We start from the raw sequence: 115,343 nt of genomic DNA on the forward strand, positions 1-115,343 counted from the left end.
AAGGACCGCGCGCTGATCGCGCGCCTGGGCATGCGCACGGAAGGTCGCGTCGAGCCGGCCGACGCCTGCGCGCACGAGCACGGCCGCGAGCCGGCGCACGGGCATGCGCAGGGCGGCTGCGGTGGCGCTGCCGCCTGCGCCCACGGCTGAGCGTCCGGCGATGGCGGCTGACGATGCACGCGCGGCGCAGTCGCCGCTGGGCTCGCATCTGGCGGCCGAGCTGGCGCGCATTCGCGCCGCTGACCTGTATCGCGTGCGCCGCGTCATCGACGGCGGCCATGGCGCGCAGATTCACGTCAACGGCCGCCGCTGCATCAACTTCTGCAGCAACGACTATCTCGGTCTCGCCGCCGACCCGCGCCTCGCCGAAGCGGCGCGGCGCGCACTGGCCGGCGGCACCGGCAGCGGCGCGTCGGCGCTGGTGTCCGGCTACAACCGCGAGCATCAGCGGCTCGAAGAAGAAGTCGCCGCCTTCGTCGGCCGGCCGCGCGCGCTGCTGTTCTCGACCGGCTGGGCCGCCAATCTCGGCGTGCTGCGCGCCTTGCTTGGCCGTGACGATCTGCTCGTCGCCGACGAACTCAACCACGCCTCGCTGATCGACGGCGGCCGCCTGTCGGGCGCGCGCTACCGGCGCGTCGCGCATGCCGACGCCGCCGGTTTCGACGCGGCGTTGCGCGATGGCGGCGCGGCGCGGCTGAAGCTGCTGGTCAGCGACGGCGTGTTCAGCATGGACGGCGATCTCGCGCCGCTGCCGGCGCTCGCCGCGGCGTGCGCCGCGCACGGGGCGGCGCTGATGGTCGACGACGCGCACGGCTTCGGCGTGCTCGGGGCGCAGGGCCGCGGCGCGTTCGAGCTGAGCGGCGTGACGCCGGACATCCAGGTCGGCACCTTCGGCAAGGCGGCCGGCGCGGCCGGTGCTTTCGTCGCCGGCGACGAAGATCTCATCGAATACCTGATCCAGCGCGCGCGCAGCTGGGTGTTCTCGACGGCGCCACCGCCGGCGGTCGCCGCCGCCGCGCGCTGCGGTCTGCGTCTGATCCAGGAAGAATCCGAGCGCCGTGCGGCGCTGCACGAGAATCTGCGCCGCTTCCGCGACGGCGCGCGCCAGCTCGGCATCGCGCTGCTCGATTCGGCGACGCCGATCCAGCCGCTGCTGCTCGGCGACGCGACGCGCGCGCTGCGTCTGTCGCAGCGCCTGTTCGAGCAGGGCTTCTGGGTGGCGGCGATCCGTCCGCCGACGGTGCCGCCGAATACCTCGCGGCTGCGCATCACGCTCAGCGCCGCGCACCGCGCCGCCGAGATCGACGCGCTGCTCGCCGCGCTCGCTGACGGGCTGCGCGGATCGTGAGCGGCGCCGGCCTGCAGGCGCTCGACGAGCGCCGCGCCGCGCGTCGCTTCTCGGCGGCCGCGGTGCGCTACGAGCAGGCCGCGCGGCTGCAGGCGCAGACCCGCGCGCAGCTGCTCGCGCTGCTGCCGCCACCCGCAAGGGCGCGTTGCGTCGTCGATCTCGGTTGCGGCTCCGGGCCGGCGTTGCCGGCGCTGCGCACGCAATATCCGGACGCGGCGCTGGTCGCGCTCGACCGCGCCGCCGGCATGGTCGCGCAGGCGCGCGGCCGCGACGCCGCGCAGGGCCTGATCGCCGATGCGCAGGCGCTGCCGCTGGCCACGGCTAGCGTCAACCTGCTGTTCTCGAATCTGGCGCTGCAATGGTGTTCGCACCGCCAGGCGGCGCTCGACGAGGCGGCGCGCGTACTGACGCCGGGCGGTTTGCTGGCGCTCGCGGTGCCGGGGCCGGCGACGCTGCGCGAGCTGCGCCTCGCGTGGCGACAGATCGACGCGGCCGAGCACGTCCATCGCTTTGCCGCGGCCGAGGCTTGGCGCGCCGCCGCCGCCGCGTCAGGGCTCGCCGTGCGGGCGGAGGTGCGGCAGCTCTATCAGCCGCAGCATCCCGACGTGCGCGCGCTGATGCAGGAGCTGCGTGACATCGGCGCGGGCAATGCGAGTCCGGCGCGCCGCCGTCACTGGCTCGGCAAGTCGGCGCTGGCGCGGCTCGAGCAGGCTTACGCGCCGTGGCGCCGCGACGGCGGCGTCTACGCGAGCTGGGAGATCCTCTACCTGGTGCTGCAGAAACCATGAGCGCGCACACACTCTTCGTCACCGGCACCGACACCGGCGTCGGCAAGACCCGCGCGGCGACGGCGCTGATCCGCCACGCGCGCTGGCTCGGGCTCGATGCCGTCGGCTACAAGCCGGTCGCTTCCGGTTGCGAACGCATCGACGGGCAGTGGCGCAACGACGATGCGCTGCAACTGCTCGATGCCAGCGGCGGCGCGCTGCGCTACGAGGACGTCAATCCGGTCGCGCTGCCGGCGGCGATCGCGCCGCATCTGGCGGCGCGCGAGCAGGGCGTCGCGATCGATGCGGCGATGCTCGACGCCGGACACGCGCGACTCGCGCAGCGCCATGCCTGCGTGATCGTCGAGGGCGCCGGCGGCTGGCGGGTGCCGTTGAACGAGGCCTGCGATTTCGCCGACTGGGTCGGCGGCCATCGCTGGCCGGTCGTGCTGGTCGTCGGCCTGCGCCTCGGCTGCATCAATCACGCCTTGCTGACCGCCGAGGCGGTGATGCGCCGCACGCGGCTCGCCGGCTGGGTCGCCAACCGCTTGCCGCCGGCGCAGCCGTACTGGCAGGACAATCTGGAGACACTGCGCGACCGGCTGCCGGCGCCCTGCCTCGGCGTGCTGCCGGAGAACGGCGATCCGTCGGCGAACTGTCACGCGCTCGACACGGATGCCACGCGCGGCGTCCTGGGGCTGGCCGGGGCAGCCGCGACCTAGTCCGGAAGTGGTGTTCCTTTTGCGCCGGTTTTCAGCCATGCTCTACACTCCCAAGGGCTCGACGGAACGGTCTTGCGCGCATGAGCCGGGACACGCAGCTGATGATCGGTCCGAACGCGTCGCTGACGGTTCGCCAGGCCTGGTTGTTCTTCGGGCTGATGGCGGCAACCGGCTTCGGCATTGCCGGTCTGATGGCGGCGCGGGGCCTGTGGCCGGTGCTGCCGTTCGCGGGACTGGAGCTGGGGGCGCTGGGCGCCGCGCTGATCGTTTCGGTCAGACGCAACGCCTATCGCGAAGTGGTGTGGTTCTCGGGCGATAACGTCCGGATCGAATTCGGCAGGCTGGGCCGTGGTGCGAGCACGGTCGTGACGCTGTCGCGCCATTGGACCAGGGCTGAACTTGAATCGGGCGCGACCCGCCATGCGCCGATGCGGTTGTGGTTAAGAAGCGGGGGACAGCAGGTCGAAATAGGCCGCTGCCTGACAGACGAGGAGCGCGAGCGCCTGCAAAGGCGTTTGCAGGAATTATTGACACCCGCCTGGCGAAGCCGCCCAGGCATGCACGGACCGTCGTCCGCGCAAGGGTTGCCATTGGGAGAGCGATAAATGTCGAAGAAGGGATGGCTGGCGCGTCTGGTGGCGGGCACCGGCTTGGCGCTGATCGCGCTGCAGGCTGTGGCGTACACCCAGACCAGCGGCGGCTACAACATGCCGACCGGCGTCACCGAGATCGCGCACGAGGTGCACGGTCTGCACATGAAGGTCTTCGCCGTCTGCACCATCATCGGCGTCCTCGTCTTCGGCGTGATGATCTACTCGATCATCAACCATCGCCGCTCCAGGAATCCCAAGCCGGCCGATTTCCACGAAAGCGTCAAGGTCGAGATCGCCTGGACGCTGATCCCGTTCGTGATCCTGATCGGTCTCGCCGTACCGGCGGCCGGCACGCTGATCCGGATGGAGGACACGCGCAATTCCGATATGACGGTGAAGATCACCGGCTATCAATGGAAGTGGCAGTACGAGTACGTCGGCGAGGACGTCTCGTTCTTCTCGACGCTGTCTCAGGAGTCGAACGCCGCGCGCCAGACCGGCTCCGGCATCGACGTCACCAAGGTGCCGAACTATCTGGTCGACGTCGACAATCCGCTGATGCTGCCGGTCGGCAAGAAAGTCCGTTTCCTGATCACCGCCAACGACGTGATCCACGCCTGGTGGGTGCCGGAGTTCGCGGTCAAGAAGGACGCGATCCCGGGCTACATCAACGAGGTCTGGACCAAGATCGAGCAGCCGGGCACCTATCGCGGTGTCTGCGCCGAGCTGTGCGGCCGTGATCACGGCTTCATGCCGATCGTCGTGCGCGCCGTTCCGGAAGAGGAATTCAAGGCGTTTCTGGCCGCGAAGAAGGGCGGCGCCAGTGAAGTGGCCGCCGCCGCGCCGGCGACGATGAGCGATGCAGCGCCGGTCGCCGCCGAAGCTGCGACTCCCGCGGCGACCGAAGTCGCCACCGCGGCCGCCAAGCCGGCGGCCGCCAAGGACGAGGAACCGACCGAGCTGGTGAAGAAGGGCGAGAAGATCTACAAGGCCAACTGCGCCGCCTGCCATCAGGCCGACGGCACCGGCCTGCCGCCGAACTTTCCGTCGCTGCACGGCAGTAAGGTGGCCAACGGTCCGGCCGACGCGCACATCCTGCAGGTGCTCAAGGGCAAGAACCTGATGCCGCCGTTCCCGCAGCTGTCCGACGAGGACGTCGCCGCGGTGACCACGTACCAGCGCCAGTCCTGGGGTAACAAGGGCAGCGTGATCCAGCCTTCACAAGTCGCCGCGCTGCGCAAGTAAGCGGCGCATCAGTACCAGAGAGGAGTTCCCCATGGCTCACACGAACGATCTCGCGCACGGCCACGACGATCACGCGCACCACGGTCCCGACAAGGGCATCATGCGCTGGATCAAGACGACCAACCACAAGGACCTCGGAACGCTGTATCTGTTCTTCGCGTTCACGATGTTCTTCATCGGCGGCCTGATGTCGCTGGTGATCCGCGCCGAACTGTTCCATCCGGGCATGCAGTTCGTGCAGCCGGAGTTCTTCAACCAGATGACGACGATGCACGCGCTGGTGATGATCTTCGGCGGCGTGATGCCGGCCTTCGTCGGCCTCGCCAACTGGATGGTGCCGATGATGATCGGCTGCTCCGATCTGGCGCTGCCGCGCGTCAACAACTGGGGCTTCTGGATCCTGCCGTTCGGCTTCACGATGATGCTGTCGACGCTGTTCATGGAGGGCGGCGGCCCGGCCGGCGGCTGGACCATGTATCCGCCACTGATGCTGCAGACCGGCAACGCGTTTCCGTTCCTGATCTTCTCGGTCCACCTGCTCGGCATCTCGTCGATCACCGGCGCGATCAACGTCGTCGTGACCATCCTCAACATGCGCACGCCCGGCATGACGCTGCTGAAGATGCCGCTGTTCGTGTGGACCTGGTTGATCACCGCGTACCTGCTGATCGCCGTGATGCCGGTGCTCGCCGGCGCGGTGACGATGCTGCTGACCGACAAGTACTTCGGCACCAGCTTCTTCACGGCGGCCGGCGGCGGCGATCCGGTGCTGTTCCAGCACGTCTTCTGGTTCTTCGGCCACCCCGAGGTCTACATCCTGATCCTGCCGGCCTTCGGCATCGTCTCGACGATCATCCCGACCTTCGCGCGCAAGTCGCTGTTCGGCTACGACTCGATGGTCTACGCCACGGCGGCGATCGGCTTCCTGTCGTTCATCGTCTGGGCGCACCACATGTTCACGGTCGGCATGCCGCTGGCCGGCGAGCTGTTCTTCATGTTCGCGACCATGCTGATCGCGGTGCCGACCGGCGTGAAGGTCTTCAACTGGGTCGCGACGATGTGGCGCGGCTCGATGAGCTTCGAGACGCCGATGCTGTTCGCGGTCGGCTTCGTGTTCCTGTTCACGATCGGTGGCTTCTCGGGCCTGATGCTGGCGATGACGCCGGTCGACTTCCAGTATCACGACACCTATTTCGTCGTCGCGCATTTCCACTACGTGCTGGTGCCGGGTGCGGTGTTCTCGATCATCGCCGCGGTCTACTACTGGATCCCGAAGTGGACCGGCCGCATGTACAACGAGTTCTGGGGCAAGACGCACTTCTGGCTGTCGGCGATCTTCATCAACCTGACGTTCTTTCCGCAGCACTTCCTCGGCCTCGCCGGCATGCAACGCCGCGTGCCCGACTATGCGCTGCAGTTCACGGACTTCAACGAGATCAGCACGATCGGCGCGTTCGGCTTCTTCGTCACGCAGTTCATCTTCATCTTCAATATCCTCGGCTGCTGCTACGGCTGGTTCGGCCGCAAGCGCGACCTGCCGGATCGCGTCTGGGAAGGCGCGCGCGGCCTCGAGTGGACGGTGCCGTCGCCGGCCCCGTACCACACCTTCGAGGACCCGCCGGCGTTGCCCGTCTCCGAAGTGACGGGCGTGCACGACGCCGAAGCGGCGCACTGACGGACGCTCAGCCGTGCCCGTGCAGTCGCAGGTTCGTACGGGCACGACGGATTTTCCGACGATGAACGACAACAGACGCTCCCGCCGCAACGTGATCCTGTTCTGGGTCCATATCGGCCTCGCCGTGCTGGTGCTCGGCGGGTTCGTCTACGCGGTCGTGCACAAATGAGCGCCGACCTGCGTCGCCGGCACTGGCTGCGCCTGCTGTTCGTGACGCTGGGCATGTTCGGTTTCGGCTTCGCGACCGTGCCGCTCTACAACAAGCTCTGCTACGCGATCGGACTCAACGGCAAGGTTGCCAACGAGGCGGCGGCGATCAAGACGGCGAGCGTCGATGCGAGCCGCACGGTGACCGTGGAGTTCCTGACGACGGTCAACGGCGGCCGGCCGTGGAAGTTCCGTGCCGACCAGGCCACGGTGCAGGTGCATCCGGGGCAGATGACGACCGTGAGCTTCTACATGAAGAACACGCAGGACCACGCGATCGTCGCGCAGGCGGTGCCCAACGTCGCGCCGTCCGACGCCGCGCAGTACCTGAAGAAGACCGAATGCTTCTGTTTCAACCGCCAGCCGTTCGCGGCCGGCGAGGAGCGACATATGCCGGTGGTGTTCATGCTCGATCCGGAGCTGCCGAAGGACATCGACCGCATCACGCTGGCCTACACTTTTTTCGACGTCACCGACGTTGCACAGAAGAATTGAAGAGGAGTTAGTCATGGAGTCCCCAGCCGCGCATTCCGCCGAGCGTTACTTCGTGCCTGCACCGAGCGTGTGGCCGTTCATCCTGACCGCCGCGCTGGTGGCGCTGGTCGCCGGCGTGTCCGGTTATCTCGAGGATGACCATATCGGGCCCCTGCCGATCTACGTCGGCGGCGCGCTGGCGATCGCCGTCATCTTCCTGTGGTTCCGCGACATCGTGCGCGAAAGCGAGGGCGGCCAGTACAGCGCCCAGGTCGATCGCACCTACCGCTGGGGCATGTCGTGGTTCATCTTCTCCGAGGTGATGTTCTTCGCCGCCTTCTTCGGCGCGCTGTTCTACGCGCGCGAACTGTCGCTGCCGTGGCTCGGCGGCGAGGGTTCGAAGGTCGCGACCAATCTGGTGTTGTGGCCGGGCTTCGAGGCGGCGTGGCCGTCGAACGGTCCCGCCAATGCCGGCGGCGCGTTCAAGACGATTCCGGCGTTCAGCGTGCCGTTGCTGAATACCGTGCTGCTGCTGTCGTCGGGTGTCACGATCACGATGGCGCATCACGCGCTGAAGGCCGGCAAGCGCCTGCCGTGCATCCTGTGGATGTGGGCGACGGTCGCATTCGGCGCCACCTTCCTGTACTTCCAGGCGCACGAATACATCGAGGCCTACACCGAGCTCAACCTGACGCTGAAGTCGGGCATCTACGGCTCGACCTTCTTCATGCTGACCGGCTTCCACGGCCTGCACGTGACGCTCGGCACCATCATGCTGCTCGTCATCACGCTGCGTCTGATGGCCGGTCACTTCAAGCCGGATTCGCACTTCGGCTTCGAGGGCGTGGCCTGGTATTGGCACTTCGTCGACATCGTCTGGCTCGGCCTGTTCATCGTCGTCTACTGGCTCTGAACGGCGGGCGCGCGTCCGAAAAAAAGGCGACCTTCGGGTCGCCTTTTTTCGTTAAGGAAGCTTCCAAAGAAGTTCATCCATCGTCATGGCAAGGAGCGTAGGCGATGAAGCCAGCCCGCCGCGCACGATGCCGGCGGCGTCTACGGATCGCCACGGCCGCTGCGTGGCCGTCGCGCCGACGGCGTTTTTCAGGCATTTCTTAATGCGCTGTTCGGGTCTGCGGATTGCCGTCCCTGGCGAGACGTTCGGCGCCCTGGCGGGCACCGGGGCGACCGTCCAGGGCCGCCTGCTGACGCCCTAAAGGACTGCCCACCGGACCGTCGCTTTACGGCGTCAGCCCATGCGGCTGGATCCAGCCCATGAAGTACGAGAAGACGATGAAGACCAGCAGCGTAACCGACAGCGCGATGCGGATCTTCAGGCCGGTCAGCGTGCGCCGTCGCGAACTCGGGTCGCGGACCAGGAACACCATGCTCGCCAGCAGCGCGACGACGGCGGCGAGCAGCAGGACGACGATGATGGTCTTGACGAGCATGGACGGGCGCCGCAGCGGACAAAGCCGATAATTGCCGGCATCATAACGTGCGCCACGGCCTCGATGCCGTGGCGGCGACAAGTACATCCGACACGAGATTTCGTGCGAAAGGGGGAGGGACGTGGCACGCAAGAAATTCCGGCCGGCCGCATGGGCCGTGCTCGTGGTGATCGCGCTGAGCGCGCTGATGGTGTCGCTCGGCGTCTGGCAGCTGCGCCGCGGCTTCGCCAAGCAGGAGATGCTCGATCGCTATGCGCATGCCGCGCAGCAGCCGGCGCAGCACATCGATGCCGGCAAGGTTGCGTACGACGGTCAGATCGAGCGGGCCTACGTCAAAGGCCATTTCGACGGCAGCCGCCAGCTGCTGCTCGACAACCAGGGCTACGACGGCCAGCCGGGCTACCATGTGTGGACGCCGTTCGTGCAGGCCGACGGCAGCACGGTGGTCGTCGATCGTGGCTGGATTCCGCGCGCCGCGGCGCAGCAGCCGGACCGCTACGTGGTCGCCGCCGACGAGCGCCAGCTGCAGGGCTACTGGCGCAGTCTGCCGCGGCCGGGCTTGCGCCTGGACGCCGACAACTGCGCTGCCGCGCCGTGGCCGCGCGTCGTCCAGTATCCGACCGTCGAGGATCTGCACTGCCTCTACGGCGAGTTCGTCGCGCAGGGCCTGCTGCTGATGGACGCCGACGCGCCGGACGGTTTCGTCCGCGAATGGCGCACGGCACCGGAACTGCGGCCGGCCAAGCACTACGGCTACGCCGCGCAATGGTTCGCGTTCACGCTGACGCTGATCGCGATTTTCGTCAAACTCAGCTTTCGCGTCCCCCAGCCCCGTCCTTCATGAATCAGGTTCCCCGCGGCCGCGGCCAGCTCCTGCTGCTCGCCGCCCTGTTCTTCGGCCCGCTCGCCGCCGCCGTGCTGCTGTATTTCGTCTTCCCGCAATTCCAGCCGCACGGACGGACCAACTACGGCGAGCTCGTCGATCCGGCACGGCCGCTGCCGGCGCTGACGCTGGTCGATGCCGACGGCAAGGCGCTGGACCGCGACGCGCTGCGCGGGCGCTGGACCTACGTCTACCTCGGCGCGGATCTTTGCGACGCGGTCTGCGCCAACAAGCTGTTCCAGTTCCGCCAGATTCGCACGCTGCTCAACGAGAAGCGGATGCGCGTGCAGCGCGTCTATCTGGCGCCGTCGGCCGCCGCGCTGCCAGCGCTGCGCGAGCAGCTCGCGGGCACGCATCCGGATCTGCATCTGTACGCCGAGTCCGGTACGCCGGCGCTGCGGCCGTTCCTGCTGGCCGGTCCGGCGCGCGATCCGCAGTCGGTGTATCTGATCGACCCGCTCGGCAACTGGCTGATGGTCTATCCGGCCGAAGTCGACTACCGCAAGGTGCTCGACGACATCAAGAAGCTGTTGCGGATCTCGCAGATCGGCTGAGCGGCGATGCCAGGTCCCCGTTCCGTCCGCCTCGCGTCCCGTTCCCGCCCGATCGGTTAAAATTCGCGCAAATCGAGGCGGCCGATGCATCGGGCCGCCTTTTCATTCTTCCGCCACCGCATCCGCATGCTCTGGTTCCGCCGCCTCAATCTGTTCGCCGTCGTCTGGTGTTTCTGCCTGGTGGTCGTCGGCGCCTACGTGCGTCTGTCGGACGCCGGGCTCGGCTGCCCGGACTGGCCGGGCTGTTACGGCCACCTCACGGTGCCGGGCGCCGAGCATGAGATCGCGGCCGCCGAGGCCCGCTATCCGGATCGCCCGGTCGAGGCGCCGAAGGCCTGGAAGGAGATGGTCCACCGCTATCTCGCCGAGACTCTGGGCCTGTTCATCGTCGCGCTGGCGCTGATGAGCCTGTTCATCAAGGCTGCGCGCCGGCCGCGCGTGCTGCCGTGGCTGCTGGTCGCGCTGGTGATTTTCCAGGGCCTTCTCGGCATGTGGACCGTGACCTGGCAGCTCAAGCCGCTGGCGGTGACCGGCCATCTGCTCGGCGGCATGTCGACGTTCGCGCTGCTGCTGTGGATGTGGCTGTCGACGCGGCCGCGCAGCGAGGCCGCCGTCGCGGTGACGACGCGCACGCGCGAGATCCGCAGCGAGCGCGCCGCGGCCTTCGTCATCGAGCGCGAGCTGGTCGGCGCTGCCGGGCCCGCGCCGCTCCCGGTGGCCCCGCGCGGCCTGCGCACGTTCGCGCTCGTCGCGCTGCTCGTCGTTGCCGGCCAGATCTTCCTCGGCGGCTGGACCAGTACCAATTACGCGGCACTGGCCTGCCCGGACCTGCCGACCTGCCATGGCAGCTACCTGCCGCCGCTCGACGTCAAGGAAGCCTTCACGCTGTGGCGTGGGCTCGGCATCAACTACGAATACGGCGTGCTCGACGCGCGGGCGCGGGTGACGATCCACTACTTCCACCGCGTCGGCGCGGTCATCGTCACCACCGTGCTGCTGGCGCTCGGCCTGTTCCTGCTGCGCCGCGGCGGGGCGCCGCTGTGGCGGCGGCTCGGCGCCGCCGTGCTCGGCGCGCTGGCGCTGCAGCTCACGATCGGCGTCTGCGTCGTGCACTTCCAGCTGCCGCTGCTGCTGGCGGCGGCGCACAACCTCGGTGCCGAGCTGCTGCTCGGCACGCTGGTCGTGCTGAACTTCCACGCCTGGCGGCGTCCCGACTGATGGCCGCCGGCTCGAATGCGGTGAACGCGGCGCACGCGGCGACACCGTCGCGGCTGCATGAGTACTACGAGCTGTGCAAGCCGCGCGTCGTCATGCTGATCGTGTTCACGGCGATCGTCGGCATGTTCCTCGCGGTGCCCGGTCTGCCGCCGCTGTGGGCGCTGCTATGGGGCACGCTGGGCATCGCCCTGCAGGCGTCGAGCGCGGCGGCGATCAACCAGATCATCGACCGCAACATCGACGCGCGCATGGCGCGCACCTGCGGCCGGCCGCTGGTGACCGGCCGCCTGACGATGACCGAGTCGATCGCCTTCGCGACGCTGCTCGGCATCAGCGGTTTCGCCGTGCTGTGGTTCCTCTGCAATCCGCTGGCGGCGGTGCTGACGCAGTTCACGCTGATCGGCTACGCCGGCATCTACACGCTGTACCTGAAACGCGCGACGCCGCAGAACATCGTCATCGGCGGCGCCGCCGGTGCCGCGCCGCCGCTGCTCGGCTGGGTGGCCATCACCGGCGAGATCCACGCGCATGCGCTGATCCTGTTCGCGATCATCTTCATCTGGACGCCGCCGCACTTCTGGGCGCTGGCGATCGAGCGCCGCGATGAGTACGCGAAGGTCGATATTCCGATGCTGCCGGTCACGCACGGCATCGAGTTCACGCGCACGCAGGTGCTGCTGTACACGATCCTGCTGTTCGCGGTGACGATGCTGCCGTTTGCGACCGCAATGTCCGGCTGGATCTATCTGGCCGGCGCCGTGCCGCTGAACGCCGTGTTCCTGTACTACGCGATCCGCATGAAATGGTGGCCGGTGCCGGGCCTGCCGATGAAAACCTTCGGCTACTCGATCGTCTACCTGATGGGCATTTTCACGCTGCTACTCGTCGATCACTACCTCGCGGGCCTCTTTGCCTGATCGGTTTCAGGCACGTCCGCGGCGTGGGGCGGGCGACGCGGGGGCACAAAGCGGACGAATGCGGGTCCCCCGGCGCGGCGCAGCAGCGGCTCGCGCCGATCTCCCGCGCAAACGAAAACGCCCGGCGAAAGCCGGGCGTCTGCGACATCAGGTTGCGATGATGATCAGGCCGCGACGGGCTCTTCGATTGCCTTGCGCAGCTTCTTCATCGCCGAGACTTCGATCTGGCGGATGCGCTCGGCCGACACGCCATATTCGTCGGCGAGTTCCTGCAAGCCGGTCTTATCCCCGTCGTGCAGCCAGCGGCGCTGCAGGATGTCGCGCGAGCGCGGGTCCAGCGCGCTCAGCGCCTGCGACATGCGCGCTTCGCGCTCGTCCTGCCACTCGGCTTCCTCGATCGCCGAAATGTCGTCGGTCTCCGAAGCCAGCCAGTCCTCCGGCATGTAGCTCGTTTCCTCGCCTTCGGACGGCGTGGCATTGAACGACATGTCGTTGCCGGCGAGGCGCGCTTCCATCTGGAAGACTTCCTCCGGCTTGACCTTGAGGTCGGCGGCGATCGCCTCGGCTTCCTGCGGGCTCAGCCAGCCCAACGACTTCTTCGACGAGCGCAGGTTGAAGAACAGCTTGCGCTGCGCCTTGGTCGTGGCGATCTTCACGATGCGCCAGTTCTTCAGGATGAATTCGTGGATCTCGGCCTTGATCCAGTGCACGGCGAAGCTGATCAGGCGCACGCCGACGTCCGGGTCGAAGCGCTTGACCGCCTTCATCAGGCCGATGTTGCCTTCCTGGATCAGGTCGCCGAGCGGCAGGCCATAGCCGAGATAGCCGCGCGCGATGTGCACGACGTGGCGCAGGTTCGACATGATCAACTGCTGGGCGGCGCCGATTTCGCTCTGATCGCGCAGGCGCTCGGCCAGCACCTTCTCGGCCGCGGCGTCGAGCACCGGGGCCTGATTGACCTGCGCGATGTACGCGTCGAGGCTGCCCGTCGAAAGGGGCATCATCGCCATCGGCTGGCGCGCAAGCGTTGTGATCTGGCTCATCTCAGTAACCTCCCAATGCCATCTTAGCACTCGTATTTATAGAGTGCTAAAAGCGGCGAAAGTTCCCGGCCCCCTTGCTAAGTCCTTGATCTGCCGGGATCGATCCCCATATGGGGACGTTTCAGCGCGGTTCAATGAGGGCCAGGCGCCGGCCGACCGTGACGAACGCTCCGGCCCAGCCGAGCACCACGCCGGCGCCCAGCAGGGCCAGTCCGTCGGTCCACGGCAGGCCGGCGAGCCGGAACTGGCTGCCGTAGGCCTGGGCGAGCTGCTCGGCGGGTGCACCGAGGGCCTGCACGCCGGCGGCGACCAGGATCCAGGCCAGCAGGCCGCCGAGCAGGCCGTGCCAGAAGCCGGCGTAGAGGAACGGCCGGCGGATGAAGCTGTCCGGCGCCCCGATCAGCTTCATCACCTCGACCTCTTCGCGGCGCGCCTCGATGTCGAGGCGGATGGTGTTGCCGATGATGACCATGACGGCGACGCCGAGCAGGATCGCGACGATACCGACCGAGCGCTGGGCGATGTCGAGCAGCGCGTACAGGCGCTCCAGCCATTTCTGGTCGAGCTTGGCGAGGTCGACTTCGGGCAGGCGCCCGAGCCGCGCCGCCAGTTCCTCGACGCCGGCCTTGCCGAGCTTGCGGTTCGGCGTGACGGCGATGACCGCCGGCAGCGGGTTGTCCTGCAGGATCGCCAGGGCGTCGCCGAAGCCGGACTGCGCCTTGAAGTCGGCGAGCGACTGCGCGCGCGAGATGTAGTTCGTCTTGCTGACGCCGATTTCGGCGCGCAGTTCCCGGGCCAGTGCCGCGCCGCGTTCCTCGGCCACGCTGTCCTTGAGAAACAGCGAGATCTGCAGCGATTCCTGCCAGCTGTAGCCGACGCTGGCGAGGTTGCGCGTCAGCACGTAGAGCCCGGCCGGCAGCGCCAGGGCGATGCCGATGACCAGCGCGGTCAGCGCCGCCGCCAGCGGCGCGCGCGCCAGCTTGCCGAGCGAGAAGAAGAACACGCGCGCGTGTTCCTGCGCCAGGCGCGCGAGCCAGCCCGGGCGTTCGAGTCCGGCTTCAACGAGCGCCATGGCGGTCTCCGAGTTGCGAGGCGGCGGTCGGCCGCTTGTCGGTGATCTGCCCGTGTTCGAGGTGGATGATGCGGTGTGGCAATGCCTCGATCAGGTCGATCGCGTGCGTGGCGATCATCACCGTCACGCCGGCCTCGTTGAAGCGCTGGAAGCCGCGCATCACTTCGAGTGCCATTTCCGGGTCGAGGTTGCCGGTCGGCTCGTCGGCGAGGATCAGCGCCGGCTTGGTGACGATCGCGCGGGCGATGCCGACGCGCTGCTGCTCGCCGCCGGACAGCGTCAGCGGCAGCGACTTCTCGCGGTTCAGCAGGCCGACCGCGTCGAGCGCCGCACGCGTGCGGCGGCCGATGTCGGCGTACGCATAGCCACGGATCACCAGCGGCAGCGCCACGTTGTCGAACACCGTGCGGTCGTAGAGCAGGTTGAAGTTCTGGAAGACCAGGCCGATGTGCTGGCGGTAGGCCGGGATGTGGCGGTTCTTCAGTGCCGACAGGTTCTGGCCCATGACGACGAGCTGGCCGCGCGTCGGCCGGCACAGCGCTGCGATCAGGCGCAGCAGCGTGCTCTTGCCGGCGCCGCTCGGGCCGGTTACGTAGACCATCTCGCCCTGCGCAATCGAGAAGCTGACGCCGCTGAGCACGTCCTGGCCGCCGGGGTAGCGGTAGGCGAGCTGGTCGAAGCGGACGATGTCGGAGGCGGGCGGGCTCATGCGCGCGTCGTCTCCGACGCGGTTCGCCGCCTGTGCTTGCGCATGCCGTTCACTCCCCGATGAGCGCGTCCGCGTAGGCTTCGGCGTCGAACGGCTGCAGATCGTCCACCGCCTCGCCGAGCCCGATGAAGCGCACCGGCAGGGCCAGCCGGCGCGCGATCGCCAAGAGGATACCGCCCTTCGCGGTGCCGTCCAACTTGGTGATGACGAGGCCGGTGAGGCCGATCGCTTCGTGGAACTGGATGGCCTGCGTCAGCGCGTTGCCGCCGGTCGTGGCGTCGACGACCAGCAGCACTTCGTGCGGCGCGTACGGGTCGTGCTTCTGCACGACGCGCTTGATCTTGCGCAGCTCGTCCATCAGGTGCGCCTGCGTGTGCAGGCGGCCGGCGGTGTCGGCGATGACCAGATCGATGTTGCGGGCCTTGGCCGACTGCACGGCGTCGTAGATCACGCTCGCCGAATCGGCGCCTTCGCCCTGCGACAGGAGCGGTACGCCGACGCGGTCGGCCCAGGTCTGCAGCTGCTCGACGGCGGCGGCGCGGAAGGTGTCGCCGGCGGCCAGCAGCACGCTCTTGCCCTCGCGCTTGTAGCGCGCGGCGAGCTTGCCGATGGTCGTCGTCTTGCCGACGCCGTTGACGCCGGCGACGAACAGGATGAAGGGCTTGATGAAGGCTGGCATCACCAGCGGCTTGGCGATCGGCGCGAGCAGTTCGACCAGATACTTCTTCAGCGCGGCGCGCAGCTGCGCCGGATTCTTGATGCGGCCGGCGTTGACGTCGTTCTGCAGGCGCTCGATCAGCCACTGCGTCGCATCGACGCCGGCGTCGGCCATCAGCAGGCGCGTCTCGAGCTCCTCGAGCGCTTCCGGCGTCAGCTTGTCGGCCGTGAAGAACGTCGAGATGTCGCGCGTCAGCCAGGAGTCGCCCTTGTTCAGGCGGGTGCGCAGCTTGCTCAGCAGGCCGGGTTCGGACATGAGGATTTCAAAAATGGTGGGAACAGATTTACCACAGCAACCATAACGGACCGTGGACGCGGTGGTGCGTGTCGGGCAGCGCCGCGACCAGCGGCGCCAGCGGCGGATCGAAGTCGGTCGCGACCGGATAGCGCAGCAGGCGGTGGAAGCTGCGCGCCTCCTGGCGCGTGACGGTGCCGATCCAGATCGGCCGGCCGTCGTCGAGGCGGTAATGCGAAGGCCACAGGCGCACGAAGTACTGATGCGCATCGTCGAGCGGCAGGCGCAGCATCAGCGCCGGATGTTCGCCGGCGTGCACCTGCGGCATCACCGGCAGCTCGCCGATCGCCGCCGAGCTGGTCAGCCAGTGCAGCATCTGCGCCGCGCCGAGCGGAGCCGGCGTTTGCCAGCCGGCGGCGCGCAGGCGGGTTTCGACTTCGCTGAGATCGCCCGCCCACTGCAGGGTGAACGGCTGGCGCGCGCGGCCGGCGGCGTCCTGGCGCTGCAGCGCAAAGCGCGGCGCGGCGGCGGACGCATCGAGCCAGTCGGCGAGGCTCAGCGTGCGATAGTGCGGCGGCGGCAGCGCGCGCGGTTGCGCCAGGCGCTGCCATTGCCAGCCGAGCGCCAGCGCGAAGCAGAGTGTGATCAGCGGCAGGACGCGCCAGGCGCGCAGCACCTGCGGCCGGTGCAGGCGATAGCCAAGACCGAGCAGCGCGGTCCAGGCGAGGCCGAACAGCAGCAGCAGCAGCGCGACGCTGAACCACTGCAGACCCAGATACAGCTGTGCGAACACGACGAGCAGCAGCAGCACGGCGCTGATCGCGTAGAACACCGTGCGCAGCGCCGGTGCACGGCCGGTCGCCAGCAGCACCGGCAGGAAGCCGTAGGTCACGGCCGCGAGCACGAGGTCACGGCTGCGCGCGGCACCGGGGGCGGGTGTGTCGAAGTAATGATACGGCGGCGGCAGCAGCGGGATCGCGTACAGGCCGGCGGCGATCGCGCCGCCGAAGGCCAGCGCCGCCGCCCAGTGCGTCGCCGCGCGCAGCTTGCGCAGCGCCAGCAACACCCCGAAACCGGCGATCGCGACGGTGCCGTAGACCGGCCACTCGCCGATCTGCAGCAGGCGCCGCGCCAGGGCCGAGCCCCAGGGCGTGTGCAGATCGCGCAGCGACTGGAAGACCGCACCGTCCAGCCGCAGCGGGTAATGGTGCAAGTGCGTGCCGGCGACCAGGTACAGCGCGCCGGCGGCGACCAGCAGCAGCAGCAGTGCGAGCACGGCGAGCGCCGGCGTTTCCGGCATTTCGTCATCGATCAGCGCAAGACCGTGATGGCCGCTCTGCCGCCGTCGCCGGCTCCATTCGATCAGGCGCGGAATCCAGGCCGCGGTCAGGCGGCCGACGAGCCGCGACAGCACCGCCGTCAGCCACAGCGCCAGCCACAGGCCGAGCAGCAACGCCAGCAGCAGGCTGGCGAGACGGCCGGCGACTTCGGCGGCGAGGCCCAGCGAAGCGCCGAACACGACGCCCGGCAGGATGAAGGCGCAGGCCCACAGAAAGGCGCCGACGGCGTCGGCGAGCGCGAATTTCCAGTACGGCATGCCGGCGGCCGCGGCGAGTGCCGGCGTCATCGCCCGCAGCGGGCCGAGGAAGCGCGCCAGCACGATGCTGTACGAGCCGTAGCGCGTGAAGAAGCTGCGGCCGCGCAGCACCAGGTCCGGATGCCGGAGGAAGAAGCGCGCCCGGAACAGGCGCTCGCCGTAGCGGTGGCCGAGCCAGAAGCCGAGGCTGTCGCCGAGCAGCGCGCCGGTGGCAGCGATCAGCAGTGTCGGCCACAGTTCCAGCGCGCCGAGCGCAACCAGCGCCCCGATCGCGAACAGCGGCAGCGCCGCCGGCACGAAGGCGCCGACGATGAACAGCGAATCGAGCAGCGTGATGCCGAACAACAGCCACAGCGCCCAGTGCGGATGGGCGCCGATCCAGGCCAGAAGCGACTGCAGCGCTTCGGTCATCTAGAGGCCTGTCAAGGCCGCGGGCATCGTCGCGATGCTGCCGCCTGGCAAGCCACCCGGCGCCGCGGCCCCGGCCATGGGGAAGGCGCGGGACGCGCACTCGGGCGATCCCCAGGAAGCGTTCCGCGACACCGCCTGGCGGTTGGCCAGACGACACCCGGAAGGCCGGGCCGTCCTGGCCCGGCGCGGCGCCACTCGTCGCTCAGGTACTTCGCGCACACGTCGCTCCTCGTCTCTTGCGCAGGGCCGGAACGACCTCGGTCGCGGCGACGCCCATGGCCTCAGCTGGCCACGACGGCGAACGCCTCGGCGGCGGCGTCCAGCGTGCGCTCGATCTCTTCCGGGCCGTGACGCGTCGACACGAATCCGGCTTCGTAGGCGGACGGCGCGAGGTACACGCCGCGCGCCAGCATCGCGTGGAAGAAGCGCTTGAAGCGCTCGCCGTCGCAGCGCATGACGTCGGCGTAGCCGCTGATGCGTTCGGCGTCCGTGAAATAGAGTCCGAACATGCTGCCGACCTGCGTTGTCGTGAACGGCACGCCGGCATCGCGCGCGCGTTCGCGCAGGCCGGCGAGCAGCTGCGCGGTGCTGTGTTCGAGCGCGGCGTACAGGTGCGCGTCATTGAGCTTGCGCAGGATCGCCAGGCCGGCGGCCATCGCCAGCGGATTGCCCGACAGCGTGCCGGCCTGATAGACGGGGCCGAGCGGCGCCAGCTTTTCCATGATCTCGCGCCTGCCGCCGAAGGCGCCGACCGGCAGGCCGCCGCCGATGATCTTGCCGAGCGTGATCAGGTCCGGCGTCAGGCCGTAGCGGCCGCAGGCGCCGCGCGGGCCGACGCGAAAGCCGGTCATCACCTCGTCGACGATCAGCAGCGCGCCGCTCTTCGTGCACAGCGCGCGCAGGCCTTCGAGAAAGCCCGGCAGCGGCGGCACGCAGTTCATGTTGCCGGCGACCGGTTCGAGGATGATCGCGGCGACGTCGCCGTCGTGGTCGCGCAGCAGCGCCTCGACCGACGCGAGGTCGTTGTACTGCGCGGTCAGCGTGTACTTGGCGAGGTCGGCCGGCACGCCCGGCGAGGTCGGCACGCCGAAGGTCAGCAGGCCCGAGCCGGCCTTGACCAGCAGCGCGTCGCCGTGGCCGTGGTAGCAGCCCTCGAACTTGATGATGTAGTCGCGGCCGGTGGCGCCGCGCGCCAAGCGCAGCGCCGACATCGTCGCCTCGGTGCCGCTGTTGCACATGCGCACCATGTCGAGGCCGGGCACGCGCGCGCACAGGAGCTCGGCCATCTCGATTTCGAGCTCGGTCGGCGCGCCGTACGAAACGCCGATCGTCGCCTGATGCTGGATCGCGGCGATGACGTCCGGATCCTGGTGGCCGGTGATCATCGGCCCCCAGGAGCCGACGTAGTCGATGTAGCGCTGGCCGTCGGCGTCGCAGAGGTAGGCGCCGTCGGCCGAGGCGATGAAGCGTGGCGTACCGCCGACGGCGCGGAAGGCGCGCACCGGCGAGTTCACGCCGCCGGGAATCGTGCGTTGCGCGCGCTGGAACAGTTCGTCGGAGCGGGTCATGGGCGTCAGGGGGGCGGCGCGCACGGCGCCGACGGTGGGCGGGAGGAGGGATTCTAAGGGGCTTCGCCGAGCGCGGCGACGTAGGCGCGTGCCGCCGCCGCGACGTCGTCGGCGCCGAACACGCCGTCGACCGCGGCGATCAGCGCGGCGCCGGCGGCGCGCACGGCGCCGGCATTGGCCGGCGTGATGCCGCCGATGCCGCAGATCGGCACCGCCACTGCGTGCCGCGCGGCCGTCAGCGTCGCCAGCTGCGCCGGCGGTGCATCCGGTTTGGTGCGCGACGGGAACAGGCGGCCGAAGGCGACGTAGTCGGCGCCGGCGGCGACGGCGGCACGCGCCCGCTCCAGCGAATCGCCACAGGTCGCGCCGAGGATCGCCTGCGGGCCGAGCCGCACGCGCGCCGCGGCCAGGCTGCCGTCGCCGGCGCCGAGGTGCACGCCGTGCGCGCCGGCCGCGGTGGCGAGTTCGGCATCGTCGTTGACGATCAACAGCGCGCCGCCGGCGCGGCAGCGCTGCGCCAGCGCCCGCGCCAGACGCAGCCGCTCGTCCGGCGCGTTCCACTTGTCGCGGTACTGGATCAGGCGCGCGCCGCCGGCGATCGCCGCCGCGACGGCCGGCAGCAGGCGCTCGGGGGCGCGGACCAGCGCCTCCGGCGTGATCGCGTAAAGGCCCTTCAATTCCATTGACGGCTCCGGCGCGGAATCATGCGGCCGTGGCCGGTGCGGTAGGCCCGGGCCAGCGCCGCATGCGTATAGCGCTGGCCCTGCTCGATCGCCGCCGCCCAGTCGTCGCCGACGGCGAGGCGGCCGGCGATCGCCGCCGCCAGCGTGCAGCCGGCGCCGTGAAAACGCGCGGCGAGGCGCGGCCAGCGGTATTCGCGGCGACGGCCCTCGGCATCGACCCAGAGGTTGCGGACTTCGGCATCCGGCTCGTCGCCGCCGGTGATCAGCACCTGCCGGCAGCCGAGCCCGCGCAGGGTGGCCGCCGCGGCCGCGGTGTCGGCGGCGTCCGGCGCCAGCCGCCGTGCCTCGGCGGCGTTCGGGGTCAGCAGGTCGACGTGCGGCAGCAGCGTGTCGCGCAGCGCCGCCAGCGTCGGCGCGGCACTGACCTCGGCGCCGCCACCGGCGCGCAGCACCGGATCGCAAACCACCGGTACGCCGGCACGCCGGATGGTGTCGACGATGATCGGTACCTGCGCCGCGTCGCCGAGTAGGCCGATCTTGATCGCGGCGATGCGGCTGTCGGCGAGCAGCACGGTCAGCTGCTCGGCGATCAGCTGCGGTGCGACCGCCTCGACGCGGCGCACATCACGGCTGTCCTGCACGGTCAGCGCGGTGATCACGGTCAGCGCATGGGCGCCCTGCGCGGCGATCGACTCGAGATCGGCGTGAATGCCGGCGCCGCCGCCGGGGTCATGGCCGGACAGACACAGCACCAGTGGCGGGTCGGCTAGGAGCGGGTCGGACATCGGGGGAGTCGCTCTGGCGGAATAACGAGGTTTGTGAAAGCCCTTGACAGATGCGCGCGATTTACGCTGCGCTGCGGCATGTTATGCACAAGCTTTGGGCATGGACGCTACAGGCCGCATGAGAGCGACATTTTTCTGCAAAAACACCGTAAGAATTCCGCATCGCCATGATCCTAAAAGGAAAAATGCCATGAGCACAAACTGCCCCCAAAGCAGAAACAGGCGCAGTTACGGTCACTTATCGCATTGCTCCCGCCATTGTGCACAAACTTATCCACAGATGCTGTGGGCAAAATCGACCTTTTGCCCCACGGACAGGGGGTTAGCGCCGCCTTTTAAAGTGATGCCGGGATTTTGGGCCTGGGGCGGAGCATGAGGCGGCGGCTCCCGGAAGCCCTGTGGCGGCTCGCCATAGTGCTCTGTTTTCCGCTGGTTGCGCGCGCCGGCGAGGCGCCGCCGGTGCTCATCGACGATCCCGCGCTGCCGGAAATCTCCGGTTGCGCCGCCTCGCACCGGCATCCGGGCTGGCTGTGGCTGCACAACGACAGCGGCAATGCCCCGCGCCTGTTCGCGGTCGACGATCGTGGCCGCGTGCAGGCGCGAGTCGCGATCGACGGCGTCGCCGCCGGTGACTGGGAGGACATTGCCCGCTACGACGGCGCGGACGGTCCGATGCTGGCGATCGCCGACACCGGCGACAACTTCGCGCTGCGCCGCGAGCTCAGCGTGCTCCTGCTGCCCGAACCGGAGGCGGGGACGACCCACGCCGCACCGGCGCGGCGGATCCGCTTTCGTTATCCGGACGGACCGCGCGATCTGGAGGCAATGGCGGTCGACGCGGCGGCCGGCCAGATCCTGCTGCTCGACAAGCGCCGCCCGCCCGCCACGCTTTACGCGCTGGCGCTCGCCGGTCCCGACGAGCAGACCGCGCAGCGGCTGGCGACCGTGCCGGACTGGTGGCCGGAGCCGCCGACGCCGGTCGAGACGATCGGCGCCAGCCGCTACCGCGGCGCGGCGACGGCGATGGATCTGTCGCCCGACGGCCGCCGGCTCGCGGTGCTGAACGACACGCACTGGCAGGTCTACGCCCGCCAGTCCGGGGAGTCCTGGGCGAGGGCGCTGCAGCGTGCGCCGCGTTCCGGGCGGCTGCCGCGCCAGGGTCTGCCGATGCGCGACACGATTTACGAAGCGCTGTGCTGGGACGCCGCCGGCGCCGGTCTGTGGATCAGCGGCGAACGCCTGCCGGCACCGCTGATTCATGTCGAGGTGCCGTAGCGCACGTTTCGTTGCGGGGCCCGACGCTATCGTCCTGCCAGCGCCTTCGGGGGCACACGCGTCAGGGAAGGGGGACGTATGCAAAGGATGCTGATCCTGGTGTTGGCGTTGCTGCTGGTGCCGGCCGCGATGACGTCGCGCGCCGGGGAGGTGCTGACCAATCAGACCGTGGTCGAAATGGTGCAGCTGCATCTGGCGGACGAGATCGTCGTGCGCAAGATCGAGACTTCGCTCTGCCAGTTCGACACCACGCCACAGGCGCTGGCACAGCTGCAGGCCGCCGGCGTCCCGGCGACCGTGATCGGCGCCATGCTGTCTGCGGGCAGCCCCGCCGCGAGCACTGCTTCGGCCCCAGCCGCGGCCGCAGCGGCGCCGGCCGCGCGCACGCCGGAGTTCGGCCTGCTGCTGGGCAACGGCTACCGCTCGATGGCGGCGACGCCGGTGTCGTCAGAAAGCTCGCGGCGCAAGAAGTGGATTCCGATCTACGGCAGTTACGCCGGGACTGAAACCTTTTTCTTCATCAAGGGCGTGCATGCGGCCACCGTGACCGGGCCGCGGCCCGTCTTCGTGACGACGATCGAGCCTTCGCGCATGCGGCTGGTTCACCTGGGGGTGCGCGACGACGAGGAGCGCTACGTCGTGTTCGCCAAGGGACGTTCCGATCGCGAAATCGCCGTCACCGCCGAGCCGTCGAGCGCCGGTGCTTACCACTTGTCGCCGAGCCAGGCGCTGGAGCCGGGCGAGTACGCCTGGCTCGTCACGCCGTCCGCGCCGCAGTCGGGGCAGAGCGTGCTGGCCGTCGCGCTGGCGGCGCAGATCGGGGGCATGTGGACTTCGGGTTACGATTTTTCCGTGCAATGAGGGCTGAGGCGGCCGGCGGCAGCCGCGCTTCAGCCGTCTTGCGGAGTCGCGTCTCCCGATGCCGGGGGATCGGTCGGGGCTGAAGATTCGGGTGACGGTGCGGCGTCCGGCGCGGAGGGGACTGCCGGCGGCGCCGGCGACGGGGATTCGGCGGGGACGCTTGCCGGCGCGCGACCGGCCTCTTCCTCGTCGATCTGCCGCTGCAGCTCCTCGGGGATGTCCGGCTCCGGTTCGGGTTCCGGCTCGGCGCTGCGGCTGCCGTAGCCCATCTGTCCGACGATCCAGTTGGCACGGCGCTGCACGTAGGCGCCGGGGCGGGTGACGCTCCAGTGCCGCGGGCTAGGCAGCACCGCGGCGAGCCGCGCCGCCTCCATCGGCGTGAGCCGCGTCGCCGGCTTGTGGAAATAGGCCTGCGCGGCGGCTTCGACGCCGTAGATGCCGGGGCCGAACTCGGCGACGTTCAGATAGACCTCGAGGATGCGCTGCTTCGGCCACAGCGCTTCGATCAGCACGGTGTAGCCGGCTTCGATGCCCTTGCGGAAATAGCCGCCGCCCGGCCACAGGAACAGGTTCTTGGCGGTCTGCTGGCTGATCGTCGAGGCACCGCGCTTGTGCCGGGAGCGCCGGTTGTGGGCGCGCGCCTGCTCGATCGCCTCGAGATCGAAGCCGTTGTGCGTCCAGAACTTCTGATCCTCGGCCGCGACCACGGCGCGGCGCGCGTTGTCGCTGATGCGGCTGGCCGGCACCCAGTGGTACCGCACCGGCCGCGTCGGGCTCTGCAGCATGTACGCGGTCGTCGGCGGCGGCAGCACGCGCAGCAGCGCGACCGGCAGCACCGTGACCGCAAGGGCGGCGAACAGCAGCCAGCCAAGGAGCCGCAGGCCGCGGCGGCGTTTCTTCATGATTTCGGGTAGTGGCGATCGAGGTCGAAGACCGGCAGCGTCAGGTTCCACCAGATCGCCGCCAGACGCAGGGCCGCGATCAGGGCCATGCCGGCGAAGGCGGCGAGATCGCGGTCGAGGCCGAGCCGCTGCAGCAGCACGTAGCTGAGCGCGCCGGCGACGACGGCGCTCGCGTACATCTGGCCGCGACGCAGGATCATCGGGATTTCATTGCACAGCACGTCGCGCACGACGCCGCCGAAGGTGCCGGTGATGACGGCGATGACGACCGCGATCAGCCCGGGCAGCTGCGCGTTCTCGGCGATGCGCGCGCCGGAGATCGAGAACATCGCCAGGCCCAGCGCGTCGGCGATCTCCAGCTGCTTCTCCGGCGGATGGCGGTAGCGCACGTAGAGCATCGTCAGCGGCGCGGCGACGAAGATCGCGATCAGATACGCCGGATCGGCGAACCAGAACACCGTGCGGTTCATCAGCAGATCGCGCAGCGTGCCGCCGCCGATCGCGGTGACGGTGGCGATGACGACCACGCCGAACAGATCGAGCCGCTTGCGCCCGGCGGCGAGCGCGCCGGACACGGCGAACACGCCGACGCCGGCGAAATCGAGGATGCGGACCAGGGACAGGCTCATGGCGCGATTGTAGCGGGCGCCATGCGCGTGCCGCGGGCTCTTCGGCGCTGCAGCAGGCGGCGCGCGCCGAGCGCGGCGAAGCCGACAACCAGTCCCCAGAACGCCGAGCCGATGCCGAACAGGCTGATGCCGGATGCGGTGGCGATGAACGTCAGCGCCGCGGCTTCGCGCTCGTCGGCGATCGACAGCATGCTGTGCAGTGCGCCGGTCAGCGGCGCGATCAGCGCCAGGCCGGCGATCGTCGCGATCGCGCCGGCCGGCAGCGCCAGGAACAGCGCGACCAGTGGCACCGAGAACAGCGCCAGCGCACCGTACAGCGCGGCATAGACGAGGCCGACCTTCCAGCGCTGGCGCCGGTCCGGATGGGCGTCGTCGCCGGTGCAGATCGCCGCGGTGATCGCCGCCAGATTGACGCTGTGCGCGCCGAACGGCGCCAGCAGCACCGAGGCGAGGCCGGTGACGAGCAGGATCGGCTGCGGCGGCGCGTCGAAGCCGGCGCTGCGCAGCACCGCGAAGCCGGGCAGGTTCTGCGAGGCCAGCGTGACGAGGAACAGCGGCACGCCCAGACCGATCAGGGTGCGCGGGTCGAAGGTCGGCAGCGTCGCCTGCAGCGCGCCGAGGTGCAGCGCGGCCGGCGCCGGCGGTGCGTCGCCGTGGGCCAGCACCAGCACCACGACCGCGAGCAGCGCCAGCAGCAGCGCGTAGGTCGGCAGGCGCTGGCGTGCACCGATGAACACCAGCAGCGCCGGCAGCGCCAGCCACATCTCGTGCTGCACGCTGCGGAACAGCGCGAGGCAGAACGGCAGCAGCACGCCGGCCAGCATCGCGCTGGCGATCGGCGTCGGGATGCGCGCGGCGAGCCGGCCGAGCGCCGGCACCAGGCCCAGCAGACTCATCAGCGCGCCGGCCAGCGCGAACGCGCCGAGCGCGTCGGCGTAGCCGGCGACCGTGGCGCTGGCGACCAGCGCCGCGCCCGGGGTCGACCACGCGAGCACGATCGGCATGCGCAGCCGCCAGCTGAGCACGGCGCCGGCGAGACCGATGCCGATGCACAGCGCGGTGACGCTGGAGCCGATCTGCGCGCTCGTGCCGCCGAGCCGCTGGCCCATGCCGATGATGAGCGCGACGGTGCCGCCGAAGCCGACGATGGCGGCGATCAGCGCCGAAGTGAAGGCCGATGCGGGCCAGGTCGAGGCGGATGGAGTGGCGGACATGATGCAGAAGCAACGGACGGGGCGGGCCAGCCGGAAATTCTCGCGCAATCCGGGGCTCGCTGCGTGCGAGCCTTCGTCCGTCGGCGCGGGCGTCATCGCCACTCCCCGTGTCGCGCGCCCCAGCGGCGCGAGCGCGCGCCTGACGATATCGGCGGGTCGGAAGTTTTCGCGGCGCTGCGGCTGCGGCGCGAACGCGCCGACGGCGGGCGGAATGCAGGCGGCAACGCAGGACGCGCGCATTCCGGCCCGCGGCGGGACGCCTGCGCCGCGCATCGTCGTCCGGGCCGCGCAGCGCCGGCAGGCCGAAGTTTTTTACAGGCGCGGTGTCGGCCCGGTCTGGTTGAGCGTAGGGAAGCGGATGCGCCGTCGCGAGTCGCGTGCGGGCTGCCTGTCCGCGGCGCAGCGTGACTCTGTCACGCCGCGGCTTGAGTCAGGAAGACGGCGGGGGGATGCCAGTGTTGCGAGCGGCGACGAGCATCAGGACGCCGGCAGGCCGAGGTTTTTCCACAGGCGCAGCGTCGGCTCGGCCTGGTTGAGCGTGTAGAAGTGGATGCCCGGCGCGCCGTTCTTCAGCAGGGTTTCGCACAGGCGCGTGACGACGTCGAGGCCGAAGTCGAGCAGCGCCGGCTTGTCGTCCTGCAGCGCTTCGAGCCGCAAGCGGATCCAGCGCGGGATCTCGGCGCCGCAGGCCGCCGAGAAGCGCATCAGCTGCGCGTAGTTGGTGATCGGCATGACGCCGGCGACGACCGGCACGCGCAGGTTCGCGCGCTCGCAGCGCGCGACGAAATCGAAGTAGGCGTCGGCGTTGTAGAAATACTGCGTGACCGCGCCGTGCGCGCCGGCCTCGACCTTGCGCCTGAAGCTCTCGAAGTCCTGCACCGGATCACGGGCTTGCGGATGCATCTCGGGGTACGCGGCGACTTCGAGCTGGAAGGCATCGCCGTGCGTCTCGCGGATGAAGGCGACGAGTTCGTTCGCGTAATGGAATTCGCCGGGCGCGCTGGCCGAGGTCGCGGTCGCCGGCAGGTCGCCGCGCAGCGCGACGATGCGGCGCACGCCGGCCGCCTGGTAGCGATCGAGCAGTGCCGCGATCTTGTCGCGCGTCGAGCCGACGCAGGTCAGGTGCGGCGCGGTTTCGATGCCGGTCTGCGCGACGACCTGGCAGACCGTGCCGTAGGTGCCGTCCTGATCGGAGCCGCCGGCGCCGTAGGTGACCGAGAAGAAGGCCGGCTGCAGCGCCGCCAGCCGCGCGACGGTCGCCGGCAGCTTGGCGCTGCCTTCGGGCGTGCGCGGCGGGAACAGCTCGAACGAGAAGTGGATGTTGCTCACGCCTGAATCCGGATTCAGAACCGCTTCTGGTAGAAGTGCCGCGCGTGGCCGTCGTGGAAATCCGCGATCGTGCCGAAGCGCGTGTAGCCCAGGTGCTCGTAGAAATGCGGCGCCTGGAAGTCGAAGGTGTCGAGCCAAACGCCGTGGCTGCCGCGCTCGCGCGCCGCGGCTTCCGCCTGCGTCAGCAGCGCGCGGCCGGCGCCGCTGCCGCGCAGCGCCGGGGCGACGACGAGGATGTCGACGTGCAGCCAGTGGCTACGGAACTGGCCGAGCAGGCCGCCGGCGAGGCGGCCGTCGCTCATCAGCGCGAGCTGCAACGGCGCCGTGGCCGGCCGGCCGAGATACGGCGCGTTGTGCGCGCGCAGCAGGTCGATGATCGCCTCCGCCGTCGCCGTGTCGGACGGCGGCAAGGGGGCGATCGACCAGTTCGCCGGATGCGCGCTCACCTCAGTAACGCCCCATCAATAACGATAGTGCTCGGGCTTGTACGGGCCGTCGACCGGCACGCCGAGATAGGCGGCCTGCTCGTCGGTCAGGCGCGTCAGCTTCACGCCGATCTGTTCGAGGTGCAGGCGCGCGACTTCCTCGTCGAGCTTCTTCGGCAGGCGGTAGACGGTCTTCTCGTAGACGTCCTTGTGCTGCCACAGGTCGATCTGCGCGAGCGTCTGGTTCGAGAACGAGTTGCTCATCACGAAGCTCGGATGGCCGTGCGCGCAGCCGAGATTGACGAGGCGGCCTTCGGCGAGGATGTAGATCGAGCGGCCGGTGTCGGCGAAGGTGTAGCGGTCGACCTGCGGCTTGATGGTGTCGCGCGTGGCCCCTGATGCATTGAGGCGATCCATCTGGATCTCGTTGTCGAAGTGGCCGATGTTGCAGACCAGTGCGTTCGACTTCATCGCCCGCATGTGTTCGAGCGTGATGATGTCCTTGTTGCCGGTCGTGGTGACGTAGATGTCGGCGAGGCCGAGCGTGTCCTCGACGGTCCTGACCTCGAAGCCCTCCATCGCCGCCTGCAGGGCGTTGATCGGGTCGATCTCGGTGACGATGACGCGCGCGCCGAGGCCGCGCAGCGAGTGCGCCGAACCCTTGCCGACGTCGCCGTAGCCGCAGACGCAGGCGACCTTGCCGGCGATCATCAGGTCGGTGGCGCGCTTGATGCCGTCGGCCAGCGATTCGCGGCAGCCGTAGAGGTTGTCGAACTTGCTCTTGGTGACCGAGTCGTTGACGTTGATCGCCGGCACCAGCAGCTTGCCGGCTTCCTTCATCTGGTAGAGGCGGTGCACGCCGGTCGTCGTCTCTTCCGAGACGCCGCGCCAATCCTTGACGACGCGTGTCCAGAAGCCCGGACGCTCCTTGGCGACGCGCTTGAGCAGGTCCTTGATGACCTTGACCTCATGGTTGTCGGACGGCGTGTCGACCCAGCGGTCGCCCTGCTCCAGCTCGTAGCCCTTGTGGATCAGCAGCGTGACGTCGCCGCCGTCGTCGACGACCAGTTCCGGGCCGGTCAGCGTGCCGTCGGGCAGGATGTGCGTGACCGCGTCGAGCGTGCAGTCCCAGTACTCTTCCAGCGTCTCGCCCTTCCACGCGAACACCGGCGTGCCGGCGACGGCGACCGCGGCGGCGGCGTCGTCCTGCGTCGAGAAGATGTTGCACGAGGCCCAGCGCACCGAAGCGCCGAGCGCGCCGAGCGTCTCCAGCAGCACCGCCGTTTCCTTGGTCATGTGCAGCGAGCCGGTCAGGCGCACGCCGCGCAAAGGCTGCAGCGGCGCGTACTTGGCGCGGATCGACATCAGGCCGGGCATTTCCTCCTCGGCCATGCGGATGCGCTTGCGGCCGAGCTCGGCCAGCGAAAGGTCGCGGACCTTGTAGTCCGGGCTCACGGGTTTGATCTGGGCGTTCATGCGTCGCTCCTGCTGCAGTCGGTCTGTTCGGAGGGCGCCGTTACGGTGCCGTCGGCCCGCCGTCCGTGGACGGGGCGGCGGCACAGCGTGCCGCGCGAACTTGGCCTGACGGTGTCCGCCGAGCCTGGTCCGGCCGCCGGCGGCGGCGCGGATCGCAGCGCCCCTCGGCGGGAACGCGGGCGGTAGTATATCCGCTTATCCGGATAAAGAGATATGCCTTTCCGGTCGCGCGGGCTGACGGTTTGTCACGCTGTTTGCTAGCGTCTTGGCTCTATGAGCACTCCAGATCCGCTGCCCGCCGCCGGCCGCCGTGATACCGGCGCCGATTCCGCCCTGCGCGAGGACGTGCGCCGCCTCGGCGCCACCGTCGGCGAGATGCTCGCCGAGCAGCTCGGCGACGGCTTTCTCGCCCGCGTCGAGACGCTGCGCACCGCGGCGATCGCGCGCCGCGAGCGCGGCGAGCCGGCCGGCATGCTGGCCGCCCAGCTCGGCGGGCTGCCGCTGTCGCTGGCCGAGTCGCTGACGCGCGCGTTTTCGACCTACTTCCAGGCCGTCAACATCGGCGAGCGCGTGCACCGCATCCGCCGCCGCCGCGACTACCAGCGCGGCAGCGACCGGCCGCAGCCCGACGGCCTGGTCGACGGCCTGCAGCAGATCAAGGACGCCGGCGTCGGCGCGGCGCCGCTGCTCGACGCGCTCGCGCGGCTGGATGTCGAACCGGTCTTCACCGCGCATCCGACCGAAGCGGTGCGCCGCGCGCTGCTCGAAAAGGAGCAGGACATCGTGCGCTGCCTGATCCGCGGCTTCGATCCGGAGCGCACGCCGATCGAGGAGCGCCACGACTGGGAACGCCTGCGCATGGCGCTGACCGCCGGCTGGCAGACCAGCGAGACGGCGCCGGTCAAGCCTTCGGTGCAGGACGAGTTCGAGCACGTCGGTTTCTACATCGGCGGCCCGCTGTATCAGGTCGTGCCGGTGCTCTACGAGTTGCTCGAGGACGCCGTGCAGCAGGTCTACGGCCTCCAGGTCGAGCTGCCGCGGCTGCTGCGCTTCGCGTCCTGGGTCGGCGGCGACATGGACGGCAATCCCAACGTCGGCGCCGAGACGATCGCGGCGACGCTGCGCGGCCAGCGCGAGATGATCCTCGAGCGCTATATCGCCGAAGTCGCGGCGCTGGCGAGCCTGCTGAGCCAGACCGAGCGGCGCGTGTCGGTGTCCGAGCCGCTGGCGCTGCGCATCGTCGACTATCGTGCGCGCCTGCCGCGCGCGGCGGCGACGATCCGTCCGCGCCACGCCGACATGCCGTACCGCGTGTTCTTCACGCTGGTGCGCGCGCGGCTGCGCGCGACGCTGCGCGACGACGGCGAGGCCTACCTCAACGCCGACGAATTCATCGCCGACATCCGCCTCGCCGTCGATTCGCTGCGCGCGAACAAGGGCGTGCACGCCGGCTGGTTCGCGGTACGCCGCCTGCTGTGGCGCGTGCGCACTTTCGGCTTCCATCTGGCACGTCTGGACGTGCGTCAGGATGCGCGCGTGCACGCGCAGGCGCTCGCTGCGCTGCTCGGCGACCCGCACTGGGCGCAGCGCGAAGCCGACGAGCAGGCGGCGCTGCTGCGGCCGTACGCCGGCCGCAGCGCGGTGTTCGGCGCGACGACGGAGCCGGTCGCGCAGCGCACGCGCGCCGTCTTCGCGCAACTCGCCGAGAGCCAGGAAATCTACGGCCGCGAGGCGACCGGCCTCTACATCATCAGCATGGCGCAGCGTCCGGCCGACGTGCTCGCGGTGCTGGCGCTGGCGCGCCATGGCGGGCTCGTCGATCCGCGCGGCGCCGTGCCGCTCGACGTCGCGCCGCTGTTCGAGACCGTCGACGATCTGCAGAACGGTCCGGCGACGCTGCGCTCGCTGTTCGCCGATCCGGTCTACCGCGCGCATCTGGCGGCGCGCGGCCACCGCCAGATCGTCATGCTCGGTTATTCGGACAGCGGCAAGGACGGCGGCACGGTGGCCTCGCGCTGGGGCCTGCAGCGCGCGCAGGTCGAACTGCTCGAAGTCGCGCACGGCGCCGGTGTGGCGCTGAGCTTCTTCCACGGTCGCGGCGGTTCGGCGAGCCGCGGCGGCGGCCGCATCTCGACGGCGCTCATCGCCAGTCCGCGCGGCTCGGTCGGCGGCGTGCTGCGCGTCACCGAGCAGGGCGAAGTGATTCATCGCAAATACGGCATTCGCGCGCTGGCGCTGCGCGAACTGGAGCGAGCGGTGTCGGCAACGCTGCGCGCCACGCTCGTGCCGCGCGCGCCGGACGCGCGCGAGGCCGGCTGGAAGGAAACCGTCGCGCTCGTCGCGCAGGCCTCGCGCGGCGCCTATCGCGAGTTCGTCGATGCGCCGGGCTTCGTCGACTATTTCCGCACGGCGACGCCGATCGACGTCATCGAGCGCATGACGCTCGGCTCGCGGCCGTCGCGGCGCGGCACCATGCAGGGCGTCGAGTCGCTGCGCGCGATTCCCTGGGTGTTCGCGTGGACCCAGTGCCGCGCGATCATCACCGGCTGGTACGGGCTCGGCACCGGTCTCGAACAGGCGGCGGCGCGCTTCGGCGAGGCGCGGCTGCTGGAGATGGCGCGCGACTGGCCGTTCTTCAGCACGATGCTCGACGACGTCGACATGGTGCTCGCCAAGTGCGACCTCGACGTCGCCGAACAGTACTCGCGCCTCGCCGGTGCCCTGCACGCGCCGTTCTTCGCGCGCGTGCGCGGCGAGTTCGAGCGCACCGTGCACTGGGTGCTGCGCATCAAGCAGGCCGAGCGCCTGCTCGCCGGCGACGCGCGCCTCGCGCAGTCGATCCGCCTGCGCAATCCCTACGTCGATCCGATCAACCTGTTGCAGGTCGATCTGCTCGCGCGCTGGCGAGAGCGCGGCGCGGAGGACGAGGAGCTGCTGCGTGCGCTGGTGGCGACGGTCAACGGTGTCGCGCAGGGCCTGCAGAACACGGGGTGAGCCGACGCGCTTGCGAAGCGAAGCTTCGCGCGGCGGCGAACGCCCGGCCAGGGATGGCCGGGCCGGGGCATGATCGAGCGATGAAGTCCCGCCACGGATGGCCGCTGCGAGCTTGTTTTGGGTTGCGGCGCTTGCGAAGCGAAGCTTCGCGCGGCGGCGAACGCCCGGCGCGCATCCCAACAAAAAGGCCGCCTTGCGGCGGCCTTTTCGATCCTGCGATGTGGCGCCTTACTTCAGCTTCTTCGCGTCTTCCTTCAGCGCTTCGGCGCGGTCGGTCTTCTCCCAGGAGAAGGCCGTCGCGGTCGTGCCGTCGGCGAGCTTGACCGTGTATGGCTTGCGGCCGAAGTGGCCGTAGGCGGCGGTCGGCTGGTAGATCGGGTGCACGAGGTCCAGCATCTTGGTGATGCCGTACGGGCGCAGGTCGAAGTGCTTGCGGACCAGCTTTTCGAGCGCGACGTCGCTGATCTTGCCGGTGCCGAAGGTGGTGACCATGATCGAGGTCGGCTCGGCGACGCCGATCGCGTAGCTGACCTGCACCTCGCACTTCGCGGCGAGCCCGGCGGCGACGATGTTCTTCGCCACGTAGCGCGCCGCGTAGGCGGCCGAGCGGTCGACCTTCGACGGGTCCTTGCCGGAGAACGCGCCGCCGCCGTGACGGGCCCAGCCGCCGTACGAGTCGACGATGATCTTGCGGCCGGTGAGGCCGCAGTCGCCGACCGGGCCGCCGATCACAAAGTTGCCGGTCGGGTTGATGTGGAACTTGGTGTTCTTGCTGATCCACTTGGCCGGCAGCACCGGCTTGAGGATTTCTTCCATCACCGCTTCGCGCAGCGTCTTCAGCTTGATGTCGGGATCGTGCTGGGTCGACAGCACGACCGCGTCGAGGCCGACCGCGACGCCGTCCTGGTAGCGCAGCGTGACCTGGCTCTTGGCGTCCGGGCGCAGCCACGGCAGCGGCGACTTCTTCGCTTTGCGCACCTTCGACTGCTGTTCGACGATGCGGTGCGAGTAGTAGATCGGCGCCGGCATCAGTTCCTTGGTCTCGTCGCAGGCGTAGCCGAACATCAGGCCCTGGTCACCGGCACCCTGTTCTTCCGGCTTCTTGCGGTCGACGCCCATGGCGATGTCGGGCGACTGCTTGCCGATCAGGTTCAGCACGCCGCAGGTGGCACCGTCGAAGCCGACCGCCGACGAGGTGTAGCCGATGTCGGTGATGACCTTGCGCACCAGCGCTTCGAGGTCGACCCAGGCGCTGGTCGTGATCTCGCCGGCGACGATTGCCACGCCGGTCTTGACCAGCGTTTCGCAGGCAACGCGCGCCTTCTTGTCCTGCATGAGGATCGCGTCGAGGACCGCGTCCGAGATCTGGTCGGCGACCTTGTCGGGATGACCTTCGGAAACGGATTCGGACGTGAACAGGTATTCGGACATCGATGGGGTTCCTCGGGGATTCGGCAATCTGCCTATACGGATGGACGGATATTCTAGGGCAGTGGGTCGGGGGCGCATAGGGGGACCGCCCCACGCGGCATCGTCGGCGGCGCCGATGAAAGCCTCGTGACGCCCGCGGATAGGAAATCCGTCCCATGCCGGTGCTGTCGCCGCGGCCGGCGACTACGATGGTCCCGTCCACCCGCAGAGGCGGACCACGAAAAGACAACGGGGGAGAGAACATGATGCACGCGCGCAGGGCGGCCGGTCTGGCCGCCGGTTTGCTGTTGCTGCTGTCGGCCTGTGGTCGCAGCGATCCGTCGGTCGAGACCGGTGCCGAGGTCGACGCCGATTTCCACACCCTGAAGACGCCGCCGCTGACGCCCGGGCAGGTCGAGCTGCTGACGCTGTCGACGCTGCCCGACGCCGTCAGCGGCGGCGACGTCCGCGTCGCGCTGCGCGGCCTGAGCGCCGACGACACCTACACGGTGAAGCGCGGCGGCACCGACATCAGCGCCGCCTTCACGCGTGTCAGCGACGGCGAGGCGCAGGGCCTGGTCGACGGGCTCGCCGACGGCGCCAACACCATCGCCGCGACCGTCGACGGACCGCTCGGCGCGCGCCGCGTGGCGCTGACGGTGCGCAACCACCCGCTGAGCGGGCCGATGATCTCGGGGCCGCACCAGACGCCGTTCATCTGCCGCGGCGAGGAGGCCGGGCTCGGCGCGCCGCTCGACGCCGACTGCACGGTCGCCACGCAGCTGCAGTGGGTCTATCGCTCGGCGCGGACGCAGGCCTTCGAGACGCTCGACGATCCGTACGCGGCGTACCCGGCCGACGTGATCCGCACGGTGACGCGCGACGGCCGCGACGTGCCCTTCGTCGTGCGCATCGAAAGCACCACGATCAACCGCGGCATCGCGCGCCTGGCGGTGCTCGACGATCCGGCCGCGCGCGGCGCCGACGCGCCGTTCGACGCCGGCACCTGGGATCACGGCGTCTACTACGTGTTCGGCGAGTCCTGCGGGCCCGGTTACCAGCAGGGCGTCAGCACGCCGAACTACGTGCTCGGCGCCTTCGACCTGAGCAAGATCTCGGCCGACAACCTGCTGATCAACCTGGTCGGCATCGCCGACCGCCTCGGCAAGGGCGACCTGATCGTGCACAACACGCTCAGCGCCTTCGGCAACCACTGCAACCCGATGGTCAGCCTCGAAACGGCGATGATGACCAAGGAGTACATCGGCGATCACTACGGCGTGGTCGCGCGCGTGGTCGGCACCAACGGTTCCGGCGCGGCGCTGCAGCAGTACAACGCCATCAACAATGCGCCGGGCCTGCTCAGCGCGGCGATGCCGACCGCGACCTTCGCCGACATCCTCAGCACGGCGATGACGGTCGGCGACTGCGGCCTGCTGGAGCATTACTACGCGACCACGACGCTCGGCTGGTCGGCGACGCAGAAAGCCGCGGTCGACGGCCACAACCTGCTGTCCGGCACGCCGCTGAATTCGATCTGCGCGTCCTGGGTCGACGCCTTCCTGCCGCTGCTCGATCCGAAGCGCGGCTGCGACGGCTCGGTGCCCGAGGACATCCGCTACGACGCGCAGACCAATCCGCAAGGCGTGCGCTGCACGCTGCAGGACGGCAACGTCAACATCTTCGGCCGCGATCCGAAGACCGGCTTCGCGCGCCGCCCGCTCGACAACACCGGCGTGCAGTACGGCCTGCAGGCGCTGCGCGACGGCACGATCTCGGCCGCGCAGTTCCTCGACGTCAACCGCCGCATCGGCGGCTTCGGCATCGACGGCGACTACATCGACGAGCGCATGCGCATGGACCCGGAGCTGGCGCAGATCGCCTATCGCATCGGCGGCGTGATCGGCCGCGGTGCGCTGGCCGAGACCCCGGTGCTCGATCATGCGCCGTACCTCGATCTGATTCCGGTCGCCAACATCCACGAATCGGTACGGCCGTTCACAGTGCGCGCGCGTCTCGACAAATACAGCGGCCAGACGGCGACGCAGGGCATCTGGCGCGGCGTCGTCACGCAGGCCGACGGCTACCCGGTCGTCGAACAGTGGCTGGACACGCTCGACACGATGCAGCCGCCGTACAGCGCCGATGCCGGCGCCGCCCACATGGCGGCGGTGACCGCCGCCAAGCCGGCAGCGGCGAACGATCACTGCGTGTTCGGCACGGTCGGCGGCCGGCTCGAACTGCCCGACGCGATCCTGCTGCCGCTGGGCCTGGCGCAGCTGCCGCTGCTGCCGAGCGTCGAGCCGCTGTACGAGCTGGTGCCCGGTTTCAGCGTCGACGTGCCGCTGCGCGTCAATATTCCGGAAGATTTCGGGCTCGACGGCCGCGACGCCGGCGTCTGCGGCCTGGCGCTGCCGGTGGTGCGCACGCCGCGCATGGTCGCCGGCATGCCGATGAGCGACGACATCATCCGCTGCCAGCTGAGAGCCATCGACCCCGCCGATTACGACGGCAAGCTCGACGACGCGCAGCTCGCCGAGCTGCGCGCGATCTTCCCGGACGGCGTCTGCGATTTCAGCAAGCCGGCGGCCGAGGACGTCGCGCACAGCTTGCTGTGGCCCTCGCTCGGCGGCGCGCGGCTGGAGTCGCCGCACGGCTTGCGCTGGCGCGTCGCGCGCTCGAAATGACGGCGGGATCGGCGCGGCGGCCGCTTGAGCGCGGCCGCCGCTGCTGATTTCTTGCCCGCGCCCGGCCAAACCCGGACAATACGCCCCCTTTTTGCCTGCCCTCCGGTGCGTCATGCCGACCCGTTTCGAACTCGCCAACGCCATTCGCGCGCTGGCGATGGATGCCGTCCAGAAAGCCAACTCCGGTCACCCGGGCATGCCGATGGGCATGGCCGACATCGCCGAGGTGCTGTGGAATGACTTCCTGTCGCACAACCCGGCGAACCCGAAATGGGCCAACCGCGACCGTTTCATCATCTCCAACGGTCACGGCTCGATGCTGCTGTACGCGCTGCTGCACCTGACCGGCTACGACCTGCCGCTCGACGAGCTGAAGAACTTCCGCCAGTTCAAGAGCAAGACGCCGGGACACCCCGAGAACTTCGTCACCGCCGGCGTCGAGACGACTACCGGTCCGCTCGGCCAGGGCCTCGCCAACGCCGTCGGCATGGCGATCGCGGAAAGCGTGCTCGCCGCGCGCTTCAACCGCGACGGCCTGCCGCTCGTCGACCATCACACCTATGTGTTCGTCGGCGACGGCTGCCTGATGGAAGGCATCTCGCACGAGGCCTGCTCGCTGGCCGGCACGCTCGGCCTCGGCAAGCTGATCGCGCTGTACGACGACAACAACATCTCGATCGACGGCGAGGTCGGCGGCTGGTTCGCCGACGACACGCCGGCGCGCTTCGAGGCCTACGGCTGGCAGGTCGTGCGCAACGTCGACGGCCACAACCCGGCGGAAGTGAAGAAGGCGCTGGAGACGGCGCGCGCCGAAACCGCCAAGCCGACGCTGATCTGCTGCAAGACCGTCATCGGCTTCGGCGCGCCGAACAAGCAGGGCAAGGAGTCCTCGCACGGCGCGCCGCTCGGCGATGCCGAGATCGCGCTGGCGCGCGAGAAGCTCGGCTGGCCGTACGCGCCGTTCGAGATTCCGGACGCGATTCGCGCCGGCTGGGATGCCAAGCGCAAGGGTGCCGAGCGCGAAGCCGCCTGGAACGCGCTGTTCCAGGACTACGCCGCCCGCTTTCCGGACGACGCCGCCGAGTTCCGGCGGCGCCTCGGCGGCGAGCTGCCGGCCGACTGGGCGCAGACGATCGGCGCGGTGCTGGCCGACGCCGCCAAGGCCGAAAAGCCGAACGCCACGCGCAAGGCCAGCAAGGCCGTGCTCGACGCCGTCGCCGGCAAGCTGCCGGAACTGATCGGCGGTTCGGCCGACCTCGGCGAGTCGAACTGCACCGACTTCAAGGGCCACGTCGCGCTGCGCCACGGCAAGCTGGCCGGCAATTACATCAACTACGGCGTGCGCGAATTCGCGATGGCGGCGGCGATGAACGGCATCGCGCTGCACGGCGGCCTGATTCCGTTCGGCGGCACCTTCCTGGTGTTCTCCGACTACGCGCGCAACGCGATCCGCATGGCGGCGCTGATGCGCCAGCGCAGCATCTTCGTGCTGACGCACGACTCGATCGGTCTCGGCGAGGACGGCCCGACGCACCAGCCGGTCGAGCACGTCGCCTCGTTGCGCCTGATCCCGAACGTGCACGTCTGGCGCCCGGCCGACGCCTTCGAGACCGCGGTGGCATGGCAGGCGGCGATCGAGCGCAGCACCGGCCCGGCGGCGCTGGCGCTGACCCGGCAGAACCTCGAGCCGCAGCCGCGCAGCGAGCAACAGCAGGCCGACGCGGCGCGCGGCGGCTACGTGCTGTGGGAGCCGAAGACGGCGCCGGAAGCGCTGATCGTCGCCACCGGCTCGGAAGTGCAGCTCGCGGTCGCCGCCGCCAAGCGCCTCGCCGAGCAGGGCCGCGCCGTGCGCGTGGTGTCGATGCCCTGCGCCGAGGTCTTCGCGCAGCAGGACGCCGCCTACCGCGACACCGTGCTGCCGCCGGAACTGCGCAAGCGCCTGGCCGTCGAGGCCGGCGTCACCAACTACTGGCGCGCCTACGTCGGCCTCGACGGCGACGTGGTCGGACTCGACCGCTTCGGCGAATCGGCGCCGGCGGCGGCGGTGTTCAAGTACTTCGGTTTCACGGTCGAGCACGTCGTCGAGCGCGTCGAAGCGCTGCTGGCGCGCTGACGCGGGATCGGGACCCGAACGGGGAGCGACGGCGCATTGAGGCCTTCCGCACAGGCAGCAGGCCGCCCAGTGTTGCTAAAATCGCGCCCCGGGTTTTTCCGCGGCGGCCGCGGCGCCCGCTGACAGGCGGCCGGCGGCATCCGTCTCTTTCACCACGAGGAAGCAGATCATGGCAGTCAAGGTGGGAATCAATGGCTTCGGCCGCATCGGCCGCAACGTGCTGCGCGCCGCGGTGCAGAACTTCAGTGACATCGAGATCGTCGGTATCAACGATCTGCTGGAGCCCGACTACCTCGCCTACATGCTGAAGTACGACTCGGTGCACGGCCACTTCAAGGGCGAGGTCGCCGTCGAAGGCGGCGCGCTGCTGGTCAACGGCAAGAAAGTGCGCCTGACGCAGGAGCGCGATCCGGCCAACCTGAAGTGGAACGAGCTGGGCGTCGATGTCGTCATCGAGTCGACCGGCCTGTTCCTCGACAAGGCGTCCGCGCAGAAGCACATCGACGCCGGCGCGCCGAAGGTCATCCTGTCGGCACCGTCGAAGGACGACACGCCGATGTTCGTCTACGGCGTCAACGACAAGACCTACGCCGGCCAGGCGATCATCTCCAACGCCTCGTGCACGACGAACTGCCTCGCGCCGCTGGCCAAGGTGCTGCACGACAAGTGGGGCATCAAGCGCGGCCTGATGACCACCGTGCACGCCACGACCGCGACGCAGAAGACCGTCGACGGTCCGAGCCACAAGGACTGGCGCGGCGGCCGCGGCATCCTCGAGAACATCATCCCGTCGTCGACCGGCGCCGCCAAGGCCGTCGGCGTCGTCATCCCGTCGCTGAACAAGAAGCTGACCGGCATGAGCTTCCGCGTGCCGACCTCGGACGTCTCGGTCGTCGACCTGACGGCGGAGCTGGAAAAGCCGGCGTCGTACGAAGAGATCAAGGCTGAGATGAAGGCGCAGTCCGAAGGCGCGCTGAAGGGCATCCTCGGCTACACGGAGGACTCGGTGGTCGCCACCGACTTCCGCGGCGATGCGCGCACCTCGATCTTCGACGCCAGCGCCGGCATCGCGCTCGACCCGACCTTCGTCAAGCTCGTCAGCTGGTACGACAACGAGTGGGGCTACTCCAACAAGTGCCTCGAAATGGCGCGCGTCGTCGCCGCCAAGTAACGCGCTGCATCATCCGGAAAGCCCCGTTCATGCGGGGCTTTTCTTTTCCAGGAATCTGCAAACGGAGCAGGTCATGAATGTTCTCCGCATGTCCGATCTCGATCTCGCCGGCAAGCGCCTGCTGATCCGCCAGGACCTCAACGTGCCGGTCCACAACGGCCGCATCACTTCCGATGCGCGCCTGCGCGCGTCGCTGCCGACGCTCAAGCTCGCGCTCGAAAAGGGCGCCTCGGTGCTCGTCGTCTCGCATCTCGGCCGGCCGAAGGCCGGCAAGCTCGATCCGGACGCGTCGCTGACGCTGGTCGCCGCCTGGCTGTCGGACAAGCTCGAACGCACCGTGCCGCTGGTCTCGAACTGGATCGACGGCCTGACGCTCGAACCGGGCCAGATCGTGCTCGGCGAGAACACGCGTTTCCTCAAGGGCGAGAAGGAAGACGACGAGGCGCTGTCGAAGAAGATGGCGGCGCTGTGCGACATCTACGTGATGGACGCGTTCGGCACCGCGCACCGCGCCGAGGCCTCGACGCACGGCGTGGCGAAGTTCGCGCCGGTCGCCTGCGCCGGCCCGCTGCTCGCGGCCGAGCTCGACGCGCTCGGCAAGGCCATGGCGCATCCGAAGCGGCCGCTCGCCGTCATCGTCGGCGGCAGCAAGGTGTCGACCAAGCTCGATCTGCTCAACAACCTTGCCGACGTCGCCGACCAGCTGATCATCGGCGGCGGCATCGCCAACACCTTCCTCGCCGCGGCCGGCTTCGGCGTCGGCAAGTCGCTGTGCGAGAAGGACATGCTCGATACCGCCCGGGCGATCCGCGCCAAGATCCAGGCGCGCGGCGGCGATATCCCGCTGCCGGAGGACGTAGTCTGCGCGACCGAATTCTCGGCCGAGGCGCACGCCGTGGTCCGCAAGGTCGACGAGGTCGAGGACGACGAGATGATCCTCGACATCGGGCCGAAGACGCGCGCCAAGCTCGCGGCGCAGCTGCGCAGCGCCGGCACGATCGTCTGGAACGGCCCGGTCGGCGTGTTCGAGTACGACGCCTTCGCGGAAGGCACCAAGGCGCTCGCCGAGGCGATCGCGCAGAGCAGCGCGTTCTCGCTCGCGGGCGGCGGCGACACGCTGGCGGCGATCGACAAGTTCCATGTCGCCGACAAGATCGGCTACATCTCGACCGGCGGCGGCGCTTTCCTCGAATTTCTCGAAGGCAAGACCCTGCCGGCGGTGGCGATGCTGGAGTCGCGCGCCAAGGGTTGAGCCGGGCCGGCGCCGCAGCGGGCGCCGGCATCACGAAAGGCGTCATCAGGGCCGCGCGGTGTCCGCACGCCACGCGGCCTTTTTCGTGGGCCGCGCCGTAAACTGTGGCGCCCTCGGCCTCACCGCTTCGCGCAGCGCCCGCCATGACCCGCACCATCGTCAAAGCCGCCTGTCCGCACGACTGTCCCGATACCTGCGCGATGCGGGTGACCGTCGAGGACGGTCGTGCGGTGAAGGTGCAGGGCGATCCGGACCATCCGACGACCCAGGGCGCGCTGTGCACGAAGGTGGCGCGCTATCCGGAACGCACCTACCACGACGAGCGCCTGCTGCATCCGCTGAAGCGGATCGGCGCCAAGGGCAGCGGCCGCTTCGTGCGCGTCGGCTGGGATGAAGCGCTCGACGACATCGCCGCGCGGCTGCGGGCGATCGCGGCGCGCGATGCCGAGGCCATCGTGCCGTACAGCTACGCCGGCACGATGGGACTGGTGCAGGGCGAGAGCCTTGCCGCGCGCTTTTTTCACAAGCTCGGCGCCTCGCGCCTGGACCGCACGATCTGCGCGAGCGCCGGCGCCGCCGCGCTGCGCGTGACCTACGGCAAGAGCGTCGGCATGCACGTGCAGCACTTCGCCGAGTCGAAACTGATCCTCATCTGGGGCAGCAACAGCATCGCCTCGAATCTGCATTTCTGGAGCATCGCGCAGCAGGCCAAGCGCCAGGGCGCGAAGCTGATCTGCATCGACCCGCGCCGCACCGAAACCGCCGACAAGTGCCACCAGCACATCGCCCTGCTGCCGGGCACCGACGGCGCGCTCGCGCTCGGGCTGATGCACGAGCTGATCGTCAACGACTGGCTCGACCACGACTACATCGAGCGCCACACCGACGGCTGGGCCGAGCTGCGCGCCCGCGCGCTGCAGTGGCCGTCGGAGCGCGTCGCCAAAATCTGCGGCATCGAGGCCGACATCGTGCGCGGACTGGCGCGCGACTACGCGACGCTGACGCCGGCGGCGATCCGCGTGAACTACGGCATGCAGCGCGTGCGCGGCGGCGGCAGCGCGGTACGCCTGATCGCCGCGCTGCCGTGCCTGACCGGTGCCTGGCGCGACCGCGCCGGCGGCCTGCTGCTGTCGGCCTCGGGCTGGCATCCGGTCGACAGCGCGGCGCTGGAGCGTCCGGACCTGCTCGGCGCGCGCACGCCGCGCATCATCAACATGAGCACGATCGGCGCCGATCTGCTGCGCGAGGCGTCGCCGGCGTTCGGCCCGAAGATCGAAGCGCTGATCGTCTACAACAGCAACCCGGTCGCGGTCGCGCCGCAATCGCGCGAGGTCGTCGCCGGCTTCGCGCGCGAGGATCTGTTCACGGTGGTGCTGGAACACTTCCGCACCGATACCGCCGACTACGCCGACTACCTGCTGCCGGCGACGACGCAGCTCGAACACTTCGACGTGCACAAGAGCTACGGGCACACCTACGCGCTGGTCAACCATCCGGCGATCGCGCCGCTCGGCGAGGCGTTGCCGAACACGGAAATCTTCCGTCGCCTCGCGGCGCGCATGGGCTTTGACGAGCCGTGCTTCGCCGACAGCGACGAGGCGATCGGCCGCCAGGCCTTCGGTGCGGCGATCGACTTCGACGCGCTGTGCCGCGACGGCTGGGTGCGGCACGCGCTGCCGGATGCGCCGTTCGCGCTGGGCGGTTTTCCGACCGCGAACGGCCGCGCGCAGCTGGCGCCGGCGGACCTCGGCGCGGCCGATTTCGTCGCGCCGTACGAGTCGCGCGCCTCGGCGCCGGCGCTCGCGGCGCGCTATCCGCTGGCGATGATCTCGCCGCCGGCGCGGCATTTCCTGAACTCGACGTTCGTCAACGTGCGCAGCCTGCGCAGCATCGAGGGCGAGCCGCTGCTCGAACTGCATCCGGACGACGCGCGGCCGCGCGGCATCGCCGACGGCGCGCGCGTGCGTGTCTGGAACGACCGCGGCCGCTACGCCTGCACCGCGCGCGTCAGCGAGCGGGCGCGGCCCGGCGTCGTGGTCGGCCTCGGCGTGTGGTGGCGCAAGCTCGGTCTCGAAGGCACCAACGTCAACGAGCTGACCAGCCAGCGGCTCACCGATCTCGGTCGCGCGCCGACGTTCTATGACTGTCTCGTCGAGGTTGCGGCGGAAAACACTGAATAAGCGACGACGCTCGGCATCTCGCTCGCGGGCGGTGCGCGGAATGCTCACGCCCTGATGTACGCTGCGCTGCCTGCGCTGCCTGCGCTGCCTGCGCTGCCTGCGCTGCCTGCGCTGCCTGCGCTGCCTGCGCTGCCTGCGCTCCGTCCTCGCGCGACCTGCCTTCGCTCGCGACGCTTCTTCGGCGTTTCCCCGGCGCACGGCTGCTCTTGAACCGCTGTGGTCTGGCAACATCTTGAAGCTCGGGTGCGCGTACACTGGCGCCCGCCACTTTCGCTACGGGAGTTCGCCATGCGTCATCTGATCCGCCTGATGCTGCTGTCGTCCGTGCTGCTGCTGTCCGCCTGCGGCTACAACACGCTGCAGAGCGAGGACGAGCAGATCAAGGCCGCGTGGGCCGAAGTGCTGAACCAGTACCAGCGCCGCGCCGATCTGGTGCCCAACCTCGTCAACACGGTGAAGGGCTACGCCCAGCACGAGGAGCAGGTGCTGACCGAGGTCACCAATGCGCGCGCCAAGGTCGGGCAGGTCAACGTCAGCAACGACAGCTATAACGACGAAGGCAAGCTCAAGCAGTTTGCCGCCGCGCAGGGCGAGCTGAGTTCGGCGCTGTCGCGCCTGCTGGTCGTTTCCGAGAACTATCCGCAGCTCAAGGCTGACACGCTGTTCCGTGATCTGCAGGCGCAGCTGGAGGGCACCGAGAACCGCATCACCGTCGCGCGCAACCGCTATATCCAGGCGGTGCAGGCCTACAACACGACGGTGCGCTCGTTCCCGACCAATCTCACCGCCAAGGTCTTCGGCATGCAGGTCAAGCCGAGCTTCACGGTCGAGAACGAGAAGGCGATCTCGGAAGCGCCGAAAGTCGATTTCGGCAGCGGCAAGTAAGCCGGGAGCGGCGCCGTGCTGCTGCGCGCGTTCATCGCGCTGACGCTGCTGCTCGGTACCGCGCTGGCGCGCGCCGACGTGCCGGTGCCGGCGCTGGCGGCGCGCGTCACCGACCAGACCGGCACGCTCGACGCCGCGCAGCGCGCCGCGCTGGAGGCCAAGCTGGCCGCCTTCGAGCAGGCCAAGGGCAGCCAGATCGCGATCCTGATCGTGCCGAGCACCGAGCCGGAGACGATCGAGCAGTATTCGATCCGCGTCGCCGAGCAGTGGAAGCTGGGCCGCAAGGGCGTCGATGACGGCCTGCTGATCCTCGTCGCGCGCAACGACCGCACGATCCGCATCGAGGTCGGCTACGGCCTCGAAGGCGTGGTGCCGGACGCAATCGCCCATCGCGTGATCGACGAGATCATCGTGCCGAAGTTCCGCGGCGGCGATTACTACGGCGGCCTCGATGCCGGCGTCGATCAGCTGATCAAGGTGATCGACGGCGAGCCGCTGCCGCCGCCGCCGCAGCGACCGGCCGCTGGCAGCGGCAAGCGCATCGAGCCGCTGATCCCGCTGTTGATCATCGCGCTGATCGCCGCGCAGTTCCTGCGCCGCGTGTTCGGCGCCGGGCTCGGCTCGGTGCTCGCCGGCGGCGGCGTGTTCGCCCTGGTCTGGCTGCTGTCCGGCACGCTGCTGCTCGCCGCGTTCTTCGGCTTCGTCGCCTTCATGCTGACCTTGTTCGGCGTCGCCATTCCGCTCGGTGGCGGCGGCTGGAGCTCGCGCGGCGGCGGCGGTTTCGGCGGCGGCGGCTTCGGCGGCGGTGGCGGCGGTTTCGGTGGCGGCGGCGCTTCGGGGAGGTGGTGAGATGGACTGGGCCCGCCTGTTCCGGCATCTGACGGCATCGCCGTGGCGGCGCCGGCGCTGCTTTCCGCCGCAGGCGCTGGCGGCGATCGAGGCCGCGGTGCGCGCCTGCGAGTCGCGCCACGCCGGCGAAATCCGCTTCGCGGTCGAGACCGCGCTGCCGCTGCACCGCGTCTGGGCCGGCCTGACGCCGCGCGAGCGCGCCGCCGAGGTCTTCGCGCAGCTGCGCGTCTGGGACACCGAGCACAACAACGGCGTGCTGATCTACGTGCTGCTCGCCGACCGCGATGTCGAGATCGTCGCCGATCGCGGCGTCGGCAATGCCCGCGTGCCGGCGGCCGAATGGCAGGCCTGCTGCCAGCTGATCGAAGCGCAGTTCCGCGCCGGCCGCTATGCCGACGGCGCCTGCGCCGGCATCGCCGCCGTCGCCGAGGTGCTCGCCCGGCATCCGCCGGACCGGCCCGATGTCGGCAACGAGCTGCCCGACGCGCCGGTACTGCTCTAGCCTCGCGCGGCGGAGCTGCGCCGCCTTCGCGCAGGCTCTAAACTGACAGTCTTTTGACTGTCGAGTCTCCCATGTCGCCGTCGGCGTTCGCGCCTGCCGCTGTTTCCCGACTCTGGTTCGCGCCGCGAGGCGCGCGTCGATGAGCGGGCGTACGGCCGCGCCGGACCTTGCCGGCTTGCTGCGCGAGCTCGACACGGCGCCGCCGGCGGACGAGGAGGCCGACGGCCTGCAGCGTCTGCTCTATCTGCTCGACCGCGATCCCGCGCCGACGCAGGCCGCGGCGCTGCAGGTCATCAGCGCCCGTCGCCGCACCGACGGCGGCTACAGCGGCGCGCAGGCGCAGCCGAAGGCCGCGCACAGCCACGCCCGCCATGTCGGCGAGTTCGATCGCCGGTTGCTGCAGTTCATCGACGCCCAGCAGCGCGAGCCCGGCCCGCCGTGGCGGCTCGACGGCGCCTGGGGCGCCGAGCTGCTGGCCCGCCTGGTCGCCGGCGGTCGCTGTCACTGGCACAGCGAGCAGACGCCGGCATTGAGCCCCGGCGAAGTGCGCCACGGCAGCTTCCGCTGGCGGCTCGGCGATGACGGACGCAGCCAGCTGGGCCTCGAGGTCGAGGGCGCCGCGGCGATCCTTCCGCTGCAGCCGCCGTGGTACGTGGATGTGCGCAAATCGGTCGCCGGCCCGGTCGACTGCGGTGTGCCGGCGGCGCTCGCGGCGCAGCTGCTGCGCGCCGAGCCGCTGCCGCCCGACCAGCTCGCACGGCTCGGCGAGCAGTGGTCGGCGACCCTCGGCGAGCACGCGACACGCGTGCCGCCGCCGCCGGCGGTGCGCTTCCGCCGGCGCCGCGACGTACAGCCGGTGCCGGTGCTGGCACTGCGCCAGACCTGGCTGCCGCAGTCGTGGGCGCGCGAGGAGGCCATCGACGCGGCCTCGCTGAGCTTCGACTACGCCGGGCTGCGTTGCGTGCCGGGCTCGGCGCCGGTGCCGCTGGTGCGCGTGCAGGACGGCCTGGTGACGCAGATCGAGCGGCAGGTGGCGCGCGAGCAGGCGCTGCTCGCGCGGCTGCGGCAGACGCGGCTCGAGCCGGTGCGCGACTACTACCGCCGCGAGACCGGCCTGCTGGCGCCGCCGCCGAGCGTCGGCCGCGCCGGCTGGGTCGACTTCCTCGCCGCCGAGGCGCCGAAGCTGCGCGCCGAAGGCTGGCGTCTGGAGATCGACCCGGATTTTCCGTGGCGCCTGCACGAACCGGACGAGAGCGACTGGCGCCTGCGCGTCGCCGCGCACGGCGACGGCGGCTGGTTCGACGTCGGCCTGCAGATCGTCATCGACGGCCGCGAGACGCCGCTGCTGCCGCTGCTGGTCGCGCTGCTGCGCCAGTCCGGCGACAAGCTGACGCCGGCGCGCCTGCAGGCGATGGCCGACGACGCACCGCTGATCGTGCGCGACGACGCCGGTCGCCTGATCCGCCTGCCGGCGGGGCGCGTCAAGCCGATCCTCGGCACGCTGATCGAGCTTTACGAGGACGCGCCGCTGCGCGACGACGGCAGCCTGCGTCTGCCGCACTGGGCCGGCGCGCTGCTCGAAGGTCTGGGCCGCGAGGGCGGGCTGCACGCCGCCGGCATGCCGCCGGCCGCGCTGGTCGCGATCGAGCCGCCGCGCGGCCTGCAGGCGCAACTGCGCAGCTATCAGCGCGACGGCCTCGCCTGGCTGCAGCAGCTGCGCGCACGCGGCCTCGGCGGCGTGCTCGCCGACGACATGGGCCTGGGCAAGACGCTGCAGACGCTCGCCCATGTGCTGCTGGAGAAGGAGCAGGGTCGTCTCGACCGGCCGGCGCTGGTGGTCGCGCCGACCAGCCTGGTCTTCAACTGGCGCCGCGAGGCGGCGCGCTTCGCGCCGGACCTGCGCGTGCTGGTGGTGCACGGCCACGAGCGGCGCAAGCGCTTTTCGGCGATGGCGCACGTCGATCTGGTGCTGACCACCTACGCGCTGCTGCCGCGCGATCTCGACGCGCTGCGCCGCCAGCGCTGGCACCTGCTGATCCTCGACGAGGCGCAGAACATCAAGAATCCGCGCTCGAAGGCGGCGCATGCCGTCGGCCAGCTCGACGCGCGGCACCGCCTGTGCCTGTCCGGCACGCCGCTCGAAAATCACCTCGGCGAGCTGTGGTCGCTGTTCCAGTTCCTGATGCCCGGCTATCTGGGCGACGACAAGAGCTTCCGCCGCCGCTTCCGCACGCCGATCGAGAAGCACGACGACGCCGGCGTGCGCGCGCAGCTGGCGCGCCGCGTCGGGCCGTTCCTGCTGCGGCGCACGAAGAACGAGGTCGCGCGCGAGCTGCCGCCGCGCACCGAGATCATCCGCAGCGTCGCGCTCGAAGGCGCGCAGCGCGATCTCTACGAAACCGTGCGTACGGCGATGCAGGACGAGCTGCGCGCGGAAATCGAGCGCCATGGTCTGGCGCAATCGCGCATTGCCTTGCTCGCGGCGCTGCTCAAGCTGCGCCAGATCTGCTGCGATCCGCGCCTGCTGAAGAACCCGGGCGCCGAGCCGGTGCGCGAATCGGCGAAGCTGGATCTTTTGATGACGTTGCTGCCGGACATGCTGCGCGAAGGCCGGCGCATCCTGCTGTTCTCGCAGTTCGCCTCGATGCTGGCGCTGATCGAGATCGAGCTGAAGGAGCGTGGCATCGACTACCTGCTGCTGACCGGCGCGACCCAGGACCGCGAGTCGCTGGTCGACCGCTTCCAGCGCGAGGAAGTGCCGCTGTTCCTGATCAGCCTGAAGGCCGGCGGCGTCGGCCTGAACCTGACCGCGGCCGATACGGTGATCCACTACGACCCGTGGTGGAACCCGGCGGTCGAGAATCAGGCCACCGATCGCGCTCATCGCATCGGCCAGGACAAGCCGGTGTTCGTCTACAAGCTGCTCAGCGAGGGCACGGTCGAGGAGAAGATCGCCGAGCTGCAGGCGCGCAAGCGCCAGCTGGCCGACGCGCTGTTTGCCGACAGCGGCGAGAATGTCGATTTCGACGCCGAGACGGTGGCCGAGCTGTTTGCGCCGCTGAGCTGAAAACGGGCAGGAGTGACCGCCGAAGCGGCCGGCGCAGGCGCCAGGTGCCACGGCCCGGTCTTTCGAATAACCTGTGAAATCTGTGGTTTTGATTCTCTAGAACGGAAACACCGCAATGCGCTTCGAAGGTACCGAGAACTACGTCGCCACCGACGACCTGATGATGGCGGTCAACGCGGCCGTGACGCTGCAGCGGCCGCTGCTCGTCAAGGGCGAGCCGGGCACCGGCAAGACGCAGCTGGCGCGCGAGATCGCGCGCGCGCTGAACCGTCCGTTCCTCGACTGGGCGATCAAGTCGACCACCAAGGCCCAGCACGGGCTCTACGAGTACGACGCGGTTTCGCGTCTGCGCGACTCGCAGCTCGGCGACGAGAAGGTCCGCGACATCGGCAACTACATCGTCAAGGGCAAGCTCTGGGAAGCGTTCACCGCGGAGCAGCAGCCGGTGCTGCTGATCGACGAGATCGACAAGGCCGACATCGAGTTCCCGAACGACCTGCTGCGCGAACTCGACCAGATGGAGTTCTACGTCCACGAGACGCGCGAGACGATCCGCGCCAGGAACCGGCCGATCATCATCATCACCTCGAACAACGAGAAGGAGCTGCCGGATGCGTTCCTGCGCCGCTGCTTCTTCCACTACATCCGTTTCCCCGACAAGGAAACGATGCAGAAGATCGTCGATGTGCACTTCCCGGATCTGAAGAAGAACCTCACGAAAGACGCGATGGAAGTGTTCTTCGGCCTGCGCGAGCTGCCGGGCCTGAAGAAGAAGCCGTCGACCTCCGAGCTGCTCGACTGGCTCAAGCTGCTGATGGCCGAGGACATCGATCCGGCGGTGCTGCGCGAAGCCAGCACCAAGAAGACGCTGCCGCCGCTGTACGGCGCGCTGCTGAAGAACGAGGCCGACGTGCACCTGTTCGAGCGCGTCGCCTTCATGGCGCGGCGTTCGAGCTGAAGAAACGGCACGCCGGCGCGGATGGCGCCGGCGTGCGGTGTCAGGCATCTGTCCGCGCCGCGGGGGGCGGCGTCGGCGACGATGCGAACTGCCGCACGAAACAGCGGCGCGTGCGTGCGTCCGTGTGTCCGAGTGCACGGTCGGCCGCCGGCGCAGCTGCTGAACTCGCGGCCCTTCGAATCCGGTGTGGGGGATGACATGAAATCGATCTGCAAGCTGATGGCCGTGGCCGCGGCCGCATCTGCGTGGTTCGGGCCGCTGGCGGCGCAGGCGGCGGGTGATGAGGCGCTGGCGCCGTGGTTCGACCGTGCGCCGGCGCCGCCGAAGACGGCGACCGAAGCGGCGGCACGAGTCCGTTTCGAGGGTGATCGCGCGACGCTGGACGGCGCGGCGTTCGCGGCCTTCCAGCGGCAGTACGACGCCCGCCGGCAGGCGATCGAGGCCAGGATGCAGGCGGCCGTGGCCGAGGGGCAGGTCGCCGCGCAGGGCATGCACCAGGATCTCAACGTGGCGGCCGGCGAGGACGTCACCAGCGAGGCCTTCCAGGAAAAGTTCGAGAAGATGTCGGACGCCGAGAAGATGGCGCTGGCGATGAAGATGAACAGCCAGATGCAGAAGAGCATGGGCAGCAGCTACGCCGGCGGCGCGAACTTCGCCGGCCAGGAGCCGCCGGCCGTGCAGGCGGCGACGCGTACCTACCTCGCGTACCAGCAGCAGTCGGCGGCGCAGGCGCAGGATGCCGTGGCCAACGCGCAGCTGATCGCCGGCCTGGAACGGGCGCACCGCGAGCTCGACCAGCGGCTCAGCCGCGAGGCGGCGGCCTGCGTCGCCAGCGGTGATGCGGCCCAGGCGCTGCCCTGTCTGCGGGCCAAGACAGCTGCGTGCTGGGACCAGCATGCGGCGCTCGGTGCGCAGCAGCTGACGCAGCTGCAGGGCGCGTACCAGCAGCAGCTGGCGCGCAGCCGCAAGGCGGCGGCCGAGGCCGACCGCGTGCTCGCGCCGGCCCAGTACGGTGCCGCCGCGCGCAGCTATACCGGCCGTTCGCAGCTGTACGGCTATCAGAGCCAGATTCTCGGCGAGGTCGACGGGCTCGCGAAGCTGTCGCAGGCGGCGTGGCTATACGGCGGCGCCTGGTCGGCCGGCAAGAGCGCCGCGCCCGCCGGGGCTCTCTACATCGCCGGCGGCGAGGCCAGCTGCGGTTATGAAACCCGTTTCGGTCGCGCCGGCAGTTCCGGGCGCAGCGGCAGCTCGCGTCCGTCGACGCCGGCGACGCAGGCCGCCAAGAGCGTGCAGGACGGCGCCAAGAAGGTGCTCAACTGGCTCGGCCGCTGAGCCGCGGCTGACGGCGCGCTCGCCGCGCTGCCGCTGTGGAGGCGCAAGGGCGTGATGCGCCGGCAGGCGCTGTGTGGCGCGTGCCGCTGCTGCTCGTGCTCGCCGTCGCGCTCGCGTATACGAACGCGCTCGGCGGGCCGTTCCAGTTCGACGACTTCGATGCCTTCGTCGAAGTGCCGGCTGCGCACGACTGGGCGGCGTGGTGGGCCGATCTCGGCCGCGGCCTGCGACCGCTGCTCAAGCTCAGCTATCTCGTCGACTGGCAGCTCGCCGCGCGCTTCGGCGGCGGTGCGCTCGTCTTTCATCTCGACAATCTGCTGATCCACGCGGCGAACGTGCTGCTGGTCGCGCGACTCGTCGACCGGGCCTGCGTCCGCTGGCTGCCGGCGCTCGACCTTGTGGCACGCCGGCGCGCCGTGCTCGTCGCCGCGCTGCTGTTCGCCCTGCATCCGGCGCAGACCGAAGCGGTCACCTACATCAGCGGCCGCTCGGTGTCGCTGATGACGCTGCTGATGCTGGCGTCGACGCTGGCCTATCTGCAGCGCCGCTGGTGGCTCGCCGCGGCGCTGTACGTGCTGGCGATGGCGACCAAGGAACCGGCGGCGGTGCTGCCGCTGCTGTTCGCGCTCGCCGAAGCCTGCGGCCTGTCGTGGCGGCGCGCCGACGGCCCGCGGCGCGGCGTCGTCTGGCGCCTCGGCGCTTTCCTGCTGCTGCCCTTGCTGCTCGGCGGCTGGATGGTGCTGCATTCGCGCTATCGCGAATTTCTGCTCGCGAGCCTCGGCACGCGCACGATCGGCGACAACCTGCTGTCGCAGCTGCAGGCGCTGCGCTACCTGGCGGAACTGGCGCTCGGCCTGCGTGCGCCGAACATCGATCCCGCGCTCGCCGGGGCGACGCAATGGACGCCGGCGCTGGCCGCGAGCGCCGCGCTGTTGCTGGCGCTGCTGGCGGCGACGGTCGCGCTGCGGCGTACGCGGCCGTGGTGGAGCTTCGGCCTCGGCTGGTGCCTGATCGGTCTGCTGCCGACCAATTCGATCCTGCCGCGCTACGACCTCGTCAACGACCGCCAGCTCTACCTGCCGCTGATCGGACTGAGTCTGGCGCTGGCGCTCGAACTGGCGGCGCGCGGTGCGTTTGCTGCCGGCGCCTGGCGGCGCGTCGCGCCGCCGCTGCTGGCGCTTGCGCTGCTGCTCGGCGCGGGCACGCAGCGTCGCAACGCCGATTACGCGAGCGAGATCGCGCTATGGCGCGCGACGGTCGCGGCCGCGCCGGACAAGGCGCGGCCGTACAACAATCTCGGCTACGCGTATCAGCTTGCCGGCTGTGACGCCGAGGCCGCCGCCGCCTACCGGCGCGCGCTCGAACGCGAGCCGGATTACCAGCGTGCCCGTGACAATCTGCTGGTCATCGAAGCGCGGGCCGCAGCGGCGCGCCGCTGTCGCTGACGGCCGGTGACGATTCGATGACACGCTGCGCGTGCCGCGTGCCGCGTGCCGCGTGCCGCGTGCCGCGAGTGCAGCCGGCCGGCGCACGAGTGCCGGGGCCATCGGGTCGGCGTGTCGTTCCGGCGCTGAGGGTTATTCCGATCCCAAGGTCGCTTCGGGCGCGCTACGATCGAACGCCATGAGCGATCATGGCCTTCATCGTTTGCGCACCGACATGCCGATGATCAGGCCGGCCCGAGGGGACGATGCTGCGGCGCTGGTGCCGCTGGTCTACGCCTCGGGGCCTGCCGTGTTCGATTACGTGTTCGGCGCCGCCCGTCGGCCGGCTGCGGCTTTCCTGCGTTATGCGCTCGCCAGCGGCGAGGGCCTGCTTGGCTGGCGCGCGCATCACGTCGCCGAGCACGACGGCAAGGTGATCGCCAGCCTGGCGCTCTATGCCGGCGATGATGCGGCGCGCCTGTCGCGCGCGACGATCGCACAGTACTTCCGCTTCCATCTGCCGTGGACCGCTGTCGGCGTGTTGCGCCGCGCGATGCGGATCGGCGAGATGCAACCGCCGCCGGATGCGCACGATCTCTATATCGCGCATCTCGCGGTCGCCGAAGGCTGGCGCCGGCGCGGCGTTGCATCGCGCCTGCTGGCCTACGCTCAGCGCATCGCCGCCCTGCATGACTGCGAGCGCAGTGTGCTCGATGTCGCCGACGGCAATGCCGCGGCGCGGCGTCTGTACGAGCGGCATGGATTCTTCGCGGCGTCGGTGCCGCGCCGGCTGCCGGGCGCGCGCCTGCCGGCGTCGTTGCGCATGCAGCGCGCGGCGCCGATCTGAACGCGGCATGAACCGCTCGGGTTGTGCTGTCCGGATCGATTGCCGACAATCGGATCACGATGCCAATGTCCCGAGCCCCAGAAGCGGCGTCGCCGCCGCTGCTCGCGCCGCGCGACGCGTTGTTCCTCGACTTCGACGGCACCCTCGCCGAAATCGCGGAGCGTCCCGATCTGGTGCGAGTGCCACCTGATCTGGTTGCGCTGATCGAGCGTACGCAGCGTCTGCTCGGCGGTGCGCTGGCGGTCATCAGCGGCCGGCCGCTGCGCCAGATCGACGAGCACCTGCTGCCGCTGCAGTTGCCGGGCGCCGGCCAGCACGGCGCCGAGCTGCGCGTGCACGGCAATGCCACGCCACAGCGCCGCGCCTGGCCTGGCATTGCGGCGATGGCCGCAGACGTCGCGGCGCGTTTCGGCGCCGATCCGCAGCTGATCGTCGAAGCCAAGGGCGCGGCGGTGGCGCTGCACTATCGCGCCGCGCCGGAGCGTGCCGAGGAATGTCAGGCGGCGATGCGCGAGCTTGCGGCCCGACATGGACTCGCGGTTCTGGTCGGCAAGATGGTCGTCGAAGCGCGGCCGCATGGTTTGCACAAGGGCCTCGCCGTCGAGACGCTGCTGGCGCGACCGCTGTTCGCCGGCCGGCGGCCGGTCTTCGTCGGCGACGACACCACCGACGAGGACGGTTTCGAATTCGTCCAGGCGTGCGGCGGCTACGGGGTCAAGGTCGGGCCGGGCGACAGCGTCGCGCGCTACCGGCTTGATGACGTCGGGGCCGTGCACGACTGGCTCGCGCGCAGCGCCGACGCCGTGGCGCGAGCCCGGGAATCCGCCGCGTGAGCCGCCTCGTCGTCGTCTCGAACCGTGTCGGCCCGCTGCGCGGCGCCGCGCGCGCCGGCGGCCTCGCGGTGGCGCTGGCCGACGCGTTGCAGCGCCGGCGCGGCCTGTGGTTCGGCTGGAGCGGCGAGCTTGCCGAGTCTCCGGCGGTGCGCGCACGGACGCAGACGACCGCCGGCGTCACGCGCGCCACGCTCGATCTGACGCAGGCCGAACTCGACGACTACTACAACGGCTTCGCGAATCGCTGCCTGTGGCCGCTGTTCCACTACCGGCTCGATCTCGCCGCGTTCGACCGCCGCTTCTACGACGGCTATCAGCGCGTCAACCGGCGTTTCGCGCAGACGCTGGCGCCGCTGCTGCACGACGACGATCTGGTCTGGGTGCACGACTACCACCTGCTGCCGTTCGCCGAGACGCTGCGCGAGATGGGGGCGCAGCAGAAGCTCGGCTTCTTCCTGCACATCCCGTTTCCGGTGCGCGAGTTGTTGACGGCGTTGCCGAGCGCCGATCGCCTGGTGCGCGCGCTGATGGCCTACGATCTGATCGGTTTCCAGACCGAAGGCGATCTGCAGGCCTTCCGCGACTACGTGCTGCGCGAGGCCGGCGGCATCATCGACGGCGAGACGCTGCGCGCCTACGGACGCAAGGTCATCGCGCGGGCGTTTCCGATCGGCATCGATACCGCACAGTTCGCGCAGATGGCGCGCAGTGAGGACGCCCGTCGCGACGCCGAGCGCCTGAAGGCGGCGATCTTCAATCGTGCGCAGATCATCGGCGTCGATCGTCTCGACTACACCAAGGGTCTGCCCGAGCGTTTTCTGGCCTACCAGAAGCTGCTCGAGGATTACCCCGACGCGCACGGGCAGGTCAGCTTCCTGCAGATCGCGCCGACCTCGCGTGGCGACGTGCCCGAGTACGTGCATATCCGCGAGGAGCTCGAAACGCTGGCCGGGCATATCAACGGCCGCTTCGCGCAGTTCGACTGGACGCCGCTGCGCTACATCAATCGCGCGATCACGCGCCGCCAGCTCGCCGGTCTGTACCGCATGAGCCACATCGGCTTCGTCACGCCGCTGCGCGACGGCATGAATCTGGTGGCCAAGGAATACGTGGCCGCGCAGGATCCCGTCGATCCGGGCGTGCTGGTGCTGTCGCGTTTCGCCGGCTGCGCCCGGCAGATGACGGCGGCGCTGATCGTCAATCCGTACGATGTCGCCGGCGTCGCCGAGGCGCTGCAGACGGCGCGGCACATGGCCGTCGAGGAGCGCCGCGAACGTCACGCCGAGCTGATGCGCGGATTGATCGAGAACGACGTCAGCCGCTGGTGCGACGACTTCCTCGGCGTTCTCGATCGCGTCGGCCCGCATGCGCCGGGAGATGCCGGGCCTTCCGCTTGATCCGCGTCAGCTCCGGCCTGCAGCACGCCTGCTAGGTTCGGCGCAAAGGGGGGATGGCGATGGCGCGGGATGCGCGTGAATTTCGCGGAGGATGGATATGGCGCCGGTGCTGACGCTGTGGGCGCAGTTTCTGCTGTGTCTCGCGCTGATCGGACTCGGTGGGCCCGAGCTATGCCGCAGCGGCGAGGCGATCGCGCGGCGCACCGGCCTGTCCGGCAGCTGGATCGGGCTGGCCTTGCTCGCCACGGTGACTTCGCTGCCGGAGCTGGTGACCGGCCTCAGCGCCGCTGGTGTCGCCGAAGCTCCGGACATCGCCGCCGGCGACGTGCTCGGCAGCTGCATCTTCAATCTGGCAATCCTGGGGGCACTGGTGGTCGGCCTGCGCCGGCGTCCGGTGTTCACGGTCGTCAGCCGCACGCATCTGATGACCGCGGCGTTCGGCGTGGTGCTGCTGGCGCTGGCACTGACCGGCCTGCTGGTCGCGCCGCGCGCCGCGCTGCCGGCGTTCGGTCATGTCGGCGTGTTCTCCCTGCTGCTGCTCGTGGCCTATGCGCTGGCGATGCGCGCGATCTTCACCGGCGAGGCGGCACAGGCGACGCCGCCGGCGGCCGCGAGCGACGGGCCCGGGCCGTCGCTGAGTGCGGCGCTGGCCCGCTACATCGGCGCCGCGATCGTCGTCGCCGCCGCCGGCGTGTGGCTGCCGCTGGTCGGCGAGCAGCTCGCCGAGGCGATGCACTGGAAGCAGAGCTTCGTCGGCACGTTGCTCATCGCCGGCGCGACCTCGATGCCGGAGATCGTGGTCACGGTCGCCGCGGCGCGCATCGGCGCGATCGACATGGCGATCGGCAATCTGCTCGGCAGCAATCTGTTCAACGTCCTGCTGCTGGCGTTCGACGATGTGGCGTACCGGCCGGGGCCGCTATTGGCGGCGGTCGCGCCGATTCACGCCACGACCGCGGCGGTGGCGCTGCTGATGACCGGCATCGTGCTCGCGGCGCTCGCCTCGGCCGGTGGCACCCATCAGCGGCAGCGCTGGGCCGGCTGGGCGTTGCTGCTCGCTTATCTGCTGAACACCTGGCTGGTCTATCGCGATCCGTGAGCGGACGCGTCGCCGCGGGCCGGGCCAGCGCGGCGAGCGCGTGCCCCGCGTCCGCGGGGAGCGGAAAAAGAAACGGCCGGCGTCCCTGGCGGGGACGCCGGCCGCGTCATGCAGCCCGGTTCGATGCGGCGCCGCGCTCAGGCCTTGCCGGCCAGCTGCGCGACGATCGCCGGGTTCTCCAGCGTCGAGACGTCCTGCGTGATTTCCTCGCCCTTGGCGATCGAGCGCAGCAGGCGGCGCATGATCTTGCCGGAGCGGGTCTTCGGCAGGTTCTCGGCGAAGCGGATGTCGTCCGGCTTGGCGAGCGCGCCGATCTCGCGGCCGACGTGCTCGCGCAGCTCCTTGGCCAGCTTCTCGGCCTCGGCGCCGTGCGGGCGTTCGCCGCGGCAGATCACGAACGCGAACACGCTCTCGCCCTTGACCTCGTGCGGCCGGCCGACGACGGCGGCCTCGGCGACCTTCGGATGGCTGACGAGTGCGCTTTCGATCTCCATCGTGCCGAGGCGGTGGCCGGAGACGTTGAGCACGTCGTCGACGCGGCCCATGATCCAGTAGTAGCCGTCCTCGTCGCGGTGCGTGGAGTCGCCGGCGACGTAGTACTTGTTGCCGAACTGCGCCCAGTAGGTCTTGATGTAGCGGTCGTTGTCGCCCCAGATCGTGCGCAGCATCGACGGCCATGGCTTGCTGATGACGAGGTAGCCGCCGATGTTGGTGTCGTTGAGGATCTCGCCCGATTCGTCGACGACCTCGACGGCGATGCCCGGCAGCGGCCTGGTGCAGGAGCCCGGTTTGGTCGGCACCGCGCCCGGCACCGGCGCGATCATGATGGCGCCGGTCTCGGTCTGCCACCAGGTGTCGACGATCGGCAGCTTCTCCTGGCCGATGACGGTGTGGTACCACATCCAGGCTTCCGGATTGATCGGCTCGCCGACGCTGCCGAGCAGGCGCAGCTTCGACAGGTCGTACTTCTTCGGCCACTCGTCGCCGAGCTTCATCAGCGCGCGGATCGCGGTCGGCGCGGTGTAGAAGATCGTCACGCCGTGGTCCTGCGCGATCTTCCAGAAGCGGCCGGCGTCCGGCACGGTCGGCGCGCCTTCGTACATCAGGATCGTCGCGCCGTTGGCGAGCGGGCCGTAGCAGACGTAGGAGTGGCCGGTGATCCAGCCGATGTCGGCGGTGCACCAGAACACATCGTCGTCGCGCAGGTCGAAGACCCACTGGCAGCTGACCGCGGCGTTGACCAGATAGCCGCCGGTCGAGTGCTGGATGCCCTTCGGCTTGCCGGTCGAGCCGGAGGTGTAGAGCAGGAACAGCGGATGCTCGGCCTCGACCCACTCGGGCTCGCAGCGCGCATCCTGGCGGCCGACGATCTCGTGCCACCAGACGTCGCGCGCGGCATCGAACGGCACCTCGTGCCGGGTGCGCTGCAGCACCAGCACCTTGTCGATCGTCTTGCAGCCCTGCGCCAGCGCCTCGTCGGCGGCTTTCTTGAGCTCGACGACATGGCCGGCGCGGTGGCCGCCATCGGCGGTGATCAGCAGCTTGGCGCCGGCGTCCTCGATGCGGTCCTTCAGCGACGACGACGAGAAGCCGCCGAACACGATGCTGTGGATCGCGCCGATGCGCGCGCAGGCCTGCATCGCCATCACCGCCTCGGGCACCATCGGCATGTAGATGACGACGCGGTCGCCCTTGCCGACGCCGAGCGCCTTCAGCGCGTTGGCGACGCGACAGACCTCGGCGTGCAGCTCGCGGTACGTGTAGTTCTTCGTATCGCCCGGCTCGCCCTCGAAGCGGATCGCGATCTTGTCGCCCTTGGCTCCGAGGTGGCGGTCGAGACAGTTCGCCGAGGCGTTGAGGCGGCCGTCGGCGAACCATTCGTAGTTCGGCGCCTTGCTGTCGTCGAGTGCCTTGGTGAACGGCGTCTGCCAGCTGATTTCCTTCTTCGCGAGATCGGCCCAGAAGCCGACGTGGTCCCGGGCCGCGGCGGCGTGCAGCGCAGCGAGCCGGTCCGCGTCGAGTCGCGCCTTGGCGACGAACTCCGGACGCGGCGCGAACACGCGGTTCTCGCTGAGCACGGACTGGATGTTCTGCTTCTCACTCATGAGCTTCTCCTGCGATCTTGGACGCGGTTTCTCGGCCGCGCTCTTTCGTTTTCGGGACCTTGATGATTATTCCGCATCCCGGCGCCGGATTTCAGCGCCGGATGCGAGCGGCCCCGACACAGTGTGTCGGGGCCGGTACACGCCGGTGGCGCGTCACGCGCAACCTCAGTCGTTGGCGTGCAGCGAACTGCCCTTGGTTTCGCGCAGGAACAGCGTGCCGATCACCAGCGTCATCACCGCGACCACGATCGGATACCACAGGCCGTAGTAGATGTCGCCATGCAGGCTGACCAGCGCGAAGGCGATCGTCGGCACGAAGCCGCCGAACCAGCCGTTGCCGATGTGATACGGCAGCGACATCGAGCTGTAGCGGATACGGGTCGGGAACATTTCGACGAGCCAGGCGGCGATCGGGCCGTAGACCATCGTCACGTACAGGACGAGCACCGTCAGCAGCACGATCAGCATCGGTTTGTTGATCCGCGCCGGGTCGGCCTTCTTCGGATAGTTGGCCGCCGCCAGTGCCTCGCCGAGCGTTTTACCGAACGCGCCGGTTTGTTCCTTGAACGCGGCCTTGTCGAGCGCCTTGCCGTCGAACGAGGACAACACGGTGCCGCCGATCTTGACCTGCGCGACCGTGCCGGCCGGCGCCGCTTCGTTCGCGTACGGCACGCCGGCCTTGGCGAGCGCGCTCTTGGCGATGTCGCAGGAGCTGTTGAAGACCTTCTTGCCGACCGGGTCGAACTGGAAGCTGCACTCCTTCGGATCGGCGACGACGACCACCGGCGCGGTCGCGGCGGCGCCTTCCAGTGCCGGATTGGCGTAGTGGGTGATGGCCTTGAAGATCGGGAAGTAGGTCAGCGCCGCGAGCAGGCAGCCGGCCATGATCACGCTCTTGCGGCCGATGCGGTCCGACAGCCAGCCGAAGAAGATGAAGAACGGCGTGCCGATCAGCAGGCCGGCCGCGATCAGCAGGTTGGCCGTCGTCGCGTCGACCTTCAGCGTCTGCGTCAGGAAGTACAGCGCATAGAACTGGCCGGTGTACCAGACCACCGCCTGGCCGGCGGTCGCGCCGAACAGCGCGAGGATCACCACCTTCAGGTTCTTCCACTGGCCGAACGCTTCCGTCAGCGGCGCCTTCGAGTGCTTGCCTTCCTCTTTCATCTTCTTGAACAGCGGCGACTCGTTCAGCTGCAGGCGGATGTAGACCGAGACCGCCAGCAGCAGCGCCGAGACCAGGAACGGAATGCGCCAGCCCCAGGCTTCGAACGCTTCGTTGCCGAGCGCGAGGCGGCAGCCGAGGATCACCAGCAGCGACAGGAACAGGCCGCCGGTCGCCGTCGTCTGAATCCAGCTCGTTGACTGGCCGCGGTTGTCGTCACGCGCATGCTCGGCGACGTAGGTCGCCGCGCCGCCGTACTCGCCGCCGAGCGCGAGGCCCTGCAGCAGGCGCAGCGAGATCAGGATCACCGGGGCGGCGACGCCGATCGAGGCATAGCTCGGCAGCACGCCGACCAGGAAGGTCGAGAGACCCATGATCAGGATCGTGATGAGGAAGGTGTATTTGCGGCCGACCAGATCGCCGAGCCGGCCGAACACCAGCGCACCGAACGGGCGCACCGCGAAGCCGGCCGCGAAGGCGAGCAGCGCGAAGATGAAGGCGCTGGTGTCGTTGAGGCCGGAGAAGAACTGCTTGGCGATGATCGCCGCCAGCGAGCCATAGAGGTAGAAGTCGTACCACTCGAAGACGGTGCCGAGCGAGGACGCGAAGATGACGCGCCGCGTCTCCGACTTGCTGATGGCGGGTGTGGTAGCGCCGAAGGCGCCGGCCGGACTGCTCATGGTGTTCTCCTCGATGTCGTTATGCCCGTGGCTGCGGTCTGCGCGCACGGTGTCGGACCTTGTGCTTGCAGAACCGATGCCAGCATCGAGGTTGAACGGAAACAGTGACTTGGCGATGACGCTCCGGGGCGGACTGTTACCTAAGGTAACGCGGTGTCACGAAACGAAAGCGGCGCGGCGACCGCTGGGGCCGACGCGCCGCAAGACCCACAGGGAACGGACTCAGCGCGGATGCGCGCTGAAGAAATTCCAGATTTCGGTATTGGCCTTGAAGTCCTGGCTGGTCTTGCCGATCAGCGATTCGGACAAATACTGCCGGCCGCCCGGCCAGGTGTGGCCGCCGTTGTCGACCGTGTAGAGACGCACCTCGCCGCCGCTGCCGCAGCCGGTGTTGGTCTGCACGCGGGTCGTGGTGCCGTCGTCGACGGCGTCCGGCAGCGCCGTGGTGGTCGTCGCGCTGGCGGTGCAGTTGTGCCGGCTCAGCCAGAACGCATAGGCGTCCGGCGCCGACAGCACGCCGATGCGGCCGCCGGCATACGGCACGATCGGGTCGGCGGTGCCGTCGATGAACAGGATCGGGCGCGGCGTCGCCGGCGCGCAGGCCAGCGAAAGTCCCTTGGACATCGTGCCGGCGAGCAGCGCGACGGCGGCGATGCGATTGGACAGCTCGCAGCCCAGGCGCTCGGCCATGAACGCGCCGTTCGACAGGCCGCTGGCGTAGAGGCGATTCGCGTCGAGGCCGAGATAGCCGGTGAGAATATCGATGATCTTGGCGTGGAAGCCGACGTCGTCGACCCCGGTCGAATTGCCCGGATCGTCGTTCCAGGTGTTGTCGACGCCTTCGGGCAGGATCGCCCAGTAGCCGTTGGCGACGACGCCCTCACCGATGATCGTGAGGTTGGCCTGCGCTTCCGGAGTGCCGCCGTTGCCGTGCAGCACGAGGAACGCGGCGGCGCCGGGGCCTGCCGGCTCCGGACGCACGACCAGGAAGCGCCGCGTCGTCCCATCGTGGACGAAGCTGATGTCGAAGGCGGCCGTACCGCGCGGCAGTGTCAGCAGCCGGCCGTTCATCGTCACCACCGTGTTGGCGAACAGCTTGCCGGCCTTCTTGGTGTCCGACACCGTCAGATCCCCGATCGGCCCGGTGTAGGCGCCGACGAAATTGCTGACCGTGGTCGCGGCGAAAGCCGGGGCGGTTCCGAGCAGCGCGGCGAGCAGTATCAACATGCGCATAGATAAATCCTCCCATTTCGCGGACAGCGTAGGGCGCATCGGCGCGCGCCGGGGCGCCGCTCATCTGTCCGCAAGCGCACGTTGGGCGGGGTGTTGCGCTGCAATACGCGCGCTCGCGTCCGGCTCCGACCGCTCGTCCTCGATTTGCGCCCGCTCAGCCGCCGCGCTCTTCAGATGGCGACGGCCGCGCTCGCCGCCGGGTTCCGGGCGCTGCTGCCAGCGGTCGTCGCTGCGCCCGCAGCGGCCAGTTCCGGAACGGCATCCGTCCGCGCGTCACCGCGATCATCGTCCTGATGGGGTCGTTCTGATCTGGTCGTCGTGATCCGGGTGGGGAAACAAAAAACGCCCGCCGGTCGGCGGGCGTTTGTCAGTCGCTTGCGGGCTTAGCGAAGCCGGCGCCGCAGGCCGAAGAGCGCACCAAGCGCCAGCAGGCTGCTCCACGGCAGCGCGCCGCCGTTGTGCTTGCGTCCGCCGCGTCCGCTCATGGCGACGGTCGCCGTCTCGTCGTGCGCGCCGGTGAGGGTCAGCGTTGCGCTGGACGCCTCGGTCGAGGCCGGCGTGAACTTCACATCGATCGTGAACGATTGGCCGGCCGCCAGCGCCGTCCCGTCTGCGACGCTCGAGTTGAAGGTGAACTCGGCGCCGTCGCTGTCGATCGACGACAGCGTGCAGCCGGGTCCGTCGGCGGCATTCTGGACCGTGATCTGCCGCGTCGCGCTGCTGCCTTCTCGTACCGTGCCGAAATCGAGCGTGCTGGGGTTCGTCTCGAACACACAGTCGTAATCGGCGGATCCGCTCAGCGCTACGTGCTGCACCGGTTGCGTGTCGTCGTTCGAATTCACGTCGAGTGTTCCGGTCGCCGGACCGGCCGCGGTTGGCGCGAAACTGAGCGTCACTTTGACGGTCTGGTCTTTCTCGACGAGCAACGGCAGCGTCGTCGCGCCGATCGCGAACGGTGCCGACGTGTCGAGCGAAGTGACGACACAGTTGTTGCCGCTGGCGGTGAGAGACAGTTCGGCCGTCGAGTTGCTGCCGCGTGCTGTGAAAGGAAACTCGACGCTCGAAGGCGCCACGGCCAGCGCACAAGGGACATAGCCCTCCATCGCCGACGTGGCCGGGCCGCTGATGCTGCCGACCACGTTGCGGATCGCCGAGCCGCCGTTGCCGAAGATCAGCAAGCCTTCGACGACGAACGGCGGCGGCAGGTTCCGCGCTACGATCTCCGTGGTCGGGAAGACCAGCGTCAGGACGTTGCTGCCGGCGGCTAGGCTCGTGGTCTTCTGCTGGAAGCCCAACTCGTCGCCAAACAGGCTGCTGAGCCTCGCCGAGTACGTGTAGGTGCCGGCGGCGTCCACCTCGACCGGGAAGGAGACCTCGATGGCTTCGATGCCATCGGTGCCGTTCTCGTCGATGCCGCGTGACGATTCGATGGCGCCGACCAGGACCGGGTTGTGCTCGAAGATGGTGTGGTCGTACGCGGGCGTGGTCCGCGTCAGCGTCGATTCGCCGACCAGTTGCGAGCTGTCGACGCGGATCGCGGTCGCTTTCGCGAGCGTGTACGGGCCGTTTTCGCCGCTCAGATACAGCTCGTTGCCCGGGAAGCTGAGCGCGCCGGATACCGCTTCGGCTGCGCCGGCCGTGAGACGGCCGACGCCGATGACGCTCTGTCCGCCTGATGTGTGCAATTCGCCACGGATGTCGTAGTCGCCCGGCGCCGGCGCCGCGAGCGTGACCGGTATCCGCAGTACGTCGATCAGACCGTTGCCGTTCGTATCGAGCGTGGTGACCGCGCTTGCCGTGTCACTGCTCAGGGTCACCGCGGGATCGATGACCGGGAACAGCACATTGCTGACGCGGGCGCCGCTTGCCGTCTGCGCCGTCAAGGTCATCAGTACGGTGCCGGCGGCATCGGGCCGGAGCACGCCGCTCAGGTCGCTGCCGTCGACGGTGAGCGGCACCGTTGCCTGGTGGGCGTCGGCGTAGGTGACCGTCACCGAGCCGCCGGTCAGCGCCAGCGCGGCGGCGTTACGCGTCATCGAGAAGCGCAAGCTCGTATCGGCGCCGACGACGCCGATTTCGGGCATCGCATAGATATACGCTGTGTCGCTCAGACCGGCGGGGAAAGCCGACAGTACGAGCTTGGTGTTCGCGGTCGTGCGCGTCGCTTTGACGATCACGCGCGCGGTGCCGGTCTGCGTCGAACTGATCGTGCCCTGGATCAGACCCAGCGAACCCAGTCCGAGATCGCCGATCGTGGCGCCGGTGCCCGATGTCGGCGTGACGATGTCGCCGTTCGGAAGGCGGAGGCTGATGTCGTACTGCGCGGGATCGCCGGCGAAGGCGATAGCGAACGATTCGCCGCCGCCACCGGCAAGCGGGAACTCGAGCGTCGCTTCCGCGCCGACGGCAACCGACGCCATCGACTGCGCGAGCATCACGGCGCCCATGTTGCCGTCGCCGGTGCCCGCCACCTTGCGCTTGGCGCTCGTGCCCTGCGCATCCGCGGCGAGTGCGTAGCTGCGCAGATACTGGTCGTAGACCAGCCGCGACTTGTTCATGCCGGTGTGGCAGCTGTCGTCGCTGCTGCTGTTCAGTGGTCCGAGCTTGGTCGCATACGACAGGCCGTGTGCGCTGCCGAGCGGCACGATGCCGTCATTGTCGCCGAGCAGCCACGTCCAGCCCGACAGCAGGCAATTGCCGCCGGTATGCACGCCGGCGAACGAGATCGTCGGTACCGCGGGGTTGGCGCCATGCCGGGCGTTGAAGTACGCCATGTAGGTGGTCGACAGGTTGATCAGCGCGGGATTGAGGGCCGACGCCAGGACCCCGCCGAGCCAGTACTGGAGAACGGTGCCGACGTCGGCGGCCGGACTGCCCTTGTTGGGTGAACCGACCTGGATCAGGCGCACGACATCGTCGTCGTAGGCGCCGCTCTCGATATAGCCGCGCGAGTCGAGGCCGCCCTTGGAGTGGCCGATCAGCTGTACGCGCTTGATGCCCCAGGCCTGCTTGTACGCGGCGATCTTGGATTTGATGTCGCCGGCGTTGTCGGCGATGGAGTCGAAGCCGCCGATGCTGATGTCCGAACCGGAATTCTGCACGCCGTCGTCGTTGAGCCCCTGCAGCACTCCGCCGCCGGCCCAGGCGCCAGGCCCGTCGGACAGAAAGCCGTGCAGGAGCAGTGCGGGCACCGGGGCCTCGATCGTCACGGCAACCCAGTCGATGCCGGTGCACCAGTTCTCGTCCGATCCGCTGGCGGTATCGATGTCGATCTGCAGGACATTGTCGCCCGGGGTGCCGGCGCTGCCGAAGTGCAGCAGGCCGACCGGTACCTTGAACTCGTTCAGATACCAGGCGTTGTTGTAGCCGTTCAGATAGGGGCCGACGCCGGCGGCGTTGTTGACGTTCGTGCCGTTGAGCGAGATGAGGTCGCGTTCCGGCGGAGTCGAGCCGTCCCCGCCGTCGTAATCGACGTCATAGGCCGGGAAGAAGATGCGCGCAGTCGCGCCGAGGCCGCCCTTGGCGACCAGATTGGCGATGGTGTCGGAGAGCACGCGCGGAATTTTCAGCGTGATGACGAGCGGCCCGCCGCTGCGGAAGGTGCAACCGGTGTCGAGCCCGGAACCCGAGTTGACGACGAAGGTCGTGTCGCTCTCGACGGGCGGTGCGATATTCGACGTGGTGTTCTTCGGTGCAATCGACTTGGCATGAAGCGGTGGCGGCTGGTCACGGTCGGAAGCCGAGGCCACCCCTGCCGCCAGCATCAGCGACATCAGTAGAACGAAGCGCATGATCTATCCCCCTGGTGTGATAGTAGGCGCCGGGCATCGGAGAAACGTTGCCTGCACGTCGCCCGGTCGCCACGTGGAGGCGGAGAACCCGGTGCCGCGTTGCGCACGGTCGAGTTCGAAAACGAAGGCCCAGACGCCGTCGGCGGCCAGGATCAGATTCTCCAGATACTGGGATTGCAACGTGCCGCGCGGCAGTCGCCCGCTGTGTTCGCCGTTCCAGAACTCGATGCCGTAGAACACATCACGGCCGGTGTTGTTCTGCAGGTCGATGAAGGTGCGCAACCAGCCCAGCGGACGTGCTTCCTCCGCCTGCACGCGATTGACGACGAGCATCGGACACGGCGCGTCGCTGCGCAGGGCGCGGCGGATGTCGCCGGCGCGGCCGAGATCGGCGGGGAACGTCGTGCGGTCGGAAGCGCTGTGCACGCGCGAATCGTGACGGTGTGCGGACGGCGGCTCCCAAATACCGAATGCATGGCCGTCGCGAACGCTGACGAAGAGTTCCTGAGTGGCGGGCTGCGCACCTTGCCGCCGCAGGCATATGCCGGATTCGCCTTCGCGGCTGCAGGCGCCGTCGATGATGTCGGGCAGCGGCCAGCTTCCGAACAGCTGGCGAATCTGCGGGACGGCATTGAAGTCGATGCGGGTCTGCGCCGTCGCGACGACGGGCAGCATCGCCATCCCCAGCAGGATGGCGCCGCTCCAGCGTGTGCCGTGATGCCGTGCCGTCATGATCGCTGTCCCCCCCCCGGTGGGCTCGAAACAGGCCGTGGGTGTCAAGAATACGTATGGACACTCATCGGAATGAGTGCCAGCTCACGCTTCCGGAGGTGTCTCCGCAGGCAACTGTGAACTGCTCGGCCTCAGCCGCGGCTGCGCGGCAGGTTCATCTTGCCGCGACGTTCCCAGAGCGTCTTGCGGCTGATGCCGAGCGCGCGCGCCAGATCGGACTCGGTCATCGCATCCTGATTGGCGAGCACGAACTGGCGGAAGTAGTCGTCAAGGCTCTGGCCGCTGCTGCCGCCCGCGGCGAATGGCGCGGCGGCGGCCGGCGCCGAGTCGGGAATCGCCAGATGCTCGGGCTCGATCGCGGGGCCGTCGCAGAGGATCACCGCGCGTTCGAGCGCGTTGCCGAGTTCGCGCACGTTGCCGGGCCAGTCGTAGCGGCGGATCGCCGCGAGCGCGCGTTCCGACAGGCGCAATCCGCCGCGGCTCAGGCGCTGGGCAGCGCGCTCGAGCAGATGCCGGGCGAGCAGCTCGACGTCGTCGCCGCGCGCACGCAGCGGCGGCAGCGTGATCTCCATGACCTTGAGGCGGTAGTAGAGATCTTCGCGAAAGCTCTTGTCGCGCACCATCTGCTCCAGATCGCGGTGCGTCGCCGCGAGCAGGCGCACGTCGACGCGCCGCGACTGCGTGCTGCCGACCGGGCGGATCTCGCCTTCCTGCAGCACGCGCAGCAGGCGCGACTGCACGCCGGGCGCCAGCTCGCCGACCTCGTCCATGAACAGCGTGCCGCCATGCGCGGCGGCGATCAGGCCGTCCTTCTTCTGCGTTGCGCCGGTGAACGCGCCCTTCTCGTGACCGAACAGCTCAGCCTCGATCAGGTTGTCGGGAATCGCCGCGCAGTTGACGGCGATGAACGGGCCATCCTTGCGCGCGCCGAGGTCATGGATCGCGCGCGCGACGAGTTCCTTGCCGGTGCCGGATTCGCCGCGGATCAGCACGGTGACGTCGGCGCCGGCGACGCGGCGCACGCGGTCGAAGACCTCGCGGATCGCCGTGCTGTTGCCGACCATGCCGAGCGTCGGATAGTCGCGGCCGAGATCCTGCTTGAGCGCGGCGTTCTGCCGCGCCTGCAGGCCGCTCTTCAGGATGCGCGCGATCGTCAGCAGCATCTCGTCGTGATCGAACGGCTTGGCGATGTAGTCGGCGGCGCCGAGCTGCATGGCCTCGACCGCCGAACGGATGCTGGCGTAGCTGGTCATCACCAGCACCGGTGTCGGTGTCGCGCGCGGGATCAGATCGGTCCCCGGCGCGCCCGGCAGGCGCACGTCGGCGACGACCAGATCGAACTGCGACGGTCCGAGCGCCTCGGCCTCGGCGACACTGCCGGCTTCGGCGATCTGGTAGCCATGGCGCGCGAGCAGGCGGGCGAGCTGGCGACGGATGACGGCTTCGTCTTCGACGATGAGGATGCGGCTCATGTGGCGGTCTCAGGTCAGGATGCCCTGCAGCGATTCGGACGCCGCCGGCAGGCGCAGCGTGAACGTGGTGCCGGCGCCGGCATGGCTGTCGACGGTGATGCTGCCGCCATGGTCGGCGACGATGCGGAACACCAGCGGCAGGCCGAGACCGGTGCCGCGGCCGGGAGCCTTGGTGGTGACGAACGGCTCGAAGATGCGGTCGAGCAGCGCCTCGGGAATGCCGCTGCCCCAGTCCTGCACCTCGACGGTGACGCTGGCGGCGCCGCGCGCGGCGCGGATCTCGATGCGGCCGCCGGCCGGCGAGGCGTCGGCGGCGTTGGCGAGCAGGTTGAGAAAGACCTGCGTCAGGCGCGCGCGATCGCCATCGATCGCCAGCGCCGGCGGCACGCGGTTGACGAAGGCGATGTCGCGGCCGGAGCGCGACAGGCGCACGAGGCGGATCGCCTCGTCGACCAGGGCGGCGAGATCGAGGCGGTCGAGCGTGCGCGTTTCCGGCGCCGACGGCCGCGCGAAGCTGAGCAGCGATTGCACGATGTCGCTGATGCGCCGCGACTGCGCGAGGATCTCGTCGATGCCCTGCTCGCGCTCGCGCGGATCGTCCTCGTCGCGCAGGTTCTGCGCGATGCACGAGATGCCGGTCAGCGGATTGCCGATCTCATGCGCGACGCCGGATGCCAGCGTGCCGATCGACGCCAGCCGCGCGCTGTGCGCGAGCTCGGCCTCGAGCTGCTGCTGCTCGGTGAGATCCTCGACCAGCAGCACCAGGCTGTCCGTCTCGCCGCCGGCTTCGCCGATCGCTTCCTTGTGCAGGTTCAGCCAGCGCGTGCGGCCGGCGAGCGTCGCCTGCTGCTTGTAGAGATGCGGCGTGTCGGCGGCGATCAGGCGCGTGAACAGGCCCTGCCACGGCGGCGGCAGTTCGTCGACGCGCGCGCCGAGCATGGCGTCCGCCGGCAGGCCGGCGATCTCCGCCATGCGTTCGTTCCACAGCAGCACCTCGCGCTGCGGGCCGAGCGAGCACACGCCGACCGGCAGATCCTGCAGGATCTGGCGATGGAAGCGGCGCAGGTGGTTGAGCTCGGCGGCCAGGCCGCGCAGGCGATCCTGCGAATGCTCGAGTTCCTCCTCGACGAGTCGCCGCCGCGGCGCCGTGGCCTCTTCGCTGGCCAGCACTTCGCGCGCCAGTTGCGGGCCGATCAGGCCGGACAGATTGCGCTGCAGGCGTTCGAGCAGGAAGTGCAGCTGGCGCGGCCGGCGCTCGGTGTCGTCGAGCTTGAGATCGGTGAGCGCACGCGCCAGCTCCGCCTGCGCGGCCTCCGGTCCGAGCGCGGCGTCGATGCGTGCGCGCAGCTCGGCGATGCCGAGCGCCTGCGGGCGTTCCGACAGCAGCAGCACGGCGTCGAGGCGGCAGGCCTGGTCGGCGGCCTGCTCCTTGGCGCTCGGGGCGGCGAGCAGCGAGCCGAGCGCGAACAGCAGCACGTTGACGGCGAGCGACCAGAACGTCGCGAACAGCCAGGGATCCTCGTCGTGCAGCGGCAGGCCGGCGAGCGGCGACGGCGAGCCGAAGGCCAGCGGCCAGACCAGGATCAGGAACCACATCGACATGCCGCCGCTGACGCCGGCGAGGAAGCCGACGCGGTTGGCGCGCGGCCAGCTCAACATCGCGATCACCGCCGGCAGGAACTGCGTGACTGCGCAGAACGAGATCAGGCCGAGATGGACCAGGCCGGAGGTCTTGCGCATCGTCGCGTAAGCGCCGTAGCCGGTGAAGATGACCACGGCGATCAGCACGCGGCGGCCCCACAGCAGGCGCCGGTACAGATGCTGCGACGGCGGCGCGCCGCTGTTGACCCAGAGCGGCAGGATCAGGTGGTTGAGGCACATCGCCGCCAGCGCCAGGCTCTCGACGATGATCATCGCGCTCGCCGCCGAGATGCCGCCGATGAAAGTCAGGAACGTCAGCCAGCCGCCGCCGCGCTGCGCCAGCGCCAGCGCGTAGTAGTCCGGCGGTACGTCGAGCCCCGACGCTTGCCCGGCCCACAGCAGCACCGGCACGGCGAGATTGAGCAGCAGCAGGAACAGCGGGAAAGCCCAGCTGGCGACGCGCAGGCCGTCGGGATTGATGTTCTCCGCAAACAGCATGTGGAACTGGCGCGGCAGCAGGAACGCGGCCGAGAACGCGAGCAGCAGCAGCGTCGTCCAGCTGCCCTCGCGCAGCGGCGCCTGCAGCTGCGCGACCGCCTGCGGATGCGCGGCGAGCCAGGCCTGCAGCTCGGCCGGGCCGCCGAACACGCCGAACAGCGCGAACGCGCCGCAGGCCGCGAGCGCGATGAGCTTGATCAGCGACTCGAAGGCGATCGCCACGACCAGGCCTTCGTGCTTCTCGCGCGGCGTGACGTTGCGGGCGCCGAACAGCACCGCGAACAGCGTCACCGTCGCGCAGAACACCAGCGCCAGCATGCCGGTCGACGGTTCGCGCGTGAGCACCTGTGCCGAGCTGACGACCGCCTGGATCTGCAGGGCGATGTACGGCAGCACGCCGACCAGCATGCAGACCGTCACCAGCATGCCGGTCCACGGGCTCGAATAGCGGAACGCGAACAGATCGGCGAGCGAGGCGAGCTGGTAGTCGCGCACCAGGCGCAGCAGCGGTTGCAGCAGCACCGGCGCGAGCACGAAGGCCAGCGTCACGCCGACGTAGATCGTCAGGTACAGATAGCCTTGCGTCGCCGCGAAACCGGCGCTGCCGTAGAAGCTCCAGGTGGTGGCGTAGACGCCGAGCGAGAGCGCGTAGGTCAGCGGATGGCGGACCACGCGCTGCGGCAGCCAGCCCCGCTCGGCGGCGTAGGCGACGACGAACAGCACGGCCAGATAGCCGAGTCCGGCGAGGAACAGCTGCCAGAGTTCGGTCGTCATCGCGGCGCGCGCGTGCGCAGGACGGCGATGGCGGCGATCACCGCGAACCAGGCCGCGTACAGCCACCACCACGGCCGGCCGGCGCCGGCCCAGACCCACAGCCCCGGCGGCAGCAGCACGCCGAGGGCGATCAGAAACAAGATCACGGCGCGGTCGTTGCCGCTGCCGCCGCTATCGCGCTGCATGGCGCGTTCTCCTCTCCGCATCTGTTACCGAGCGTAACAGGCCTCGGTTCCGGAATGTGACAACGGCGTTGCGCGCCAGTCGGCGTTCGCCAGACAAGCCTTTGCTTTATATGGGAATCGACGTTCCGTTCCGGCATGGCATGCGGCTTGCCCCTTCATCGTTGCACCGGCGCTTTCCGTGCCGGCGACGACATAACAAGCTGGAGGAGACTAGATGAACAAGCTAGGCATAGCCGCCGCTGCCGGCGTGCTGTTCGCGGCGCACGCCGCGCAGGCCGCCGAGACCAAGTTCGGCGATACCAACGTGACGATCGGCGGATACGTGAAGCTCGACGTGCTCGCCAGCCGCTTCTCGGACGGCGAGGTCGGCCAGGGCACGGCGCGCGACTTCTACGTGCCGAGCGCGATCCCGGTATCGGGCGGCAGCGGCGAATCGCACAGCACGCTCGACCTGCACGCCAAGGAAACGCGGCTGTTCATCAAGACCGACACGCCGGTCGAGGGCCACAAGCTCGGCACGCTGATCGAGTTCGACTTCATCAGCGGCCAGATCAGTCCGACGATCAACAATGCGGCGAGCGGCGCCGGCAACGAGAACACCACCAACGCCTACAACCCGGCGCTGCGCCGCGCGTACATCACCTTCGACAACTGGTTGTTCGGCCAGGACTGGACCACGTTCATCAACCTCGGCGCGATTCCGGAGACGCTGGACTTCGTCGCCTTCCCGTCGGAAGGCACCGTCTTCGCACGCCAGCCGCAGGTGCGTTACACGAAAGGCGGCTTCGCGATCGCGCTGGAGAATCCGCAGACCACGGTCGCCGGCGTCGGCGCGACCGACGACAACATCGTGCCGGACGTCACGGCGCGCTACGGCTTCAAGCTCGGCAGCGCCGAACTGAACGTGGCCGCCGTGCTGCGCCAGCTCAAGATCGACAATGCCGCGGTCGCCGGTCCGCCGGCGGTGCCGGCGCGCGACGACACCGCGTTCGGCGGCGGCGTCAGCGTCTCCGGCAAGATTCCGCTCGGCAAGGACGACATCCGCTTCATGCTGACCGGCGGCGACGGCATCGGCCGCTACGTGGCGCTCGGCACCGCGACCGACGCCGTGCTCGACGGCACCGACCTGAGCACCGTGCCCGTCTACGCCGGCTACATCGCCTACCGCCATCCGTGGACCTCGCAGCTGCGCAGCTCGCTGGCGATCTCGGGCCTGAGCGTCGACAACGACGAGAATCTGGTGAACACGGCGACGACGACCAAGACGGTCTACAGCGCCGCCGTCAATCTGCTGTACTCGCCGGTCAAGACGCTGACGCTCGGCGCCGAGTTCCGCCACGCGCATCGCGAGGTCGAGAACGGCGACGACGGCAATCTCGATCGCCTGCAGTTCTCCGCCAAGTACATGTTCTGAGGCATCAGACCCGCGGCGGCGCCTCCGGGCGTCGCCGCGGCCCGGCATCACGATCCCCCCGAGGAAACCGGCACTGCGAACCTGAGCGCGTGCCGGATTTGTCCCGCGGCCACCGACCCTTCCCCTGTCGTGGCCGCGGTTTTTTTTACGAACCCGCCAAGGCGCGAGCCGGTCAGGCGCTGCGTCAGCGCAGCTGACTGTCCTTGCTGCCGCGGCGGTTGTAGCCGCTCAGATTCTCGGGTCTGCGATCCTGCGCGGCTTGGCAGCTCACGCACAGGCGCACGCCGGGAATCGCCGCGCGGCGCGCTTCGGGAATCGGCTCGCCGCATTCCAGGCAATGGCTCAGGCTCGGCCCGTCGGCGAGCTTGCTGCGCGCGCGCAGCACCGCGTCCTGAACGGTCGCGTCGATCTGATCCTGCACGGCGCCGTCATGCGCCCAGCCGGTGGCCATGATGAAACTCCTGCCGATATGGCGATCGGTCTGCGTGAGCCGGCTGCGAGCATAGCGCGCCGGGCGGCGGCGGTGCGGGTCGTGGCCGGGGCGGGAAGCGCGGCCGGCGCTCGCTATACTGCCGGCCCTCGCCGTTCACGGACCCGCGCTTGCACTACCAGCACCGTTTTCACGCCGGCAATTTCGCGGACGTGTTCAAGCACGTCCTGCTCTGCGGCCTGCTGCGCGCGCTGAACCGCAAGGAAACCCCGTGGGCCTACATCGAGACCCACGCCGGCGGCGGCGATTACGACCTGCGCAGTGCCGCGGCCGAGCGCACCGCCGAGTTCCACGACGGCATCGCCCGCCTGCTGCCGATGCGCGATGCGCCGGCGCCGGTCGACGCCTATCTCGACATCGTGCGTGCCATGAACGGCATCGCCGACGGCGGCGAGCTGCGCCGCTACCCCGGTTCGCCCTGGTTCGCGAGCCGGCTCGCGCGGCGCGATGATCGCATCGTGCTGTGCGAACGCGAGCCGGCGATCGCCGCCGAGCTGAAGGCCTCGCTCGGCGCCGATCCGCGCGTCGCCGTGCACCAGCGCGATGGCTACGAGGTGCCGGCGTTGTTGCCGCCGCGCGAGAAGCGCGGGCTGGTGCTGGTCGACCCGCCGTTCGAGCGGCCCGACGAGTTCGACGCCGTCGCCGCGTTCCTGCAGCGCGCGCAGGCGCGCTTCGCCAACGGCATCTACGCGGTCTGGTATCCGTACAAGAAACGCTTCGACACCGAGCGCTTCCTGCGCCGCGTGCGCCGCGACGGCGAGCGCGAGGCGATCAACTACACGCTGGAAACCGGTGCGCCGAGCGCGGGGCAGATGCATGCCTGCGGCGTGCTCGTCGTCAACCCGCCGTACGCCTTCGTCAGCGAGATCGAGGCGGCGCTGCCGTGGCTCGCCGAGATGCTGGCGCAGGGCCCGCAGGCGGCGGCGCGCGCCGAGCGCTGGGTGCCCGGCAAGTCCTGAAACCGCAATGAAGGTTCCTGCCCGTCGACCATGAACGCCGATACGCCCGTCATCGAAGAACTCCATCGCGGCAAGTTTCTGCGCCTGCTGCGCGACCGGCACTGGGAGTACGTCTCGCGCGTCAACAGTTCCGGCGCCGGCTTCATCGCCGCCGTGACACCGGAACGCGAGCTGTTGCTGGTCGAGCAGTACCGCCTGCCGCTGCAGGCGCGCACGATCGAGCTGCCGGCCGGCATGATCGGCGACGAGGCGGAATTCAAGGATGAGAGCATCGAGGCCTCGACGCTGCGCGAGCTCGAAGAGGAGACCGGCTATCGCGGTGCGCGCGCCGAGATCCTGCTGTCGGGGCCGGTCGCCGCGGGGCTGACCAGCGAGATGCTGCACCTCGTGCGCATTCGCGATCTGGTCCGCGTCGGCGCGGGCGGCGGTGTCGCCGGCGAGGACATCACCGTGCATCGCGTGCCGCTCGCCGAAGTCGACGGCTGGCTGCGCGGCAAGGCGGCCGAGGGTCTGCTGATCGAGCCGCGCATCTACGCGGCGCTGTACTTCATCCAGCGCGACGGCGCCTGAGCCGCGCGTCGCCGCGCCGCGTCAGGGCGCGAAGTCGAGGTGCAGCTGCAGGCCGACGGTATCGCGGTCGATGATCGGCGCGATGCTGAGCCGGTGCTCTTCCTGATAGCGCGTGGTGATCAGCTTGGAGACGCCGACCGCCAGCGCGCAGCCGGCGATGACGTCGCGCCAGTGGTGGAAGTGCTCGTCGACGCGCGAGTAGCCGGTGAACAGCGCGGTGCCGTACAGCGGCAGGCCGTACATCCAGCCGTAGCGGTCCGACATGAAGGCCGCGGCCGAGCAGGCGGACGAGGTATGGCCGGACGGAAACGAGCCGTCGTGGCCGTTCGGCCGCTCGCCCCAGCTGGTGTTGTTGAACGCGTACTTCAGCGCCTGCGTCGCGGCGAAGGTCGCGGCGAAGTTGTAGGCGTATTCCTTGGTGCCCTGATAGTCGTGCTTGTAGAGCGTGAAGCCGGTGGCGACCAGCGGGTTGAGGATCTGAAAGATGTCGCCGGCGGCGCGATCCGGGTCGTCCCGTATCTCGGTTGTCAGGCCCGCGGCCTCGGCCGCATTCCAAGCCAGTGTCAGCGCGGCGGCTGTCGCGGCGCTCAACCAAACCTTCTTGTTCACGACGATCGCGGTTCCTGAATGCTCGGGCCGCGACTGTGCCGGCCGCCACGTCAAGAGGCGGTGCACGACACGTCAATGGAATGTCGAGGCCGGCTGCGGCGCTCCGAACGGCATGTTTTGCGCGGACCGGCGGGCGGGTTAAGCTAGCCGTTCGTAGCCGGGGGTGCCGACGTGAGCGTCGGCTGAGATGACACCCTTGGAACCTGGCCGGTCGAACCGATTCCCCCAACCGGCGAAGGGAAGGCTCGCCGGGCGTGATTCGCCCGCCGGCGCGCATTCCTTCGTCCGCTTTTCATGTTTTCGAAGGTGTGCCCATGAACGCCGTCCCGCAGGACCTCTTCCGCAAGGCCGACGAGCTGTCCGCCGAAGTCCGCCAGCCGTTTCCGGCGAGCCGCAAGATCTACGTCGAGGGCGCCGGCGACGTCCGCGTGCCGATGCGCGAGATCACGCTGTCGGCGACGCGCAGCGCCGGCGGCATCGAGCCGAACCCGCCGGTCACCGTCTATGACACCTCGGGGCCGTATTCCGATCCGGACGTGACGATCGACCTGCGCGCCGGCCTGCCGGCGCTGCGCGAAGCCTGGATCGAGGCGCGCGGCGACACCGAGCGGCTCAAGGGTCCGAGCTCGATCTACGGCCGCATCCGCGCCGCCGACGACAAGACCGCCGAGCTGCGCTTCGAGCACATCCGCGCGCCGCGCAAGGCCCGGGTCATGAATGGCGCCGGCGCCAACGTCAGCCAGATGCACTACGCGCGTCGCGGCATCGTCACGCCGGAGATGGAATTCGTCGCGATCCGCGAGAACTGCCGCCTGCAGGAGCTGCGCGAGAGCTACGAGAAGGCCGGCTACCTGCGCCGCCAGCACGCCGGCCACAGCTTCGGTGCGTTCCTGCAGCGCGAGATCACGCCGGAGTTCGTGCGCGATGAAGTCGCGCGCGGCCGCGCCATCATCCCCGCCAACATCAACCACCCGGAACTCGAGCCGATGATCATCGGCCGCAACTTCCGCGTGAAGATCAACGCCAACATCGGCAACAGCGCCGTCACCTCGTCGATCGCCGAGGAAGTCGAGAAGATGGTGTGGGCGACGCGCTGGGGCGGCGACACGGTGATGGATCTGTCGACCGGCAAGAACATTCACGAGACGCGCGAGTGGATCCTGCGCAACTCGCCGGTGCCGATCGGCACCGTGCCGATCTACCAGGCGCTGGAAAAGGTCAACGGCAAGGCCGAGGACCTGACCTGGGAAATCTTCCGCGACACGCTGATCGAGCAGGCCGAGCAGGGCGTCGACTACTTCACGATCCACGCCGGTGTGCTCTTGCGCTACATCCCGTGGACCGCGAACCGCGTCACCGGCATCGTCTCGCGCGGCGGCTCGATCATGGCCAAGTGGTGCCTCGCGCATCACCAGGAGAATTTCCTCTACACGCACTTCGAGGAAATCTGCGAAATCATGAAGGCCTACGACGTCAGCTTCTCGCTCGGCGACGGCCTGCGTCCGGGCTCGATCGCCGACGCCAACGACGAGGCGCAGTTCGGCGAGCTGCACACGCTCGGCGAGCTGACGCAGATCGCCTGGAAGCACGACGTGCAGGTGATGATCGAAGGCCCCGGTCATGTGCCGATGCAGCTCATCAAGGAGAACATGGAGGAGCAGCTGCAACACTGCTTCGAGGCGCCGTTCTACACGCTCGGGCCGCTGACCACCGACATCGCGCCCGGCTACGACCACATCACCTCCGGCATCGGCGCCGCCAACATCGGCTGGTACGGCTGCGCGATGCTCTGCTACGTTACGCCCAAGGAACATCTCGGCCTGCCGGACAAGGACGACGTGCGCGAGGGCATCATCACCTACAAGATCGCCGCGCATGCCGCCGACCTCGCCAAGGGCTTCCCCGGTGCGCAGGTGCGCGACAACGCGCTGTCCAAGGCGCGCTTCGAGTTCCGCTGGGAAGACCAGTTCAACCTCGGCCTCGATCCGGAAAAGGCCAAGGAATTCCACGACGAGACGCTGCCGCAGGAAGGCGCCAAGCTCGCGCACTTCTGCTCGATGTGCGGTCCGCACTTCTGCTCGATGAAGATCACGCAGGACGTGCGCGAGTACGCGGCCAGGGTCGGCGCCGACGAGGCCGAGGCGCTGCAGCGCGGCATGGCCGAGAAGTCCGAGGAGTTCAAGCAGCAGGGCGCCGAGGTCTATCGCGCGCTGTGATCCCCGGGGTCGTATCGCGCCGCTGCTGCACAAGGCCGGGTCGCTCCCGGCCTTTTTGTGGGCGTCGCGCCATTTCCGCTTTGCGGCGCGGCTCCGTTATGGTCATGGCTCTCCTCGTCAGGTCGCTACGATGAAGAACGGTTTCGCGCGTCATTGCCTGCTGTCGTCGGCGTTCGTCGCCACCTTGCTGTCGGGCTTCGCGTTCGCGCGCGGCGACGCGATTTCGGCGCGCGCGCTCGATGCCACCGCGCCGCCGACCACGCTGGCGGCGCTCGCCGACGCGCAGCCGGTGCGCGCGAAGCAGGCGATGGTGGTGTCGGCGCAGCATCTGGCGACGCAGGTCGGCGTCGACGTACTCAAGCGCGGCGGCAACGCGGTCGACGCGGCGGTCGCGGTCGGCTACGCGCTGGCCGTCGTGCATCCGTGCTGCGGCAATGTCGGCGGCGGCGGTTTCATGCTGATTCACCTCGCCGGCGGCCAGAACCTTTTTCTGGATTTCCGCGAGCAGGCGCCGGGCAAGGCGACGCCGACGATGTTCCAGGACGAGGCCGGCAACGTCGTCAGAGGCCGCAGCACCGACACGTATCTCGGCGTCGGGGTGCCGGGCACGGTGATGGGGCTCGAAGCGGCGCGCGCGAAGTTCGGCACGATGAGCCGCAGCGCGCTGATCGCGCCGGCGCTGGCACTGGCGCGCGACGGTTATGTGCTGGAGCAGGGCGACGTCAACATCCTCAACACGCGCGTCGCCGACTTCGCGAAGTATCCGAACGTCGCGGCGATCTTCCTGCGCGACGGCCAGCCGTACGCGGCCGGCGAGACGCTGCGCCAGCCGCAGCTCGCGCGCACGCTGGCGCAGATCGACGCCGGCGGCGTCGCGGCGTTCTACCGCGGCCCGATCGCGAGCGCGCTGGTCGACGCCAGCGAGCGCAACGGCGGCATCCTGACGCTGCGGGATTTCGCCGACTATCAGGTGCGCTGGGAGACGCCGCTGAACTGCGGCTTTCGCGGCTACACGGTGGTGTCGGCGCCGCCGCCGAGTTCCGGCGGCACGACCGTGTGCCAGATCCTGCAGATCGTCGATCCGTATCCGCTGCAGCGCTGGGGCTACGGCGCGGCGGCGAGCGTGCACCATCTCGCCGAGGCGGCGCGCCGCGCCTTCGCCGACCGCAATACCTACCTCGGCGATCCGGCCTTCGTGCGCAATCCGATCGCGCAGCTGCTCGCGCCGGCGCATGCCGCGGCGCTGCGCCAGACGATCCGCGCCGACCGTGCGACGCCGTCGAGCGAGATCCGCGGCAGTCTCGGTGCCGACGAGGGCGAACACACCACGCACTATTCGGTCGTCGATCGCTGGGGCAACGCGGTGGCCGTCACCTACACGATCAACTACCTGTTCGGCATCGCGCAGATCGCCGGCGATACCGGCTTCTTCCTCAACAACGAGATGGACGATTTCACCGCCAAGCCCGGCGTCGCGAACTCGTTCGGGCTGGTGCAGGGCAAGGTCAACCAGATCGAGCCCGGCAAGCGTCCGCTCAGCTCGATGTCGCCGACGATCGTGCTCAAGGGCGGCAAGCCGTTCATGGTCACCGGCAGCCCCGGCGGTTCGACGATCATCTCGACGGTGATGCAGAGCGTCGTCAACGTCATCGCCTTCGGCATGAACATGCAGCAGGCGGTCGATGCGCCGCGTCTGCACATGCAGTGGCTGCCGGACCAGATCAACGTCGAGCCCGGCCTGCTGACGGCGGAGGTGCGGCAGCAGCTCGAAGCGATGGGGCACACGATCCGCGAGGTGAAATCCTGGGGCGCCGACGAAGCGATCCTGGTCGAACCCGACGGCACGCTGCAGGGCGCCAATGATCGGCGCCGGCCGGCCGGGCTGGCCGCCGGGTACTGAGTTCCACCGCGTTGCGGGGACGGCCGGACGATGCGCCGGGCCGTCCCTGCGCGGCCGTTCAGGCCGAGGTGTTGACGAGGCTGCCGGACGGCAGGTGCCGCATGACCTCGGACAGATAGCTCTGCGCCGTCGACGTATCGCCGGCGGCGATCGCGTCGCCAAGCTTGCCGACCAGCGTCGCCATCGGGTTGTAGCCGTCGCCGCTGTCGCCGTTGCCGGTGCTGGCCAGCGCGTCACTCAGCGTCGCGAAGGCCGATGACGCATCGTCGAGATCGCTGTCCGACAGCGCGTCGACGAGGCTTTGCAGGCTGTCGCTGACCGCTTCCGAGGCCGGCGGCGGGCCGGGCGGCGGCGGCGGGCCGCCGGCACCGCTGGGCGGCGCGGTGTCCTTGAACGTGGCGACCGCGTCCTGGGCGGCGCCGACGTCGCCGCTGTCGAGCGCCTCGCCGATCGCCGACAGCATCTGCCCGACCGGGTCCTGGCCGTCGCCGCCGGTCCTGGCCTGGGCGGTGATTTTCGAATAAGCGTCCTGGATCGCGGTCAGGTCGCCGCTGTCCACCGCGCCGAGCAGCGATTGCAGATCCTGGCCGAAACCGCCGCCCGATCCGCCGTTGCCGAAGCCGGCGTAGACGCCGGAGGTACTGCCGATGCCCGAAATGCTCATGCCGCTCTCCCTTGCCGTGATGTGATGGCGTTGAGCGGCGTAGCGGCGCCGGCGGCCGGCAGTGAAGGCGCCGTTTACAGATGCAAACACAGTGCAACGGATACACACCGGCATCGCGGCGCCGGCGGCGTGAATGTCGACAATCCTGTTTTCGATGGTATGCAATTTGCAGTTCTGCTCCCCGCGCCGGGCAGTGCCTGGCCTTGAGTCGCGGCGAACTCCCGGGAGCGAAAGCATGAAACGCAGGCGTGGCGCGGTTTGGGCGGTGTCGATGACGGCGGCGGCGCTGCTGGCGCTCGCCGGCTGCAAGGCCAAGGACGCGCCGCCGGCGCCTGCATCGGTGCCCGAAAAGGCGCACAGCTTCAGCCCCGAGGTGCAGATCCGCCAGCATCTGGTGCAGGTCGCGCTCGGCCGCGAGCCGGCCGATCGCATCATCCGCGGCGCGACCGTGCTCGACGTGTTCACGCGCGAGTGGCTGCCGAACCAGGACATCGTCATCGCCGGCGAGCGCATCGCCTGGGTCGGCGCTGCCGGCACCTGGCCGGGCCAGGCGGGCGAGGTGGTCGATGCCAGCGGCGAGTTTGCGGTGCCGGGCTTCGGCGAATCGCACAAGCACATCGAGAGTTCGTATCTGACGCCGGAATACGAGGCGGCGCTGGTGATCCCGCGCGGCAACACCTGGACGATCGAGGACTCGCACGAAATCTCCAACGTCGTCGGCACTCACAACGTCGACTTCTGGCTGCGCGCCGAGAAGGCCGGCAGCCCGCTGAAGATCTTCGCGTCGATCGGCTCGGCGACGCCGCCGACGATCTACGAGTTCGGCGGCGGCTACTACGGCTACCGCGAGATGTCGGACTTCATGGAGCAAAATCCGGAGCGCGTGATCTCGCTCGGCGAGGTCATGGACTGGCCGGCGGTCAACGCGCCGCCGAACGCCAGGGCCGAAGGCGGCCGCCAGCGCATCTGGGAGATGATCGACGCGACGATGGCGCATCGCGGCATCGTCGAGGGCCACGGCTCGGGCCTGATCAAGCCGGACGAGATCAACGCCTTCGCCGCCGCCGGACTGTCGTCCGACCACGAGGCGCGGCTGCCGCAGGAAGGCCTCGACAAGCTGCGCCGCGGCGTCTTCATCGAGGCGCGCGTCGATCTGATGCGCACGCTGTTCCCGTTCCTGATCGAGCACGGCCTGCAGGACTGGTCGAACGTCTCGGTGACGACCGACGACCGCGACGTGCACGCGACGCTGCAGCTCGGCTCGATGGACTACAACATCCGCACCGCGATCGAGTCCGGCGTGCCGGTCGAGATCGCCTACCAGCTCGGCAGCTACAACACCGCGCGCCACTACCATCTCGAGGACCGCTTCGGCTCGATCGCGCCCGGCCGCTACGCCGACGTGGTGCTGTTGTCCGATCCGAAGAAGGTCGCGGTCACGCGCGTGTTCGCCAACGGCCGGCTGGCCTCGAAGGGCACCGAGTACCTGCTGCCGATCCCGAAGATCGAGTATCCGGACTGGATCTACAACACGATCAACATCGGCCGTGCACTGAAGGCCGAGGACTTCGTCGTCAAGGCACCGGCGGGCCGTCAGCAGGTCGACGTCGCACTGCTCGAACCGTTCTGGTTCGAGCCGGACTTCATCACCTCGACGCTGCCGGTGCAGGCCGATGGCAGCGTCGTCGCCGATCCGGCGCAGGGCATCATCAAGGTCGCGGTCGTCGACCGCTATCACGGCAAGGGCGGCAGCACGCCGTCGGTGTCGAAGATGTTCTGGCGCAACGTGGGGCCGAAGACGCCGGGTTCGGCGCTCGCCAGCTCGCAGTCGCACGATCTGCACAACATCTGGGTCGCCGGCAACGACGACGCGGCGATGGCGCTCGCCGTCAACACGATCGCCGAGCTGCACGGCGGCTGGGCGCTGGTCAGCGGCGGCAAGGTCGTCGCCAAGGTCCGGCTCGACGTCGGCGGCCTGATGACCTCGCGGCCGGTCGACGAAGTCGCCGCCGAGATGGAAGCGCTGCACGAGGCGGCCGACGCGATGGACTGGATCGGTGCGCCGGGCCTGCCGGAGCGCATGCGCTTCGCGTTCCTGACTGCCTCGCCGTGGAAGTGGCAGCTGGTCGCGCCGTACGAGGGCAATCCGGGCGGCTTCGTCAACGTGACGACCGGCGAAACGCACGCCGTCGTCTGGTAGCGCGGGCCCCGGCGCCGTGAGGCGTTTCGCCGCCGTGCTGGTCGCGCTGCTGCTCGGCGGCGCGGCGCTGCCGGCGTCGGCGCACTTGCTGAACATGACGCGCATCGATGTCGACTTCGCCGCCGGCGGCGAGGTCGAGGTCGCGGTCTCGATCGACCTCACGCGCGAGGCCGGCGGCCCCGGTGACTACTACGCGCTGAGCCGCGCCACCGCGCCGCTGCACGAGGCGCGGCTCGCCGCGCTGTTTGGCAGGCTGGCCGGCGCGATGCAGCTGCAGGTCGACGGCGTGCCGCTGCTGCTGACGCCGGTCGCGGCGACGCTGCCGCAGCAGAGCGAGGCCGAGTTCCGCAATCCGGTGAACTGGCCGATGACCGGCGTGCAGCTGCGCGGCGTGCTGCCGCCGCGCGCTGCCGGCGCGCCGGGGCGCGTGCTCGCGCGCTTCGATACTGCGTTCGCGTTCGAGGAGCCGATCGCGCTGACGCTGCACGCCGCGGACGGACGCAAGATGACGCGCTGGCTGGTCGCCGGCCAGCAGAGCCCGAAATTCCTGCTGCAGGCGCCGCCGCCGGGGGCGCCGGCGACGAGCGACGCGGACACGCGCCGCGCCGGCTGGACGACGGCGTTCGAGTACCTGCGCTTCGGGTTCCTGCACATCCTGCCGAAAGGCCTCGACCACGTGCTGTTCGTCGTCGGCCTGTATCTGGGCACGCGCAATTTGCGCACGCTGCTGATGTTGGTGACGAGCTTCACGCTGGCGCACTCGGTGACGCTGATCCTGTCGAGCTTCGGCGCGCTGCGCGTGCCGGCGGCCGTCGTCGAGCCGGCGATCGCGCTGTCGATCGCCTGGATCGCGATCGAGAACCTGCTGTTCGTGCGCGTCAGCGCCTGGCGCGCGGCGATCGTGTTCGCGTTCGGCCTGCTGCACGGCCTCGGCTTCGCCGCCGCGCTGCGCGAGCTTGGCCTGCCGCAGCAGAACTTCCTCGGCGCGCTGCTCAGCTTCAACGTCGGTGTCGAGCTCGGCCAGCTCACCGTCGTCGCGCTGGCGCTGCTGCTGACCGGCTGGCTGCGCCAGCGCAGCGGCTATCGCCGCCTCGTCGTCGTGCCCGGCTCGCTGGCGATCGCCGCGCTGGCGCTGCTCTGGACCGTGCAGCGCCTCGCCTGAGCCGGCGCGTGGCGCCGCTTCAGGCCGGCTGCAGGCGCGGCGGCGCTTCGCGCACCGGCAGCGTGATCAGCGCCGCGGCCAGCGCGAAGGCGATGTCGGCGTACCACATCCAGCCGTAGTCGCCGAAGCGCGCCAGCGTCAGGCCGCCGAGCCAGGCGCCGAAGAAGCCGCCGATCTGGTGGCTGAGCACGGTCAGGCCGAACAGCGTGCCGAGATAGCGCGTGCCGAACAGCTGGCCGACCAGGCCCGCGGTCGGCGGCACCGTCGCCAGCCAGCTGAAGCCGAGGCCGGCGGCGAACACGTAGAAGGTCAGCGGCGTACGCGGCGCGACGAGATACAGCGCGATCATCAACGCGCGGCTCGCGTAGACGCCGGCCAGCACCCACCGCATCGGCCAGCGCTGCGCGAGGCTGCCGGCGAACAGGCTGCCGGCGATGTTGAACAGGCCGATCAGGCCGAGCGAGATCGACGAGACGCTGGCCGGCAGCCCGCAGAGCTGGACCTCACCGGGCAGGTGCGTGGTGAGGAAGGCGATGTGCAGGCCGCAGGTGAAGAAGCCGGCGTGCAGGAACCAGTAGCTGCGCTCGCCGAACGCGTGGCGCAGCTCGGCGCGCAGTCCGGGCCCGTGCTGCGCCGCCGCGACCGCATCGTCGGCCGGCGCGCCGCGCAGCCGCCGCGCCAGCGGCAGCGACAGCAGGCTCGCCGCGGCCAGCGCGTAGAGACTCGCGGCCCAGCCGGCGACGCTGATGATCGCCTGCGCCAGCGGCGCGAACAGGAACTGGCCGAACGAGCCGCCGGCGTTGATGAAGCCGGCCGCGAACGCGCGGCGCTCGGGCGCCAGCTGGCGCGCGGTCGCACCGATCAGGATCGAGAAGCTGCCGGCGCCGGCGCCGGCCGCGGCCAGCACGCCGAGGCCCAGCGTCAGGCCGAAGGCGCTCGGCAGCAGCGGCGTCAGCACCAGGCCGGCGGCGAGCATCAGCCCGCCGAGCCGGACCACGCCGACCGAGCCGCGGCGGTCGGCGACCAGGCCGAACAGCGGCTGCGCGACGCCCCACATCAGCTGGCCGATCGCCAGCGCGAAGCTGATGCCGACGATGCCGATGCCGGTGCTGGCGTGGATCGGCGCGACGAACAGGCCCAGCGACTGGCGCACGCCCATCGTCAGCGTGAGGATGGTCGCGGCGACGATCATCAGCGACCAGTCGCGTCGGGCGGTGCTGCTCTGCCGGCTCAGCGGGTCGATCACGGCGACTCCTGTCGTTGGTCGAGAATGAAGGCCGCGCAGGCAGCGTCGAGCAGCGCGCAGGCGGCGGCATGGCGGACATGGAAGCGTTCCCAGTCGGCCTGCGAGCGCCAGCGGTCGATGGTGCGGTAGCGACCGTCCGGCAGCGTCCGCAGCTCGCGGCCGAGGTAGCCGTCGCCGCGCCGGAACAGCGCCGCCCAGGCACCGTCCGCGCAGTGCGCGGCGAGGAATTCCGGCTCGTACTCGGCGTGCACCGTGTGGCAACGGACGATGCAGTGCTGCGCCGCGACGGCGGGCGGGGCCTTGCGCATCGCCGCGACGCTCAGGCGGTGGCCAGCCGTGGCCGCGCCCGGTGCGCGCGCCACAGGCCTTCGCCGGCGAACACGAACAGCGCCGCCCAGATCATCGCGAAACCGACGATGCGCTCGGCCGTGAACGCTTCGTGGAAGACGAAGATGCCGGTCAGCAGCTGCAGCGTCGGGCCGACGTACTGCATCAGGCCGACGGTCGACAGCGGCACGCGGCGCACGCCGTAGGCGAACATCACCAGCGGAATCGCCGTCACCGCGCCGCTGGCGATCAGCAGGACGTCGAGCAGGCGGTCGTGGGCGCCGAAGCTCAGCGTGCCGGCATAGGTACACCAGAGCAGGTAGGCGAGCATCAGCGGCGCGACCAGCAGCGTCTCGACGCCGAGGCCGGCGACCGAGTCGACGACCACCATCTTGCGAATCAGGCCGTAGGCACCGAAGCTCGCCGCCAGACCCAGCGCGATCCACGGCAGGCGCCCGACCTGCCAGGTCAGCCAGGCGACGCCGAGCGCGGCGATGGCGACCGCGAGCCACTGTGCGCGGTTGAGCTTTTCGCGCAGCACGAAGACGCCGAGCAGCACGCTGACCAGCGGGTTGATGAAGTAGCCGAGGCTGGCCTCGATGACGTGGCCGTTGGTGACGGCCCAGACGTAGACCAGCCAGTTGCCGCTGATCAGCAGGGCCGACGCGGCGAGGCGCAGGCGCGCCTGCGGATCGCGCAGCGCCGCGCCGACCTTGCCGAGTTCGCCGCGCAGCGCCAGGTAGCCGAACACGAACAGGCAGGCCCAGACCACGCGGTGCGCCATGATCTGCAGCGCGCCGGTGTCGTGCAGCTGCTTGAGGTACAGGGGCAGCAGGCCCCAGATCAGGAAGGCGCCGAACGTGGCCGCGAAGCCGCGCCGGTAATCCGCTTCGGCGGACGTCAGGGTGTGGCTCATGCGGCGTTCTCCTGGAACAGCGTGGGGGCCGGCCGCGCCGGCAGCGGATCATCGAGGCTGATGCGTTCCTCGGCGAACGCGCGGCGCACGCTTTCGCGCGCCAGCGTGCGCTGCGTCAGCGCGGTCCAGCGCGGATAGCGCTCGTGCGGAGCAAAGCCGTAGCGCTTGGCCCAGCGGTAGAAGGCGATCAGGTAGGCGTCGACGACGCTGAACGCGCCGAGCGCGTAGGCCTGCTCGCCGGCGCCGGCATCGAGCACGGCCGACGGCAGGCGCGCCTCCAGATCGGACCAGTAGCGCGTCAGCAGCGCGCGGCCGCTGGCTTCGACGGCGACCTGCGCGCCGGCCTCGGCCGCATAGCGCGCGGGGTAGAAGACCTGCATGAAGGCATAGGCGTGCACGTCGGTCGCCAGCCACGACAACCACTCCGAGGCGCGCGCGGCGCCGAGCGCGTCGGCCGGCCACAGCCGCGCCTGCGGATGCTGCTCGGCGAGAAAGCGCAGGATCGCCAGGTTCTCGGTCAGCGTCTGCGCCTGGCCGTCGAGGCGGAAGCCGAGGACCGGCACGTGTCCGCGCGGATTCACGGCCAGGAATTCCGACTTGCGCTGATCGCCGGCCGGCAGCAGCAGGCGCGTCGTCGCGTAGTCGGCGAGCCCGGCCATTTGGATTTCCTCGAGCGCGATATGCGGCGCCAGCGAGCAGGCGCCCGGCGCGTAGTAGAGGCGGTAGTGCGGCATGATCGGGTCCGGCGAGGCTTCGAGGGCGCGCAGTGTGAGCCGGCCGACGCGGCGAGGGAATCGAAGCGTTTTGCCGCCGGTTGTGAGCCGAATTCACAGCGTGGCGGGTGCGCGCCGTACACTGGCGCCATGACGACCCGGCTGCCCCCACTCGCCACCCTGCAGGCCTTCGAGGCGGCCGTGCGCCATCAGTCGTACACGCGCGCGGCCCGCGAGCTGGCGCTGACGCACGGCGCGATCAGCCATCACGTCGCCACGCTCGAGGAGCGCCTGAACCTGCGGCTGTTCGAGCGCGAAGGCAACCGCATGGTGCCGACCGAGCACGGCCGCCTGCTGGTCGTGAAGGTGCGGCAGGCGCTGGCCCTGCTCGAGCGCGGCTTCGAGCGTGCCGGTCGCACCGAGCATCTGACGCTGACCCTCAGCGTGCTGTCCTCGCTGGCGAGCCGCTGGCTGGTGCCGCGGCTGGCGGGTTTCATCGAGCAGCGGCCCGACATCGATCTGTGCCTCGACGTGCGCGCCGGGCTCGCCGACCTCGCCGCCGGCGAGGCGGACGCGGCGATCCGTTACGGCACCGGCGGCTGGCCCGAGGTACAGCAGGTGCGCCTGATGGGCGACGAGCTGTTGCCGGTCTGCGCGCCGCACTATCGCGGCGGCGATCTGCCGAAGACGCTCGCCGAGCTGGCCGACTGCACGCTGCTGCGCAATCCCTGGGTGCCGTGGGAACCCTGGCTGCATGCCGCCGGTGCCGAACTGCGCGAACCGAAGCGCGGCCCGGTGTTCACCGATTCCGCGGTTCTGCTCGACGCCGCCGCCGCCGGACTCGGCGTCGCGCTCGCGCGCCGCGTGTTCGCCGAGGGCGAACTGCGCAGCGGCCGCCTCGTGCAGCTGCTCGATCTTTGCGTGCCGGACCCGTCGTCCTACTTCTTCGTCTGGCGCGCCGACCATCCGCACATCGATGCGGTGCACGCGCTGCGCGACTGGCTGATCGAGCAGTCGGGCCGGCGCTGAGTGCCGGCGCCGGCCGGGGTATGCCTCAGGCCTTGAGCACGACCTTCAGCGCCTTTTCCTTGGCGGCGTTGCCGAACACCCGGTACGCCTGTTCGATGTCGCCGAGCGCGAAGCGGTGCGTGACCAGCGCGGCCGGCGCCACGGTGCCGGCCTGCACGGTCTGCAGCAGCATCGGCGTGGTGTTGGTGTTGACCAGGCCGGTGGTCAGCGTGATGTTCTTGATCCACAACTGTTCGAGATGCAGTTCGACGCTCTTGCCGTGCACGCCGACGTTGGCGATGTGGCCGCCGGCGGCGACGATCTGCTGGCAGACGTCGAAGGTCGCCTGCACGCCGACCGCTTCGATCGCGACATCGACGCCGCGTCCGCCGGTCATCGCCAGGATTTTCTCGGCGGCCTTGCCGTCGCTGGCGTCGACCACATCGGTCGCGCCGAAAGTCCTGGCGGTCTGCAGGCGGTTGGCGTCGGTGTCGACCATGATGATGCGGGCCGGCGCGTAGAACTTCGAGGTCAGCAGCGTCGCCATGCCGATCGGCCCGGCGCCGACGATGGCGATGGTGTCGCCCGGCTTGACCTGGCCGTTGAGCACGCCGATCTCGAACCCGGTCGGCAGGATGTCGCTGAGCATGACCAGCGCTTCCTCGTCGCCGCCGGCGGGCAGCGGATAGAGGCTGTTGTCGGCGTGTGGGATGCGCACGTATTCGGCCTGCGTGCCGTCGATCAGATGGCCGAGGATCCAGCCGCCGTCTTCGCAATGCGAGTAGAGCTGCTTCTTGCACGCCGGGCAGCGGCCGCACGAGGTGATGCAGGAGATCAGCACGCGGTCGCCTTTCTTGAAGTTCGAGACCGCGCTGCCGACCTCCTCCACGACGCCGACGCCTTCGTGGCCGAGCGTACGGCCCGGCGTCACCGCCGGCACGTCGCCCTTGAGGATGTGCAGATCGGTGCCGCAGATCGTCGTGTGCGTGATGCGCACGAGCGCATCGCTCGGCTGGTCGACGGCCGGCATGGGCTTGTCCTGCCAGGCCATGCGGCCCGGGCCCTGATAGACGAGTGCTTTCACGGTGCGGCTCCGGAGTCGGGGGAGAGCGGGCAGTCTCGCGACCGCGGCAGCGGCTTGCATTGATCGCGGTCAGGCCCGTCTCCGGCGTCTCCGGCCGCACTCAGGCCGACGCGGCGCCGGCTTCCACACGCTCGTGCAGCGGCAGCCGCACGAGCGTGCGCAGCGGGCTGTCGGGATCGCGCGCATCGTAGCCGGCGAGGCGCAGCGAGGAGACGCGCAGGCGCAGCGGCGGCAGGGCCGGCAGCGCGGCATGGCGGCGCCGGATCTCGTCCTTGCGCCAGGCCTGCGCGTACAGGCCCAGCGTCAGATGCGGCACGTAGGGCGCGAAGCGGATTTCGGGCCGCACCGCGTCGAGTGCGGCGCGCAGCGGCGGCAGCGCGCGCTGCGCATCATCGACCGCCAGGAACGCGGCCGAGTCGAAGCTGTCGAGGCCGCCGATCGTCAGTTCGAACGGCGGCGGCGCCAGCGCCTGCAAGGCCGCGAGCTGGGCGGCGAGCGCCGCGCGCGGACAATCGTCGTCGTGCACGGCGTGCTCGGCGACGAAGCCGCAGACGTGCAGCGTAAGGTGCGGCGCGCGCCGCTGCGGCAGCCACAGATCGCCGAGCCGCTCGCGCAGCATCGCCAGCCGCGCGCGCAGCGGCGCGTCGTCGGCGTCGATCAGCCAGACCGCATAGTCGACGCGGCCGCGGCGCCAGGCGGCGGGATCACACAGGCTGGCGGCGATGACCGTATCGGTCGCGGCGCTGAAATGCCGCGGCATCAGGCCTGCGCCTGCTGTCCGTCGTCCTCGTCCGGCGCGTCCGGCGGCGCCCCGCCGCCGCGCCGCAGCAGGCGGTTGCGCCATTCCCACTGCAGGGCCGGATCGGCGTCGGCGAGCATCTTCACGTTGCCGCCGACCAGACTGGCGACCGGCACGCCGCCGCGCAGCAGCACGCGGTTGGCGGGCAGCGCCGGCACGCGCTCGCCGGGCATGATGAGGCCGGTGAGGTTCAGCGGATCGCAGCCGGACACCGCGACCAGCGCGCCGTCGCGGTCCTCGCGCTGGCGCGCCAGGCTCGCCGCCGCCTCGGGCAGCGCGAACTGCTCGCCGGCGAAACCGTTGACGAAGCGACCGCCGCGGATCTCGCCGCGCGCTTCGAGACGGCGCAGCACGTAGAACAGCTCGCGCCACGGCGGCAGCTGCGGCTCGCGTTCGACCAGCTTGCGGAAGACGACGCCGTAGCGCTTCAGCAGCACGCGCGCGACATGCTCGATGTCGGCGCCGTCGGTGGCGCCGGCCTCGGCGCGCCGCGGCCGCACCAGGCTCCAGCGGCCAGCGCCTTCGAGATTCTCGAAGGCGGCGCGCAGGCCGCCGCGGCGCAGCCGCCGCGCCTTGATCTCGGCGGGCGCGACCAGCGCGCGCAGGCCGGCGAAGCCGTCGGCGGTGACCAGACCGTGGCTGACCAGCTCGCCGAGCGCGGTTTCGACTTCGCTGCGCAGGCGGGCGGTGTCGTCGACGAGGTCGACGAAGAACGACGCGCCGTGCGTGCGCAGCGCGTCGAGCACGGCGCGTGCGGGGCCCGACAGCTCCGGATCGGCGTCGGGCGCGGCCTGCCAGTAGGCGGCGTGCTCGCGCGACAGCAGCACGATCGGCGTCGCGCGCACCGGCGCGCTCTTGCGCGCCTCGCCGGCGCCGTTCGGCAGGCGTTGCCAGAGCACGCGCCCGGTCGCGCACAGCTGATCGAGCCAGTGCGGCTCGTACCAGCGCAGGCGCGCCGGCAGGATCTCGCTTTCCCAGGCGCTGGCCGCGATCGGAAAACCTTCCAGCTGCGCGAGCACCGCTTCGAGCGCGACCGGGCCTTCGCGCTGTTCGCCGCCGGCGAGGCCCTGCCAGCTCAGCAGGAAGCGCATCAGCGCGGCCGGCGAGACCGGCGCGAACTCGGCGCGCTTGCGGTCGCGCGTGTAGCGGTGGATGCGTGCGAGGCGGCGCCGCTCGCACCATTCGACGGCGTCGGCGGCGACCGCCTCCGGCGTGAAGGCGCCGCGCATCACGAAGCCCTGCTGTTCGAGCGCGAGCAGCGCCAGCTCGATTTCCGCGGTCTCGACGCCGAGCGGCCGCGCCAGCTCGGCGGCGGTGATCGGGCCGAGGCCTTCGAGGCGGCTGCGCATCAGCTCGCGCAGCGCGGACTCGCGATCGAGCGGCGCGCCGAGCAGCGGCGCGTCGCCGTCGACGGCGGCGTCGGGCAGCACGGTGCCGAGTTCGCGCAGGCGCTCGGCGGCGACCCACAAGGCTTCGCCGTCGCCGGCCGGGCGCAGGCGCGCGACGCGCCGCGCCGCCATCAGGCTCTTCAGCATCGCTGCCCAGGGCCGCGCCTCGCCGTCGACGAGGAAGCCGTGCACGACCAGCGCGTCGTGCAGCTCGTCCTCGTTGAGCGGGTCGGGGCGCAGCTCCTCGCGCACGCGCTCGATCGCCGCAGGATCGAGGCGGCCGAGATCGGTGACGGTCTGTGGTTCAAGGCTGCTGCGGCTCTTCACCGCCAGCGTGCGGCGTTCCTCGGCGGCGCCGTCGTCGAGGAAGGCGTAGGGCTTGGCGCTGAGGATCGCCTCCGACAGCGGCGAAGGCGCCGTGAGGTCGCGGCAGACGATCTCGACGGCGCCCGATTCGAGCCGGCGCAGCAGGGCGAGAAAACCGTCGACGTCCATCAGCTCGTGCAGGCAGTCGTCGAGCGTCTGGTGCACGAGCGGATGGTCCGGCACCTCGCGGTCGCCGGGCAGATTGTCCTGGCAGGCGACCGCGTCCGGGAAGGCGTGCGTCAGCAGGTCCTCGGCATCGGAGCGCTGGAACTGCGGCGGCACGCGCCGGCCGTTGCGGTTGCGCGCCACCGCGAGCGCGACCGACGCCGCCCAGCGCCAGCGCGTGCCGAACATCGGCGCCTGCAGCACCGCCTGCACCAGCACCTCCTGCGCGCTGTTCGAATGCAGGTAGTGCGCGACGTCTGCGAGCGGAAAGCTGTGCGTGGGGCCGAGCGAGAGCACCAGCGAATCTTCCAGCGCGGCGGCCTGCAGCTCGAAGTTGAACTGGCGGCAGAAGCGTTTGCGCAGGGCCAGGCCCCAGGCGCGCATGATGCGCGAGCCGAGCGGCGCGTGGATCACGAAATGCGTGTCGCCCACTTCGTCGAAGAAGCGCTCGAAGACGATTTTTTCGCGCGTCGGCAGCAGGCCGAGCGCGGTCCTGGCGGCGTGCAGGTACTGCGCGAGCTGCACCGCGGCGCCGCCGGACAGGCCGAGATCGCCGACCAGCCACTGCGCGCAGGCGTCGACGCCGTCGGCGAGCGCTGCGTCGGCGCGGGCGCGCAGGCGCGAGACGGCGACCGACAGCTCGTCGCTGCGGCCCGGCGCTTCGCCGAGCCAGAACGGCAGGTTCGGCGGCTGGCCCCTGGCGTCTTCGACGATGACGCGGCCGGTCTCGATCTTGAGAATGCGGTACGAGGCGTTGCCGAGCTGGAAGATGTCGCCGGGCAGCGATTCGAACGCGAAATCCTCGTTCAGCGTGCCGATGCGCAGGTCTTCCGGCGCGAGCACGACTTCGGAATCGAACTGATCGGGAATCGTGCCGGCGTTGGTGACCGCGGTCAGCTTGGCGCCGCGCCGGCCACGCAGGCGGCGGTTGACCTGATCGTAGTGCAGCAGCGCGCCGCGGCGGCCGCGCCGCGTGGCGTAGCCGTCGGCGAGCATGCGCACGACTTCCTCGAAGCGTTCCGCCGTCAGCTCGCGGTACGGCAGCGCGCGGGCGAAGCGCGCGTACAGCGCGTCGAGCGGCCAGTCCTGGCAGGCGACCTCGGCGACGATCTGCTGTGCGAGCACGTCGAGCGGCGCCGGCACGATCGTCGCGCGGTCGAGCTCGCCGCGCTGCACGCAGTCGAGCAGCGCCACGCATTCGACGAGATCGTCGAGCGAGACCGGGAACAGCCGGCCCTTCGGCACCGCGCGCACAGCGTGGCCGGCGCGACCGACGCGCTGCAGGAAGGCGTTGATGCCGCGCGGCGAGCCGATCTGGCAGACCAGGTCGATGTCGCCGATGTCGATGCCGAGTTCGAGCGAGGCGGTCGCGACCAGGGCCTTCAGCTCGCCGGCCTTGAGGCGCTGCTCGGCGCGCAGGCGGTGCTCCTTGGCGAGGCTGCCGTGATGCGCGGTGACGTGTTCGGCGCCGATGCGTTCGGCGAGGTGATGGGCGATGCGTTCGGCCAGGCGGCGCTGGTTGACGAAGATCAGCGTCGTGCGGTGTTCCGCGATCAGCGCCGCGAGGCGGTCGTAGACCTCGCCCCAGACTTCGTTGGCCATCACCGGCGTCAGCGGCGCGAGCGGCACTTCCAGCGCGAGATCGCGCTCGCGCTTGTGGCCGGCGTCGACGATCGCGCACTGCGCGGCGCGGGCGCCGAGCAGCATCTGCGCCATCAGCTCGATCGGCTTCTGCGTCGCCGACAGGCCGATGCGCAGCGGCGCGCGCTCGCACAGCGCGTCGAGTCGTTCCAGCGTCAGCGCCAGATGCGCGCCGCGCTTGGTGCCGGCGACCGCATGCAGCTCGTCGACGATCACGGTGCGGACCTTGCCGAGCATGCCGCGGCCGGCGTCCGAGCTGAGCAGGATGAACAGCGATTCCGGCGTCGTCACCAGAATGTGCGGCGGCACCTTCTTCATGCGCTCGCGCTCGAAGCTGGAGGTGTCGCCGGTGCGCACCGCGGTGCGGATCGCCAGCTCGCCGAGGCCCAGTTCGCGGGCGCGCGCGGCGATGCCGGCGAGCGGCGCTTCGAGGTTCTTCTGGATGTCGTTCGACAGCGCCTTCAGCGGCGAGATGTACAGCACCTGCGTTTCGTCCGGCAGGCCCTGCTCGACGCCTTCGGCGACCAGTTCGTTGATCGCCGCGAGGAAGGCGGCGAGCGTCTTGCCCGAGCCGGTCGGGGCGGTGATCAGCGCGTCGCGGCGCTGTGTCGTGACCTGCCAGGCCTGGCGCTGCACGGCGGTCGGCTCGCCGAACGCCGTGCCGAACCAGTCGGCGACGGCCGGATGGAACAGGCCGGCGAGCGGACCTTCGCTGGCGGTCCGGCGGGCGGCGAGGGGAAGCGAGTGCTGCATGGCGCTAGCTTAGACCATCGTCGGGCGCGAACGATCCCGGCGCCGCGCGGACCCGGCCCGGCGCACGGCCGGCCGGCCGGCCTGGCCGGCGATTCCCGTAGAATGAAGCACTTGCGCAGTCATTCCTTGTTCGTGATCCGCCGCGCAGTGGCGCGGCGACGGTGAGCTTGCGGTGTTCGACTGGATCAATGTGCTGGCGGGATTCGGCGTCGGGGTGCTGGTCGGACTGACCGGCGTCGGCGGCGGCGCGCTGATGACGCCGATCATGGTGCTGCTGTTCGGCGTCGCGCCGCATACGGCGGTCGGCACCGATCTGTGGTTCGCCGCGATCACCAAGATCGTCGGCGGCTGGGTGCACGGCAAGCGTGGCTCGGTCGACTGGCAGGTTCTGCGCCGCATGTTCTACGGCAGCATTCCGGCCGCGCTGCTGACCCTGCTGTGGCTGCATCAGAGCGGTAGCGGCCCGTCGCACAACGGCCTGATGCTGAAGATGCTCGGCTTCGTGCTGGTGCTGACCTCGATCGCCGCGGTGTTCCGCCAATCGGTGCACCGCATCGGCGAGCGGATGCGCGCCGAGCGCGCCGCCGCGTTCAAGGCGATGCAGCCGGGCGCGACTGTGGCCGCCGGCGCGGTTCTGGGCTTTCTCGTCACCTTCACGTCGATCGGCGCCGGTGCGCTCGGCGCCGTGCTGCTGCTGTATCTGTACCCGCGGCGGATGAAGCCGAGCACGCTGGTCGGGACCGATATCGTGCATGCGATCCCGCTGACGCTACTGGCCGGGTCCGGGCACTTGCTGCTCGGCAACGTGGACTTCGCGCTGCTCGGCACCCTGCTCGTGGGCTCGGTACCCGGCATCGCGCTCGGCTCGCTGGCTGCGGCGCGCGCGCCCGAGCGCCTGATCCGCGGCCTGATTTCGCTGTTGCTGACGGTGGTCGGCCTCAAGATGCTGCTGGCCTGAAGCTGCCGGCCGGCGGCGCCGGCCGAAGCGGCGGACCATCACCGCAGTGCAGCGGCCGCCGGCGGGCGTTCTGGCAATGCGGGTCGGCAGGGGCATGGCACTACTCCGGAGCGGGGTTGGTCGCCATCTAACGCGCCAGCGGGCTCAGAAACTGAGCCCGGTTCGTCGCACAATGCATGCATCGAAAAACCGGAGTCGCCGATGGGCGTCACCCTCGACAACAAGCTGGTCGTCGCCTTGTCCTCACGCGCGCTGTTCGATTTCGAGGCCGAGAACCGCGTCTTCGACGAGCAGGGCGACGGCGCCTACGAGCGCCTGCAGCTGGAACGCATCGACCAGCCGGCGAGGCCCGGCGTCGCGTTTCCGCTGGTCAAGAAGCTGCTCGCGTTCAATGAGGACGGCGAGCACCGCGTCGAGGTCGTGATCCTGTCGCGCAACGACCCGGTTTCCGGCCTGCGCGTATTCAACTCGGCAAAGGCGGAAGGGCTCAACCTGCAGCGCGGCGTCTTCACCAAGGGCGAGGCGCCGTACCGCTATCTGAAGCCGCTCGGCGCGCATCTGTTCCTGTCGGCCAATCCCGACGACGTGCATGGCGCGCTCGATTCGAAGTTCCCGGCCGCGCGCGTGTTCTCGACCTCGCTGGTCGACGCCGCGCGGCATCCGCAGGAACTGCGGATCGCCTTCGACGGCGACGCGGTGCTGTTCTCCGACGAAGCCGAACAGGTCTACCAGTCCGCCGGCCTCGACGCCTTTCAGGCGCACGAAACGGCGCATGTCGCGCGGCCGCTGCCGCCGGGGCCGTTCAAGCCGCTGCTCGAAGCGCTGCACCGGCTGCAGCGCGCGGCCGGCGAGAAAGTGTCGATCCGGCTGCGCACCGCGCTCGTCACCGCGCGCAGCGCGCCGGCGCACGAGCGCGCGATTCGCACGCTGATGGACTGGGGTATCGAGGTCGACGAGGCGATGTTCCTCGGCGGACTGCAGAAGGGGCCGTTTCTGCGCGAGTTCGAGCCGGATTTCTTCTTCGACGATCAGGTTTCGCACTGCGAATCCGCCGTCGTCGCCGGGCCGACGGGGCATGTGTCGGCCGGTGTCGTCAACCGCCGCGCGATCGTCGACGTGGCCGAGGCGGCGCCGGCGGCCCGCGCGTAGGCGGTCCGCCGGTCGCACCGACCGGGGCTACTAGCGCAGCTGCAGCTTCGCCAGCGCGCGCGAGCGCTGCAGCGCGACGAATTCGAGCGCGCCGAGCACGGCGGCGCCGCCGAGGGTGACGGGCGTCGAGGTCATCATTTTGCGGACGAGGCGGGCCATCACGTGCTCCTGCCGGCGCGGTTGGCCGGGATCGGATATCTGGTGAAAAACCGTATCAAGGCCGTGTGACGGGACGATGGCGCGCCCGTGACAGCGGCGCCCGTGACCGCCGCGTGTCAAAGGGATGACATATCGGCGCGCCAAGATTCGCCGGCCGATGCCGCCCCTCCTCACGTCCGCCCTTCCCGCCGAGCTGGCCGATCTGCAGCGCCTGATCGACGCGGCGCCGCCGACGCTGCAGGCGCGCGTGCTCTGCGAGATCGAGGTCCGCGACCGCCGCCTGCCGGTGCACGCGCTGACGCTCGGCAATCCCGATCCGGCATTGCCGGCAGTCGGCTTCTTCGGCGGCGTGCATGGTCTCGAACGCATCGGCGCCGAGGTCGTCATCGCCTATCTGCGCAGCCTGGTTTCGCGGCTGGCCTGGGACGCCGCGCTGCATCAGCAGCTCGAACACGTGCGCCTGGTCTTCATGCCGCTCGTCAATCCGGGCGGGCTGTGGCTGGGCACGCGCGCCAATCCGCGCGGCGTCGATCTGATGCGCAACGCGCCGGTCGACGCGGCCGAGGCGGTGCCGTTCATGGTCGGCGGACAGCGGCTCAGCGCCGGTCTGCCGTGGTATCGCGGCGCGAGCGGCACGGCAATGGAAGCCGAAAGCGCGGCGCTGTGCGCGCTGGTCGAGCAGGAGCTGCTCGGCCGGCCGTTCGCGATCGCCATCGACTGCCATTCCGGGTTCGGCGTCGACGATCGCCTCTGGTTTCCGTACGCACACACGCGCCAGCCGATTCCGCACCTGGCCGAGATGCATGCGCTGAACGCGATCTTCGCGAGCAGCCACGCGCATCATCGCTACGTGTTCGAGCCGCAGAGCCTGCAGTACCTCACGCACGGCGATCTGTGGGATCACCTCTATCTGCGCGCGCTGCGCGAGCCGGCGCAGACCTTCCTGCCGCTGACGCTGGAAATGGGCTCGTGGCTGTGGGTCAAGAAGAACCCGCGCCAGCTGTTCACGCGCTACGGCATCTTCAATCCGCTGATCGCGCATCGCCAGCAGCGGGTGATGCGTCGCCATATCGCGCTGCTCGATTTCTTCATGCGCGCGGCGATCGGCTACCGGCGCTGGCTGCCGCGCGACGGCGAGCGCGACGCGCACCAGGCGCAGGCCATGGCGCGCTGGTATGCGAAGCTGCGCGCATGAACGACACCCCCTGGATATTGCTGCGCGGCCTGATTCGCGACAGCCGGCACTGGGGCGATTTCCCGCGGACGCTGGCGGACCGCCTCGGTCACCCGCCGGTTGTCGCGCTCGATCTGCCGGGCAACGGTGTGCTGCACGCGCAGGCCAGCCCGGACCGCGTCGAGGGCATGGTCGCCTACTGCCGGGACGAGTTGCGCCGCCGCGGCCTGCGGCCGCCGTATCGCGTGCTGGCGATGTCGCTCGGCGCGATGGTAGCCGCCGCGTGGGCGCAGGCGCATCCGCAGGAGCTCGATGCCGCGGTGCTCGTCAATACCAGCCTGCGGCCGTTCAGTCCGTTCTGGCAGCGCCTGCGGCCGCCGGCCTATCCGCGCATTCTCGGCATGCTGCTGCGCGCGGACCCGCGTCGCGGCGAGGAGACCGTGCTGCGGCTGACGACGACGCGCAGCGCCGAGCATCGCGGCGTGCTCGACGACTGGGTCGCCTGGCGTCTCGCCTGCCCGGTCACGCGCGCCAACGCGCTGCGCCAGCTGCATGCCGCGATCCGCTTTCGCGCGCCGCGTCGCGCCCCGGCGACGCGGCTGTTCGTGCTCGTCGGCCTCGGCGACCGGCTCGTCGATCCGCGCTGTTCGCAGCGACTCGCACAAGCCTGGAACAGCCCGATCGCCGCACACCCGAGCGCCGGCCACGACCTGCCGCTCGACGACGCCGACTGGGTCGCCGAGCGCATCGCCGGCTGGCTGTCGTACTGAGGCGACTTGCCAGGCGCACCTGCCTCCGGCAAAGCTCGGCGCATGAACGACAAACCCCATGCGCCGTCCTGCGAGCGCAACCGCGATCCGATTCTCGCGGTGCTGCGCGAGCATCTCGCCGATCGCCACAGCGTGCTGGAGATCGGCAGCGGGACCGGCCAGCATGCTGTCCATTTCGGCGCCGCCTTGCCGCAGCTGCAATGGCAGACGTCCGAGTGCGCCGCGGCACATGAGGGCATTCGCGCCTGGCTGGCCGAGGCCGCGCTGCCGAACGTGCTGGCGCCGATCGCGCTGCAGATCGGTCGCGACCCGTGGCCCGTGCAGGCGTACGACGCGGTGTTCACCGCCAATACGCTGCACATCATGGCCTGGCCCGAAGTCGAACAGCTGTTCGCCGGTCTCGGCACCGGCGTGCTGGCGCGGGGCGGTCGTCTGGTCGTCTACGGACCCTTCAACGAGGGCGGGCGCTACACCAGCGACAGCAACGCCGCGTTCGACGAATGGCTCAGGGCGCGCGGCGCGCACATGGGCATCCGCGACATCGAGGCAGTCGACGCCCTCGCGCGGGAGATCGGCTGCGAGCGCGTCGTCGATCTGGCGATGCCGGCGAACAACCGCTGCATCGTCTGGCAGCGTCACGCGTAGCAGCGCTTCGTTACCGCGCCGCGCGGGCCGGCCCGCGCTGTCGCCGGCGGGCGGTCCGGGCTTACCGCGGATCCGCGCGGTTTTGCAGACGCTCGCGAAGCTCCTTCTGGTAGCTGTAGCCGCGCTGTGTGAGGCGGTGCTCGTAGCCCAGCAGTCTTTCGAGATTCTGCGTCGCACGGTCCATCAGCGCCTGCGCTTCGGCGTACTGGCCGAGCGCCCCGAGCGTGCGCGCCAGCGAGATGTCGATGGTCCAGGTCACATAGTGCTCGTCGGTCAGCGCGCGGTGCGCGAGCGCCGACGTCTTGCGCTGTAAGGCCAGCGCTTCCTTCCAGCGTCCGAGATCCTGCAGGCTGCGCGCGATGTTGTGCGCGGTCATCAGCGTTTCACGGCGGTCCTCGCCCAAGGCCTGCACCTGTCCGGCGTAGACCTTGCCGTAGAGAACCAGGGCCCGCTGGTGATCGCCCTTTTGGGCGTAGAGCGTCGCCAGATTGGCGCGGATCTGCAGGCCGCTGGCGTCGAGCTCGCCGAAGCGGGCGACGATTTCCCGCGACGCGAACTCCTGCAGCGCGATCGCCCGGTCGACCTGCCCCAGATGCTGAAGGGCGAGCGAGAGCTGGTTGGCCGTGACCAGCGTCTGCGGGTGTGTCGGACCATAGATGCGCTGCATGTCGGCATACAGAGGATCGAGGATCGCTAGGGCCTCCTCGTCGCGGCCCTGCCCGGCCAGTCGCCCTCCGACCGAAACGCGCAGCGTCAAGGTCGCCGGCGCGTCGGCGCCCAGCACACTCACATAACGCTGCAGCGCCGTCTGATAGGCCTCGTCGGCTTCCGGACGGCCGAGCTCCTCGAGCAGATTCGCCCGGATGCGCGCGTAATGAAGGCCGAGCTCGGATTTCGGATCGAGGCGCGCCACCTGCGGGCGCAGCGACTCGATCTGCTTCAGGCCGAGTTCGGCGTTGCCGAGGCCGCGCTGCAGTTCGGCGAGAAAGATCTGTGCCTCCAGCGCACGTTCTTTCAGCTTGTGACGGTCGGCAAGCTGCTGCGCGGCCTGGTACTCGGCAATGCTCTCGTCGTAACGATCGAGGTTGGCGTAGACGTCGGCGAGCAGCAGGCGCGCGTCGATCAGCGTCTGCGGGTGGCGGTCCTCGGGCTGCAGCAGCGCGATGGCGGCCAGCAGCTGCTCGATCGCGGCGTCGTCCTGCGCCAGGCCGGAAAACACCGAGCCGAGCGTGCTGCGCACGCGGGCCTGCAGTTGCGGGCGATCGGCGAAGCGCTCGCCGACGCGGCGCGCCGCTGTTTCGACGACTTCGCGGACCGTCATGTCGCTGCGCCCGGTGGCGCGCGGGTCCGCCGAGTCGAGCAGATCGTGCTGGAGAAAATCGTTGATCGCGGCGGTCTCCGCCTGGGCGTCGCGCGCCGCGTCACGGGCCTTGCGCGCCAGATAGTAGAGCGTGCTGCTCGCCGTCAGGCCGGCGACCAGCAGGGCATAGGCGGCGATCATCCAGCCGCGCCGCGCGCGCCAGCGTTCCATCTGCCGCCGCGTCGCCTCGGCGCGCTCGGCGGATTCGCGTTCGAGCGTACGCCGCTGCCGGCGCTGCTCGAGCGTGCGCAGACGCCGTTCCAGCTCGGAGGCGTCGGCCAGGCGGCGGGCCGGATCGAGATCGGCGGCGGCGGCGATGTCCTCGCGCAGCAGCTCGTCGCTGACGTCGCGCTCCCAGCCCGGGGCCAGCGGGCGGCGCAGGTCGCCGACGACCAGCTGATACAGGAGGACGCCGAGCGCATAGATGTCGGATTTCAGCGTCGCCGGCTGACCGGCGAGCAGTTCGGGTGCGATGTAAAGCAGCGAGCCGGACGAATCGTCTTCGGAGATGTCGCGCGTCAGGCCGAGGCGTGTGATCGACAGCGCTTCGAGGCGCGTGTCGTCGATCAGGCGTCCGCTGCCGAAGTCGGCGAGCAGGATGCGCAGGCCCTCGTGATCGTCCGCGACCAGCAGGTTCGCCGGCTTGACGTCCTTGTGCAGGATGCCGACGCGATGCGCGGCGGCGAGCGCGGCGGCGGCCTGCGCGACGAATTCGATGCGCTGTGCGAGCGGCGTCTGCGGATGCCGGCCGAGCCAGGATTCCAGGCTGCCGTTCGGATACCACGCCGTCTCGATGAAGTACGGAGCCTCCTGCAGGTTCCAGTCGAGGACTGCCGCCAGCGCGGCTTGTTCGCCGAGACTTTCGGAGAGCAGGCGCTGCAGGGTGATTTCGCGCTTGAGCGTGGACAGGGCGCTGCCGTCGCCGGCGAACTTGAAGATCCGCCGTTCGCGCGTCTTCTCGTGCTCGACCAGCCAGGTTTCGTTGCGGCCCTGGCCCAGACGTTCCAGCAATCGCCAGTTGGGGCGCAGCGGCGGATGTTCGCCGGCCTGCAGGTGCAGGATCGCCGGCGACTGGGTCTGCACCGGGGTCAGGCGCTCGACCGATGCGTCGAACCGGTAGCCGTAGCCGTGCACGGTGCGGATCAGATTCTGCTCGGCATCGCCGATCGCACGTCGCAGCAGCGACACCGCCCGCGACAGCACCGATTCGCTGAGGACGCGGCCGGGCCAGACCGCTTCCATCAGCTCGTCCTTGGTGATGACTTCGCCGGGGTGGCGGACGAACAGGCGCAGCAGTTCCAGCGACTTCGACTCGATATTGACCGGCTCGCCGCGATGCAGGATTTCGAGGCGGAATTCGTCGAGTTCGGTGTCGCCGAAGCGCCAGCGCGCGGGACGCAGATTCGGTTCGGGGCTCGGTGTGCTCATGCCCGTGCGGTCATCTTTCGGGGTGGCGTAGGAAGGGATCGGTCGGCCTGCCATTCTGCCTGCAGCTGCAGCGCGCGCTGCAGATAGCGGGGGTCGACGTCCGGCAGGCGCCGCAGGCGCGCGATCGAGGTCGCGAACAGGCGCTCCGCTTCGTCATGCTGTCCGAGCCTGCCGAGGGTGCGCGCCAGCGAGTATTCGACGACGGCGTTCAGCCAGTGATCCGGCGGCAGCGCGCCGCGGGCGGCGGCGTGCAGTTGGCGCTGCACTTCCAGCGCGTCGTCCCAGCGGTTCAGATCCTGCAGCATGCGGCCATAGTTCTGCGCGGCGATCAACGAATAGCTCTCGCCTGCGCCGAACTTGGCGACCTGCACCGCGTAGACGTCGCGATACAGAGCGGCGGCTTCGGCGACGCGGCCCAGATCGCTGTACAGGCTCGCCAGCGCATTGCGCGTGCTCTGCACGTCCGTGTGCCGCGGGCCGAGGACGCGGATCTGCTCGGCGAGGGTCTGCTCGATCAGCGCCAGCGCCGCGCGGTCGTCGTTCTGGTAGTCCATGACGATGCCGAGCGCCTGCGCGACCAGCAGACTGATCTGGTGCTGCGCTCCGAGCGCCAGGCGCGCGTCCGCCCACAGGGATTCGAGCTTGGCGCGCGCTTCGGCATAGCGGCCGGAGAGGAGCAGCGCGGAACCGGCGACATAGCGCGAGATGAGCGCCTCCGGATGCGTCGCGGGATAGAAGCGCAGGCTGAGCGCAAGCGCCTCCGCGCTGCTGCGCTCGCAATCCTCGATGAGCCCGAGGTCGCACAGCGTGGTGGCCCGCGAACGCAGGATCTTGAGCTGCAGCGGGTGATCGGCGGCGAGCCGGGATTTCGCTTCGTCGTGCAGCGTCTCGAGTTCGCTCAGGGTGGTTTCGAGCGTCGAGGCCGGCGGGCCGAACTTGGCCAGCTCCAGGCGGGCCTCGAGTTCGAGCTCGGGTGAACGGCTGGAGCGCGCGAGTGCCAGAGCCTCGTGCAGCGCTTCCTGCGCCGGCGCCAGTTGCTCATCGGCGCGCAGCCGGCTGGCGAGCCCGAGATAGACCTGCGCGGCCAGGCGTGGCTGTTCGGCGGCGTGGGCTTCGACCAGTACCTGCGCCGCCTGAAACTGCTGGCCGGCGGCGTCCGCCTCGCCGAGGCCGTCCAGCGCACTGCCGAGGGTGCGCCGCACGCGCGCCTCGGCGAGCGGCTGTGCGGCGAAACGCGCGCCGACGCGTTCGGCCGCGATCGACAGCAGCTCCCGAACCGTGATGTCGGGCCGCCCCGACAGCTGCGGATCGGTGGCGGCGAGCAGGTCGTCGAGCAGGAATTGGTTGACGGCGGAAGCGGAGGCCTCGGCCTGGCGGGCCTGGTCGCGGGCCTGGCGCGCGGCGAGATAGAGGCCGGTGCTGAGCGCCATGCCGAGCGCCAGTGCGCCGCTGGCGGCGAAGACCCAGCCGCGCCGCGCGCGCCAGCGTTCGATCTGCCGGCGTGCGTGCGCGGCGCGCTGCGCCTCGGCGCGGTCGAGTTCGAGTTGCAGGCGGCGGCCGTCGATCGCGCGCAGGCGCCCGGCGAGCTGGCCGGCGTCGGCGAGGCGGCGGGCCGGGTCGAGCTCGGCGGCGGCGGCGATGTCCTCGCGCAGCAGCGGATCGGCGATGTCGCGCTCCCAGCCGGGCGCCAGCGGGCGACGCAGGTCGCCGACGATCAACTGGTAGAGCAGCACGCCGAGCGCGTAGACGTCGCTGCGCAGCGTCGCCGGCTGGCCGGCGATGACCTCGGGCGCCAGATACATCAGCGAGCCGGAGGGCTCGCCGCCGCGAATGTCGCGGGTCAGGCCGAGGCGGGTGATCGACAGCGCCTGCAGGCGGGTGTCGTCGATGAGCGCGCCGGAGCCGAAGTCGGCGAGCCGGATCGCCGGCCGGCCGCCGGTCTCGACGATCAGCAGGTTGGCGGGTTTGACGTCCTTGTGCAGCACGCCGACCGTGTGCGCGGCGGCCAGCGCTTCGGCGGCCTGGGCGACGAGTTCGAGGCGGATCTCCTGGCCGATGCCAGGGTGCGCGCCGAGCCAGGCTTCGAGACTGCCGGCCGGACACCATTCGGTTTCGATGAAGTAGGGCGCCTGCTGCAGGTTCCAGTCGAGCAGCGGCACGAGTGCCGACCGCGCGCCGAGGCTTTCGGTCAGCAGGCGCTGCAGGGTGATCTCGCGCTTGAGCGTCGACAGGCCGGCGCCGTCGCCGGCGAACTTGAAGACGCGGCGCTCGCGGGTCTTGCCGTGCTCGACCAGCCAGGTTTCGTTGCGGCCCTCGCCGAGGCGTTCGACGAGCTTCCAGTTCGGGCGCAGCGGCGGCTGCCCGCCGGGCTGCAGGGGGAGCGCGGCAGGCGACTGCGACCGCACCGGCGTCAGACGCTCGACGGCGACATCGAAGCGGTAGCCGTAGCCATGCACCGTGCGAATGACGCTCTGGCTGCCGTCGCCGATCGCTCGCCGCAGCAGCGAGATCGCGCGGGCGAGCACCGATTCGCTGAGCACGCGCCCTGGCCAGACGGCCTCCATCAGCTCGTCCTTGGTCAGGACTTCGCCGGGATGGCGGACGAACAGGCGCAGCAGCTCCAGCGACTTCGGTTCGACGGCGACCGTCCTGCCGCCACGGACGACTTCCAGCCGGAACTCGTCCAGCTCGGCGTCGCCGAAACGCCAGCGCGCCGGCTGCAGATTCGCTTCAGGAATCGCTGCGTCCATTCGCCCCTCCCCCGGGCGCGACGACCGCGGCCCGCCCATCGTTCTCACAGATTCTTGATATGGCGAGAGATTTTCCGCCTCAAGAAAACCTCAAAAAAGCCTCAGGCACGCCTAAGGACGCTGGCGGGTGCGCGCCGTAGCGTGCCGCTCACACCCTTTCTTCCCGATCAGGAATTGCTCATGAAATGTCGATATTCGAAGGCGGAGATTCTCGCCATCCTGCGCGAGTATGACAGTGGCGAGTCGCCGTCGGTCGTGAGCCTCTGCGCAAAACACCGCATCTCCCGGCAGGCCTACTACTACTGGCGCGCCAAGTACGGCAGCGAATCGGCCGGCGAGCAGCGCCTGGCCGCCCTCGAGCAGGAAGTGCGCGCGCTGCGGGCGCTGATCGACGCGCGCCTCTACGGCAATCCGGACATGCGCCTGCCGGCCTATCGCGCCGCGGCCTATCCGGCCCGCGCCGCCGCCTGAGCGCAGCGGAACACGCAAGCCCCGGGCCGGTGGGGGGCACCGGCCCGGGGTCCCGCTCGTGTTGGAAGCCGTCCGGCTCCTGCACTCAATCATGCAGTTCATTTGGGAGACATCAATGACGGATTCTTTACACGCAGTGCGTGCCATGCGCCGCTCGGCGCTGGCGTGGCGGCTGGCCCTGGGAAGCCTCGTCGGCACCGGCCTCAGTGCCGTCGCGTTCGCGGCCGCCGCGCAGGGCACCGGGAGCGACGCCCCGGCTGCCGCGCCTGCCGACGAGATCGAGACGATCGTCGTCACCGGCTCGAACATCCGCCGCACGGACAAGGAAACCGCCTCGCCGGTGCAGATCCTGTCGCGCGAGGACATCGAGCGCACCGGCAAGCAGAACATCGCCGAAATTCTGCGCAGCGTGTCGGCCGACAACCAGGGCTCGCTGCCGACGTCTTTCTCGAACGGCTTCGCCGCCGGTTCGGCCGGCGTGTCGCTGCGCGGTCTCGGTCTCAGCTCGACGCTGGTGCTGGTCAACGGCCGGCGCATGGCGCCATACGGCCTGGCTGACGACGGTCAGCGCAGCTTCGTCGATCTCAACTCGATCCCGCTCGAAGCGGTCGAACGGGTGGAAGTTCTCAAGGACGGCGCCTCGGCGATTTACGGCTCTGATGCGGTCGGCGGCGTGGTCAACATCATCTTGCGCCGCAACTATCAGGGCGCCAGTTTCGGCGCCAACTTCGGCACGTCGTACATGGACGATGGCGACATCAAGCGCCTCAACGCCAGCTACGGCATCGGCGATATGGCAGCCGACGGCTACAACGTCTTCGTGACGGCGGAAGGCTCGACGCAGCAGGCCATCAAGCAGAAGACGCGGCCCGGCTATCTCGGCACCAACGATCTGACTTCGTACGGCTGGTACGACAACCGGGTCGGCGCGGCGGCGGCGGGCCTCGGCATGTTCTACGACGAAGAGACGGACGAAGTGACCGGGCCGGCGTTCAATGCGCAGACGCCCTGGGGCTCGATCCGTCCGATCGGCGATACCAATCAGAGCCATCGCATCAACCTGACCGACTGCCCCGAGATTTCGGGCGTCACCGGCATGTGCGTGTTCGATCCGATCGGCTACTACGAGATCCAGCCGCAGCAGGATCGTTTCAACCTCTATACGCGAGGGGCTTTCCGTATCGCCGAGACGCTGCAGGCCTATGCGGAGGCCGGCTATTTCTATTCGAAGACGGAAGCGACCGGCACGCCGAGCGGCGTGCGTGACAGCGGCGTGTTCGATCCGAACAATCCGGGGACGCCGATGCGGCATCGGATCGTTCTTCCGGCAGGGCATCCGGACAACCCGGAGGATGGCGATCGCCAGCTGTACTACATGACGCGAGAACTCGGCGGACGTGACGGTACGAGCGAAAGCGACGTGATCCGCGTGCTGGCGGGACTCAGCGGCGACATCGCCATGTGGAACTGGGATTCCGGCGTCGGCTACATCGAGAACAAGCTGACCACCGAGTCGACGGGATATGTCCGGTTCTCGAAGCTTCAGGCGGCGCTGAACAACGGCACGTATCGCATCAACAACACTGCCGCCGTGCCGCAGTCGCTGCGCGACGAAATCTCGCCGAAGCTCGTTCGCGACGCCAAGACCTCGATTACGTTCGCGGACGCAAAGATCTCGGGCAGCCTGTTCGATCTGCCGGGCGGTCCCTTCGGGGTGGCGTTCGGTACCGAGTGGCGCAAGGAAAAGACCGATACGCCGCCGAATCCCTACACGGATATTGCCGACGTGATCGGTCTGGGCTACTCGGCGTTCAAGGCCGACCGCGATGTCTACGCCGGCTACGCCGAGATCAACGCGCCCGTGCTGAAGGTGCTCGAGCTGAACGCCGCCGTGCGTTACGACCACTACAGCGATGTCGGCAGTTCGACGACGCCGAAGTTCGGCGTGAAGTTCAAGCCCATCGACCAGCTGGCGCTGCGCGGCTCCTATGCCGAGGCGTTCCGCGCGCCCGGTCCGGCCGAGAGCGGCGACAGCGCGACATTCGGATACACGGGCATCGGCATCCTCACGATCGGCAATCCGGACATCAAGCCGGAGAAGGCCAAGAGCTATACCCTGGGCCTGGTGGTCGAGCCGTTCTCGGGGCTGAGCGCCTCGCTCGATTACTACAAGATCAAGCGGCGCGACGAGATCATCGCGGCCGATCAGGCGCTGGTGCTCGACGGGATCGAGCCGAACGGCGAGCCCGACAGCGCCGTCCCCGGTGCCCTGCCGAACTCGATGGTTTACTACAACGAGCTGGGGCGCATCGGTTCGATCTCGGCGCCCTATATCAACGCCAACTCGACGACGACCGATGGTCTCGATCTCGACCTCCGGCACCGCATGAAGCTGGACGGCATCGGTACGATCACGGCTTCGCTGACCTGGACGCACGTCCTCAACTTCGAGCGCAAGGTCGGTGATGAGACGCGCGAGTATGCCGGTACGCACGGGCCGTACGTGCTCAGCGCCGCCGCCGGTACGCCGCAGGACCGTGCCACGTTCGAGCTCGGGCTCGACCGCAGTTGGTGGTCGACCTCGCTGCTGGTCAGCTACGTCGGCGCGATGGACATGATCGACCACAAGGGCGAGGAGCTGTACGACATCGGCGACGGCACGGTGACGACGTCCACCGGCGAGGGCGCGTACGTCGCCGATCCGAACGGTCCGGTATGCGGCGTCTACAATCCGGACGGCACGCCGCGTTCGGGGTGCTCGCTGTCGTCGTTCACGACGGTGGACTGGTTCGCCAAGGTCGAGGTCGGCAGCAACTGGATCCTGAGCGGCTCGGTCCAGAACCTGTTCAACCGCATGGCGCCGTTCGATCCGTATACCTACGGCGGCCTCAACTACAACCCGGCGTTCCACCAGTCGGGCGCGGTCGGGCGTTTCTTCACGTTCGGCGTGAAGTACAACTTCTGAGGCAGCGCGCAGGAAGTGAAGATCCCGGCTGGATGTCAGCCGGGATTTTTTTGCCTGCCGGTTTGCCCGTATGCTGGGCCGCTTTCAGCATGCCGGGGCGGAAGTGAGCGAACGCAAATCACAGGCGCGGGGCGAGCGCCCCGACTACGGTGTCGACGCGCCGGACGTGGTGCGGCGCTTTCTCATGGTCGGCTCGGTCGCCATCGTGCTGCAGTTCGCCGCGCCCTCGCTGCTGGCGCTGGTGCCGGTGTCGTACGCGCAGATCCTGCAGGGAACCGCGCGATCGCTCGGCTGGATGGGCTATGGCTTCGTCGCCACGGCCTGCCTGATGCTCTGGGGCAGCCGCGTCGGCAAGCTGCGCCTGCGCGATCGGGTGCTCGATGCGCTGCCCTGGCGCGGTGATGAGCGCGTGCTCGATGTCGGCTGCGGGCGCGGCCTGATGACGGCGGGTGCGGCGCAGCGCGTGCCGAACGGACAGGTCGTCGGCATCGACGTCTGGCGCCGCGAGGATCAGGCACGCAACGGCCCGGACGCGGCGCGCCGCAATCTGCGCATCGAAGGCGTCGCGGCGCGCGCCGAGGTGCGCACCGCCGACATGCGCCGGCTGCCGTTCGATGCCGCCAGCTTCGACGCCGTCGTGTCGAGCTGGGCGCTGCACCATCTGGCCGGCTCCGACGAGCGGCTGCAGGCGCTGCACGAGATCGACCGCGTGCTAAAGCCCGGCGGCCGCGTCGCGCTGATCGACATCCGCCACGGCCGTGCATATGCCGCCTGGCTGCGCGAGCGCGGCTATGCGCAGGTGCGTGTCAGCGGCCCGAACTTCCTCTTTCTGGTGCCGACGCTGACGGTGACGGCGCAGAAGCGCTGAGCGCGTCTCAGCGGTTTTCGTAGCGGTTGATGTCGAGCACGCCGGCTTCGAGCGGCTCTCTTTCACGCTGCCAGGCCGCGAAGTCGTTGAACAGCGTCCAGAGCTGCGGGTGGGTGCGGCGGATGCCCCAGCGGGTGACGATGGTTTCGAAGTCTGCCGGCTGCCGGGCGGTGCGCAGCGCGGCGACGAAGGCGTCGATGTCGTCGAGCGGCACGTTGAACGCGAAGTTCGGGTAGTCGCCGAACACGCCGGGCGCGATCGTCAGCCGGTCCAGTTCCGGCTGCATGCGACCTTCCTCGTTGAACAGGAACGCGACGTTGCGGTGCGCGCGATCGCGGGTCAGCGAGTAGACGAGCCGGCCGCCGTCGTACGGTACGCGCAGCAGCGTCAGCTCCGGCAGCAGGGCGATCGCCGGCAGTTCCCTGGCGCGCTGGCCGGCGAGGCTGCGCAGGGCGCGTTCGGCGCGTGCGGCCGCGCTTGTCGTTTCCATCGGCGGGCAGTCGCCGGACGCGCAGCGGTTCAGGGTGTCGGCCGGGCCGGCGACCGCCTGCGTGCGGGCCTGTAGCTGCGCGATGAACTGTGGCATCGCCGGGCCTTTCTGGTAGGGCAGGCGGGTCGGCGTCTTGTCGTCGATGTCGGTGTACGCGATCGCCATCTTCAGTTGCCCGCCACGCTGGTACCACTGTTTCAGCAGCGGCTGGCGCGCCGGCGGCGGCAGGAAGCGCAGGAAGTTGACCTCGGCGCCGTTGCGGATCAGGTCGAAGTACAGGCGCGTCTGCAACTGGTGCGAGACGTTGCCGAACACGTCGAAGTTGACGACCAGTTCGTAGTAGGTGCGTTCGAACAGCGGGTAGTCCATCACCCACAGCGTCTCCGGTTCCGCCCCGTACAGGCCGCGGTGCACGAAGGCATTGTCGTGATGGCGGAAGATCGTCAGCAGCGCATCGCGGTTGTGGCCGTCGCCGTCCCAGATCTCGTCGAGCGTCGCGCCGTCCGGCGCGCTGGCGCGGTATTCGGCGCGCCGCAGCTGCTCGTAGTCGTTGCGCTGGTGCCGGTAGGCGATCCAGTCCGGACCGGCGCTCAGCAGCGTCGCGTCCTGGCCCGGCAGGCCGAGCAGCGGCGTGGCTTTGGCGCGGTAGTCGGCGTCGTTGACGTAGTGCTCGGTCGCCGGGTTCTCGAACACTGCCCAGAAGCGGTCGCGGATCACGTCGGTCGCGGTCTGGCCGGCGCAGACCGGGCCGCGGATGAAGTTGCGCGTGAAGTACAGCGCGTCGTCGAGCAGGAACTGGTAGCGGGCCTTCGCCGGCAGCGCGCGGAAGGTTTCGAACGGATTCGCGCGCTCGGTCTCGCCGTAGCCCGGCAGCGTCTCGATCGACCACGGTTCGGAGAAGAACCGATCCTCGAAGTGCTCGCGCTTGGCGTCGTCGAGTGCATAGATGATGCGGTTCTTCTCGACGACGGTTTCGTCGAGCAGGGCGAAGCGGTAATAGAAGACCTCGCCCGGATCGTCGTTCGGCCGCACCGTGGCGATCGTTTCGAGCGGCTGGCCGGCCGGCGTGCGCGAGCGCAGCAGACGGAAGAAATGCGGCTGCGCCTCGTCGCGGAAATACAGGTGCGCCGCGAACAGATGCTCGTACAGGTAGCGCGCGACCAGGCGTTCGCGCAGGCCCGGGCGGTTCAGATAGCGTTCCCAGCGTGCGATCGCGGCCAGCTCGCTGTCGTGGGCGCGATTCGGGCTGGCGTCGACGACGGCACCTTCGGCGAGCCAGGTCGTCAGCGTCGCGTATTCGGCATCATCGAGTCCGGTGACGGCCAGCGGCATGCCCTCGCGCGGATGCTTGCCAGCATACGCCTCGAACTCATCCGGCAGCGGACAGCTGTTCTGGCGCGTGAAGCCGAGCGCGATGTCGGCGGGCAGACGTTCGTTGGCGGGCCAGGGCTGGCGGTGTCCCAGATCGAGCATTTTCGCGAGCAGCGATGCCGACTGCTGGCCGGCCACATCGGCCTGCGGGCGGACGCCGAAGAATCCATTCGCGCGCCACTGGCTTTCGCTTTCGGCATCGACGCCGAGCCGCGTCGGCGGGATCGCCGCCAGACGCGCGCCGTCATAGATCTGCGCCTTCGACGCGCCGCGCAGCAGGCCGTCGCCGCTGGTCAGCTTGAGCTGGCATGGCGCGTCATAGCAGCCGTGGCAGGCCGCGCACTTGCGGTCGAAGATCGGCTGAATGTCGGCGTGATACGAGTACGTCTGCGCGACCGCTGCGGCCGGCGCGGCGGGCGGCGCCTCGGGCTGGGCGATGCTGCGGGTGCAGGACAGCGTCGCGAAGGCCAGCAGCAGGATGGCCGGCGGGACGAGCGAGCGGCGCAGGCGGCGAGAGTCGGTCATGAGGCTTCCGGGATCGAATGGCGCGCATCGTAACGGCTGCCCGGTGGCGGGAACATCGCTTGCCGGGCATGTGGGGCTGTCCTAGGCTGGCGCGCCGGTCGGCCAGACCGGCTTCTTTCCGATCACGGGCGCAGGCGACGGCGCCGCGCAAAAAACACGATGGCGAAATCGAGTCGGTCCGTTGCGGACGACGCCTGCCCCTGCGGCTCCGGGCTGCCGTACGCGCGCTGCTGCGCGCCGCTGCATGCCGGCCTGGCGGCCGCCAGTGCCGAGGCCCTGATGCGTTCGCGCTACAGCGCGTACGCGCTCGGGCGTGTCGACTATCTGCTCGCGAGCTGGGATCCGGCGACGCGGCCGGCGGCGGCCGAGCTGGTACTCGATTCGGCGACGCGCTGGCTCGGTCTGAAGATCCTGCGCCATGAGCCTGCGGGCGACGAGGCGCGCGTCGAATTCGTGGCGCGCAGCCGCACGGGCGGGGCCAGCGCGCAGCGCCTGCACGAGATCAGCCGTTTCGTGCGGCGCGACGGCCGCTGGTTCTACGTCGACGGCACGTTTCCGGACGCCTGAGCCGGCGCGCGTTTCGCGGTGCCGGTGCAACGCAAAGGGCCGCGGCTTGCCGCGGCCCTTTCGTGTGCAGCGTCGGCCGGATCAGCCGCCGAGATAGCGCAGCAGATCGTAACCCTGCAGCGTGGTGTCGAAGCCGCTGGCCTTGGCGCCGAACAGGCTGATCGGCAGCTGGTCGAGCGGCCCCTGGTAGCCCGGCCAGTTGTGGCCGCCACCGTCGACGGTCAGCAGCGCGCTGCCCTTGCCGGAGCTGCAGTCGGTGACCCACTGCAGTTCGTAGCCGGTCGGCAGTTCGCCGTCGACGGTCGGCAGCGACGCGGTCTTGATCGCCGTGCTGTCGCAGCCGTTCTGCGCCTGCAGCGCCGCGAAGGTGTCCGGCACCGAGGCGTAGAGCAGATTGCCGTCGTAAGGGCCGATCAGGTCGGAGGTCCCGTGCACCTGGACGGTCGCGACGCCCTTGGCCATCGCGCAGCTGCTGAGGTCGTCCGGCGGAATCTCGCCGGCGACGACGATGGCGCCGGAGATGTTCTCGGCACGATCGCAGGCGTACTCGAAGCTCAGCACCGCGCCGCCGGAGACGCCGGCGATCAGCACCGGCGTCGAAGCCTTGGCCAGCGGCTTGGTCTGCGCGATCAGCGCGTCGATCAGCGCGACGCGATCGGCGCGGCTGGCCGCCGGCGGAATGCCGGCCGAGCGGCCCCAGGTGCGGTTCAGCACTGAGCCCGGTGCCGTCGGCAGTACGACGGTGACGTTGCGGCTCTTGGCGAGCTCGGCCATGCGCATGCGGTTCGCCATGGTCTCGCCGTTGGCGAGCGCCCAGTGCAGGGCGATGTACAGGGCGTTGCTGCCGCTGCCGTTGGCGGGCTTGAGCACGACGTAGTCGGAGCTGAGGCCGTTGGCCTCGACCGTGCCGCTGGTGACCGTGACGCCGTCGCAGGCGGTGACTTCGCTGTCATTGAAGACCGGCGAACCGGAGCCGGTGTCCGGACAGTAGGCGCCGTAGGTCGGTTGGCAGTTATCGCCGGCCGCGGCCTTGTCCGGATTGAACTGCTCGGTGCACGAGAGCTTGGTGTCGACGACGCTGCCGCCGCTGGAACCGTCGCTGCCGCCGCAGGCCGAGGCCCCGAGAACCACCAGGAGCGCGGCGCCGAGCGCGCGCAGCATTTTTGCAGAAGACATCCAAATCCCCTTACACATCACCGACCCATCAATCCGCTGCCGCAATACCGGCATCCGGCCGAAAAACTTGAACTTTTGCGGAAGCGTAGCGGCTTCGCGCTTGCAGGTGCTGTCGGAAAATGTCGACACACGCGCCCATATCATTACTATTGGACGTCCCGTTGCCGCCAACAGGACGATTTCTCCCCCATGCTTCAATACACTTTCTTCGGTAATCCGCTCGCCAAGTGGCTGCTGGCCTTCGGGGTCGCCGCGTTCACGGTACTCGTCGTCTGGGCGGTGCGGCAGCTGATCGTCCGGCGTCTGTCCCGCTTCGCCGCGCTGACCTCGACCCGCGTCGACGATTCGCTGATCGCTATCACGCGCCGGACCCGGCTGTGGCTGGTCTGGCTGCCGGCCCTGTGGGTCGCTTCGCACTCGCTGCTGCTGCCGGAGCGCACCGACGCCGTGCTGCGCGGCGCGGCGATTCTGGCGATGATCTGGCAATTCGGCCTGTGGATCGGCGCCGGCATCGACTTCTGGGTCGCGCGTTCGCGCGAGCGTGCGATGGAGGAGGGCTCGGGCGCGGCGACCAGCCTGTCGGCACTGACCTTCGTCGCCAAGACGGTGCTGTGGTCGATCCTGCTGCTGGTCGCGCTCGACAACCTCGGCATCGACGTCACGGCGATGATCGCCGGCCTGGGCGTCGGCGGCGTCGCCGTCGCGCTGGCCGTGCAGAACATCCTCGGCGACCTGTTCGCGTCACTGTCGATCGTGATCGACAAGCCGTTCGTGATCGGCGACTTCATCATCGTCGACGAGTACATGGGCACGGTCGAGCACGTCGGCCTGAAGACCACCCGCATCCGCAGCCTCGGCGGCGAGCAGCTGGTGTTTTCGAACAGCGACCTGCTGAAGGCGCGGCTGCGCAACTACAAGCGCATGCGCGAGCGCCGCATCGTGTTCAAGTTCGGCATTCTCTACGAGACGCCGGTCGACCAGCTGGAAGGCGTCGCCGACCAGGTTCGCGAGATCGTTAGCGCCCAGCCGCTGGTGCGCTTCGACCGTGCGCACTTTGCGAGCTTCGGCGACTCGTCCTACGACTTCGAAGTCGTCTACTGGATGCTGGACCCGGATTACAACAAGTACATGGATACCCAGCAGGCGATCAACCTGGCGATGGTGCGCGCGTTCGAACGGGCCGGCATCGGTTTCGCGTATCCGACGCGGACCTTGCATCTGGCCGGGCCGGTGCAGATCCGCGGCGCCGGTGAGGGCACGACGGACTTCGGGGCGCAACGCATATGAGCCTGCGCTGCGAAATCATTCCGGTCACGCCGTTCCAGCAGAACTGCTCGCTGGTCTGGGACGACGCGACGATGCGCGGCGCCGTCGTCGACGCCGGCGGCGAGATCGAGCGCCTGCTCGAACGCGCGCGCCATCACGGCGTGACGATCGACAAGCTGCTCGTCACGCATGGCCATCTCGATCACGCCAGCGGCGTCGCCGATCTCGCCGAACGTCTCGGCGTGCCGATCGAAGGACCGCACCCCGACGATCAGTTCTGGATCGACGCGCTGCCGGAAGCGGCGGCGCGCTACGGATTTCCGCCGGCGCGCCCATTCACGCCGGACCGCTGGTTGGTGCAGGGCGACACTGTCGAGCTCGGCAGTCTGCGCCTCGACGTGCTGCACTGTCCCGGCCATACGCCGGGCCACGTCGTCTTCCACCACGCGCCCTCGCAGCTCGCCTTCGTCGGCGACGTGCTGTTCGCCGGCAGCATCGGCCGCAGCGACTTCCCGCGCGGCAATCACGAGGATCTGGTGCGCTCGATTCGCGAGCGCCTGTTTCCGCTCGGCGACGAGATCCGCTTCGTGCCGGGGCATGGTCCGCTGTCGACCTTCGGCGAAGAGCGCCGCAACAATCCGTTCGTCGCCGACCGTCGCTTCGGCTGAAGCGGCGCCGCGGCATGTCACAGTGCGGCGGCCTGCCTCGTCTTCAGGCGGGACGAATGACGGAGGCGGCGATGCAGTCAGCGCAGAGGGTGATCGCGGCAATGAAGGCGGCTGGCGCGCCGGCGCTGGCGGCGGGGCGGCCGGCATGAGCGCCGCGGCCGCGTTCGAAGCGCAGCGGCCGTTCCTGCGCGGGCTGGCCTATCGCATGCTCGGATCGCAGGCCGAGGCCGACGATGTCGTCCAGGATGCCTGGCTGCGCTGGCAGGCGGCGGACGCGGCGGCCGTGCAGGCGCCACGGGCTTTTCTGGCGCGCACCGTCACCCGCCTGTGCCTCGATCAGATGAAGTCGGCGCGGGTCCGGCGCGAGCAGTACTTCGGACCCTGGCTGCCGGAACCGGTGACCGACGACGAGGCCTGGCGGGTGCCCGGCCCGGAAGCGGCGAGCGAGCTGGCCAGCGACCTGTCGTACGCGTTCCTGCTCGCGCTCGAAAGACTGTCGCCGCTCGAACGTGCCGCCTTCCTGCTGCACGACGTCTTCGAGGTGGACTTCGCTGAAGTGGCCATGACCCTGCAGCGCAGTCCGGCGGCCTGCCGCCAGCTCGCGTCGCGGGCGCGCGACAATCTCCGCGGTGCGCGTCCGCGCTATGCCGCGACGCCGGCGCAGGGCGAGCGCCTGGCGCTGGCCTTCCTCGCGGCGAGCCGCGACGGCGATCTCGACCAGCTCAAGGAACTGCTCGCCGAGGATGCGCGGCTGATCTCCGACGGCGGCCGGCGCGTGGCCGCGATCGGCATTCCGATCGACGGCCGCGAGCGTATCGCGCGCGTCTTCGCCGGCATGCTGCGCAAACATCCGCTGCCCGCCGATACGCGCGTCGAGGCCTTGCGGATCAACGGACTGCCCGGGCTGCTGCTGCGCGCCGCCGACGGCACGCCGATCCAGACCATGGCGATCGAGCTCGACGCGGCGCTGCGCATCCGCGGTATCTACGTGATCCGCAATCCCGACAAGCTGCGCCGTTTCGCCGCCCCCTGAGCGGGGCACGTGGTCAGGCGCGATTCAGCGCCGCGCGGCAAGGTGGATCGGAGCGGCGGATCGCCCGCACCGACCACAGCCGACGGAGTCCAGCCATGGCAGCCAAACCGTTTCTGACCGATATCGAGACGATCCGGCGCCGGGCGCGCGAGCATTTGCTGCGCGGCGCGGTGACCGAGGGCTACGGCGCCGACCGCGATGCGGTCATCGCGCTGCTCAACGCAGCGCTGGCCACGGAAATCGTCTGCACGCTGCGCTATCGCTACCACCATCACGCTGCCTCGGGCATCCATGCCAAGAGCGTCGCCGCGGAATTCCTCGAACATGCCGAGGAGGAGCAGCAGCACGCCGACCAGCTCGCCGAGGGCATCACGCAACTCGGTGGCAGGCCGAATCTCTCGCCGGACGGCCTGCTCAGCCGCAGCCATTCCGAGTACGTGGAAGGCGAGGATCTCGTGCAGATGCTCGAGGAAGATCTGGTCGCCGAGCGCATCGCGATCGACAGCTATCGCGAGATCGTCCAGTACCTCGGCGATCGCGATCCGACGACGCGCCGCATGATGGAAGCGATCCTCGCCAAGGAGGAAGAGCATGCGGAGGATCTGAGCACGCTGCTCGGGGAGCTCGGGCGTCAGGGCGAGCCGGCGGCGGAGCCGCTGCGCCGCGCCGCCCGCTAACAGGCGGGGACGATGATGCGGGGCGCCG

92 protein-coding genes (1 of these 92 only partly in view) are annotated in these 115,343 nt (G+C 69.6%); 53 read left to right on the forward strand and 39 right to left on the reverse strand.

All coding sequences use genetic code 11. The features are described from left to right. The 9 genes from bioB to K343_RS0111090 form a co-directional block, all read left to right on the forward strand. Nucleotides 1-150, forward strand: partial view of a biotin synthase BioB gene (gene bioB / locus K343_RS21750; protein ID WP_154662521.1) — the 3' portion only. Its footprint begins 963 nt before the window's first position; the window shows 150 of its 1,113 coding nt (coding positions 964-1,113); its start codon lies off the left edge, out of view; the stop codon is at nucleotides 148-150. 10 nt (nucleotides 151-160) lie between these two features. Next, on the forward strand, nucleotides 161-1,348 hold the full coding sequence (gene bioF / locus K343_RS0111050) for an 8-amino-7-oxononanoate synthase (RefSeq protein WP_051278259.1): 1,188 nt from the start codon (nucleotides 161-163) through the stop codon (nucleotides 1,346-1,348). Beyond that, entirely contained in the window at nucleotides 1,345-2,136 is a 792-nt protein-coding gene (locus K343_RS0111055) for a methyltransferase domain-containing protein (RefSeq protein ID WP_161628882.1), read from the forward strand. Before bioF ends, K343_RS0111055 begins: the two co-directional genes overlap by 4 nt. After that, nucleotides 2,133-2,837, forward strand: coding sequence for a dethiobiotin synthase (gene bioD, locus K343_RS0111060; RefSeq protein WP_028008132.1), 705 nt, complete (start codon nucleotides 2,133-2,135; stop codon nucleotides 2,835-2,837). Before K343_RS0111055 ends, bioD begins: the two co-directional genes overlap by 4 nt. An 80-nt stretch (nucleotides 2,838-2,917) precedes the next feature. Further along, on the forward strand, nucleotides 2,918-3,442 hold the full coding sequence (locus K343_RS0111065) for a DUF2244 domain-containing protein (RefSeq protein WP_028008133.1): 525 nt from the start codon (nucleotides 2,918-2,920) through the stop codon (nucleotides 3,440-3,442). Continuing rightward, entirely contained in the window at nucleotides 3,443-4,675 is a 1,233-nt protein-coding gene (gene coxB, locus K343_RS0111070) for a cytochrome c oxidase subunit II (protein WP_051278211.1), read from the forward strand. It abuts the gene before it with no gap. 31 nt (nucleotides 4,676-4,706) lie between these two features. Beyond that, entirely contained in the window at nucleotides 4,707-6,350 is a 1,644-nt protein-coding gene (gene ctaD, locus K343_RS0111075; protein WP_043112545.1) for a cytochrome c oxidase subunit I, read from the forward strand. Between the two features lie 165 nt (nucleotides 6,351-6,515). Beyond that, nucleotides 6,516-7,052, forward strand: coding sequence for a cytochrome c oxidase assembly protein (locus tag K343_RS0111085; protein ID WP_028008136.1), 537 nt, complete (start codon nucleotides 6,516-6,518; stop codon nucleotides 7,050-7,052). A gap of 13 nt (nucleotides 7,053-7,065) precedes the next feature. Continuing rightward, nucleotides 7,066-7,944, forward strand: coding sequence for a cytochrome c oxidase subunit 3 (locus K343_RS0111090; protein ID WP_028008137.1), 879 nt, complete (start codon nucleotides 7,066-7,068; stop codon nucleotides 7,942-7,944). 325 nt (nucleotides 7,945-8,269) lie between these two features. On the opposite strand, the gene K343_RS0111100 is transcribed toward K343_RS0111090, so the two are convergent. Further along, nucleotides 8,270-8,479: a DUF2909 family protein gene (locus tag K343_RS0111100; RefSeq protein WP_028008139.1), complete on the reverse strand. Its 210-nt coding sequence runs from the start codon at nucleotides 8,477-8,479 to the stop codon at nucleotides 8,270-8,272. A gap of 121 nt (nucleotides 8,480-8,600) precedes the next feature. Here K343_RS0111100 and K343_RS0111105 point away from each other — a divergent pair, with 121 nt between their 5' ends. The 4 genes from K343_RS0111105 to cyoE all read left to right on the forward strand — a co-directional run bounded on the left by K343_RS0111105 (nucleotide 8,601) and on the right by cyoE (nucleotide 12,051). Next, entirely contained in the window at nucleotides 8,601-9,323 is a 723-nt protein-coding gene (locus K343_RS0111105) for an SURF1 family protein (RefSeq protein WP_028008140.1), read from the forward strand. Then, complete coding sequence (locus tag K343_RS0111110; RefSeq protein ID WP_028008141.1) at nucleotides 9,320-9,916, forward strand: SCO family protein; 597 nt, start codon at nucleotides 9,320-9,322, stop codon at nucleotides 9,914-9,916. The genes K343_RS0111105 and K343_RS0111110 overlap by 4 nt, the downstream gene beginning before the upstream one ends. An 84-nt stretch (nucleotides 9,917-10,000) precedes the next feature. Beyond that, nucleotides 10,001-11,134, forward strand: coding sequence for a COX15/CtaA family protein (locus K343_RS0111115; RefSeq protein WP_245585178.1), 1,134 nt, complete (start codon nucleotides 10,001-10,003; stop codon nucleotides 11,132-11,134). Further along, nucleotides 11,134-12,051 carry a heme o synthase gene (gene cyoE, locus K343_RS0111120; protein WP_051278213.1) on the forward strand — a complete coding sequence of 306 codons (918 nt, stop codon included), beginning with the start codon at nucleotides 11,134-11,136 and terminating at the stop codon, nucleotides 12,049-12,051. The genes K343_RS0111115 and cyoE overlap by 1 nt, the downstream gene beginning before the upstream one ends. Nucleotides 12,052-12,215: 164 nt before the next feature. Here the strand turns inward: cyoE and rpoH are convergent, their stop codons facing one another. The 8 genes from rpoH to thiD form a co-directional block, all read right to left on the reverse strand. Continuing rightward, nucleotides 12,216-13,085 carry an RNA polymerase sigma factor RpoH gene (gene rpoH, locus K343_RS0111125; protein WP_028008144.1) on the reverse strand — a complete coding sequence of 290 codons (870 nt, stop codon included), beginning with the start codon at nucleotides 13,083-13,085 and terminating at the stop codon, nucleotides 12,216-12,218. A 130-nt stretch (nucleotides 13,086-13,215) separates the two neighbouring features. Further along, nucleotides 13,216-14,166, reverse strand: coding sequence for a permease-like cell division protein FtsX (ftsX, locus tag K343_RS0111130; protein ID WP_028008145.1), 951 nt, complete (start codon nucleotides 14,164-14,166; stop codon nucleotides 13,216-13,218). Then, a complete protein-coding gene (ftsE, locus tag K343_RS0111135; RefSeq protein ID WP_028008146.1) occupies nucleotides 14,153-14,875 on the reverse strand; it encodes a cell division ATP-binding protein FtsE in 723 nt (240 codons plus the stop codon). Before ftsE ends, ftsX begins: the two co-directional genes overlap by 14 nt. 49 nt (nucleotides 14,876-14,924) lie before the next feature. After that, on the reverse strand, nucleotides 14,925-15,848 hold the full coding sequence (ftsY, locus tag K343_RS21755; protein ID WP_043112547.1) for a signal recognition particle-docking protein FtsY: 924 nt from the start codon (nucleotides 15,846-15,848) through the stop codon (nucleotides 14,925-14,927). Between the two features lie 28 nt (nucleotides 15,849-15,876). After that, a complete protein-coding gene (locus K343_RS0111145; RefSeq protein ID WP_028008147.1) occupies nucleotides 15,877-17,835 on the reverse strand; it encodes a VTT domain-containing protein in 1,959 nt (652 codons plus the stop codon). 281 nt (nucleotides 17,836-18,116) lie between these two features. Next, nucleotides 18,117-19,403, reverse strand: coding sequence for a glutamate-1-semialdehyde 2,1-aminomutase (hemL, locus tag K343_RS0111150; RefSeq protein ID WP_028008148.1), 1,287 nt, complete (start codon nucleotides 19,401-19,403; stop codon nucleotides 18,117-18,119). Nucleotides 19,404-19,456: 53 nt separating this feature from the next. Then, the gene (thiE, locus tag K343_RS0111155; RefSeq protein WP_028008149.1) at nucleotides 19,457-20,086 is read right to left on the reverse strand and encodes a thiamine phosphate synthase; all 630 of its coding nucleotides are present in this window, start codon (nucleotides 20,084-20,086) and stop codon (nucleotides 19,457-19,459) included. Then, a complete protein-coding gene (gene thiD, locus K343_RS0111160) occupies nucleotides 20,077-20,871 on the reverse strand; it encodes a bifunctional hydroxymethylpyrimidine kinase/phosphomethylpyrimidine kinase (protein ID WP_028008150.1) in 795 nt (264 codons plus the stop codon). Before thiD ends, thiE begins: the two co-directional genes overlap by 10 nt. 372 nt (nucleotides 20,872-21,243) lie before the next feature. On the opposite strand from thiD, the gene K343_RS23415 reads away from it, so the two are divergent. After that, entirely contained in the window at nucleotides 21,244-22,146 is a 903-nt protein-coding gene (locus tag K343_RS23415) for a hypothetical protein (RefSeq protein ID WP_154662523.1), read from the forward strand. A gap of 87 nt (nucleotides 22,147-22,233) precedes the next feature. Next, the gene (locus tag K343_RS0111170; RefSeq protein WP_028008151.1) at nucleotides 22,234-23,007 is read left to right on the forward strand and encodes a hypothetical protein; all 774 of its coding nucleotides are present in this window, start codon (nucleotides 22,234-22,236) and stop codon (nucleotides 23,005-23,007) included. Nucleotides 23,008-23,036: 29 nt separating this feature from the next. Here K343_RS0111170 and mtgA read toward each other — a convergent pair whose 3' ends face one another. The 6 genes from mtgA to ahcY all read right to left on the reverse strand — a co-directional run bounded on the left by mtgA (nucleotide 23,037) and on the right by ahcY (nucleotide 28,982). Beyond that, complete coding sequence (gene mtgA, locus K343_RS21765; protein ID WP_043112549.1) at nucleotides 23,037-23,909, reverse strand: monofunctional biosynthetic peptidoglycan transglycosylase; 873 nt, start codon at nucleotides 23,907-23,909, stop codon at nucleotides 23,037-23,039. Continuing rightward, nucleotides 23,906-24,538 (reverse strand): trimeric intracellular cation channel family protein, encoded by a 633-nt coding sequence (locus K343_RS0111180; RefSeq protein ID WP_043112551.1) that lies wholly within the window; start codon nucleotides 24,536-24,538, stop codon nucleotides 23,906-23,908. The genes mtgA and K343_RS0111180 overlap by 4 nt, the downstream gene beginning before the upstream one ends. Then, complete coding sequence (locus K343_RS0111185) at nucleotides 24,535-25,752, reverse strand: benzoate/H(+) symporter BenE family transporter (RefSeq protein ID WP_051278261.1); 1,218 nt, start codon at nucleotides 25,750-25,752, stop codon at nucleotides 24,535-24,537. Before K343_RS0111185 ends, K343_RS0111180 begins: the two co-directional genes overlap by 4 nt. Nucleotides 25,753-26,229: 477 nt before the next feature. After that, nucleotides 26,230-27,081, reverse strand: a complete 852-nt coding sequence (metF, locus tag K343_RS0111190) for a methylenetetrahydrofolate reductase [NAD(P)H] (protein WP_028008154.1) — start codon at nucleotides 27,079-27,081, stop codon at nucleotides 26,230-26,232. A gap of 14 nt (nucleotides 27,082-27,095) precedes the next feature. Further along, nucleotides 27,096-27,527, reverse strand: a complete 432-nt coding sequence (locus K343_RS0111195; protein WP_211226222.1) for a GNAT family N-acetyltransferase — start codon at nucleotides 27,525-27,527, stop codon at nucleotides 27,096-27,098. 15 nt (nucleotides 27,528-27,542) lie between these two features. After that, complete coding sequence (gene ahcY, locus K343_RS0111200) at nucleotides 27,543-28,982, reverse strand: adenosylhomocysteinase (protein WP_028008156.1); 1,440 nt, start codon at nucleotides 28,980-28,982, stop codon at nucleotides 27,543-27,545. 273 nt (nucleotides 28,983-29,255) lie between these two features. Here ahcY and ppc point away from each other — a divergent pair, with 273 nt between their 5' ends. Next, nucleotides 29,256-31,976: a phosphoenolpyruvate carboxylase gene (gene ppc / locus K343_RS0111205; RefSeq protein ID WP_043112552.1), complete on the forward strand. Its 2,721-nt coding sequence runs from the start codon at nucleotides 29,256-29,258 to the stop codon at nucleotides 31,974-31,976. A gap of 228 nt (nucleotides 31,977-32,204) precedes the next feature. Here ppc and metK read toward each other — a convergent pair whose 3' ends face one another. Then, a complete protein-coding gene (metK, locus tag K343_RS0111210; protein ID WP_028008158.1) occupies nucleotides 32,205-33,407 on the reverse strand; it encodes a methionine adenosyltransferase in 1,203 nt (400 codons plus the stop codon). Between the two features lie 242 nt (nucleotides 33,408-33,649). Here metK and K343_RS0111215 point away from each other — a divergent pair, with 242 nt between their 5' ends. The 16 genes from K343_RS0111215 to K343_RS0111290 all read left to right on the forward strand — a co-directional run bounded on the left by K343_RS0111215 (nucleotide 33,650) and on the right by K343_RS0111290 (nucleotide 55,982). Beyond that, nucleotides 33,650-36,073: a DUF6351 family protein gene (locus K343_RS0111215; protein ID WP_028008159.1), complete on the forward strand. Its 2,424-nt coding sequence runs from the start codon at nucleotides 33,650-33,652 to the stop codon at nucleotides 36,071-36,073. A 112-nt stretch (nucleotides 36,074-36,185) separates the two neighbouring features. Beyond that, nucleotides 36,186-38,186, forward strand: a complete 2,001-nt coding sequence (gene tkt / locus K343_RS0111220; protein WP_028008160.1) for a transketolase — start codon at nucleotides 36,186-36,188, stop codon at nucleotides 38,184-38,186. 169 nt (nucleotides 38,187-38,355) lie between these two features. Beyond that, entirely contained in the window at nucleotides 38,356-39,357 is a 1,002-nt protein-coding gene (gene gap / locus K343_RS0111225; RefSeq protein WP_028008161.1) for a type I glyceraldehyde-3-phosphate dehydrogenase, read from the forward strand. Between the two features lie 73 nt (nucleotides 39,358-39,430). Further along, on the forward strand, nucleotides 39,431-40,609 hold the full coding sequence (locus K343_RS0111230) for a phosphoglycerate kinase (RefSeq protein WP_028008162.1): 1,179 nt from the start codon (nucleotides 39,431-39,433) through the stop codon (nucleotides 40,607-40,609). A 143-nt stretch (nucleotides 40,610-40,752) separates the two neighbouring features. Further along, entirely contained in the window at nucleotides 40,753-42,789 is a 2,037-nt protein-coding gene (locus K343_RS0111235; RefSeq protein WP_028008163.1) for a molybdopterin-containing oxidoreductase family protein, read from the forward strand. Between the two features lie 288 nt (nucleotides 42,790-43,077). Further along, nucleotides 43,078-43,674, forward strand: a complete 597-nt coding sequence (locus K343_RS0111240) for a LemA family protein (RefSeq protein WP_028008164.1) — start codon at nucleotides 43,078-43,080, stop codon at nucleotides 43,672-43,674. 15 nt (nucleotides 43,675-43,689) lie between these two features. Further along, nucleotides 43,690-44,523, forward strand: coding sequence for a TPM domain-containing protein (locus K343_RS0111245; RefSeq protein WP_028008165.1), 834 nt, complete (start codon nucleotides 43,690-43,692; stop codon nucleotides 44,521-44,523). 1 nt (nucleotide 44,524) lies between these two features. Next, nucleotides 44,525-45,025, forward strand: coding sequence for a TPM domain-containing protein (locus K343_RS0111250; RefSeq protein ID WP_028008166.1), 501 nt, complete (start codon nucleotides 44,525-44,527; stop codon nucleotides 45,023-45,025). A 139-nt stretch (nucleotides 45,026-45,164) separates the two neighbouring features. Further along, nucleotides 45,165-48,092 carry a DEAD/DEAH box helicase gene (locus tag K343_RS21770; protein WP_051278221.1) on the forward strand — a complete coding sequence of 976 codons (2,928 nt, stop codon included), beginning with the start codon at nucleotides 45,165-45,167 and terminating at the stop codon, nucleotides 48,090-48,092. Between the two features lie 115 nt (nucleotides 48,093-48,207). Next, the gene (locus tag K343_RS0111260; RefSeq protein ID WP_028008167.1) at nucleotides 48,208-49,050 is read left to right on the forward strand and encodes an AAA family ATPase; all 843 of its coding nucleotides are present in this window, start codon (nucleotides 48,208-48,210) and stop codon (nucleotides 49,048-49,050) included. Nucleotides 49,051-49,248: 198 nt separating this feature from the next. Further along, nucleotides 49,249-50,382, forward strand: coding sequence for a hypothetical protein (locus K343_RS0111265; RefSeq protein WP_028008168.1), 1,134 nt, complete (start codon nucleotides 49,249-49,251; stop codon nucleotides 50,380-50,382). Nucleotides 50,383-50,462: 80 nt separating this feature from the next. Beyond that, a complete protein-coding gene (locus tag K343_RS0111270; protein ID WP_154662524.1) occupies nucleotides 50,463-51,827 on the forward strand; it encodes a hypothetical protein in 1,365 nt (454 codons plus the stop codon). A gap of 178 nt (nucleotides 51,828-52,005) precedes the next feature. Then, nucleotides 52,006-52,653: a GNAT family N-acetyltransferase gene (locus tag K343_RS0111275; RefSeq protein ID WP_051278223.1), complete on the forward strand. Its 648-nt coding sequence runs from the start codon at nucleotides 52,006-52,008 to the stop codon at nucleotides 52,651-52,653. A gap of 65 nt (nucleotides 52,654-52,718) precedes the next feature. Continuing rightward, nucleotides 52,719-53,486 carry a trehalose-phosphatase gene (gene otsB / locus K343_RS21775; RefSeq protein ID WP_043112554.1) on the forward strand — a complete coding sequence of 256 codons (768 nt, stop codon included), beginning with the start codon at nucleotides 52,719-52,721 and terminating at the stop codon, nucleotides 53,484-53,486. Next, nucleotides 53,483-54,883, forward strand: coding sequence for an alpha,alpha-trehalose-phosphate synthase (UDP-forming) (otsA, locus tag K343_RS0111285; RefSeq protein ID WP_028008171.1), 1,401 nt, complete (start codon nucleotides 53,483-53,485; stop codon nucleotides 54,881-54,883). The genes otsB and otsA overlap by 4 nt, the downstream gene beginning before the upstream one ends. Nucleotides 54,884-54,980: 97 nt before the next feature. Further along, nucleotides 54,981-55,982 carry a sodium:calcium antiporter gene (locus tag K343_RS0111290; protein WP_154662525.1) on the forward strand — a complete coding sequence of 334 codons (1,002 nt, stop codon included), beginning with the start codon at nucleotides 54,981-54,983 and terminating at the stop codon, nucleotides 55,980-55,982. A 137-nt stretch (nucleotides 55,983-56,119) separates the two neighbouring features. Here the strand turns inward: K343_RS0111290 and acs are convergent, their stop codons facing one another. The 8 genes from acs to K343_RS21780 form a co-directional block, all read right to left on the reverse strand. Next, nucleotides 56,120-58,087 carry an acetate--CoA ligase gene (gene acs / locus K343_RS0111295; RefSeq protein ID WP_028008173.1) on the reverse strand — a complete coding sequence of 656 codons (1,968 nt, stop codon included), beginning with the start codon at nucleotides 58,085-58,087 and terminating at the stop codon, nucleotides 56,120-56,122. Between the two features lie 165 nt (nucleotides 58,088-58,252). Further along, nucleotides 58,253-59,929: an MFS transporter gene (locus K343_RS0111300; protein WP_028008174.1), complete on the reverse strand. Its 1,677-nt coding sequence runs from the start codon at nucleotides 59,927-59,929 to the stop codon at nucleotides 58,253-58,255. Between the two features lie 222 nt (nucleotides 59,930-60,151). Continuing rightward, nucleotides 60,152-61,156: a CE1 family esterase gene (locus K343_RS0111305; protein ID WP_245585179.1), complete on the reverse strand. Its 1,005-nt coding sequence runs from the start codon at nucleotides 61,154-61,156 to the stop codon at nucleotides 60,152-60,154. A 389-nt stretch (nucleotides 61,157-61,545) separates the two neighbouring features. Further along, a complete protein-coding gene (locus K343_RS0111310) occupies nucleotides 61,546-64,953 on the reverse strand; it encodes a choice-of-anchor D domain-containing protein (protein WP_028008176.1) in 3,408 nt (1,135 codons plus the stop codon). A gap of 3 nt (nucleotides 64,954-64,956) precedes the next feature. Further along, nucleotides 64,957-65,685: a hypothetical protein gene (locus K343_RS0111315; protein WP_028008177.1), complete on the reverse strand. Its 729-nt coding sequence runs from the start codon at nucleotides 65,683-65,685 to the stop codon at nucleotides 64,957-64,959. Between the two features lie 131 nt (nucleotides 65,686-65,816). Further along, complete coding sequence (locus K343_RS0111320) at nucleotides 65,817-67,157, reverse strand: sigma-54-dependent transcriptional regulator (protein WP_028008178.1); 1,341 nt, start codon at nucleotides 67,155-67,157, stop codon at nucleotides 65,817-65,819. Between the two features lie 9 nt (nucleotides 67,158-67,166). After that, a complete protein-coding gene (locus K343_RS0111325; protein ID WP_028008179.1) occupies nucleotides 67,167-70,070 on the reverse strand; it encodes a sensor histidine kinase in 2,904 nt (967 codons plus the stop codon). After that, entirely contained in the window at nucleotides 70,067-70,255 is a 189-nt protein-coding gene (locus tag K343_RS21780) for a hypothetical protein (protein WP_020651274.1), read from the reverse strand. The genes K343_RS0111325 and K343_RS21780 overlap by 4 nt, the downstream gene beginning before the upstream one ends. A 214-nt stretch (nucleotides 70,256-70,469) precedes the next feature. Between K343_RS21780 and K343_RS0111335 the strand changes: the two genes are divergently transcribed. Next, the gene (locus K343_RS0111335; protein WP_028008180.1) at nucleotides 70,470-71,669 is read left to right on the forward strand and encodes a DcaP family trimeric outer membrane transporter; all 1,200 of its coding nucleotides are present in this window, start codon (nucleotides 70,470-70,472) and stop codon (nucleotides 71,667-71,669) included. Nucleotides 71,670-71,853: 184 nt separating this feature from the next. Here K343_RS0111335 and K343_RS0111340 read toward each other — a convergent pair whose 3' ends face one another. Further along, on the reverse strand, nucleotides 71,854-72,120 hold the full coding sequence (locus K343_RS0111340) for a DksA/TraR family C4-type zinc finger protein (protein WP_028008181.1): 267 nt from the start codon (nucleotides 72,118-72,120) through the stop codon (nucleotides 71,854-71,856). 149 nt (nucleotides 72,121-72,269) lie between these two features. On the opposite strand from K343_RS0111340, the gene K343_RS0111345 reads away from it, so the two are divergent. Together K343_RS0111345 and K343_RS0111350 are read left to right on the forward strand one after the other, a co-directional pair. Continuing rightward, nucleotides 72,270-73,118, forward strand: coding sequence for a 23S rRNA (adenine(2030)-N(6))-methyltransferase RlmJ (locus K343_RS0111345; protein ID WP_028008182.1), 849 nt, complete (start codon nucleotides 72,270-72,272; stop codon nucleotides 73,116-73,118). A 30-nt stretch (nucleotides 73,119-73,148) separates the two neighbouring features. Then, nucleotides 73,149-73,688 (forward strand): NUDIX hydrolase, encoded by a 540-nt coding sequence (locus K343_RS0111350; RefSeq protein ID WP_028008183.1) that lies wholly within the window; start codon nucleotides 73,149-73,151, stop codon nucleotides 73,686-73,688. A 21-nt stretch (nucleotides 73,689-73,709) separates the two neighbouring features. Here K343_RS0111350 and K343_RS21785 read toward each other — a convergent pair whose 3' ends face one another. Continuing rightward, on the reverse strand, nucleotides 73,710-74,297 hold the full coding sequence (locus K343_RS21785) for a phosphatase PAP2 family protein (protein ID WP_161628883.1): 588 nt from the start codon (nucleotides 74,295-74,297) through the stop codon (nucleotides 73,710-73,712). Nucleotides 74,298-74,611: 314 nt separating this feature from the next. Here K343_RS21785 and thiC point away from each other — a divergent pair, with 314 nt between their 5' ends. Further along, nucleotides 74,612-76,513, forward strand: coding sequence for a phosphomethylpyrimidine synthase ThiC (thiC, locus tag K343_RS0111360; protein WP_028008184.1), 1,902 nt, complete (start codon nucleotides 74,612-74,614; stop codon nucleotides 76,511-76,513). Nucleotides 76,514-76,643: 130 nt separating this feature from the next. After that, nucleotides 76,644-78,413: a gamma-glutamyltransferase gene (gene ggt, locus K343_RS0111365; protein WP_245585180.1), complete on the forward strand. Its 1,770-nt coding sequence runs from the start codon at nucleotides 76,644-76,646 to the stop codon at nucleotides 78,411-78,413. Nucleotides 78,414-78,471: 58 nt separating this feature from the next. Here the strand turns inward: ggt and K343_RS0111370 are convergent, their stop codons facing one another. Further along, the gene (locus K343_RS0111370; RefSeq protein ID WP_028008186.1) at nucleotides 78,472-79,077 is read right to left on the reverse strand and encodes a hypothetical protein; all 606 of its coding nucleotides are present in this window, start codon (nucleotides 79,075-79,077) and stop codon (nucleotides 78,472-78,474) included. A gap of 235 nt (nucleotides 79,078-79,312) precedes the next feature. On the opposite strand from K343_RS0111370, the gene K343_RS0111375 reads away from it, so the two are divergent. Continuing rightward, a complete protein-coding gene (locus K343_RS0111375; protein WP_245585181.1) occupies nucleotides 79,313-81,277 on the forward strand; it encodes an adenine deaminase in 1,965 nt (654 codons plus the stop codon). Nucleotides 81,278-81,293: 16 nt separating this feature from the next. Further along, nucleotides 81,294-82,439, forward strand: a complete 1,146-nt coding sequence (locus K343_RS23420; RefSeq protein ID WP_154662526.1) for a HupE/UreJ family protein — start codon at nucleotides 81,294-81,296, stop codon at nucleotides 82,437-82,439. A 19-nt stretch (nucleotides 82,440-82,458) separates the two neighbouring features. Here the strand turns inward: K343_RS23420 and K343_RS0111385 are convergent, their stop codons facing one another. Genes K343_RS0111385 through K343_RS21795 form a run of 4 tightly spaced genes read right to left on the reverse strand, consistent with a single transcriptional unit; the run spans nucleotide 82,459 to nucleotide 85,662 of the window. After that, nucleotides 82,459-83,631, reverse strand: a complete 1,173-nt coding sequence (locus tag K343_RS0111385) for an MFS transporter (RefSeq protein WP_043112611.1) — start codon at nucleotides 83,629-83,631, stop codon at nucleotides 82,459-82,461. A gap of 50 nt (nucleotides 83,632-83,681) precedes the next feature. Next, entirely contained in the window at nucleotides 83,682-83,993 is a 312-nt protein-coding gene (locus tag K343_RS0111390; protein ID WP_154662527.1) for a hypothetical protein, read from the reverse strand. Nucleotides 83,994-84,004: 11 nt separating this feature from the next. Then, on the reverse strand, nucleotides 84,005-84,928 hold the full coding sequence (gene rarD / locus K343_RS0111395; RefSeq protein WP_084615834.1) for an EamA family transporter RarD: 924 nt from the start codon (nucleotides 84,926-84,928) through the stop codon (nucleotides 84,005-84,007). Further along, nucleotides 84,925-85,662, reverse strand: a complete 738-nt coding sequence (locus tag K343_RS21795) for a glutathione S-transferase family protein (RefSeq protein ID WP_051278232.1) — start codon at nucleotides 85,660-85,662, stop codon at nucleotides 84,925-84,927. Before K343_RS21795 ends, rarD begins: the two co-directional genes overlap by 4 nt. Before the next feature lie 129 nt (nucleotides 85,663-85,791). On the opposite strand from K343_RS21795, the gene K343_RS0111405 reads away from it, so the two are divergent. After that, a complete protein-coding gene (locus K343_RS0111405) occupies nucleotides 85,792-86,670 on the forward strand; it encodes a LysR substrate-binding domain-containing protein (protein ID WP_028008192.1) in 879 nt (292 codons plus the stop codon). Nucleotides 86,671-86,695: 25 nt separating this feature from the next. Here K343_RS0111405 and K343_RS0111410 read toward each other — a convergent pair whose 3' ends face one another. The 3 genes from K343_RS0111410 to K343_RS0111420 all read right to left on the reverse strand — a co-directional run bounded on the left by K343_RS0111410 (nucleotide 86,696) and on the right by K343_RS0111420 (nucleotide 92,845). Then, nucleotides 86,696-87,733 (reverse strand): zinc-dependent alcohol dehydrogenase family protein, encoded by a 1,038-nt coding sequence (locus tag K343_RS0111410; protein ID WP_028008193.1) that lies wholly within the window; start codon nucleotides 87,731-87,733, stop codon nucleotides 86,696-86,698. A gap of 100 nt (nucleotides 87,734-87,833) precedes the next feature. Continuing rightward, entirely contained in the window at nucleotides 87,834-88,493 is a 660-nt protein-coding gene (locus tag K343_RS23425) for a 2'-5' RNA ligase family protein (protein ID WP_051278234.1), read from the reverse strand. After that, nucleotides 88,493-92,845: a DEAD/DEAH box helicase gene (locus tag K343_RS0111420; RefSeq protein ID WP_028008194.1), complete on the reverse strand. Its 4,353-nt coding sequence runs from the start codon at nucleotides 92,843-92,845 to the stop codon at nucleotides 88,493-88,495. The genes K343_RS23425 and K343_RS0111420 overlap by 1 nt, the downstream gene beginning before the upstream one ends. A 172-nt stretch (nucleotides 92,846-93,017) precedes the next feature. On the opposite strand from K343_RS0111420, the gene K343_RS0111425 reads away from it, so the two are divergent. Both K343_RS0111425 and K343_RS0111430 read left to right on the forward strand, forming a co-directional pair. Beyond that, nucleotides 93,018-93,803 (forward strand): sulfite exporter TauE/SafE family protein, encoded by a 786-nt coding sequence (locus tag K343_RS0111425; RefSeq protein WP_028008195.1) that lies wholly within the window; start codon nucleotides 93,018-93,020, stop codon nucleotides 93,801-93,803. A 201-nt stretch (nucleotides 93,804-94,004) separates the two neighbouring features. Next, complete coding sequence (locus K343_RS0111430; protein WP_028008196.1) at nucleotides 94,005-94,952, forward strand: 5'-nucleotidase; 948 nt, start codon at nucleotides 94,005-94,007, stop codon at nucleotides 94,950-94,952. Between the two features lie 30 nt (nucleotides 94,953-94,982). On the opposite strand, the gene K343_RS25170 is transcribed toward K343_RS0111430, so the two are convergent. Continuing rightward, a complete protein-coding gene (locus tag K343_RS25170) occupies nucleotides 94,983-95,111 on the reverse strand; it encodes a hypothetical protein (RefSeq protein WP_281169393.1) in 129 nt (42 codons plus the stop codon). A 157-nt stretch (nucleotides 95,112-95,268) separates the two neighbouring features. Between K343_RS25170 and K343_RS0111440 the strand changes: the two genes are divergently transcribed. From K343_RS0111440 to K343_RS0111450, 3 genes are read left to right on the forward strand one after another with little or no spacing between them, the layout of a single operon-like run. Beyond that, entirely contained in the window at nucleotides 95,269-96,306 is a 1,038-nt protein-coding gene (locus K343_RS0111440; RefSeq protein ID WP_043112557.1) for a M14 family zinc carboxypeptidase, read from the forward strand. Beyond that, entirely contained in the window at nucleotides 96,303-97,055 is a 753-nt protein-coding gene (locus tag K343_RS0111445) for an alpha/beta fold hydrolase (protein ID WP_028008198.1), read from the forward strand. Before K343_RS0111440 ends, K343_RS0111445 begins: the two co-directional genes overlap by 4 nt. A gap of 42 nt (nucleotides 97,056-97,097) precedes the next feature. Continuing rightward, complete coding sequence (locus K343_RS0111450) at nucleotides 97,098-97,700, forward strand: DUF938 domain-containing protein (protein WP_028008199.1); 603 nt, start codon at nucleotides 97,098-97,100, stop codon at nucleotides 97,698-97,700. Nucleotides 97,701-97,761: 61 nt separating this feature from the next. On the opposite strand, the gene K343_RS0111455 is transcribed toward K343_RS0111450, so the two are convergent. Both K343_RS0111455 and K343_RS0111460 read right to left on the reverse strand, forming a co-directional pair. Next, a complete protein-coding gene (locus K343_RS0111455) occupies nucleotides 97,762-100,488 on the reverse strand; it encodes a tetratricopeptide repeat protein (protein WP_028008200.1) in 2,727 nt (908 codons plus the stop codon). Beyond that, nucleotides 100,485-103,238, reverse strand: a complete 2,754-nt coding sequence (locus K343_RS0111460; protein WP_028008201.1) for a protein kinase domain-containing protein — start codon at nucleotides 103,236-103,238, stop codon at nucleotides 100,485-100,487. The genes K343_RS0111455 and K343_RS0111460 overlap by 4 nt, the downstream gene beginning before the upstream one ends. A gap of 180 nt (nucleotides 103,239-103,418) precedes the next feature. On the opposite strand from K343_RS0111460, the gene K343_RS24780 reads away from it, so the two are divergent. The 3 genes from K343_RS24780 to K343_RS21810 all read left to right on the forward strand — a co-directional run bounded on the left by K343_RS24780 (nucleotide 103,419) and on the right by K343_RS21810 (nucleotide 107,542). Then, nucleotides 103,419-103,709 (forward strand): transposase, encoded by a 291-nt coding sequence (locus tag K343_RS24780; protein WP_051278236.1) that lies wholly within the window; start codon nucleotides 103,419-103,421, stop codon nucleotides 103,707-103,709. 115 nt (nucleotides 103,710-103,824) lie between these two features. Then, the gene (locus K343_RS0111470; RefSeq protein WP_245585183.1) at nucleotides 103,825-106,674 is read left to right on the forward strand and encodes a TonB-dependent receptor; all 2,850 of its coding nucleotides are present in this window, start codon (nucleotides 103,825-103,827) and stop codon (nucleotides 106,672-106,674) included. Between the two features lie 103 nt (nucleotides 106,675-106,777). Next, a complete protein-coding gene (locus K343_RS21810; RefSeq protein WP_161628884.1) occupies nucleotides 106,778-107,542 on the forward strand; it encodes a class I SAM-dependent methyltransferase in 765 nt (254 codons plus the stop codon). Nucleotides 107,543-107,549: 7 nt separating this feature from the next. Here the strand turns inward: K343_RS21810 and K343_RS0111480 are convergent, their stop codons facing one another. Next, nucleotides 107,550-109,928 carry a fatty acid cis/trans isomerase gene (locus K343_RS0111480; protein WP_084615840.1) on the reverse strand — a complete coding sequence of 793 codons (2,379 nt, stop codon included), beginning with the start codon at nucleotides 109,926-109,928 and terminating at the stop codon, nucleotides 107,550-107,552. A 159-nt stretch (nucleotides 109,929-110,087) separates the two neighbouring features. Between K343_RS0111480 and K343_RS0111485 the strand changes: the two genes are divergently transcribed. Continuing rightward, nucleotides 110,088-110,495, forward strand: a complete 408-nt coding sequence (locus tag K343_RS0111485; RefSeq protein WP_028008204.1) for a YchJ family protein — start codon at nucleotides 110,088-110,090, stop codon at nucleotides 110,493-110,495. A gap of 81 nt (nucleotides 110,496-110,576) precedes the next feature. Here K343_RS0111485 and K343_RS0111490 read toward each other — a convergent pair whose 3' ends face one another. Continuing rightward, the gene (locus K343_RS0111490; RefSeq protein WP_154662529.1) at nucleotides 110,577-111,671 is read right to left on the reverse strand and encodes a CE1 family esterase; all 1,095 of its coding nucleotides are present in this window, start codon (nucleotides 111,669-111,671) and stop codon (nucleotides 110,577-110,579) included. Nucleotides 111,672-111,860: 189 nt separating this feature from the next. On the opposite strand from K343_RS0111490, the gene K343_RS0111495 reads away from it, so the two are divergent. From K343_RS0111495 to K343_RS0111510, 4 genes are all read left to right on the forward strand, one after another. Then, nucleotides 111,861-112,958 carry a mechanosensitive ion channel family protein gene (locus K343_RS0111495; protein WP_028008206.1) on the forward strand — a complete coding sequence of 366 codons (1,098 nt, stop codon included), beginning with the start codon at nucleotides 111,861-111,863 and terminating at the stop codon, nucleotides 112,956-112,958. Beyond that, complete coding sequence (locus tag K343_RS0111500) at nucleotides 112,955-113,605, forward strand: MBL fold metallo-hydrolase (protein ID WP_028008207.1); 651 nt, start codon at nucleotides 112,955-112,957, stop codon at nucleotides 113,603-113,605. Before K343_RS0111495 ends, K343_RS0111500 begins: the two co-directional genes overlap by 4 nt. A gap of 145 nt (nucleotides 113,606-113,750) precedes the next feature. Beyond that, nucleotides 113,751-114,638 carry an RNA polymerase sigma factor SigJ gene (gene sigJ / locus K343_RS0111505; RefSeq protein WP_028008208.1) on the forward strand — a complete coding sequence of 296 codons (888 nt, stop codon included), beginning with the start codon at nucleotides 113,751-113,753 and terminating at the stop codon, nucleotides 114,636-114,638. Between the two features lie 95 nt (nucleotides 114,639-114,733). Continuing rightward, nucleotides 114,734-115,315: a ferritin-like domain-containing protein gene (locus K343_RS0111510; RefSeq protein ID WP_028008209.1), complete on the forward strand. Its 582-nt coding sequence runs from the start codon at nucleotides 114,734-114,736 to the stop codon at nucleotides 115,313-115,315. Nucleotides 115,316-115,343 lie beyond the last annotated feature (28 nt).

It is taken from the genome of Solimonas flava DSM 18980 (assembly GCF_000426685.1).
GTDB classification, from domain to species: domain Bacteria; phylum Pseudomonadota; class Gammaproteobacteria; order Nevskiales; family Nevskiaceae; genus Solimonas; species Solimonas flava.

Bases quoted from the DNA above. Each gene is read 5' to 3' on its own strand.
- bioF (WP_051278259.1), top strand. From the start codon at position 161: ATGGCGGCTGACGATGCACGCGCGGCGCAGTCGCCGCTGGGCTCGCAT.
- bioD (WP_028008132.1), top strand. From the start codon at position 2,133: ATGAGCGCGCACACACTCTTCGTCACCGGCACCGACACCGGCGTCGGC.
- K343_RS0111065 (WP_028008133.1), top strand. From the start codon at position 2,918: ATGAGCCGGGACACGCAGCTGATGATCGGTCCGAACGCGTCGCTGACG.
- coxB (WP_051278211.1), top strand. From the start codon at position 3,443: ATGTCGAAGAAGGGATGGCTGGCGCGTCTGGTGGCGGGCACCGGCTTG.
- ctaD (WP_043112545.1), top strand. From the start codon at position 4,707: ATGGCTCACACGAACGATCTCGCGCACGGCCACGACGATCACGCGCAC.
- K343_RS0111085 (WP_028008136.1), top strand. From the start codon at position 6,516: ATGAGCGCCGACCTGCGTCGCCGGCACTGGCTGCGCCTGCTGTTCGTG.
- K343_RS0111090 (WP_028008137.1), top strand. From the start codon at position 7,066: ATGGAGTCCCCAGCCGCGCATTCCGCCGAGCGTTACTTCGTGCCTGCA.
- K343_RS0111100 (WP_028008139.1), bottom strand. From the start codon at position 8,479: ATGCTCGTCAAGACCATCATCGTCGTCCTGCTGCTCGCCGCCGTCGTC.
- K343_RS0111110 (WP_028008141.1), top strand. From the start codon at position 9,320: ATGAATCAGGTTCCCCGCGGCCGCGGCCAGCTCCTGCTGCTCGCCGCC.
- K343_RS0111115 (WP_245585178.1), top strand. From the start codon at position 10,001: ATGCATCGGGCCGCCTTTTCATTCTTCCGCCACCGCATCCGCATGCTC.
- cyoE (WP_051278213.1), top strand. From the start codon at position 11,134: ATGGCCGCCGGCTCGAATGCGGTGAACGCGGCGCACGCGGCGACACCG.
- ftsX (WP_028008145.1), bottom strand. From the start codon at position 14,166: ATGGCGCTCGTTGAAGCCGGACTCGAACGCCCGGGCTGGCTCGCGCGC.
- ftsE (WP_028008146.1), bottom strand. From the start codon at position 14,875: ATGAGCCCGCCCGCCTCCGACATCGTCCGCTTCGACCAGCTCGCCTAC.
- ftsY (WP_043112547.1), bottom strand. From the start codon at position 15,848: ATGTCCGAACCCGGCCTGCTGAGCAAGCTGCGCACCCGCCTGAACAAG.
- K343_RS0111145 (WP_028008147.1), bottom strand. From the start codon at position 17,835: ATGACCGAAGCGCTGCAGTCGCTTCTGGCCTGGATCGGCGCCCATCCG.
- hemL (WP_028008148.1), bottom strand. From the start codon at position 19,403: ATGACCCGCTCCGACGAACTGTTCCAGCGCGCGCAACGCACGATTCCC.
- thiE (WP_028008149.1), bottom strand. From the start codon at position 20,086: ATGGAATTGAAGGGCCTTTACGCGATCACGCCGGAGGCGCTGGTCCGC.
- thiD (WP_028008150.1), bottom strand. From the start codon at position 20,871: ATGTCCGACCCGCTCCTAGCCGACCCGCCACTGGTGCTGTGTCTGTCC.
- K343_RS23415 (WP_154662523.1), top strand. From the start codon at position 21,244: ATGAGGCGGCGGCTCCCGGAAGCCCTGTGGCGGCTCGCCATAGTGCTC.
- K343_RS0111170 (WP_028008151.1), top strand. From the start codon at position 22,234: ATGCTGATCCTGGTGTTGGCGTTGCTGCTGGTGCCGGCCGCGATGACG.
- mtgA (WP_043112549.1), bottom strand. From the start codon at position 23,909: ATGAAGAAACGCCGCCGCGGCCTGCGGCTCCTTGGCTGGCTGCTGTTC.
- K343_RS0111180 (WP_043112551.1), bottom strand. From the start codon at position 24,538: ATGAGCCTGTCCCTGGTCCGCATCCTCGATTTCGCCGGCGTCGGCGTG.
- K343_RS0111185 (WP_051278261.1), bottom strand. From the start codon at position 25,752: ATGTCCGCCACTCCATCCGCCTCGACCTGGCCCGCATCGGCCTTCACT.
- ahcY (WP_028008156.1), bottom strand. From the start codon at position 28,982: ATGAACGCCCAGATCAAACCCGTGAGCCCGGACTACAAGGTCCGCGAC.
- ppc (WP_043112552.1), top strand. From the start codon at position 29,256: ATGAGCACTCCAGATCCGCTGCCCGCCGCCGGCCGCCGTGATACCGGC.
- metK (WP_028008158.1), bottom strand. From the start codon at position 33,407: ATGTCCGAATACCTGTTCACGTCCGAATCCGTTTCCGAAGGTCATCCC.
- K343_RS0111215 (WP_028008159.1), top strand. From the start codon at position 33,650: ATGATGCACGCGCGCAGGGCGGCCGGTCTGGCCGCCGGTTTGCTGTTG.
- tkt (WP_028008160.1), top strand. From the start codon at position 36,186: ATGCCGACCCGTTTCGAACTCGCCAACGCCATTCGCGCGCTGGCGATG.
- gap (WP_028008161.1), top strand. From the start codon at position 38,356: ATGGCAGTCAAGGTGGGAATCAATGGCTTCGGCCGCATCGGCCGCAAC.
- K343_RS0111230 (WP_028008162.1), top strand. From the start codon at position 39,431: ATGAATGTTCTCCGCATGTCCGATCTCGATCTCGCCGGCAAGCGCCTG.
- K343_RS0111235 (WP_028008163.1), top strand. From the start codon at position 40,753: ATGACCCGCACCATCGTCAAAGCCGCCTGTCCGCACGACTGTCCCGAT.
- K343_RS0111240 (WP_028008164.1), top strand. From the start codon at position 43,078: ATGCGTCATCTGATCCGCCTGATGCTGCTGTCGTCCGTGCTGCTGCTG.
- K343_RS0111250 (WP_028008166.1), top strand. From the start codon at position 44,525: ATGGACTGGGCCCGCCTGTTCCGGCATCTGACGGCATCGCCGTGGCGG.
- K343_RS21770 (WP_051278221.1), top strand. From the start codon at position 45,165: ATGAGCGGGCGTACGGCCGCGCCGGACCTTGCCGGCTTGCTGCGCGAG.
- K343_RS0111260 (WP_028008167.1), top strand. From the start codon at position 48,208: ATGCGCTTCGAAGGTACCGAGAACTACGTCGCCACCGACGACCTGATG.
- K343_RS0111265 (WP_028008168.1), top strand. From the start codon at position 49,249: ATGAAATCGATCTGCAAGCTGATGGCCGTGGCCGCGGCCGCATCTGCG.
- K343_RS0111275 (WP_051278223.1), top strand. From the start codon at position 52,006: ATGAGCGATCATGGCCTTCATCGTTTGCGCACCGACATGCCGATGATC.
- otsB (WP_043112554.1), top strand. From the start codon at position 52,719: ATGTCCCGAGCCCCAGAAGCGGCGTCGCCGCCGCTGCTCGCGCCGCGC.
- K343_RS0111290 (WP_154662525.1), top strand. From the start codon at position 54,981: ATGGCGCCGGTGCTGACGCTGTGGGCGCAGTTTCTGCTGTGTCTCGCG.
- acs (WP_028008173.1), bottom strand. From the start codon at position 58,087: ATGAGTGAGAAGCAGAACATCCAGTCCGTGCTCAGCGAGAACCGCGTG.
- K343_RS0111300 (WP_028008174.1), bottom strand. From the start codon at position 59,929: ATGAGCAGTCCGGCCGGCGCCTTCGGCGCTACCACACCCGCCATCAGC.
- K343_RS0111305 (WP_245585179.1), bottom strand. From the start codon at position 61,156: ATGTTGATACTGCTCGCCGCGCTGCTCGGAACCGCCCCGGCTTTCGCC.
- K343_RS0111310 (WP_028008176.1), bottom strand. From the start codon at position 64,953: ATGCGCTTCGTTCTACTGATGTCGCTGATGCTGGCGGCAGGGGTGGCC.
- K343_RS0111315 (WP_028008177.1), bottom strand. From the start codon at position 65,685: ATGACGGCACGGCATCACGGCACACGCTGGAGCGGCGCCATCCTGCTG.
- K343_RS0111320 (WP_028008178.1), bottom strand. From the start codon at position 67,157: ATGAGCCGCATCCTCATCGTCGAAGACGAAGCCGTCATCCGTCGCCAG.
- K343_RS0111325 (WP_028008179.1), bottom strand. From the start codon at position 70,070: ATGACGACCGAACTCTGGCAGCTGTTCCTCGCCGGACTCGGCTATCTG.
- K343_RS21780 (WP_020651274.1), bottom strand. From the start codon at position 70,255: ATGCAGCGCGATAGCGGCGGCAGCGGCAACGACCGCGCCGTGATCTTG.
- K343_RS0111335 (WP_028008180.1), top strand. From the start codon at position 70,470: ATGAACAAGCTAGGCATAGCCGCCGCTGCCGGCGTGCTGTTCGCGGCG.
- K343_RS0111340 (WP_028008181.1), bottom strand. From the start codon at position 72,120: ATGGCCACCGGCTGGGCGCATGACGGCGCCGTGCAGGATCAGATCGAC.
- K343_RS0111350 (WP_028008183.1), top strand. From the start codon at position 73,149: ATGAACGCCGATACGCCCGTCATCGAAGAACTCCATCGCGGCAAGTTT.
- thiC (WP_028008184.1), top strand. From the start codon at position 74,612: ATGAACGCCGTCCCGCAGGACCTCTTCCGCAAGGCCGACGAGCTGTCC.
- ggt (WP_245585180.1), top strand. From the start codon at position 76,644: ATGAAGAACGGTTTCGCGCGTCATTGCCTGCTGTCGTCGGCGTTCGTC.
- K343_RS0111370 (WP_028008186.1), bottom strand. From the start codon at position 79,077: ATGAGCATTTCGGGCATCGGCAGTACCTCCGGCGTCTACGCCGGCTTC.
- K343_RS0111375 (WP_245585181.1), top strand. From the start codon at position 79,313: ATGAAACGCAGGCGTGGCGCGGTTTGGGCGGTGTCGATGACGGCGGCG.
- K343_RS0111385 (WP_043112611.1), bottom strand. From the start codon at position 83,631: ATGATCGTCGCCGCGACCATCCTCACGCTGACGATGGGCGTGCGCCAG.
- K343_RS0111390 (WP_154662527.1), bottom strand. From the start codon at position 83,993: ATGCGCAAGGCCCCGCCCGCCGTCGCGGCGCAGCACTGCATCGTCCGT.
- rarD (WP_084615834.1), bottom strand. From the start codon at position 84,928: ATGAGCCACACCCTGACGTCCGCCGAAGCGGATTACCGGCGCGGCTTC.
- K343_RS21795 (WP_051278232.1), bottom strand. From the start codon at position 85,662: ATGCCGCACTACCGCCTCTACTACGCGCCGGGCGCCTGCTCGCTGGCG.
- K343_RS0111405 (WP_028008192.1), top strand. From the start codon at position 85,792: ATGACGACCCGGCTGCCCCCACTCGCCACCCTGCAGGCCTTCGAGGCG.
- K343_RS23425 (WP_051278234.1), bottom strand. From the start codon at position 88,493: ATGCCGCGGCATTTCAGCGCCGCGACCGATACGGTCATCGCCGCCAGC.
- K343_RS0111420 (WP_028008194.1), bottom strand. From the start codon at position 92,845: ATGCAGCACTCGCTTCCCCTCGCCGCCCGCCGGACCGCCAGCGAAGGT.
- K343_RS0111430 (WP_028008196.1), top strand. From the start codon at position 94,005: ATGGGCGTCACCCTCGACAACAAGCTGGTCGTCGCCTTGTCCTCACGC.
- K343_RS25170 (WP_281169393.1), bottom strand. From the start codon at position 95,111: ATGGCCCGCCTCGTCCGCAAAATGATGACCTCGACGCCCGTCACCCTC.
- K343_RS0111440 (WP_043112557.1), top strand. From the start codon at position 95,269: ATGCCGCCCCTCCTCACGTCCGCCCTTCCCGCCGAGCTGGCCGATCTG.
- K343_RS0111445 (WP_028008198.1), top strand. From the start codon at position 96,303: ATGAACGACACCCCCTGGATATTGCTGCGCGGCCTGATTCGCGACAGC.
- K343_RS0111450 (WP_028008199.1), top strand. From the start codon at position 97,098: ATGAACGACAAACCCCATGCGCCGTCCTGCGAGCGCAACCGCGATCCG.
- K343_RS0111455 (WP_028008200.1), bottom strand. From the start codon at position 100,488: ATGAGCACACCGAGCCCCGAACCGAATCTGCGTCCCGCGCGCTGGCGC.
- K343_RS0111460 (WP_028008201.1), bottom strand. From the start codon at position 103,238: ATGGACGCAGCGATTCCTGAAGCGAATCTGCAGCCGGCGCGCTGGCGT.
- K343_RS24780 (WP_051278236.1), top strand. From the start codon at position 103,419: ATGAAATGTCGATATTCGAAGGCGGAGATTCTCGCCATCCTGCGCGAG.
- K343_RS0111470 (WP_245585183.1), top strand. From the start codon at position 103,825: ATGACGGATTCTTTACACGCAGTGCGTGCCATGCGCCGCTCGGCGCTG.
- K343_RS0111480 (WP_084615840.1), bottom strand. From the start codon at position 109,928: ATGACCGACTCTCGCCGCCTGCGCCGCTCGCTCGTCCCGCCGGCCATC.
- K343_RS0111485 (WP_028008204.1), top strand. From the start codon at position 110,088: ATGGCGAAATCGAGTCGGTCCGTTGCGGACGACGCCTGCCCCTGCGGC.
- K343_RS0111490 (WP_154662529.1), bottom strand. From the start codon at position 111,671: ATGTCTTCTGCAAAAATGCTGCGCGCGCTCGGCGCCGCGCTCCTGGTG.
- K343_RS0111495 (WP_028008206.1), top strand. From the start codon at position 111,861: ATGCTTCAATACACTTTCTTCGGTAATCCGCTCGCCAAGTGGCTGCTG.
- K343_RS0111500 (WP_028008207.1), top strand. From the start codon at position 112,955: ATGAGCCTGCGCTGCGAAATCATTCCGGTCACGCCGTTCCAGCAGAAC.
- sigJ (WP_028008208.1), top strand. From the start codon at position 113,751: ATGAGCGCCGCGGCCGCGTTCGAAGCGCAGCGGCCGTTCCTGCGCGGG.
- K343_RS0111510 (WP_028008209.1), top strand. From the start codon at position 114,734: ATGGCAGCCAAACCGTTTCTGACCGATATCGAGACGATCCGGCGCCGG.